At 59.0% G+C, this 115,343-nt stretch carries 100 protein-coding genes, 1 tRNA gene and 2 rRNA genes (2 of these 103 cut by a window edge); 46 read left to right on the top strand and 57 right to left on the bottom strand.

All coding sequences use genetic code 11. The features are described 5' to 3' along the window. The 4 genes from NCHU2750_RS22445 to NCHU2750_RS22430 form a co-directional block, all read right to left on the bottom strand. On the bottom strand, positions 1 to 406 hold the 5' portion of the coding sequence (locus NCHU2750_RS22445; protein WP_119943979.1) for an amino acid ABC transporter ATP-binding protein. 326 nt of this gene lie to the left of the window's left edge; the window shows 406 of its 732 coding nt (coding positions 1–406); the start codon lies at positions 404 to 406; the stop codon falls past the left edge of the window. Continuing rightward, positions 387 to 1,046: an amino acid ABC transporter permease gene (locus tag NCHU2750_RS22440; protein ID WP_119944332.1), complete on the bottom strand. Its 660-nt coding sequence runs from the start codon at positions 1,044 to 1,046 to the stop codon at positions 387 to 389. The genes NCHU2750_RS22445 and NCHU2750_RS22440 overlap by 20 nt, the downstream gene beginning before the upstream one ends. After that, positions 1,043 to 1,747 carry an amino acid ABC transporter permease gene (locus tag NCHU2750_RS22435; protein WP_119944331.1) on the bottom strand — a complete coding sequence of 235 codons (705 nt, stop codon included), beginning with the start codon at positions 1,745 to 1,747 and terminating at the stop codon, positions 1,043 to 1,045. The genes NCHU2750_RS22440 and NCHU2750_RS22435 overlap by 4 nt, the downstream gene beginning before the upstream one ends. Positions 1,748 to 1,815: 68 nt before the next feature. After that, entirely contained in the window at positions 1,816 to 2,601 is a 786-nt protein-coding gene (locus tag NCHU2750_RS22430) for a transporter substrate-binding domain-containing protein (RefSeq protein ID WP_502703871.1), read from the bottom strand. 370 nt (positions 2,602 to 2,971) lie between these two features. Here NCHU2750_RS22430 and NCHU2750_RS22425 point away from each other — a divergent pair, with 370 nt between their 5' ends. The 4 genes from NCHU2750_RS22425 to NCHU2750_RS22410 all read left to right on the top strand — a co-directional run bounded on the left by NCHU2750_RS22425 (position 2,972) and on the right by NCHU2750_RS22410 (position 8,376). Next, the gene (locus NCHU2750_RS22425) at positions 2,972 to 3,910 is read left to right on the top strand and encodes a LacI family DNA-binding transcriptional regulator (protein WP_245480477.1); all 939 of its coding nucleotides are present in this window, start codon (positions 2,972 to 2,974) and stop codon (positions 3,908 to 3,910) included. Between the two features lie 358 nt (positions 3,911 to 4,268). Continuing rightward, positions 4,269 to 4,763: a sigma-70 family RNA polymerase sigma factor gene (locus tag NCHU2750_RS22420; RefSeq protein ID WP_119943976.1), complete on the top strand. Its 495-nt coding sequence runs from the start codon at positions 4,269 to 4,271 to the stop codon at positions 4,761 to 4,763. A gap of 89 nt (positions 4,764 to 4,852) precedes the next feature. Further along, positions 4,853 to 5,815: a FecR family protein gene (locus NCHU2750_RS22415; protein WP_119943975.1), complete on the top strand. Its 963-nt coding sequence runs from the start codon at positions 4,853 to 4,855 to the stop codon at positions 5,813 to 5,815. A gap of 125 nt (positions 5,816 to 5,940) precedes the next feature. Continuing rightward, positions 5,941 to 8,376, top strand: a complete 2,436-nt coding sequence (locus tag NCHU2750_RS22410) for a TonB-dependent siderophore receptor (protein ID WP_245480476.1) — start codon at positions 5,941 to 5,943, stop codon at positions 8,374 to 8,376. Between the two features lie 123 nt (positions 8,377 to 8,499). Here the strand turns inward: NCHU2750_RS22410 and NCHU2750_RS22405 are convergent, their stop codons facing one another. Genes NCHU2750_RS22405 through NCHU2750_RS22390 form a run of 4 tightly spaced genes read right to left on the bottom strand, consistent with a single transcriptional unit; the run spans position 8,500 to position 11,918 of the window. Then, the gene (locus NCHU2750_RS22405; RefSeq protein ID WP_119943974.1) at positions 8,500 to 9,759 is read right to left on the bottom strand and encodes an ABC transporter substrate-binding protein; all 1,260 of its coding nucleotides are present in this window, start codon (positions 9,757 to 9,759) and stop codon (positions 8,500 to 8,502) included. 1 nt (position 9,760) lies between these two features. Beyond that, positions 9,761 to 10,807 (bottom strand): aldo/keto reductase, encoded by a 1,047-nt coding sequence (locus NCHU2750_RS22400; RefSeq protein WP_119943973.1) that lies wholly within the window; start codon positions 10,805 to 10,807, stop codon positions 9,761 to 9,763. Between the two features lie 9 nt (positions 10,808 to 10,816). Further along, a complete protein-coding gene (locus tag NCHU2750_RS22395; protein ID WP_119943972.1) occupies positions 10,817 to 11,176 on the bottom strand; it encodes a TIGR04076 family protein in 360 nt (119 codons plus the stop codon). Beyond that, positions 11,169 to 11,918 carry a GntR family transcriptional regulator gene (locus tag NCHU2750_RS22390; RefSeq protein ID WP_119943971.1) on the bottom strand — a complete coding sequence of 250 codons (750 nt, stop codon included), beginning with the start codon at positions 11,916 to 11,918 and terminating at the stop codon, positions 11,169 to 11,171. The genes NCHU2750_RS22395 and NCHU2750_RS22390 overlap by 8 nt, the downstream gene beginning before the upstream one ends. Positions 11,919 to 12,026: 108 nt before the next feature. On the opposite strand from NCHU2750_RS22390, the gene NCHU2750_RS22385 reads away from it, so the two are divergent. From NCHU2750_RS22385 to NCHU2750_RS22360, 6 genes are all read left to right on the top strand, one after another. Next, on the top strand, positions 12,027 to 12,836 hold the full coding sequence (locus NCHU2750_RS22385) for an ABC transporter ATP-binding protein (RefSeq protein ID WP_119943970.1): 810 nt from the start codon (positions 12,027 to 12,029) through the stop codon (positions 12,834 to 12,836). Continuing rightward, positions 12,833 to 13,603: an ABC transporter ATP-binding protein gene (locus NCHU2750_RS22380; RefSeq protein WP_119943969.1), complete on the top strand. Its 771-nt coding sequence runs from the start codon at positions 12,833 to 12,835 to the stop codon at positions 13,601 to 13,603. Before NCHU2750_RS22385 ends, NCHU2750_RS22380 begins: the two co-directional genes overlap by 4 nt. After that, positions 13,600 to 14,511 (top strand): branched-chain amino acid ABC transporter permease, encoded by a 912-nt coding sequence (locus NCHU2750_RS22375; RefSeq protein ID WP_119943968.1) that lies wholly within the window; start codon positions 13,600 to 13,602, stop codon positions 14,509 to 14,511. The genes NCHU2750_RS22380 and NCHU2750_RS22375 overlap by 4 nt, the downstream gene beginning before the upstream one ends. Then, positions 14,508 to 15,491, top strand: coding sequence for a branched-chain amino acid ABC transporter permease (locus NCHU2750_RS22370; protein WP_119943967.1), 984 nt, complete (start codon positions 14,508 to 14,510; stop codon positions 15,489 to 15,491). Before NCHU2750_RS22375 ends, NCHU2750_RS22370 begins: the two co-directional genes overlap by 4 nt. A gap of 5 nt (positions 15,492 to 15,496) precedes the next feature. After that, the gene (locus NCHU2750_RS22365; protein ID WP_119943966.1) at positions 15,497 to 16,960 is read left to right on the top strand and encodes an aldo/keto reductase; all 1,464 of its coding nucleotides are present in this window, start codon (positions 15,497 to 15,499) and stop codon (positions 16,958 to 16,960) included. Positions 16,961 to 17,143: 183 nt separating this feature from the next. After that, positions 17,144 to 17,386, top strand: a complete 243-nt coding sequence (locus NCHU2750_RS22360) for a hypothetical protein (RefSeq protein WP_119943965.1) — start codon at positions 17,144 to 17,146, stop codon at positions 17,384 to 17,386. A gap of 31 nt (positions 17,387 to 17,417) precedes the next feature. On the opposite strand, the gene NCHU2750_RS22355 is transcribed toward NCHU2750_RS22360, so the two are convergent. Further along, the gene (locus NCHU2750_RS22355) at positions 17,418 to 18,053 is read right to left on the bottom strand and encodes a flavin reductase family protein (RefSeq protein WP_502703870.1); all 636 of its coding nucleotides are present in this window, start codon (positions 18,051 to 18,053) and stop codon (positions 17,418 to 17,420) included. Positions 18,054 to 18,617: 564 nt separating this feature from the next. Here NCHU2750_RS22355 and NCHU2750_RS22350 point away from each other — a divergent pair. Continuing rightward, positions 18,618 to 19,760: a multidrug effflux MFS transporter gene (locus NCHU2750_RS22350; protein ID WP_245480475.1), complete on the top strand. Its 1,143-nt coding sequence runs from the start codon at positions 18,618 to 18,620 to the stop codon at positions 19,758 to 19,760. 28 nt (positions 19,761 to 19,788) lie between these two features. On the opposite strand, the gene NCHU2750_RS22345 is transcribed toward NCHU2750_RS22350, so the two are convergent. The 5 genes from NCHU2750_RS22345 to NCHU2750_RS22325 form a co-directional block, all read right to left on the bottom strand. Further along, complete coding sequence (locus NCHU2750_RS22345) at positions 19,789 to 20,277, bottom strand: RrF2 family transcriptional regulator (RefSeq protein ID WP_119943963.1); 489 nt, start codon at positions 20,275 to 20,277, stop codon at positions 19,789 to 19,791. A gap of 159 nt (positions 20,278 to 20,436) precedes the next feature. Beyond that, positions 20,437 to 21,255, bottom strand: coding sequence for a formylglycine-generating enzyme family protein (locus NCHU2750_RS22340; protein WP_245480474.1), 819 nt, complete (start codon positions 21,253 to 21,255; stop codon positions 20,437 to 20,439). Positions 21,256 to 21,443: 188 nt separating this feature from the next. Beyond that, positions 21,444 to 22,166 carry a histidine utilization transcriptional repressor HutC gene (gene hutC / locus NCHU2750_RS22335; RefSeq protein WP_119943961.1) on the bottom strand — a complete coding sequence of 241 codons (723 nt, stop codon included), beginning with the start codon at positions 22,164 to 22,166 and terminating at the stop codon, positions 21,444 to 21,446. A 28-nt stretch (positions 22,167 to 22,194) separates the two neighbouring features. Beyond that, on the bottom strand, positions 22,195 to 23,835 hold the full coding sequence (locus tag NCHU2750_RS22330; protein ID WP_162939752.1) for an ABC transporter ATP-binding protein: 1,641 nt from the start codon (positions 23,833 to 23,835) through the stop codon (positions 22,195 to 22,197). Between the two features lie 276 nt (positions 23,836 to 24,111). Next, positions 24,112 to 25,023 carry a LysR family transcriptional regulator gene (locus NCHU2750_RS22325; RefSeq protein WP_119943960.1) on the bottom strand — a complete coding sequence of 304 codons (912 nt, stop codon included), beginning with the start codon at positions 25,021 to 25,023 and terminating at the stop codon, positions 24,112 to 24,114. Positions 25,024 to 25,344: 321 nt separating this feature from the next. Here NCHU2750_RS22325 and NCHU2750_RS22320 point away from each other — a divergent pair, with 321 nt between their 5' ends. The 4 genes from NCHU2750_RS22320 (at position 25,345) to NCHU2750_RS22305 (ending at position 29,451) form a co-directional block, all read left to right on the top strand. After that, entirely contained in the window at positions 25,345 to 26,895 is a 1,551-nt protein-coding gene (locus NCHU2750_RS22320; RefSeq protein ID WP_119943959.1) for an ABC transporter substrate-binding protein, read from the top strand. Positions 26,896 to 27,004: 109 nt separating this feature from the next. Further along, positions 27,005 to 27,961: an ABC transporter permease gene (locus NCHU2750_RS22315; RefSeq protein ID WP_119943958.1), complete on the top strand. Its 957-nt coding sequence runs from the start codon at positions 27,005 to 27,007 to the stop codon at positions 27,959 to 27,961. Between the two features lie 4 nt (positions 27,962 to 27,965). Continuing rightward, the gene (locus NCHU2750_RS22310) at positions 27,966 to 28,796 is read left to right on the top strand and encodes an ABC transporter permease (RefSeq protein WP_119943957.1); all 831 of its coding nucleotides are present in this window, start codon (positions 27,966 to 27,968) and stop codon (positions 28,794 to 28,796) included. Between the two features lie 4 nt (positions 28,797 to 28,800). Next, the gene (locus tag NCHU2750_RS22305) at positions 28,801 to 29,451 is read left to right on the top strand and encodes a GDSL-type esterase/lipase family protein (RefSeq protein WP_119943956.1); all 651 of its coding nucleotides are present in this window, start codon (positions 28,801 to 28,803) and stop codon (positions 29,449 to 29,451) included. Between the two features lie 108 nt (positions 29,452 to 29,559). On the opposite strand, the gene NCHU2750_RS22300 is transcribed toward NCHU2750_RS22305, so the two are convergent. The 13 genes from NCHU2750_RS22300 to NCHU2750_RS22240 form a co-directional block, all read right to left on the bottom strand. Then, entirely contained in the window at positions 29,560 to 30,981 is a 1,422-nt protein-coding gene (locus NCHU2750_RS22300; protein ID WP_119943955.1) for an FAD-binding oxidoreductase, read from the bottom strand. After that, positions 30,981 to 32,111: a histidinol-phosphate transaminase gene (gene hisC, locus NCHU2750_RS22295; protein ID WP_119943954.1), complete on the bottom strand. Its 1,131-nt coding sequence runs from the start codon at positions 32,109 to 32,111 to the stop codon at positions 30,981 to 30,983. The genes NCHU2750_RS22300 and hisC overlap by 1 nt, the downstream gene beginning before the upstream one ends. 45 nt (positions 32,112 to 32,156) lie before the next feature. After that, complete coding sequence (locus NCHU2750_RS22290; protein ID WP_119944327.1) at positions 32,157 to 32,696, bottom strand: flavin reductase family protein; 540 nt, start codon at positions 32,694 to 32,696, stop codon at positions 32,157 to 32,159. Positions 32,697 to 32,731: 35 nt separating this feature from the next. After that, positions 32,732 to 34,084: an LLM class flavin-dependent oxidoreductase gene (locus tag NCHU2750_RS22285; protein ID WP_119943953.1), complete on the bottom strand. Its 1,353-nt coding sequence runs from the start codon at positions 34,082 to 34,084 to the stop codon at positions 32,732 to 32,734. Positions 34,085 to 34,291: 207 nt separating this feature from the next. Continuing rightward, positions 34,292 to 35,623, bottom strand: a complete 1,332-nt coding sequence (locus NCHU2750_RS22280) for an LLM class flavin-dependent oxidoreductase (protein WP_119943952.1) — start codon at positions 35,621 to 35,623, stop codon at positions 34,292 to 34,294. Between the two features lie 96 nt (positions 35,624 to 35,719). Next, entirely contained in the window at positions 35,720 to 37,168 is a 1,449-nt protein-coding gene (locus NCHU2750_RS22275; RefSeq protein WP_119943951.1) for a sulfatase family protein, read from the bottom strand. Between the two features lie 696 nt (positions 37,169 to 37,864). Then, positions 37,865 to 38,590 (bottom strand): SDR family oxidoreductase, encoded by a 726-nt coding sequence (locus NCHU2750_RS22270; protein WP_119943950.1) that lies wholly within the window; start codon positions 38,588 to 38,590, stop codon positions 37,865 to 37,867. A 38-nt stretch (positions 38,591 to 38,628) separates the two neighbouring features. Next, positions 38,629 to 40,263: an FGGY-family carbohydrate kinase gene (locus NCHU2750_RS22265; RefSeq protein ID WP_119943949.1), complete on the bottom strand. Its 1,635-nt coding sequence runs from the start codon at positions 40,261 to 40,263 to the stop codon at positions 38,629 to 38,631. Positions 40,264 to 40,340: 77 nt separating this feature from the next. Continuing rightward, complete coding sequence (locus tag NCHU2750_RS22260; RefSeq protein WP_119943948.1) at positions 40,341 to 41,072, bottom strand: SDR family oxidoreductase; 732 nt, start codon at positions 41,070 to 41,072, stop codon at positions 40,341 to 40,343. A gap of 41 nt (positions 41,073 to 41,113) precedes the next feature. Beyond that, on the bottom strand, positions 41,114 to 42,100 hold the full coding sequence (locus NCHU2750_RS22255; protein ID WP_119943947.1) for an ABC transporter permease: 987 nt from the start codon (positions 42,098 to 42,100) through the stop codon (positions 41,114 to 41,116). Then, positions 42,090 to 43,592: a sugar ABC transporter ATP-binding protein gene (locus NCHU2750_RS22250; RefSeq protein ID WP_119943946.1), complete on the bottom strand. Its 1,503-nt coding sequence runs from the start codon at positions 43,590 to 43,592 to the stop codon at positions 42,090 to 42,092. The genes NCHU2750_RS22255 and NCHU2750_RS22250 overlap by 11 nt, the downstream gene beginning before the upstream one ends. Positions 43,593 to 43,658: 66 nt before the next feature. After that, on the bottom strand, positions 43,659 to 44,573 hold the full coding sequence (locus tag NCHU2750_RS22245; RefSeq protein ID WP_119943945.1) for an ABC transporter substrate-binding protein: 915 nt from the start codon (positions 44,571 to 44,573) through the stop codon (positions 43,659 to 43,661). Positions 44,574 to 44,681: 108 nt separating this feature from the next. Continuing rightward, entirely contained in the window at positions 44,682 to 45,566 is an 885-nt protein-coding gene (locus tag NCHU2750_RS22240) for an AraC family transcriptional regulator (RefSeq protein WP_119943944.1), read from the bottom strand. Between the two features lie 657 nt (positions 45,567 to 46,223). Here NCHU2750_RS22240 and efeU point away from each other — a divergent pair. The 4 genes from efeU (at position 46,224) to efeO (NCHU2750_RS22220) (ending at position 50,483) form a co-directional block, all read left to right on the top strand. Beyond that, positions 46,224 to 47,066 (top strand): iron uptake transporter permease EfeU, encoded by an 843-nt coding sequence (gene efeU / locus NCHU2750_RS22235; protein WP_119943943.1) that lies wholly within the window; start codon positions 46,224 to 46,226, stop codon positions 47,064 to 47,066. 13 nt (positions 47,067 to 47,079) lie between these two features. Beyond that, the gene (efeO, locus tag NCHU2750_RS22230; protein WP_119943942.1) at positions 47,080 to 48,273 is read left to right on the top strand and encodes an iron uptake system protein EfeO; all 1,194 of its coding nucleotides are present in this window, start codon (positions 47,080 to 47,082) and stop codon (positions 48,271 to 48,273) included. A gap of 65 nt (positions 48,274 to 48,338) precedes the next feature. Beyond that, the gene (gene efeB, locus NCHU2750_RS22225) at positions 48,339 to 49,607 is read left to right on the top strand and encodes an iron uptake transporter deferrochelatase/peroxidase subunit (protein WP_119943941.1); all 1,269 of its coding nucleotides are present in this window, start codon (positions 48,339 to 48,341) and stop codon (positions 49,605 to 49,607) included. 63 nt (positions 49,608 to 49,670) lie between these two features. Further along, positions 49,671 to 50,483 carry an iron uptake system protein EfeO gene (gene efeO, locus NCHU2750_RS22220; RefSeq protein WP_119944326.1) on the top strand — a complete coding sequence of 271 codons (813 nt, stop codon included), beginning with the start codon at positions 49,671 to 49,673 and terminating at the stop codon, positions 50,481 to 50,483. Between the two features lie 125 nt (positions 50,484 to 50,608). On the opposite strand, the gene NCHU2750_RS22215 is transcribed toward efeO (NCHU2750_RS22220), so the two are convergent. Together NCHU2750_RS22215 and NCHU2750_RS22210 are read right to left on the bottom strand one after the other, a co-directional pair. Beyond that, complete coding sequence (locus tag NCHU2750_RS22215) at positions 50,609 to 51,907, bottom strand: ATP-binding protein (protein WP_119943940.1); 1,299 nt, start codon at positions 51,905 to 51,907, stop codon at positions 50,609 to 50,611. Beyond that, a complete protein-coding gene (locus NCHU2750_RS22210) occupies positions 51,907 to 52,665 on the bottom strand; it encodes a response regulator (RefSeq protein ID WP_119943939.1) in 759 nt (252 codons plus the stop codon). The genes NCHU2750_RS22215 and NCHU2750_RS22210 overlap by 1 nt, the downstream gene beginning before the upstream one ends. Positions 52,666 to 52,932: 267 nt before the next feature. Between NCHU2750_RS22210 and NCHU2750_RS22205 the strand changes: the two genes are divergently transcribed. Continuing rightward, complete coding sequence (locus tag NCHU2750_RS22205) at positions 52,933 to 53,565, top strand: hypothetical protein (RefSeq protein ID WP_119943938.1); 633 nt, start codon at positions 52,933 to 52,935, stop codon at positions 53,563 to 53,565. A 582-nt stretch (positions 53,566 to 54,147) separates the two neighbouring features. Here the strand turns inward: NCHU2750_RS22205 and NCHU2750_RS22200 are convergent. Beyond that, a complete protein-coding gene (locus tag NCHU2750_RS22200) occupies positions 54,148 to 55,089 on the bottom strand; it encodes a DMT family transporter (RefSeq protein WP_119944325.1) in 942 nt (313 codons plus the stop codon). Positions 55,090 to 55,287: 198 nt separating this feature from the next. On the opposite strand from NCHU2750_RS22200, the gene accB reads away from it, so the two are divergent. From accB to NCHU2750_RS22170, 6 genes are all read left to right on the top strand, one after another. After that, positions 55,288 to 55,743, top strand: a complete 456-nt coding sequence (accB, locus tag NCHU2750_RS22195) for an acetyl-CoA carboxylase biotin carboxyl carrier protein (protein ID WP_119943937.1) — start codon at positions 55,288 to 55,290, stop codon at positions 55,741 to 55,743. Then, positions 55,743 to 57,137: an acetyl-CoA carboxylase biotin carboxylase subunit gene (accC, locus tag NCHU2750_RS22190; protein WP_119943936.1), complete on the top strand. Its 1,395-nt coding sequence runs from the start codon at positions 55,743 to 55,745 to the stop codon at positions 57,135 to 57,137. Before accB ends, accC begins: the two co-directional genes overlap by 1 nt. Beyond that, the gene (locus NCHU2750_RS22185; protein WP_119943935.1) at positions 57,134 to 57,571 is read left to right on the top strand and encodes a hypothetical protein; all 438 of its coding nucleotides are present in this window, start codon (positions 57,134 to 57,136) and stop codon (positions 57,569 to 57,571) included. The genes accC and NCHU2750_RS22185 overlap by 4 nt, the downstream gene beginning before the upstream one ends. 9 nt (positions 57,572 to 57,580) lie before the next feature. Then, positions 57,581 to 58,279 carry a 5-oxoprolinase subunit PxpB gene (gene pxpB, locus NCHU2750_RS22180; RefSeq protein WP_119944324.1) on the top strand — a complete coding sequence of 233 codons (699 nt, stop codon included), beginning with the start codon at positions 57,581 to 57,583 and terminating at the stop codon, positions 58,277 to 58,279. Next, the gene (locus tag NCHU2750_RS22175) at positions 58,276 to 59,265 is read left to right on the top strand and encodes a 5-oxoprolinase subunit C family protein (RefSeq protein ID WP_119943934.1); all 990 of its coding nucleotides are present in this window, start codon (positions 58,276 to 58,278) and stop codon (positions 59,263 to 59,265) included. Before pxpB ends, NCHU2750_RS22175 begins: the two co-directional genes overlap by 4 nt. An 80-nt stretch (positions 59,266 to 59,345) precedes the next feature. Continuing rightward, the gene (locus NCHU2750_RS22170) at positions 59,346 to 60,113 is read left to right on the top strand and encodes a LamB/YcsF family protein (RefSeq protein WP_119943933.1); all 768 of its coding nucleotides are present in this window, start codon (positions 59,346 to 59,348) and stop codon (positions 60,111 to 60,113) included. A gap of 177 nt (positions 60,114 to 60,290) precedes the next feature. Here NCHU2750_RS22170 and NCHU2750_RS22165 read toward each other — a convergent pair whose 3' ends face one another. Genes NCHU2750_RS22165 through NCHU2750_RS22150 form a run of 4 tightly spaced genes read right to left on the bottom strand, consistent with a single transcriptional unit; the run spans position 60,291 to position 64,239 of the window. Then, positions 60,291 to 61,394 (bottom strand): ABC transporter ATP-binding protein, encoded by a 1,104-nt coding sequence (locus NCHU2750_RS22165; RefSeq protein WP_119943932.1) that lies wholly within the window; start codon positions 61,392 to 61,394, stop codon positions 60,291 to 60,293. An 11-nt stretch (positions 61,395 to 61,405) separates the two neighbouring features. Further along, a complete protein-coding gene (locus NCHU2750_RS22160) occupies positions 61,406 to 62,482 on the bottom strand; it encodes an ABC transporter substrate-binding protein (protein ID WP_119943931.1) in 1,077 nt (358 codons plus the stop codon). 24 nt (positions 62,483 to 62,506) lie between these two features. Further along, positions 62,507 to 63,310: an ABC transporter permease gene (locus NCHU2750_RS22155; RefSeq protein WP_119943930.1), complete on the bottom strand. Its 804-nt coding sequence runs from the start codon at positions 63,308 to 63,310 to the stop codon at positions 62,507 to 62,509. Next, complete coding sequence (locus NCHU2750_RS22150) at positions 63,307 to 64,239, bottom strand: ABC transporter permease (RefSeq protein WP_119943929.1); 933 nt, start codon at positions 64,237 to 64,239, stop codon at positions 63,307 to 63,309. Before NCHU2750_RS22150 ends, NCHU2750_RS22155 begins: the two co-directional genes overlap by 4 nt. A 388-nt stretch (positions 64,240 to 64,627) precedes the next feature. On the opposite strand from NCHU2750_RS22150, the gene NCHU2750_RS22145 reads away from it, so the two are divergent. Genes NCHU2750_RS22145 through NCHU2750_RS22135 form a run of 3 tightly spaced genes read left to right on the top strand, consistent with a single transcriptional unit; the run spans position 64,628 to position 67,324 of the window. Next, entirely contained in the window at positions 64,628 to 65,371 is a 744-nt protein-coding gene (locus tag NCHU2750_RS22145) for an SDR family oxidoreductase (RefSeq protein ID WP_119943928.1), read from the top strand. Between the two features lie 50 nt (positions 65,372 to 65,421). Further along, on the top strand, positions 65,422 to 66,624 hold the full coding sequence (locus tag NCHU2750_RS22140) for a pyridoxal phosphate-dependent aminotransferase (protein ID WP_119943927.1): 1,203 nt from the start codon (positions 65,422 to 65,424) through the stop codon (positions 66,622 to 66,624). Positions 66,625 to 66,631: 7 nt separating this feature from the next. Then, a complete protein-coding gene (locus tag NCHU2750_RS22135) occupies positions 66,632 to 67,324 on the top strand; it encodes an SDR family NAD(P)-dependent oxidoreductase (protein ID WP_119943926.1) in 693 nt (230 codons plus the stop codon). 18 nt (positions 67,325 to 67,342) lie between these two features. On the opposite strand, the gene nac is transcribed toward NCHU2750_RS22135, so the two are convergent. Continuing rightward, entirely contained in the window at positions 67,343 to 68,248 is a 906-nt protein-coding gene (gene nac / locus NCHU2750_RS22130) for a nitrogen assimilation transcriptional regulator NAC (protein WP_119943925.1), read from the bottom strand. 525 nt (positions 68,249 to 68,773) lie between these two features. Here nac and NCHU2750_RS22125 point away from each other — a divergent pair. The 4 genes from NCHU2750_RS22125 to cydC are packed head-to-tail and all read left to right on the top strand — an operon-like array spanning position 68,774 to position 74,832. Beyond that, a complete protein-coding gene (locus NCHU2750_RS22125) occupies positions 68,774 to 70,216 on the top strand; it encodes a cytochrome ubiquinol oxidase subunit I (protein ID WP_119944323.1) in 1,443 nt (480 codons plus the stop codon). Positions 70,217 to 70,232: 16 nt separating this feature from the next. Next, positions 70,233 to 71,282 (top strand): cytochrome d ubiquinol oxidase subunit II, encoded by a 1,050-nt coding sequence (locus tag NCHU2750_RS22120; RefSeq protein WP_119944322.1) that lies wholly within the window; start codon positions 70,233 to 70,235, stop codon positions 71,280 to 71,282. A 6-nt stretch (positions 71,283 to 71,288) separates the two neighbouring features. Continuing rightward, positions 71,289 to 73,073, top strand: a complete 1,785-nt coding sequence (gene cydD, locus NCHU2750_RS22115; RefSeq protein ID WP_119943924.1) for a thiol reductant ABC exporter subunit CydD — start codon at positions 71,289 to 71,291, stop codon at positions 73,071 to 73,073. Further along, positions 73,066 to 74,832: a thiol reductant ABC exporter subunit CydC gene (gene cydC, locus NCHU2750_RS22110; RefSeq protein ID WP_119943923.1), complete on the top strand. Its 1,767-nt coding sequence runs from the start codon at positions 73,066 to 73,068 to the stop codon at positions 74,830 to 74,832. Before cydD ends, cydC begins: the two co-directional genes overlap by 8 nt. A gap of 28 nt (positions 74,833 to 74,860) precedes the next feature. On the opposite strand, the gene NCHU2750_RS22105 is transcribed toward cydC, so the two are convergent. The 7 genes from NCHU2750_RS22105 to NCHU2750_RS30660 all read right to left on the bottom strand — a co-directional run bounded on the left by NCHU2750_RS22105 (position 74,861) and on the right by NCHU2750_RS30660 (position 83,430). After that, the gene (locus NCHU2750_RS22105; RefSeq protein ID WP_119943922.1) at positions 74,861 to 76,516 is read right to left on the bottom strand and encodes an OFA family MFS transporter; all 1,656 of its coding nucleotides are present in this window, start codon (positions 76,514 to 76,516) and stop codon (positions 74,861 to 74,863) included. 64 nt (positions 76,517 to 76,580) lie between these two features. Next, positions 76,581 to 76,898 (bottom strand): formate dehydrogenase subunit delta, encoded by a 318-nt coding sequence (locus NCHU2750_RS22100; RefSeq protein ID WP_245480473.1) that lies wholly within the window; start codon positions 76,896 to 76,898, stop codon positions 76,581 to 76,583. A gap of 231 nt (positions 76,899 to 77,129) precedes the next feature. Beyond that, positions 77,130 to 80,009, bottom strand: a complete 2,880-nt coding sequence (fdhF, locus tag NCHU2750_RS22095) for a formate dehydrogenase subunit alpha (RefSeq protein ID WP_119943920.1) — start codon at positions 80,007 to 80,009, stop codon at positions 77,130 to 77,132. 4 nt (positions 80,010 to 80,013) lie between these two features. Continuing rightward, the gene (locus NCHU2750_RS22090) at positions 80,014 to 81,582 is read right to left on the bottom strand and encodes a formate dehydrogenase beta subunit (protein ID WP_119943919.1); all 1,569 of its coding nucleotides are present in this window, start codon (positions 81,580 to 81,582) and stop codon (positions 80,014 to 80,016) included. After that, positions 81,579 to 82,058 carry a formate dehydrogenase subunit gamma gene (locus NCHU2750_RS22085; RefSeq protein ID WP_119943918.1) on the bottom strand — a complete coding sequence of 160 codons (480 nt, stop codon included), beginning with the start codon at positions 82,056 to 82,058 and terminating at the stop codon, positions 81,579 to 81,581. Before NCHU2750_RS22085 ends, NCHU2750_RS22090 begins: the two co-directional genes overlap by 4 nt. Positions 82,059 to 82,388: 330 nt before the next feature. Continuing rightward, positions 82,389 to 83,228 (bottom strand): factor-independent urate hydroxylase, encoded by an 840-nt coding sequence (gene pucL / locus NCHU2750_RS22080; RefSeq protein WP_119943917.1) that lies wholly within the window; start codon positions 83,226 to 83,228, stop codon positions 82,389 to 82,391. A gap of 55 nt (positions 83,229 to 83,283) precedes the next feature. After that, the gene (locus NCHU2750_RS30660; protein WP_162939751.1) at positions 83,284 to 83,430 is read right to left on the bottom strand and encodes a hypothetical protein; all 147 of its coding nucleotides are present in this window, start codon (positions 83,428 to 83,430) and stop codon (positions 83,284 to 83,286) included. 898 nt (positions 83,431 to 84,328) lie between these two features. Between NCHU2750_RS30660 and NCHU2750_RS22075 the strand changes: the two genes are divergently transcribed. The 10 genes from NCHU2750_RS22075 (at position 84,329) to NCHU2750_RS22030 (ending at position 96,220) form a co-directional block, all read left to right on the top strand. After that, positions 84,329 to 85,477: a trans-sulfuration enzyme family protein gene (locus NCHU2750_RS22075; RefSeq protein ID WP_119944321.1), complete on the top strand. Its 1,149-nt coding sequence runs from the start codon at positions 84,329 to 84,331 to the stop codon at positions 85,475 to 85,477. Positions 85,478 to 85,584: 107 nt separating this feature from the next. After that, the gene (locus NCHU2750_RS22070) at positions 85,585 to 85,932 is read left to right on the top strand and encodes a RidA family protein (RefSeq protein WP_119943916.1); all 348 of its coding nucleotides are present in this window, start codon (positions 85,585 to 85,587) and stop codon (positions 85,930 to 85,932) included. Positions 85,933 to 86,053: 121 nt separating this feature from the next. Then, positions 86,054 to 87,754, top strand: coding sequence for an ABC transporter substrate-binding protein (locus NCHU2750_RS22065; protein ID WP_119943915.1), 1,701 nt, complete (start codon positions 86,054 to 86,056; stop codon positions 87,752 to 87,754). Positions 87,755 to 87,857: 103 nt separating this feature from the next. Next, a complete protein-coding gene (locus tag NCHU2750_RS22060) occupies positions 87,858 to 88,808 on the top strand; it encodes an ABC transporter permease (protein WP_119943914.1) in 951 nt (316 codons plus the stop codon). 12 nt (positions 88,809 to 88,820) lie between these two features. Beyond that, a complete protein-coding gene (locus NCHU2750_RS22055; protein ID WP_349509037.1) occupies positions 88,821 to 89,840 on the top strand; it encodes an ABC transporter permease in 1,020 nt (339 codons plus the stop codon). A gap of 14 nt (positions 89,841 to 89,854) precedes the next feature. After that, entirely contained in the window at positions 89,855 to 91,921 is a 2,067-nt protein-coding gene (locus tag NCHU2750_RS22050; protein WP_119943913.1) for a dipeptide ABC transporter ATP-binding protein, read from the top strand. Next, entirely contained in the window at positions 91,914 to 93,341 is a 1,428-nt protein-coding gene (hydA, locus tag NCHU2750_RS22045) for a dihydropyrimidinase (RefSeq protein ID WP_119943912.1), read from the top strand. The genes NCHU2750_RS22050 and hydA overlap by 8 nt, the downstream gene beginning before the upstream one ends. Then, on the top strand, positions 93,326 to 94,252 hold the full coding sequence (locus NCHU2750_RS22040; protein WP_119943911.1) for a nitrilase-related carbon-nitrogen hydrolase: 927 nt from the start codon (positions 93,326 to 93,328) through the stop codon (positions 94,250 to 94,252). Before hydA ends, NCHU2750_RS22040 begins: the two co-directional genes overlap by 16 nt. Then, on the top strand, positions 94,252 to 95,538 hold the full coding sequence (locus tag NCHU2750_RS22035; RefSeq protein WP_245480472.1) for a Zn-dependent hydrolase: 1,287 nt from the start codon (positions 94,252 to 94,254) through the stop codon (positions 95,536 to 95,538). Before NCHU2750_RS22040 ends, NCHU2750_RS22035 begins: the two co-directional genes overlap by 1 nt. 16 nt (positions 95,539 to 95,554) lie before the next feature. Beyond that, entirely contained in the window at positions 95,555 to 96,220 is a 666-nt protein-coding gene (locus NCHU2750_RS22030) for a cysteine hydrolase family protein (RefSeq protein ID WP_119943910.1), read from the top strand. Between the two features lie 168 nt (positions 96,221 to 96,388). Here the strand turns inward: NCHU2750_RS22030 and NCHU2750_RS22025 are convergent, their stop codons facing one another. Then, the gene (locus NCHU2750_RS22025; protein WP_119943909.1) at positions 96,389 to 97,891 is read right to left on the bottom strand and encodes an N-acyl-D-amino-acid deacylase family protein; all 1,503 of its coding nucleotides are present in this window, start codon (positions 97,889 to 97,891) and stop codon (positions 96,389 to 96,391) included. A gap of 15 nt (positions 97,892 to 97,906) precedes the next feature. Beyond that, positions 97,907 to 98,773 carry a LysR family transcriptional regulator gene (locus NCHU2750_RS22020; protein ID WP_119943908.1) on the bottom strand — a complete coding sequence of 289 codons (867 nt, stop codon included), beginning with the start codon at positions 98,771 to 98,773 and terminating at the stop codon, positions 97,907 to 97,909. Between the two features lie 391 nt (positions 98,774 to 99,164). On the opposite strand from NCHU2750_RS22020, the gene NCHU2750_RS22015 reads away from it, so the two are divergent. Together NCHU2750_RS22015 and NCHU2750_RS22010 are read left to right on the top strand one after the other, a co-directional pair. After that, positions 99,165 to 99,923 (top strand): SDR family oxidoreductase, encoded by a 759-nt coding sequence (locus NCHU2750_RS22015; RefSeq protein WP_119943907.1) that lies wholly within the window; start codon positions 99,165 to 99,167, stop codon positions 99,921 to 99,923. 121 nt (positions 99,924 to 100,044) lie between these two features. After that, positions 100,045 to 100,881 carry an aspartate dehydrogenase gene (locus tag NCHU2750_RS22010; RefSeq protein ID WP_119943906.1) on the top strand — a complete coding sequence of 279 codons (837 nt, stop codon included), beginning with the start codon at positions 100,045 to 100,047 and terminating at the stop codon, positions 100,879 to 100,881. Positions 100,882 to 100,980: 99 nt separating this feature from the next. Here the strand turns inward: NCHU2750_RS22010 and NCHU2750_RS22005 are convergent, their stop codons facing one another. After that, positions 100,981 to 102,195 (bottom strand): NAD(P)/FAD-dependent oxidoreductase, encoded by a 1,215-nt coding sequence (locus NCHU2750_RS22005; RefSeq protein WP_502703869.1) that lies wholly within the window; start codon positions 102,193 to 102,195, stop codon positions 100,981 to 100,983. 464 nt (positions 102,196 to 102,659) lie between these two features. Here NCHU2750_RS22005 and NCHU2750_RS22000 point away from each other — a divergent pair, with 464 nt between their 5' ends. Beyond that, entirely contained in the window at positions 102,660 to 103,904 is a 1,245-nt protein-coding gene (locus NCHU2750_RS22000; protein ID WP_162939750.1) for an MFS transporter, read from the top strand. An 80-nt stretch (positions 103,905 to 103,984) separates the two neighbouring features. On the opposite strand, the gene NCHU2750_RS21995 is transcribed toward NCHU2750_RS22000, so the two are convergent. From NCHU2750_RS21995 to NCHU2750_RS21940, 12 genes are all read right to left on the bottom strand, one after another. Then, entirely contained in the window at positions 103,985 to 104,761 is a 777-nt protein-coding gene (locus NCHU2750_RS21995; protein WP_119943903.1) for an enoyl-CoA hydratase-related protein, read from the bottom strand. Positions 104,762 to 104,763: 2 nt separating this feature from the next. Then, positions 104,764 to 105,672 (bottom strand): 3-hydroxyacyl-CoA dehydrogenase family protein, encoded by a 909-nt coding sequence (locus NCHU2750_RS21990; RefSeq protein ID WP_119943902.1) that lies wholly within the window; start codon positions 105,670 to 105,672, stop codon positions 104,764 to 104,766. Then, a complete protein-coding gene (locus tag NCHU2750_RS21985) occupies positions 105,673 to 106,878 on the bottom strand; it encodes a CaiB/BaiF CoA transferase family protein (RefSeq protein WP_119943901.1) in 1,206 nt (401 codons plus the stop codon). A 30-nt stretch (positions 106,879 to 106,908) separates the two neighbouring features. Then, complete coding sequence (locus tag NCHU2750_RS21980; RefSeq protein ID WP_119944318.1) at positions 106,909 to 108,426, bottom strand: HAL/PAL/TAL family ammonia-lyase; 1,518 nt, start codon at positions 108,424 to 108,426, stop codon at positions 106,909 to 106,911. A 116-nt stretch (positions 108,427 to 108,542) separates the two neighbouring features. Beyond that, positions 108,543 to 109,460, bottom strand: a complete 918-nt coding sequence (locus tag NCHU2750_RS21975; RefSeq protein ID WP_119943900.1) for an ABC transporter substrate-binding protein — start codon at positions 109,458 to 109,460, stop codon at positions 108,543 to 108,545. 53 nt (positions 109,461 to 109,513) lie between these two features. Beyond that, positions 109,514 to 110,203: an ABC transporter permease gene (locus tag NCHU2750_RS21970; protein WP_119943899.1), complete on the bottom strand. Its 690-nt coding sequence runs from the start codon at positions 110,201 to 110,203 to the stop codon at positions 109,514 to 109,516. Between the two features lie 4 nt (positions 110,204 to 110,207). Then, positions 110,208 to 110,852 (bottom strand): ABC transporter permease, encoded by a 645-nt coding sequence (locus NCHU2750_RS21965; RefSeq protein WP_119943898.1) that lies wholly within the window; start codon positions 110,850 to 110,852, stop codon positions 110,208 to 110,210. Next, positions 110,842 to 111,969 carry an ATP-binding cassette domain-containing protein gene (locus NCHU2750_RS21960; RefSeq protein ID WP_119944317.1) on the bottom strand — a complete coding sequence of 376 codons (1,128 nt, stop codon included), beginning with the start codon at positions 111,967 to 111,969 and terminating at the stop codon, positions 110,842 to 110,844. The genes NCHU2750_RS21965 and NCHU2750_RS21960 overlap by 11 nt, the downstream gene beginning before the upstream one ends. Before the next feature lie 246 nt (positions 111,970 to 112,215). Then, a complete protein-coding gene (gene hutC / locus NCHU2750_RS21955; protein ID WP_119943897.1) occupies positions 112,216 to 112,938 on the bottom strand; it encodes a histidine utilization transcriptional repressor HutC in 723 nt (240 codons plus the stop codon). A 471-nt stretch (positions 112,939 to 113,409) separates the two neighbouring features. Next, positions 113,410 to 113,486, bottom strand: a tRNA-Met gene (locus NCHU2750_RS21950). 248 nt (positions 113,487 to 113,734) lie between these two features. Next, positions 113,735 to 113,849, bottom strand: a 5S ribosomal RNA gene (gene rrf, locus NCHU2750_RS21945). A gap of 239 nt (positions 113,850 to 114,088) precedes the next feature. Continuing rightward, positions 114,089 to 115,343 (bottom strand): 23S ribosomal RNA (locus NCHU2750_RS21940); it runs 1,544 nt beyond the window's last position.

Below are 115,343 nucleotides of genomic sequence, written 5' to 3'. Positions count from 1 at the left end.
GATAAGAATCGAATTTTTCCGACAGCCCCACGAGCTGCAAAACTTCCTCAGCGATCTTCAGAGCTTCCGGACGCGCCACATTCTTGACGATGCGGGGCGCCAGCATGATGTTCTCTCCGACGCTCAGGTGCGGGAAGAGATTGTAGCTCTGGAAAACGATACCGACATCGGTCCTGAGGCTGCGGAGCGACTTTGCGTCGCCACCGAGCGTATGGCCGGCGATTTCGATGCGGCCGGAATTGATCTTCTCGAGCCCGTTCATGCAGCGCAACAGCGTGCTCTTACCCGATCCCGATCGACCGATCAGCGCGAAGACTTCACCGCGTCCGACGGTGAGCGAGACCCCCTTGAGAACCTCGAGCGCGCCGAAGCTTTTGTGGACATTTTCAACGACTAGTTCCGACATGGAGCCTCTTCTCCAGCCAACGAGAGAGCTGGGACAATGGATAGCAGATTGCGAAGTAGAGGATGGCGACCGCCACGAAGACCCGGAAGGGCTGGAACGTCGCGTTGTTGATGAGCGTGCCTGCACGGGCGAGCTCGACAAAACCGATGATCGAGGTGACCGAGGTGTTCTTCACCACCTGCACCGCGAAACCGACAGTCGGCGGCAAGGAAATGCGAATGGCCTGGGGCAGGATAACGTAGCGATATTGCTGGAACGGTGACATTGCCAGCGATTCCGACGCTTCCCACTGCTGCTTCGGTACGGCCTGGATGCATCCTCGCCAGATTTCCGCCAGATATCCCGAAGCGTAGATCGCCATCGAGGCACCGGCAGCGATGAGAGGCGGCAGTTCGAAGCCTGCAAGGCTCAGTCCGTAGTAAGAGAGGAATAGGATCATCAGTACGGGAATGCCCTGGATGATCTGGATATATGTCGCCGCCGCCATACGGACCGGCTGGGCCCCGGAAGTCCTTGCCAACGCAATGGCAAAGCCCAATATACCACCACCAACCAGCGCAATAACCGTCAGCAGAGCAGTCCATTGAAGGGCCTGCAGCAGGAAGCCGAATTCGCTGAAGCCGAATGTGCGAAGGGTCATGCGCTTACCTCCGGTATCGGCCTTAAGCTGCGACGAGCAACACGGCGACCGAACAGCCACATGCCGACCAGCGCCAGCAAGCCGCGCAGCATCAGCGCCAGCGCCAGATAGATGACGGTCACGACGATATAGACCTCGAAAGAACGATAGGTCTGCGATTCGACGAAGGCTGCGGCTGCGGCAAGTTCATGTGTCGAAATCGCGGAGCAGATGCTGGATGCCAGCATCATCAGCACGAACTGGCTGCACAGCGCCGGATAGACCTTGGCAACCGCCGGAATGATGATGACATGCCGGAAGATCTGGTACCGCGTGAAACCCAGCGCCTCGCCTGCTTCGATCTGCGACTTGTGGATCGCCTCGATACCGGCGCGGATGATTTCTGTCGAATAGGCCGCAAGGTTGATGGTCATGCCGATCAATGCGGCCGTATCGGCACCGACCCGTAAGCCGAGACCCGGCAGGCCGAAATAGACGATGAAGAGCTGGATCAGGAAGGGCGTGTTGCGGATTATCTCGACATAGGCATCGACCAGGAAACGCACAGGGCGCCCGAGTGTTGATCGCAGCGATGCCAGGATGGCGCCGGCAAAGGCTCCGAGGATGATGGACAGAACGGAAAGCTTGATGGTGAGCAAGATACCGCCCAGGATCTCGCCCTGGTACGGCGCGAGCGCACCGAACTGAAAGGTGTAAGACATTGTCGCGGGCTCCGCCGAGAGGGGCGCCTGCCGGAATACTTCACCCGGCAGGCCTGCTGTCGGCTCGATCAGAAGGTCGGCAGTACCGGCATCGGACGGCCAGTCCACTTGACGGCGATACGATCGAGGTCGCCGGAGATCTTCATCAGGTAGATCGAGGTATTGAGCCATTGGCGCAGCTCGAAATCGTCGATCTTCGTCGCCATGGAATTGCCCTGCTGGAAGAAGGTAAAGCCGACCTGCAGCTTGGCGTCTGGCCGCTGTTTGATGATCGCTTCTCCGACGGTCGATGGCAGTGCGACCGCATCCGTCTGGCCAGCGATGACCGCCTGGGCGCTGGTGGAATCGTCTTCGAAGACGACGACTTCAAGCCCCGGAACATTGGCCTTGCGCAGCGCCGTTTCCTGAGAAGACCCCCGGTTGACAGCGACACGCTTGCCCTGGAGATCGGAAAGCTTGGTGAACTTCTGGTCCGGACCTGAAATGATGTCCATGTTGAAGGCGCTATAAGGCTGCGTGAACATCACCGTCTTCGCCCGCTCACCGGTCGGAGCAAGCGTCGCGACCAGGAAATCGACCTTGCCTGTCTGCAGCGCGGGAATACGGGCCGGCGGCGTCAAGGGCACAAGTTCCACGGGCAGCGCGAGATAACCGGCGAGCAGATTGGCAACATCGACATCGTAGCCGCTTGGATTACCCTTTTCATCGACCATGCCCATCGGCGGCGCGCCAGTCAGCACACCGATCCTGACTTTGCCGCGGGAAATGATGTCGTTGAGTGATGTGGCTTTCGCTTCGCCGATGGCACCGAGGCCAGCGAAGCCGATCGCGACGACGGCGACTGCCGCGCGCATGAAATTCCCGATTTTCATCAATGTTCCTCCACTTGATGTCTTCCCTCGGCGCGTCAAGCGCCCTCCCACGGACCGGTTATCGTTCCCTGGCAGCTCCATGCAAAAAACTTGAGCGAAACCACTTTCCGCCGCCCGCTTCGGGCACGGCAAGAACGTGCATCCCCCTCTCCTCCTCTTCGGCACCACCACCCTTGCAGTCTCCCAACGCAAGGGTTATCGTTAACCTAAAGTGATGGTATCGATAACACACAACCGCGTCAAGATCGTTTAATTCGGAAAGTCGAAAATGCCATCGCCACCAAGAAAGGCCGTTACTTTGCTGGACGTGGCAGCCCGCGCCTCGGTCAGCAGGATGACCGTGTCGAAGGTCATGCGCAATGTCGGCAGCATCTCCGAGAAGACCAGCCTTAAGGTCCGAGAGGCGGCCCGCGATCTTGGATATCTTCCCAACACCCTTGCCGGATCACTCAGCTCCAGAAAGAGCAAGCTGGTTGCAATCGTCATCCCGTCGATGAGCGATGTCGTGTTCTCCGAGGTTCTGAGCGGCGTCAACGCCATTTTGCGCCTGCACGGGTTCCACACCTTCCTGGGTGAGTCCAATTTCGATCCTGCCATCGAAGCAGAGTTGATCAAGGCTATGCTGTCGTTTCGGCCTGCGGGCCTGCTTCTCAACGGAGGTATGGCGCGAAGCGATGAGGCCCTCAGATTGTTGGATAACCGGACCTGCCCAGCAATCCAGCTTTGGGATTTCAAAGGGGATATTTTCGACTACAGCGCCGGCCCGTCACATGAGGCTGCGGGCCGGTTGGTCGCCGAACATTTCATCTCCAGAGGGCTTTCCCGTATTGCCTATATCGGCGCCGAGCTAGACAGGGACCTCTGCGCGCGACGACGCTATCAGTCGTTCGTCGCCACCTTGCGCGAGCATGGGATAGAGACGACCGCGATTATCGATGAGAACCTGCCGAGACAAGCAGCCTCCGGTCGCCAGTTGACGGAGCGTCTAATGATCGACCACCCGCAAGTCCAGGCCATCCATTTTCTCAATGACGCCATGGCGCTCGGCGGACTTTCCCACCTCCACGAGGCGTCCGTCATGGTTCCGGAGAGGGTTTCCGTCGTCGGGTTCAACGGGACCTCGCTGACCAATACCGTCCGCACCCGGCTGACAACCGTCGAGGTGCCGAGGCGAGCGCTTGGCGAGGCTGCTGCGAAAGCATTGCTGGACATCATGCAGGGAGAGAAAGCACCCCAATCCTGGCAAACACCGATCAGCATCATCCAGGGAAATACAACGGCCTCGACCTGAGGCGATTGAGTGACTGAGTACGCGCCGTGCCACCCGCTTACGATGACGCTTTGCCAAGAGGCTTGCCGCCGAACAGACTACCACTGTGACACGAACCCCTCAGCTTCTCCCAATTTCTTGTGGAGTGCTCTTATTGAGGAGACGGACAGGCGTGCACGTGCTATATAACCTGATTATCGCGCACCAGTTTATAGCAATACGGCCTCGATATCATTACTTCGCCGGCCGCCCCGCTTAACGACCATGAGATGTGGCTAGGAAAGATGGAGATGGCTGATACCGTTTGCACCACCGCACAAAGTCGTGTGATTTCATCGCGGCTCTGCCTTAAAAACGTCAGGTGAGCGACAGGCGCGTTATGAGTTGGGACCTCAATAGTCTTTTCCGGCATCATGCGAAGGGAATAGCAACGTCTCTGAGGCGGAACGGCATCAGGGATGACGTCGCTGCGGATATTACACAGGATGCATTCCTGCGCGTGCTGGCGAAGCCTCCGACTGAGACCGGTACAAGCCACAATCCGAAGGCCTATCTCTACCAGGCGGCGCGCAATCTGGGCATCAACCACCGGCGCCGCGAGGCCTTGATTGAGACTGTCGATATTGCCGGCATCGATATCGTCGATCCCACTCCCTCTCCAGAGCGGGTGGTTTATTCGAGACAATGCCTGTCGCAGACCTATCAGGCTCTCGGCGAGCTACCCGAACGAACGCGGCAAGCCTTCGAGATGCACCGGCTGGGGGAGCGGACAACTGCCGAAATCGCCGAGGAACTGGGAATTTCCACCACGCGCGCCTGGTCCATCATTCGCGATGCCTACCGGCATCTGGTGTCGAGTGTCGAAATCGACTGAAATTCCCCCTGCCAGAACGGAAAATTTGCGCTGCCCGTTTGTATCAGTAGATAGAGCAATCGAGACGCCGATCCGCTGGAAGAATGGCAATGAGCGACACAAAAACGGATCAGGGCCGGCTGCTGGACGAGGCGATCGATCTGATCATTCGGTACCAGAACGACCCCGACAATCCCGTGACCAGTGAAATGATCCACGCCTGGCGCGCCCGCAGCCCTCAAAACGAGCAGGCTTGGTCACGCGTGGCGCAGATACATGGCATTTCCGGCAAAATCCTCATCGAGAAGCGAAAAATCGAACGGGGTGAAAGTCTGGGGCTGACGCGTCGGCAATTGGCGCTTGGCGGGCTCGGCCTGATTGGAGCCGGCGCCGCCGCCTATAGTCTTGGCCCGAGCCTGCTGCTCAAGGCTCGTGCTGACTACATCACCGCAGAAGGCGAAATTCGCCAGATCCGGTTGCCAGATGGCAGCGCGGTCACGCTCGGCCCGGAAAGCGCAATCGCACTGGACTTTTCAGGGCAGCACCGCACCGTCGACCTCCTATCGGGCATGTCCTTTTTCGACGTGGCGCACGACCCAGCCCGGCCTTTTTCCGCCACGTCTGGCCCTTTTCGTGCAGTTGCGGCGGGAGCGACGTTCGATATCTCCAATGATGCCGGCGTCTTGTCGGTCAGTGTCGAACATGGGAATGTCGAGCTAAGAGGGAAGCGCGAGGCCTCGGATCCCATCGCGTCACTGAGCGCCAGAGAATGGATCACAATCGACCCGTCATCAGGTGATATCGACCGCGGGCTGCGCGAAGCTGGCCAGGTTGCCTCATGGCGCGACAAGCTGCTCATTGCCGAAAGAGAGACGGTGTCTGCACTTTCGGCCCGTATCGGCCGCTGGATGCCCAGCCACATCATCATCGCCGATGCATCCATCGGCCGGCAACGGGTCAGTGGCGTCTTCGATCTGAATAACCCGCTTCGCGCTCTTCAGGCAGTCGTTCATCCGGTCGGCGCGCATGTACGCCAGATTACGCCATTCGTGACGCTCGTTTCATCCGTCTGAAAAAAGTTGACTCAAAGGGTGAAAATTTCGCCACCCCGATTGTAATAGCTACAGGGACAACGATCACCATGAGCATGGCATGACCGCTCCCTTGAAGAATGCGCTAAATAGGGGTGGCAAGCAGGATGACACGCAAGATCGGCCAAACGACGGTAAGATCCACGAGCACGGCGCTCATGACGGTGCTCATGATGACGACAGCCGTTGGGGTCGGCCTGACACTGGCAAGCAGCGAGGCATTCGCACAGGCACGGGCCGAAGCGACATTCTCCGTTCCGGCCGGGCCACTAAGCAGCGCACTGACTGCATTCGGACGGCAAGCAGGGCTTCAGGTTACCTATCTTGCCTCGGTTGCTTCCGGCAAAACATCTCAGGGTTTCTCCGGGCGATCGACACCCGATCAAGCCCTGTCTAGGATATTGGCAGGATCGGGGCTGCGCTTCTCCTTTGCCAACGCAACGACGGTGGCAATCTCGGGCACAGACAGCGATACGACTGGCGCAACCGGCAGCGGCCAGAACGAATTGCAACCGATCGTCCTCAGCACGACGCCTTCGGGAGCGCAGGACAACGAAACCATGGCTGCCCAAGTGAGTAATGCCGCCACCAAGCTCGACACCCCGCTGGTGAAGACGGCACGTTCCGTTTCGGTCATCACGAGGAAGGAACTGGAGCAGCGGCAGGCCCAGACCATTCTGGAAGCCGTTGGTTACACGGCAGGGGTGACGACAGGCCAGAGCGGCTTCGACCCGCGCTTCGACGAACTGCATATCCGCGGTTACGAAGGCACCTATACGACTGACTACAAGGACGGGCTGCAGCAGCCCTATCTGAACTTCTCCATGTTCAGAACCGAACCCTATTCGCTCGAGCGTGTCGAAGTGGTCAAGGGCCCGGTCTCGGTGCTTTACGGTGCCGGTTCGCCGGCAGGTATCGTCAACAAGGTGTCGAAGCTTGCCGACGGCAACGAAGTCCACGAAGTCGAGACCATGTACGGCACGGAGGACCGCAAGCAGGTTGCCTTCGATTTCGGCGGCAAGCTGGCCGATGACAGCGATTTCTCCTACCGGCTCGTCGGCCTCGCCCGCAAGGGCGAAACCAATTTCGACATCGAGGACGACAGCTATTTTCTACAGCCGTCATTGACCTGGCAGCCCACCGACCAGACGAAGGTGACGATCTACGCCCTGGCGCAAAAGACCGAAACGGACGGTTCCGTCAGCGCCTTGGTCGACGAGAGCGGCAAGGTTCTCGATATGCGAGCCGGCGACCCCAAATACGACTATCAGAAGACCGACCAGCAGCAGGTTGGATATCAGGTCGAGCACGAATTCAACGATCTCCTGACATTCCGCCAGAATGTTCGTTTCTCTCACCTCAGCCTGCGCACACGCTATCTGGAAGTGGGTGAATGGGACGGCACCATCCTGCACCGTTATCCGTACGCATTCAGAGAAAACATGGATGTGTTCCAGACCGACAACCAGTTGCAGTGGACGTTCGATACCGGGCCGCTATCCCACAAGCTCCTGACCGGGCTCGACTATATGAAGGCGGGCTCGACCTTCATCTATGGCTATGACTTCTATGACCCATACGATCCGGCTTTCGACCTCGACATCTCCGATCCGCATTACGGCGTGACCGGACCGACACCAGGTTACAGCAACTACCGGCAGCGGTCCCGCCTGCAGCAGACCGGCCTCTATGGCATGGACCAGATCGAAGTCGACAACTGGAACTTTACGGTCGGCGGGCGCCAGACCTGGGTCCAGCAGACAAACGGCGGTCAGAATGAAGGGGATCCTATCAACGACCATCTGAGCGACGGAGCGTTCAGCTATCAGGTCAGCGCGCTTTACGCCTTCGACAACGGCATATCGCCCTATGTCAGCTATGCGACATCTTTCGAGCCAGTCACGAACCGGTCGCTCTCGGACACAATCCTCGACCCCGCCAAGGGTGAGCAGGTCGAAGCCGGTGTGAAATACCAGCCGCCGGGCTCGGATATCTTCCTGTCGGCAGCCGCATACCATCTCGTCGAAAAGAACAAGCCAGTCCTCGATCCCGCCGACCCCGCTGGATTGGCCTATCGGTCGCTTGGAGAGGTCACGAATAATGGCTTCGAACTCGAGGCGCGTGCGACAGTGCTCGACGGCCTGGATATGATTGCCGCCTATACTTACACCCATTCCGAAATCACGGGCGGCGATGATGTCGGCAACATGAGCGCGGTGACACCGGCCCATGTGGCAAGCCTCTGGGCAAACTATACATTCGCCGAAGGGAGCGCGCTTCCGGGGCTCTCGGCCGGCGCAGGTGTCCGCTATTCCAGCTCCAGCTACACGAGCACGGAAAACACCGACAAGAATGACGCAAGGGTCTATTTCGACGCCGCACTCGGCTATAATTTCGGGGCAATCGACAAGAAGTACAACAACCTTGTCGCCTCTCTGAACGTCCGCAACATTGCCGACGAACGGGATACGATCTGCAACGAAGGCTTCTGCTATCTCGGCCAGGGCCGCAACATTACCGCATCGCTCAAATATCGCTGGTGACACCCGGCATCTGCCGCGCCGACCAGACCCGTTGACCTTACGTTCGCGAACGGGTCGCGACGGAAGTGAGCCCAGAATGAGAAGATCCGGGAAAAGGAGCAGCCTTTTCCCGGATCTTTTGCATCATTGCGCCGCCTTGATCTTGGCAACGTCCTCGGCGCTCATCTCGCCGACCGTGGTGACCTCTCCATTGGTGATCTTCCACAGCCGGAACGGGCCGGTAATATCGCCATACTGGTCGAAGCTCACCGGACCGATAACGCCCTCATACTTGACCGGCTTGCCTTCCTTGATCAAGGCGAGGGCCTTTTCGAACTCGGCCTTGCCGGCATGGATCGGCGTTCCGCCTTCGGCAACGACCTGCGGCATGGCGGCCTTGATGGCTGCAGCATCCGACTTGCCCGCCTTGGCAATCGCAAGAGCGACGATCGCCCCCGCATCGTAGGAACGGTCGGCGGCCGGAGCGGACGGCGAAATGCCGCCGGAGAAGGCCGAATAGTTGGCGTTGAAATATTCGGTCGAAGCCGTCGGGCTGGTACCGGATGACGTGCCATAGGCATTTTCGAGATACTGGGCGCCGACGCTTTCAATGAAATCCTTGGAGTTCATGCCGTCGTTGAGCAGGAAGGTCTGGGCGCCACCGCCGGAAATCCATGCACGGGCAATGGTTGCGCCATCGACCGGCGTGCTGACGAGGTAAAGCGCCTGCGGATCGCCGGCCATGGCTGCACTGGCTTCGGATGCGTAGCTCGACTGCTTTTCATTATAGGGCGTGGTCGAGGTGATCGTGCCGCCGAGCTTCTTGTAGGCGGTGGTGAACTCCTTGACCATGTTGACGCCGAAGTCATTGTTGACGTTGATGATGGCGATCTTCTTCAGGCCCTGATCGATGGCGAATTTCGCCGCCGCCGTACCCTGAAGCGCGTCCGAGGTAATGGTGCGGAAGAAGACGCCATTGGTCTTGCCGTCGCGACCGAGCGCCGTCAGCGTCGGCGAGGAGGATGCGGGCGAGACCTGCACGACGCCGGCCGGCGCCGCGACAGAGGTCAGGATCGGGATCGATACCGATGAGATGATCCCGCCGATGATGACCGGCACCTTCTTGATATTGACGAGCTGCGTTGCCTGATCGACGGCAACATTGCCCTGGCTCTGGCTATCGCGCGTATCGGCGACGATCTTGCAGCCACCGACACCACCGGCATCGTTGAAATCCTTGAACGCCATGGCAACCGATTTCGCACCAGCCTGACCGTATTCGCCGGCAGGACCGGTCAGTTCCATGACGAGGCCGACAGTGATGTCGCAATCGGCAGCGAGAACGGGCGCGGTGGAAGCCGCAAGCACCGCGGCCACGGCAGAAAGCAGAAGTGATTTTCTCATGTCATTCCCCTTTGTTGAGATTGTATTTCATGATGCTGCCGTGCCGCCCCTCGCGGTCACGTTCCAGCGTATAGACATCTCCTTCAAGCGGGCTTGCCTCAGCAAGAACCGCATCGATTTCGGCGCAATCGACCTCGCTCAGGCGGATGTCGGCGATCGCCAGATTGGAGGCGAGATGGTCACGGTTACGTGCTCCGACAATCACCGCGGCAACACCTGGCCGCGTCAGCATTGCTGCACTTGCAACCGTGGCAATGTCGACGCCATGGCGGTCGGCAACCTTGCGCAGAACCGACAGCAGTGCCTGGAACAGATCCCAGCCGCCGAAATCGTCGATGATCAGCTTGTATTTGGTGAGCGACCGGTTTTCGAGCGGATGGTCCGGTTCAGGCTTGCCGAGCCAACGATCACCAAGGAAACCGCCAGCAACCGTCCCGTAACAGAAGAGCGCGAAATTGTTCTCTGCAGCAAGCTGCACCATACGTCCTTCCGGACGCCGGTCGAGCAATGAATATTGCAGTTGCAGCGATGTGAAGGGCACACCGGCGGCAATGATGGCCTCGATGTGATCGCTGTCGAAGTTGGTACCGCTCACCTTGTCGATCTTGCCGGCCTGCTGCAACTCTTTCAGCCAGACAGCCGTCTCCAGCCATCCGGGAATGTCATAGGCCCACCAGTGGAATTGCACGAGGTCGAGCCGCTCGAGGTTGAGCCGCTTCCGGGAAGTGTCGATGACACTCTCCACATACGCCTTGCTGATTGTCGGCAGGACCGTCAGATCGGGCACGAATTTCGTATGAACCCTGATTTTCGACAGAGCCTCCTGCCCGCGCAGATCGGCATAACGCAGCCGGAATTTTCCGATCAGCTCCTCGACGCCGGTGTAGATATCGGCGCAGTCGAACGTGGTGATGCCGGCGTCGGCGAAGGCAACCATGTCCTCAACTGCAGTGTCGGCATCGATCGGTCCGTGGCCGCCGGCCATCTGCCAGCCACCTCGGATGACCCGCGAGATCTCATAGTTCGGCGCGATGGTGATGCGTTGCATGTCGTTTCCCTATTCGTCACGGTATGAAGCGGGCAATGGAACAGCCGTGGTCTCGCCATGGCTGAAACGGCGCAGGCCGGTGCGGGTGATCCTCAGCCGCGTCGAGCAATTGGGATCGGGACAAGCGATGTCCGCATCGCTCGTCATCCAGTCGTTCCGATGCGTCGGACGTTGCTTGGCGGCGAGAAGCGGAAGTGCCGAGGCGAGCGAATAGATGGAAATGCCCTGCCCCGCGGGCAAATGCAGCATCTCGCCCTGAAGCGTGAAATGGTCGCCCGGCTTTGCGCCACAATAGACTGCACCGCCTTCCGGGATGATCACGTCAACCCGTAGGTCGAACAATTCGAAACCGTCGTCATGTTCAGTCATTGAATGCCTCTTTCGCCGCAGCCTCTTCCTGGTCCAGCCGGCCACGGATGAGATCGAAGGATCGGCTGATATCATTCGACAGTGATCGCAACGCAATCTCCGCATCGCGCCGTTCCAGCGCTTCGATCAGCGCCCAGTGGTGATCGGTCGCAGCCAATCCACCATGCTCGTCATGGATATGGGCGGCCTTGCGGATGATCGCGCCGGATTGCAGCCAGAGGCTTTCGACGATCGGGATCATGACTGCAGAGCGAGCTGCCTCATAGATATGAAAATGGAAGCGATGGTTGAGCTCCGAGGTGACCTGACCGATATCCTTCCCATGCCGCTCGAAGGCTGCATCGCAATCGAGATTGATCTGTTTGAGAATTGCGAAATCATCCTTCGTGAGGTTGGGCAAAGCGAGCACCACCATCTGCCCCTCGATCAGGATCCGTGCCCGCGCCAGGTCATCGAGCCGTTCGCGGGTGATCAGCGGCACGCGCACGGACCGGCTCGGCAGTGCTTCCAGCGCCTGTTCCGAGACGAGCCGCCCCAGGGCTTCGCGCACCGGCATGGTACTGGTCTGCAGCCGCTCGGCCAGATCGACGATGCGCAGCACGTCTCCAGCATCGAACATGCCATTGATCAATGAGCGCCGCAGCTGTGCGTAAACGCGTTCATGCAGCGTCTCGCGCCCGACAGGTGCCAGCACGTCCCGCGCGGCGACCCCGTCACCTCCCCGTCGCGCCTGCACCGCCATCCGCCTCTCCCGCTTTTGCCCCTGCCGGATTGTTTTTCCGGTTGCTTTTCCGCCATGGGTGAAGTTTGATCAAACATCAACCATCAAATCAAGAACCTTTCTTCTGCCATGCCCCGAACCTCCTCCAACATCGCCGAAAATGTTGCCGGCCGCTCTGCGGCGGTTGTCGAGGCACGCAATCTGGTCAAGAAATTTCAAGGCATGACCGCCGTTTCCGGCATGTCATTGTCGCTCGGTTCGGGTGAAATGGTCGGCCTGATCGGCCCCAACGGCGCCGGCAAGACAACTCTCTTCAACCTGATCGCCGGATCGCTCAAGCCGACATCCGGTGAGATCTGGATCGGCGGCCGTGACGTTTCGCAGGATAGCCCGGAAAAGCGCATTGCCAGCGGTGTCGGCAGAACCTTCCAGATACCGCGACCATTTCTCGAAATGAGCGTGCTCGACAATCTGCTGACAGGCGCACAGGCCCAGGGAGGCGAGCGGCTTTTTGCCAATTTCCTGCGCCCCGGCCTCGTCCGCCGACAGGAGAAGGCCGCGACTGAAAAGGCGCGGGCACTTCTGGATTTTGTCACGCTATCCGATCTTGAACATGAACCGGCAAGAGTTCTGTCCGGCGGGCAGAGAAAGCTTCTCGAACTGGCGCGAATTCTGATGGCAGATCCACAGGCGATCCTGCTCGACGAACCGGCAGCCGGTGTCAATCCGGCGCTTCTGGAGACGATCATGGAGCGGGTGATTGCGCTGAATGCACAGGGCAAATCCATCCTTCTGATCGAACACAACATGGATATGGTCTCGCGCCTATGCTCGCGCGTCGTCGCCATGGCGCTCGGCCGGCCGCTTGCCGAGGGCACACCGGCCGATGTCGCGGCCAATCCGGCGGTGATCGAGGCCTATCTCGGAGGCGCTGCATGAGCGGTTCCTCGAACAGCATTGCTGCGCTTGAAACACGCGGTCTCGTTGCCGGCTACGAGCCGGACCTGCCGATCGTTCGCGGGATCGATCTTTCCGTTGCACCGGGCGAACTTCTGGTGCTTCTCGGTCCGAACGGCGCCGGCAAGTCGACCTTCGTCAAGGCCATCGCGGGCGTCGTTCCAATCCATGCCGGCCACGTCATCCTGTCCGGGCGCGACATTACCAATGTGCCTGCCCATCGCAAGATCACGGAAGGCCTCGCGTTCGTACCACAGACGGAAAATATCTTCGCGACGCTCAGCATCCATGAAAATCTTCAGCTTGCCGCCGCAGTTCTGCCGAAGCCCATGAGGGCGGACAGGATCAAGGCGCTTTACGAGCGTTTTCCCGACCTCGCCTCTGCCCCGTCGCGGCTCGCCGGCACGCTTTCGGGCGGTCAGCGGCAGATGCTGGCGGTCGCCCGGGCGCTGATTGTGGACCCTCCAGTCATCATCCTTGATGAACCATCGGCCGGGCTGTCTCCCAAGATCGTTTCAGAGGTCTTCGACATGCTGCAGCGGATCAATGCGGCAGGCGTCACCATCATTCTCGTCGAACAGAACGTCAAGGCGGCCTTGAAGATCGCCAGCCGCGCCGTCGTTCTCGTCGAAGGACAGATCCGCCATGAAGGTGCGGCGGCATCCCTTCTCGACAATCCGGTCATCGCCAAACTTTACCTCGGCACGGGACATGCAAAAAACCATGTCCGGGAGGCTGGGCAGCCATGAATCCACAATTTCTGATGGACGGCCTGGTCGCAGGTGCGATGATCGGGCTCGGAGCGATCGGTGTCACCCTCACCTATTCGATCTTGCGGTTCGCCAATTTTGCCCACGGCGAACTTCTCTCTTGGGGCGCCTATCTCGCCATGGCGATCAGCGGCGCGCTCGGCATGCTTTCGACGACGCTCGTACAGCCAATTGCACCATTTTCCTTCGGCTGGTCACTGCCGATCGCTGCCATTCTCGCGATAGCACTCACAGGCCTTCTGGCGCTCGCGGTCGACGCCTTGCTGTTCGGCAGGCTGCGGCGGCGCGGCAGTGCGATTATCATTCTCGTCATGGCCAGCTTTGGCGCATCGCTGGCACTGCGCAGCCTGCTTGAATTTATCTTCACCTCGAAGCCCGCCTATTACACCAAAGCGCTGCAGATTGCGGTGAAGCTTGGCGGCGGATTACGCGCCACACCAGATCAGCTTCTATCACTCGGTGTGAGCCTCGTGGCGGTAATCGTCATCCACCTTCTGATGACCCGCACCGACATCGGGCGATCAATGCGCGCGGTGAGCGAAAACCCCGCTCTTGCCGGCATTGCCGGCGTCGACGTTCGCCGGGTGATCCGCGTCGTCTGGTTCCTTGGCGCAGCACTCGCCTGCATTGCGGGCATCATGACTGGGCTCCTCGTGCAGATCCGGCCTTATCTCGGCAATGATCTGCTGCTACCTCTGTTTGCCGCTGCGATCCTCGGAGGCATAGGCAGTGTGCCCGGCGCGATGCTTGCCGGGCTGATCGTCGGTCTGTCTGAAGCACTCGCTGTCCAGCTCGTCGGTGCTGAATGGCGCGCTGCAGTCTCCTTCGTCATTCTCGTGATCGTGCTTCTGGTGCGGCCGCGCGGCTTGTTCGGGAGGGCCGCATGAGCCTCGATATCCTTGCCTATGGCGCTTTCTTCCTCACCATGGCCCTGACCTACGCGATCATCTGCCTCGGTCTCAACGTGCAATGGGGCCAGACCGGCCTGTTCAATGTCGGCATCGCGGCCTTCGTCGCCATCGGGGCCTATACGTCCGCACTGCTGACGACGCCTGAGACGCCCGATCGCTTCGGCGGGTTCGGCCTGCCTATCTTGATCGGCTGGATGGCTGCGGCACTGACCGCCGGGATTGCTGCATGGCTGGTGGGAGCTCTGACGATCAGACTACGATCGGACTATCTGGCGATTGCCACTTTCGGAGTTGCCGTCTCGGTGCAACTCTGCGTATTGAACATTCAGCCACTTACAGGCGGCGCCTTCGGCGTGGGTTTCATACCGCGCCCCTTCGGCAGCCTCGCCTCCGATCCGCTCGCCTTCAGTCTTGCCAATCTGGCGCTGACAGCCTGCGTCGTCCTTGCGCTCTATCTCGGACTTGAACATCTGGCGAAAAGCCCATGGGGCCGCGTCTTGCGGGCAATTCGCGAGGACGAGACTGCCGCGCAGGCACTTGGCAAGCGCCCGATCCGTTTCCGTCTGCAGGCATTTACGATCGGTGGCGCGATCATGGGGCTGGCCGGCGCAGTTCAGGGGCACTTCATCGGCTTCATCGCACCCGACAACTACCTGCCCATCCTGACTTTCCAGGTATGGGCCATGCTGATCGTTGGCGGATCCGGCAACAATCGCGGCGCCATTCTCGGATCAATCCTGGTCTGGGGTCTCTGGGCCCTGACCGCCGCCGCAGTTTCCGTCTTCGTTCCGCCCGAACAGCAGGCCCGGGCATCCTCCCTGCAGATCGTCGCGATCGGTGTGGGACTTTGCCTCATCCTGCTCCTGCGCCCGCGCGGCATACTCGGCCAAGGCCGATCGCCGATTGCCGGACGTTTCAACTCAAAATCCAGAGCCCAGCAGGCATCGAAGGAATGACCACAATGAGCCAATCCCCCGAACGCATCTCGATCGCAGCTGGCCTTTCAATCAGCCGCCTTGTCTGCGGTCTCTGGCAGGTCGCCGATATCGAGAAGAACGGCGCGGTGATCGACCCGGAAGTCGGTGCAACCGCCCTGCAGGCCTATGCCCAAGCCGGCTTCGATACGTTCGACATGGCCGATCACTATGGCTCCGCAGAACTTATCACCGGCCGGCTGCTCTCCCGCTATTCCGACGCATCGAAACGTCCAGTCGCCTTCACCAAGTGGTGCCCGGAGCCGGGTCCGATGACCCGGGGCGTGGTGCGCCGCGGCGTTGAGGAGCGGCTGCGCCGGCTAGATACCGACCGGATTGATCTCCTGCAGTTCCATTGGTGGACATTCGAACATCCGGCCTGGCTCGATGCGCTGCATGAGATGCAGAAGATGAAGGAAGAGGGCCTCATTACCGCACTCGGCCTCACCAATTTCGACGCCGCCCATCTCGCAGTGGCGCTCGCCGACGGCATAGAGATCGCGACCAACCAGATCTCCTTCTCGCTCGTGGATCGCCGGGCGGGTGGCGCCCTTTCCCACCTTTGTGCGAAGAGTGGCGTCAAACTGCTTGCGTATGGCACGCTCTGCGGTGGGTTCCTCTCGGAAAAGTGGCTTGGCAGATCCGAACCGAGCGAAATCGCCGATTGGAGCCGTTCGAAATACAAGCGCTTCATCGACGCTGCAGGCGGCTGGGAAGGATTTCAGGGCATCCTCAAGGCAGCCGGCGATATCGCCCGCAAGCACGGGGTTTCGATCTCCAACGTCGCCAGCCGGTGGGTGCTTGAGCATAAGGCAGTGGCGGCAACAATCATCGGTGCGCGGCTCGGCGAGAGCGAACACCGCGACGACAACCTCAAGGTCTTTTCCTTCAAGCTCGACGACGAGGACAAGGCAGCGCTCGATACTGCCTTTGCCGCCACGAAGCCAATCCCCGGCGATTGCGGCGACGAATATCGCAAGCCGCCCTTCCTGACCGCCTCCGGAGACCTGAGCCACCATCTCGACGCCATTCCTTCCATCTACACCGCAGAACCGGTCCCTGGCAGGCCGAACCGCATGCGCGTCTCCTCCGGCAGCGTCTGGGAACCCATCGCCGGCTATAGCAGAGCAGTCAGGATCGGCGACCGGATATTGGTTTCCGGCACGACGGCGACCCATGCAGCCGATCGCTGCGTCGCACCGGGCAATCCGGGCGCCCAGGCAACCTATATTCTCGACAAGATTGCCGCGTCGATCTCTGCACTCGGCGGCAGTATGGAGGATGTCGTGCGTACCCGGGTCTACCTGCGCGACGCGAACCAGTGGGAGCCGGTGTCGCGCGCCCATGGCCGGATGTTTTCGACCGTCCTGCCCGCCAACACGCTCATTGAGGCCGGCAATCTCGTCGGCGATTATGAGGTCGAGATCGAGGCGGAAGCTATCTGCGCCTAAGGCAAGTTCACTGCGTGGCGTCAACTGGCCCTGGTGTGTCGTGCCGCTTGAGGTCGGCCCGACTACGAAATGGCCTCAAAGCCATGGGCAAGGTCGTGCGGAGCGAGATGATGTCGCTCGCGATCCCTTGCTTCCAGCGGCTGTCCGCGCGTGGCTCAATCGTCATGCATGATATGTGACACATTGCCGGAACTCTCTGCGTCCAACGGCGTTTGGGTCTCGTTCATTTCACGCTATGGCGGCGATCTCATGTTGCGAGACTTCTTTCATCCGAACGACCTGATCCGTGTAAGCTACATACTGGCTACAGATTTCGGGCCGTCGATATCAGTTCTGATCGCTGTTCTTGCTGTCGGCGCCTGGTTTCTCGGTGTTGATTTCCAGGCGACGACAACGGCGGGTTCGGGATTGGCCGGTTGGCTTTGAAATATGTTGCCAAGCCGGTCGGGTGACCATTTCACAGCTTCGGCGTAAACATCTCGAACCGATCGCGGATCGTGGCGCAGGTATCCCCGCCAAGCCTTGCGATGGCATCGATACCGGCCGGGTCGACATGCAGATTTTCATCGACAACACCATCCTGGTAATGGGCGAAGACGATCTCGCCCATGATGATCTGGCGCGATCTTCCAAGCTCCAGCGTCACATGACGCCTGCATTCGAAGGCAGCAGGCGCTTCCTTGATATAGGGCGCGGCGATCTTCGTGCCCGGCATAGCCGTCAGGCCTGCCTGCTTCAGTTCATCGATACCACGCGGATACTTGGCGGCACAGACATGCATCGCCTCGCCAATCGCGAATGACACGATATTTACGGTGAAGACCTCGGTCATGCGGATATTGTGGCCCGTGTCCTTGAACGACATGTCGGGATTGTTCTCGACACCGAGCGCAAGGATCGGCGGATCCGCCGAAAGGCAGTTGAAGAAGCTGAACGGCGCAGCATTGACACGGCCCTCCTCGTCAACGGTCGTCACCAGGGCAATCGGTCGTGGAATGATGGTGCCGATCATCAGCTTGTACCTCTCGCGCGCGGTCAACGAGGTAAAATCGAACCCCATGCGCTCGCCTGTTTCCGACCGGGAAAAATTCATTGTCATTGTTCATTCCTTTGATGCACACGGCGTAGAGGGCCCGCGACTAATCGATATCACAGCCAGCCAATCTCTTATGGATACGGCAGCGGCGAAAGAGCAGCCGGCAAGGAATTTGGCATCCAGTACGCCATTCGACGCAGAATTCCGATCAGTGCAGCTTTTGGGTTCCATTCCCTAGACGGGTTGAGTTTTGGCAACTGAGACACGTGACTGCGACAAGTTGCCACTCATCCAATGGCCGGCCAATGGAGCACTGGCGGCTCCGAAGTTCGGCGATTGGCCACCGAATGCCCTGTATGACATGCCTTTGCGATACCACAGCGAACGCTTCTGACGAAAGACGTCGCCGGAACGCAATCTCCGAGGCCTTACTTAAACGTGCGAGGCGCGCCCTGACGATGCAAGTTAATCGCCACGATTGGTGGACTATGGGAAGTTCCGAAGATATTCCGAATGTCATACCCTCATTTATCCAAGTCCTACCTTCTCCCGACCGTGCGCATTTCTCCCAATTCCGTTGCCTTTACGGCGCTCTGCGGCGCCCTGATGGCGTTTCCCTCCATGTCCATCGATGTCGGCTTGCCCGCTTTCGACATGATGGCTGACGCTTTGAAAACCGAGCCATCGACCGTGGCTCTGACGCTTACGACGTTTCTCCTCGGCTTCTCGGTGGCACCGCTTCTCTACGGTCCATTGTCTGATCGCGTCGGGCGACGACCGGTACTTATTGTTGGCTGCGGCATTTATGCGATTGCCAGTATCTTCTGCATGTTGACCGGCTCCATCGAACACCTCCTTGCCTGGCGCCTTTTGCAGGGAATGAGTGCCGGCGCGGGACCCGTTCTGGCGCTTAGCCTGATCCGTGACTGCCATGAGGGAGTGAAAGCGCGGACACTCCTGTCCACCGCGGCAGTCTTTCGAACCCTCGGCCCCATGCTGGCGCCTTCCGTCGGCGCCTTTTTGATGACAGTCGGCGATTGGCGCTGGATCTATGGCTTCATGACCGCGGGGAGTTCCGCGCTGTTCATCGCCGTCACGCTTTTCCTACCCGAGACGGCGCCAAAGCGAACGCAGACAAGTCCGCGTATTGGCATGATCCAAAGCTTTGGCCAGATCCTGCGCAATCGCACGGCCATTGGCAACGTGATGGTGCTGGCGCTCAATTTCGGCAGCCACTTTTCCTATGTCGCCGGCTCATCGCTTGTGGTGATCAGCGTGTTTGACGTATCGCCTCAGGTTTATGCCCTGATGTTCGGCATGTGCGGCGCGGGAATCATGGCGGCTTCGGCAGTCTCGGCCGCGCTTAACAAGCGGGCGGTTGATCCGTTCAAGCTTGTGGTCACAGCGGCGACGGCCTCTGTCATCTCGATGCTCATCGGTGCCGTACTGAGTATCACGCACCTGCTGACAGTGGAAATTCTCGGCGTGCTGCTTGTGGTGAATGCATTTTCCTTCGGCCTACTGCAGCCCAACGTACAGCAAGCGGCGCTACAGCCGGTTGCCCATGTCGCCGGGGCGGCCTCGGCGCTGATGAATGCAATGATCATGGGCATGGGCGCAATCGGCAGCATCATCGTGAAATCACTGGTCGATTTGGGCGCTCTATCGATGACCGGTACGATGCTGTTTTTCTGCGTGCTGACGCTGGCTTGCGTCTTCTGGACCAACAAGAAAGCGCCCGCCGCGACAGCCATGGAAGTTTGATCGGGCCGATTGCGAATGGCTGGATCTTTTAGCCAGCCCGTCTGAGAACCCATTGGAAAGTCCCCGCCCAGATCGACGGATCGATCTCCGCCTCCAGCGTCTTGCCGAGATCGGCAAAGGTCACCTTGCGAAGAGCAGCCCGCCAAGCCTCGTCGGCTTCCCACATCACCCGGGCAACCGCGCACGGTCCATCGTCGCAATAGCCTTTGGGTCTGCAGGGATTGTTCTCCCTGATATTCTGGCAGACGAATGTTCTGCCGGCGCCCTCGACAGCCTCGACGACGTCCAGGAATGTCAGTTCCGATGGCGCCTTCGCCAAACGGTACCCACCAGAGGGACCAAGCGTCGTATCGACGAGGCCCGCCTGCGACAGGCTTTGAAGCGCTTTGGAAAGATATTCCTTCGGCAGCCCGTGGAATTCGGCAAGGGCTTTCGTGGACAGGTACCGGCCTTCCGGCAGGCCCGACAGAACGGCACAGCAATGCAGCGCCCACTCCACTTGACTCTTCAGGATCATTCAAAGGCATCCGGGCATGAAATTCGCATTAAGGACAATAAATATCCCTATCTAGAAAATATGTAAATGTACGCTTCCAAGGCAAGCATTGCCGGCTGAACGGGCTCAGGCGGGAGTAATCCGAGGGTTCATCAGTCCGCGGTCGGCCCGCGCCCTTCATCACATCGCCGGCATTCTGTCATATGCCAACCGGAAGCCAACGTTGCTGGCAGCGCTATCGGGCGACAGACCAATCCGCGCAGCGATCCTATAGCGATAGCAATAGCTCTCATGACACAGGAAGGAGCCGCCCTTGAGGATTTTTTCGATGTTCTTCGCGGCCTGCAGGTTACGGATCTTGGCCGCCTTCGACACCGAGCGGACGCGAAATGGCTCGGCAGTCCACTCCCAGACATTGCCAGCCAGATTATAGAAGCCGTCATCCGTAGGGTCATAGCTGCGGGCGGGCGCGGTGCCTAAGAAGCCATCCGCCAACGTGTTCTCATGCGGAAAACGGCCCTGCCAGATATTGCAGAAGATCGTATCGTCACGCGGCTCGGCATCTCCCCAGGGGTAACGACGGCTACGGTTTCCTCCGCGGGCGGCATGTTCCCACTCCGCCTCGGTCGGCAGGCGACCTCCCGCCCAAGCTGCAAAAGCCATCGCATCATTCCATGAGACCTGCGTCACCGGATGCTCCAGGCGGTCCCCGGTCGAGCTTCCGGGTCCCTCCGGCCTGTTCCACGACGCAGCGTCGATCTGCATCCACCGGGGTGTCCCCGCAATATTATGTGTCGCGCGGGCAGCATCTGGCAAAAGGCCAGAGAACACGGCCGAGCATCCGAATGTTTCGGCCTCGGTGACATAACCGGTGCTCTCCACGAATTCAGCAAACCGTGCCACAGTCACCGCTTCGGCTTCCAGATAGAAATCATCGAGAGTGATGGCACGCCTGGGGCCCTCGCCATCCATCGGCAAAACCGGCTCGCTGGTGCCCACGAAGGTTGCACCACCCTTTACGGCAATGACATCGCACGCGCTGCGGCCTGTTCGGAGAGGCGTCAGCCGATTTATAGGCTGCCATTCCTGCCGGGTTGGCAAAGCCCCGGCCTCATTCTGACGCCCGCCACTCGAGCAACATGAGCCCATTGCGTTCTCCATCGGTCCATAAAGCCAAGGTAGGTGTGCTATTCGGCGTTCATCGCGCTCCCGGAAGGCGAAAGCATACCCGCGAATTGATACCGGTCACCGGGGTGCACCATTTCGACATAGGTGACGGTCCTATCATTCTGCCATGTCTGACGCACGAGCAGGAGGCATGGTTCGCTGCGTTCGATCTCAAGCAGTTTTGCCGCTGCCTTGTCGGCGAGAACGGCGCGGATGACGTGCCTCGCCTGAGACCATGGCAGTTGGTCCAGCAACCAGCTGGCGGGAGGGGTACTTTCGAATGTTTCGAAGCGCGCGCGCGGGACCAGATCCAACATGATGATGCGCTGCTCCAACGCGTTCGGCTTCCCGTCGACGAAATGCAGGCATTCCAAGCGGAGGACCTCGATACCCTTCTTTTCTCCGGTCTTCTCCGCTTCCGCCTCGCTGAGCCTGTCGACCTTTCGCATCAGTATCCGATAGCTGTGCGTATGACCGGCCTTGCGGGCCTCGACGCCGATATCCTGGATATCGAGCACAGTTCGATCGATCTGAGGCCGGGATACAAACGATCCGATGCGCCGGCGTCGCACGATCATGCCACGGCTGGCGAGCGCCGAAAGCGCCTTGTTCACCGTCATCCGCGAGCAATTATATGTGCCCTCCAATTCGTGTTCGGGGGGCACGCGAGCGCCTGGAGGCCAGCTGCCGGTGACGATCTTCTGCTCGATATCGTCGAAGATCCTCTGGTGCATCGAAGTCACGACATCTCCCCCAATGTCAAATCATCATCTACAGCAACGTCCTGCGTCCTTGCATCGCCCGGTCAAGCCAATCTGGATCCATCTCCGGCGTCGACGTCAACAGCAGCTCCGTATACGCGTTGTACGGAGGCGAGAACACTGCGGTCTTTGGTCCCTGATCCAGAACCTTTCCATGGCGCATGACGACGACATCGTCGGCGATCGCCTTGACGGTGTTCATGTCGTGGGTAATGAACATGTAGCTCACCCCGAATTCGCTCTTCAGGCGAGCCATCGTCTTCAGCACTTCCGCCGCGACCAACTGGTCAAGCGCAGATGTGATCTCGTCGCAAATGATCAGGTCCGGCTCGGCGGCAAGTGCGCGGGCGATGGAAACACGTTGCTTTTCACCACCCGAGAGCTGGCTCTGATAGCGGTCGAAATATTCCGGCTTCAGCTCCAGCGTCTCCAGCAATTCGATCACGCGAGCCTTGTTCTTGGCTCCGCTGAGGCCATGATAGAATTCGAGCGGCCGCCCGATGACTTCTCCAATCTTGAGGCGCGGGTTCAATGCGAGGTCGGGCATTTGATAGACAAGCTGGATCCGCCGTAGCGTGTCGCGGCTGCGTTTCCTGAAGTCGGGCTCAAGTTCGCGATTGTTGAACAGCATGTGTCCGGAGGCCGCCGGCAACAATCCGCAGATCACACGGGCCAGCGTCGATTTTCCGGAGCCGGACTCGCCGACAACGGCTACCGTGCTGCCGCGATCGATCTTCAGATCTATGTCCTGCAGAACATTGACGACATTGCCGTAGCCGGCGGAAATTTTCTCCACGTGCAGGACCGGATAGCGCCCCTTCTCGACTGTTGAGGCCGCAATAGCCGGGACTTTCTCACGGATGAGTTCGGCGGTGTAGTTTTCCTTGGGCGCGGCAAGTAATTCGCGCGTCGGCGCATATTCCACAAGATCGCCATGGCGCATGACTGCAATGTGAGTGGCCACCTGCGCCACGAGTGCAAGGTCGTGACTGATGTAAATGGCAGCCGCCGAGCTCTTCGCCAGCGTATCGCGGATCGACGCAATCACATCCAACTGCGTCGTGACATCAAGCGCCGTCGTTGGCTCGTCGAAAATGATCAGGTCAGGATCTGTCGCCATGGCCATGGCAATCATCGCGCGCTGCAACTGGCCACCGGACAACTGATGCGGATATCGATCGCCGATATTGTCCGGATCGGGTAGCCCCAGTTCCCGATAGATGCGCTGCCCCTTGGCTCGCGCATCCGCCTTGGACATCATATTGCGCCGCAACAGAACCTCGCAGAACTGATCGAGCAACGTATGAGCGGGATTGAAGAAGCTTGCAGCCGACTGGGCGACATAGGCTATGCGAACGCCGCGGATCTTCTCCAGCGCCTTTTCACCAAGCTCAGTGACCTCGACACCATCAAAAATGACCGAGCCGGACGCAATACGGCCACCCTCTCTCGCATAACCCATGGCCGCAAGGCCAATGGTCGATTTGCCAGCGCCCGATTCTCCGATGACGCCCAGAATATCGCCTCGGCGAACATCCAGCGATACGCCATGCACAACCTCGCGCCACCCGTCGCCACTGCGCACTTCAATGCGCAGGTCCCGGATGGACAGAAGCGGGGCCTTGATATCGGCCTGATCGGATTGAGACATCTCGGGCTTTGCCTTTCTTGGTAATGTTCCGTCCAGCTCAGGCCGCACAACGCTTAGGATATCAGGCCCAACACAAACCGGTATTTCCCGCCACGACAGCCACCCTTCTCGGCACATATCAGCCTCCGACAGGCCATAGCGAAATCATGCGTGTCGATGACTGATAGGTGCCATCGGGCCCTTGCAGCTTTCACTATTTTGCAGCTTATTCGTATATACATTTGAAAGTCAATTCCATGCCGACGAGCTACTTCGCTCCGTTAGGCGACATGCTGATCATTGCGGCGCCGAGAGCCTAGCCTGCTTCTTTCCGGCAGTAATGATCCAGCGCTTGAATTCCTGGGCAAACGGCTTTTCGAGCGATGCCCTGTTCCAAGCCAGCAGATATGGATCAGACAGTTTCAGGCGATGATCAAACGGAACGACAAGGCGACCTGTTTCCAACTCGTCGGCAATGAGGGCCAACTGGGCGAGCACAAATCCCCTGCCTGCGACCGCCGCATCAATTGCACTGCTCGATAGCTGGTACGACAATCCACCCTCTCCGACACGACGATGGCTGCCTATGCTTTTGGCCCAGTCTGCCCAGCTCGGAGCGGGCGTATAAATGTTGGCCCAAACGATGTGGAGCAGCGGATGATTAAGAATATCTGCCGGCTCGTTCGGCGGATCGGCCTTGATCAATCCCGGGGCACACGCCGGCACAACCCAATCGGTGAAAAGCTCGACATAGTGTTCGTGGTGCACTTGAGAACCGTAATAGATCCGGAAATCGACCTCCTCCTCTCCGAGCTTTGGCTCTCGCTCCGTGCCGACGAGCTGGATGGCCACACCAGGATTGAGCGCCTGCCAGTCGAAAATCTTGCGACCCATCCATTTATTGATGACCGAGGTCAGTGAACTCAGCGTAATCCCGCTATCGTTCCGCGCGCGTTTCAAGACGTTCTGCGCGTTTGCGAGCTGGTCAAAGCCCAACTTGATTTCGGCGTGATAGACGCGCCCCCAGGACGTCAGCTCCATCCTTCGCCCGCCACGTTCCAGGAGGGTTATGCCGAGATGATCTTCGAGTTTGTGAATCTGCTGGCTCACCGCGCCCGGCGATACTCCAAGTATGCGGGCCGCGGCCGTGACGCTGCCGTGGGTTCCAACAGCCTCGAACACCTGAAGAGCTTTTAAATACGGGATCACTCGATCTTCGTTCCAATGGCGACCGGTATTTTAGAAAAACTAAAACGAAAAGCAAGCCAACGCGACTTGTCGTTTGTCAAAAACTTGCCCACCACTTAACGGCAGAGCAAAGGCACCGGAGAACCTGCAAACCTGAGCCGCAGCGCGGTATCGAAAGTCGAATTATTGTATAGACAATAATTCGACTCCGAACTAGCATTTCACTGACAAATGTCAAACAGGAGACCATTCAGGGACGCCGCAAAGACATCGCCGCGCCCAATCCGGCAGCAAATCCACCGGCAAGTTCAATTGCTTCAATAAACCAATAAGGGGAACGCAATGGTTCACGACTTCTCGATCGATCGACGCACATTCATGATGGGGGCTGCAGCAACCGCGGCTTCGCTGGCGCTTAAAGGCACTGCATTCGGCGCAACGCCCAAGAAGGGAGGCCACTTCCGTCTCGGCATGGGCGACTTTGCCACGACCGACACGCTTAACCCTCCCTACTCCGCGACCCAGTACCAGCAGAACGCATATCTGGCGATCTACAACTGCCTCGTAGAAGTCGGCCAGAACGGTGACCTCGTCCCCGAGCTCGCCACCTCATGGGAAGGCTCGTCCGACGCCAAGACCTGGGTCTTCAAGATCCGCTCGGGCGTGGAGTTTCATAACGGCAAGTCGCTGACAGCAGACGACGTCGTTTATTCCATAAATCTGCATTTTGGCCCGAACACACCATCCGGTGCAAAGCCGCTTCTCGCCGACGTCGATACCATCACAGCCACCGGCCCATTGGAAGTAACCTTCAAGCTGAAACGGGGGAACGTCAACCTTCCGGCCATCCTGTCCATGCCGGCGCTTTCCATCGTTCCCAACGGCTTCACAGACTTCACCAAGGCAGTGGGTACCGGCGCCTACGTGCTGGACAAGTTCGAACCCGGCGTTCGGATGACCGCCACGCGCAACCAGAAATACTGGAAGCCGAACCGCGGCAATTTCGATTCCATCGAGCTCATCTGCATCAAGGATGCCTCTGCCCGCGCGGCCGCACTTCAGGCCGGCCAGATCGATGCGTTCAACTCGGCAGATGTGAAGACCGCCAAGCTTCTGGCGCGCAGCCCGATGGTCAACCTCGTCAGCGTCCCGAGCAAGGCCCATTACGTTTTCCCGATGCTGATGGACGCCGATCCCTTCAAGGATCCTAACGTTCGGCTCGCCATGAAATACGCGATCGACCGCGAGGGCATGGTCAACCGCATCCTGAACGGCTTCGGCACCGTGGGCAACGACCAGCCGATCAACTCGTCCTATCGCTACTTCAATCCCGACATCGAGCAACGCACCTATGACCCGGACAGGGCCAAGTCGCTCTTGAAGAAGGCCGGCATGGACTCCCTGGCAACCCAACTCTTCGTCTCCGAAACGCCGTTTGCCGGCGCGACGGACAGCGCAGTCCTCTACAAGGAACAGGCTGCGAAGGCCGGCATCAACATCGATGTGAACAAGGTTCCGGAAGACGGTTACTGGGATAACGTCTGGTTCCACAAGCCGTTCTGCGCGGCGCGATGGAGTGGACGCATCACAGAAGACGTCGCGATCGGCGGAGTGTACACCACGGATGCCATCAAGGCGAAGTGGAACGAAACCCACATGTCCGACCCGAAGGTCGACCAGCTGGTTGTCGCCGCCCGCCAGGAACTGGACGAAACCAAGCGTCGGCAGATGTATTACGATCTGCAGCAGATCATTCACGACGACGGTGGCGCCATCGTGTTCGCATTCGCCAATTTCGTCTATGCGACCAGCAAGAAGATCGCATTCGATCCGGTCGGCACCGACTGGGCGATGGATGGCTCCCGCGCGGCCGAGCGGTGGTGGTTCGCCTGACAACGCCTAACGTGACGGCTCTCCTGAGCCGTCACGTTTCCGTCTTGCAATGATACCGCCGAGCACCGACTGTGTCCCAATGTCGGCGTAAGGCAACTGGATAGAGCGCGTGAACTCAATCATACGACTCCTGCTGCAACGGGTGGCCCTCGGCATTCTTACCCTGTGCCTCATCGCGGCGATCATTTTCTTTGCCGTGCAGGCACTGCCGGGCGACATCGCCCGTGGCATCCTTGGTCCGGAAGCAACCCCCGAGACACTGGCTGCTCTGCGGGAGCAACTTGGCTTGAATGTGCCCGCCTATATAAGGTTCGGGCAGTGGACCATGGCGCTTCTGCACGGAGATCTCGGCAAGTCGCTCGCGACCAAGCTGCCGGTTAGCGACCTGATCGGGTTCAGGATACTCAACACGATGATACTGGCGGCCTATGCGGCATTGATTGCGGTTCCGCTCGCCCTTGTCCTTGGCGTGACATCCGCGCTCTATCGCGACAGCTTTTATGACAAGCTTGTCTCCATCGTGACGCTCAGCGCAATCTCGATGCCGGAATTCTTCGTGGCCTATACGCTTGTGGCGATATTTGCCGTCTACTATCCGATCTTCCCGCCGATCGCTGCCCTATCTGGCGACGAGCCTCTGGCAACCTGGATCGAAACCCTGGCGCTGCCGGCAATCACGCTCTCCTTTGCCGTGACTGCCCACATGATGCGAATGATCCGGGCCGCCATCCTCGACGTCATGTCCAGCCCTTACATGGAAATGGCCGCCTTGAAGGGTATAAGCAGATCGCGTCGCATATGGCGCCATGCGATGCCCAACGCTATGTCTCCGATCATCAACGTCATCATCGTAAACCTTGCCTATCTTATCGTCGGCGTGGTCGTGATCGAAGTGATCTTTGTCTATCCGGGGCTTGGCCAGTTCCTTGTCGATTCCGTATCGAAGCGAGACCTTCCCGTGGTGCAGGCAAGCTGTTTGATATTCGCCGCCATCTATATCGTTCTCAATCTCTCCGCCGACGTTCTGGCGATCGTCTTCAACCCACGCCTGCGTTATCCGAGATAAGACCATGCTGAAATCTCTTTCGATCAAGCGCTGCCTGGAAATCCTGTTCAGTGCCTTCGTGGTCATTTTCCTGCTAGCATCCATTTTCGCCAATTGGGTCGCACCGTTTCCTGAAACCGAAATCGTCGGATCGAACTGGAGCGGCGCGTTCTGGCAGGATACGTCCGAGAATGCGGCCTTCCTTCTGGGCACCGATCAGCTGGGCCGCGACGTGTTCTCCCGGATCCTTTTCGGGGCGCGCAATACGATCGTCATCTCATTGGTGACGACCGTTATCGGCTTCGTCATCGGCGCCGGCCTCGGCTTTGCCGCGGCTATCGAGCGCGGATGGTTCGACCAGATCATCAGCCGCATCGTCGACCTGCTGATGGCAATTCCCACCCTGATCCTGGCGCTGATGGTACTCGCCATCATGGGAACGTCGCTGCCTGTGCTGATCCTTGTCGTCGCTGTGATAGAGGCAACCAGGGTATTCCGCCTGAGCCGTCTGGTGGCGATGAATGTCGCCTCGCTTGAATATTTCGAATCCGCACGCCTGCGCGGAGAGGGCATCGCCTGGCTGATCCGCAAGGAGATAATGCCCAACGTGCGGGTTCCGCTGATCACCGAGTTTGGCGTCCGCTTCTGCTTTACCTTCCTATTCATCGCGTCGCTAAGCTTCCTCGGGTTGGGAATCCAGCCGCCGGCAGCCGATCTCGGTGGCATGGTGCGCGACAATGCCAGCGCGATTTCCTACGGGGTGCTTGCTCCCCTTTTTCCAGCCTTGGCGATTGCCATTCTGATCGTGGCAATCAACATCTGGCTCGATCGCTTCATCAAAATCCTTGGAAAGTAAGCACATGGCAGAGATCGGCAACTTCGTACCACCGGCTGACGTCGGGTCGGCCCTTTATGATGACGACGTCAACGGCATCATACGCCGGGCCTTGAGGTTGGGCCGGCCGGAGGAGCCCATCGCCTTTTACGGATCGTCGTCCTTCTTCTTCTGGACGAGGCTCTGCGAAGATCTTGGCTGCCTCGATGCTGTCAATCTGGGTTTTGGCGGTGGGACCTATGCAACCGCGCTACATTATTTCGACCGACTTCTCATGCCTCTCAAGCCTTCCCGTATCGTGCTGTATTTCGGCGAGAACGACATCTCCAACGACGGATTGACGGCACATTCGACCTTCGCGCGGTTTGAAAAGCTCATCGAGAAGATCGAAGCGAGTTTCGGTAAAATTCCGGTATTCTGCCTGTCGACGAAACAAAGCCCGGCGAAGTGGATTTACGCCGACGAAGTTCGCCAATTCAATGCGCTGGTGGCCGAAAGATGCGCCTCGGCGGGCCACCTGCATTTCGTTGATGTCGGGTCCAGCCTGATCGGTGAAAACGGCAAGCCAATGAGCAAATATTACGTCGCCGACCGCATCCATATCACCGAGGGTGCCTACGGCCTCTGGGCTCGTATTCTCAAGGCGACGCCGGGCCTGCTCACCAGCGGCAGTTAGTGCCGGAATGGCGCCGTACCCACGGCAATACCGTCTTAATCCATTGACGACAGACGCATAAAAGGCGGGCCGGGGCCCGCCTTTTATGCGTCTGTGAAACCATGCGCACTAGCTGTTTGGAAACAGCTTTCCCGGATTGAACAGGTTCTGCGGGTCAAGCATCTTCTTGATCCCTGCCATCAGCATCAGCTTGGTCTGGTCGGCCGTCGCGACCAGAGCGCCGATCCGCTTGGAGCCGACACCGTGCTCGGCAGAAAAGGAACCACCCTTTTCACGAATGTCTTCGTAGAGAATTCCCTCGACAGCCAGCCTGCGGCCCTCGGTCAACCAACTGCCCGGCTTGTTCAAAACGATATGAAGATTGCCGTCGGCGAGATGGCCGAAAACGAAGGGATCGAGATCCTCGCCAAGGCCGGCAAGCTGAGCAAGGGCGCGGTCGAGAAAAGCCTCGATGCCACCGATCGGAATGGAAATGTCGTAAGACGGCGCTCCTGGGAACTGTCGGTACATCAGCGAGGTTTCCTCGCGAAGTCTCCAAAGCTCTTGTTCCTGCACCTGGGTGCTTGCCAGAACCGCCGTCGCTTCCGGGTGCAGATCGACGATCGCCTCATATATATCGCCGATGGCGGCCTGAAGCGAGGCTTCGTCCGCACCGCCGAGGCTGATCACCAGATGGGCCGCGCTGTCCATGTCATAGTCTGTCGCCTGCCAGCCGAAGTGCCCCGAGGTGAAGCGGAAATACCGGCTCCACAGCACTTCGGCAGCTTGCAAGACGCCATTATTGGGTGACTTGGCAAGTCGCATGGCGGTAATGGCAGCGGCCGTCGACGGCAAGCCGATGAGCGCGGTCGCCGTTGCAGCCGGCACAGGATCCAGCTTGATGGCTACCCGAGTAACGATACCGAGCGTACCTTCTGCGCCGATGAACAGATGCTTGAGGTCGTAGCCGGCTGAGTTTTTTACCACCCGCGTCATATCGCTATAGACCGATCCATCCGGCAGGACCGCTTCCAGTCCGAGAATTCGGTGCCGCATGACGCCATTTCGGAACGCCATGACACCACCAGCATTGGTCGACACCATGCCACCGGTCGTCGCGGAACCGCGTGCCGCGAGGTCTATGCCCGGTTCGAGGCGCTGTGCCAGCGCCGCCTCCTGCAAAGACTGCAACGTTGTGCCCGCCTGTACCACGGCAACGGCTTCGATCGGATCGAGCGTTTCGATGACGTTCATCCGCCGCAAGGACAAGACAATGCCCCCGGCTTTCGAAATGCTGCCACCGACAAGACCCGTTCGTCCGCCCTGTGGGACGATGGGAACACTGTGACGGATGCAAGCCTTGACGACCGCAGCCACTTCCTCGGTGCTTCCAGGAGAGACGACCGCGGAGGCGCCGAGATTGTCGGGATGCTCGCCAGGATCGAGGTCGAGAATGGCACTGCCGACGCGAATGTTGCTCGCCCCAATCGCCGCCTCGATCTCGGACAGAAAGACGGGATCGAGGATCGTTGCAGATTCAGCCTCTGACATCACTTTTCACCCGTCATGCCGAGGATACGGCGAAGCGACGCCAGGAAACGATCGTTCTCCTCAGCGGTGCCGATCGTGACACGCACCCACGTCTCATATCCCGCCTCGCGCCAACCCTTGACGATAATGCCGTCGGAAAGCAGTTCCTCTGCCGTCCGGCTGCTTTGCAGGTCTATCTTGAAAAACAGAAAGTTGGTGTGGGAAGGGGCGACAAATACGCCGAGCCCAGTCAGTTCTTTCGCGACGCGCGCGCGTTCCGACTTAGTTCGCTCGACAGCATTTTTCATCCATGCCTGATCGGCCAACGCGGCGACAGCTGCAATCTGGGCTGCTGCATTGACGTTGAACGGTGTCTTAGCTGCAGCGATGATGCGGGCAATTTCCGGATTGGAGCAGGCCGCATATCCAACCCTCAACCCCGCAAGGCCATAGGCCTTGGAAAAGGTCCGCAGAACGACGGTGGAAAGATCGCCGTTGCGGAGCAGCGACATGCCGTCGGCAAGCCCTTCGTCCATAAACTCGAAATAGGCTTCATCCAGCACGAACAGCGTCTGCGGCCGGGTCGCGGCGACCAGCCTCGCGAGCTCATCGCCTGTTAAGGCTGCCCCGACCGGGTTCGACGGCGCGGGCAGGAAAAACAGGGCCGGCGCCTCCGCCAGCGCAGCCTCCAATGCCTCGATGTCGAAACGCATATCCGGCGTCATCGGCACCTTCTTCACGCGGGCACCAGCTGCGAGCGGTTCGATCTCATGCAATCCGAAGCTTGGCGTCACTGTAAGCGCACATGCGCCCGGCACAAGGAAAGCTCGCGAGATGGCCGCAACCATTTCCTCTGATCCATTGCCGATGACGATGGCGTCGGCGGGATGGTCCAGGAAGCGGGAGAGCTCATTGCGAAGCTCGGTGCAGGCAGCATCCGAATAGCGCGATGGATTGAAGCTGGACGAACCCAGAGCTTCCATGACACGAGGCGAGCAGCCGTAAGGGTTCTCATTGCTGGCGAGCGCCGCAATCGTGTCATGCCCGCTCAGCCGACGGGCAAGATCGATATTCATGCCTGCATGATAGACAGGCAGGGCGGATACGTTTGGATTAGGCAGAATACCGGGCTGGGAGGAACTGGCGGACATCAATCATCACTTTCGGATTATGTCTGGACATATGTGCGGCAATGGTCAGGAAGACGCGGCGAGATGGTGAAATCCGCCCTTCCAGTAGAGAAGAGGTTCGGCATCCTGTCGCAGCGTTATCGCCTTTACCCTGCTGATAACGATGGCGTGGGAATACATCTCGATTGCTTCGACGAGTTCGCAATCAAGGGCCGTCAGCGCGTCCTCCAGCACGAACGAACCCGTCTCGATCGTCGACCATTGTGCGTCTTCATATCGGCTGACACCATTGCGCCCACCGTGGCCGGCAAAAGACTGGGCGACATGCTGCTGGTCATGTGCCAGGACATTGACGCAGAAACGGCCATGGCGTTGCAGAACCGGCCATGACGACGAACCTCGGTTCAGGCTGACGATCACGGATGGTTCATCGGCCGACAAAGACGAGACCGAGGTTGCGGTGAAACCGGTACGGTCGTCCCCCTGGCCGACCGTGATGACACTGACCGCGCCGGCGAGATGCCGCATCGAGACCTTGAACGTGTCCTGACTGACAGCGAACGAAGTGGCATCGCTGTCAGATACTATTGTTGTGTTGCTGGGCATCGAAGTTACCTCGACCGACATTTCTACCAGATCCTTCAGGCCAACCGCTTGGCGGGATTGAAGCGATTGAGGGGCATGGACAGCCCAAGGTTCTCGCGCAGGGTCGACCCTTCGTATTCGTCACGAAACAACCCGCGGCGGCGCAATTCGGGAAGAACGAGCTTGACGAAATCATTCAGGCTGGCTGGCAAGGTGGGGAACATCAGGATGAAGCCGTCGGCCGCACGCGTCTCGAACCATTCTTCCATGAAATCGGCGATCTGCGTCGGTGTCCCGGTAATACCATTGCCGGTATGCTTTTCCGCATAGTGACGGATAAGTTCGCCAACCGTCTTCCCGCTCTTCACGAAATCAACAAGCTCGTCGAACAGCGCCCGCGAGCCGCGCGGAGCCTCCGGAAGCCTATCCATCGGGAACGGCTCGTCGAGAGCAACACCCGAGAGATCAGCCTCAAGGAACTCCGACAACATCAGTCGGCCAACATCCGGGTGAAGCTTGTCGATAAGGAAATTCACCTTGGCCTGTGCCTCGGCCTCGGTCTCACCGACGTTGATGACCACGCCGGGCATGATCTTCAGGTCGTTCGGATCGCGGCCATAGGCGGGCATGCGGTCCTTGACGTTCTTGTAGAAGGCGCGATTGCGGTCGATGTTCGAGGCTAGGCTGAACACGACTTCTGCCGTGCGCGCCGCCAGATCCATACCGGCTTCGGAGCCGCCGGCCTGCGCAATAACCGGCCGTCCCTGCGGTGAGCGGGCAATGTTCAGTGGTCCGCGGACCTGAAAATGCTTGCCCTTGTGATTGAGGGTATGGAGCTTGCTCTTGTCGTAATAGACGCCGCTCTCTCGATCGAGAACAAGCGCGTCCGCTTCGAAACTGTCCCAGAGGCCGAAAACGACATCAACGAACTCGGCACCGCGCTCGTAACGCACGGCATGCGGATCAAGCCCTTCCCGATTGAAGTTGTAACCCGTCTCGTTGTGGTCCGATGTCACGACATTCCAGCAAACACGGCCACCGCTCAGATGGTCGATCGACGCGAAAATACGGGCAACATTAAAGGGCTCATAGTAGCTGGTGGAAACTGTCGCCACCAAGCCGAGATTTTCGGTCGTCACGGAAAGTGCGGAAAGCAGCGAAAGAGGCTCGAAACGGTTCATCTTCGTGGGCTGGCGAGCCAGCGCCTCCGGATCACCGATACCGGCCGCCGGCGAATCCGCCATGAACATGAAGTCGAACTTTGCAGCTTCGGAAATCTTGGCGACATTGAGCAGGTGACTGAAGTCGTTTGCACCATTTACATCGCTATCCGGATGTCGCCATGCGGCCGGATGAAACCCAAATGTATAGACGAAAGTTCCAAGCTTTAGTTTATCTTCACGAACCATTTTTTAGTTCCCCGACATACCGATGAATTGGATGCAAGAAGCTTTGCGAAGATGGCCGAAGTAATACGGCCACTTGCAGATCGCGGGCTTCAATATGGAAAACTTAGACAAGGAGATTTAGCCCAACAAGAACGCGTTGCATGCGTTCACTTTTAGTTTTTCTAAAATGTCGCACCCTATTTTCCAACGGGATTTGATAGGGCACGCCTAGCCTGCGGCGTACCTGTTTGCAGGCCGGTCAAGGCCGAGATTTTCACGCAGGGTGGCTCCCGAATATTCCGTCTTGTAGGAACCTCTCTCCTGGAGGATCGGAATAACCTTGTCGACATAATCGTCGAGATTGCCGGGGTAATCGCTCATTGGCAGCATGAAGCCATCGCCGCAGCCGGCCTCGACCCATTGCTCCATGAAGTCGGCCACCTGTTTCGCCGTTCCGCGCATCACACGATTGCCGCGCCGATAGGTGGTGGCGATCTCGCGAAGTGTCTTGCCTTCCTGGATGAGGCTCGAAATCTGGTTGAAATATACGGTATGATGATTTGAGGAGGACGGTATGCGGTCCAGCGGCACCGGTTCATCCAGTGGCAGATCAAGCAGCTTGGCCTCGAGATCCATGCAGAGATACATCACAGAGAGCTCGATCGGCACAAGCGACTGCATATAGTGATACTTGTCCTCGGCATCTTTCTGGGTGTCGCCAATCACCGCGTCAAAGCCGGACAGGATTTTCAACTGGTCGGATGAACGTCCGAAACGGCTCATCCTTCCCTTCAGATCGTCATAGAACTTCTTGGCGGCATCCATGCCCGAACCGGTACCGAAGACGATTTCCGCGGTTCTCGCTGCGAGATCCTTTCCGGCATCTGAGGCACCGGCCTGGATCACGACGGGGTGTCCCTGCGGAGAACGGGCAACGTTCAGCCCGCCAAACACCTTGAAGAATTTCCCTTGATGATCGACCGGATGAAATTTTGTCGGGTCGAACTGGATGGCATTTTCCTTGTCGAAGACGAAAGCATCATCCTCCCACGTATCCCAATAGGACTTCACGACATCGACGCATTCAGCCGCCTTGTCGTAACGCTCCGCATGCGGCGGCAGGCGATCGAGGCCGAAATTGCGCGCAGCGTAGTCGTTGGCCGAGGTCACGACGTTCCACGCCGCCCGCCCCTTGGAGATATGATCCAGTGCGGCGAACTGGCGGGCGATATTGAAGGGCTCGAAGAAACTCGTCGACATCGTGCCCCCAAGGCCGATGTGCTTGGTATGTGTGGCGATCGCCGTCAGTGCGGTAATCGGTTCCAGGCCGTTCTGATAGATCGGTGATTTCGTCCAGATGTCGAGAAATTCGGTGCGCGTGGCCGGGGTATCGGCAATGAAGAAGAGATCGAACAGGCCCTCTTCCAGCCGTTTGGCAGTCCTGATGTAATAGTCGATATCGGTGTCTGCGCCGGCCTGTGCCTGCGGCATGCGCCAGGCGCCCTTGTGGTAGCCATTGGCCTGGAAAAGGCAGCTCAGAACGATCTTCTTCTTGCTCATCTGTCGAAACCTCTGACTGGAAAGGGAATAATGCCTTGGTAGAAGGCAATTCGAACGGCCTGCACGCGCCCGTATGACAACATCTTGCGGGCAGGTTCATGCCTTTGGAGGAGGAGTGGCGCTTGATCCTCCCGGCTTTGGCACGCCAATCTTCAAGACCGCATCACGGCCACCAAAACGCTCGATCATCCGGTGCTGGTCGTCGAAGGCGAGCGCGTTGGTCGCATCCGGATCGCAGATCTTTGCGAGTTCCTGCTGCATCAGGTGAATGACGCCGGAATGAGCCGGATCGCCGGCCAGATCCGTCAGTTCTTCCGGGTCGTCTTCAAGGTCGAACAATTCCGGATCGAAACCGACATAATGGTGATATTTGCAGCGCCCCTTCCGGATCATGAAGGCGCCGGACACTGAACCTGCGGCATGAAATTCGCTGAAGGCCACACGATCCGGATCGTCTTCGCTCTGGGCAAGACCGATCAACGATGCCGTGGGCGAGCCTTCAAGTCCGCCGCCGAAATAGGATGCGATCGTCGAAGAAAGATCAATCAGATTGACTGGTGTTTGGCAAACGCCGGCAGGTATACCCGGCCCCGCAATGATCATCGGTATCGACACGCTCTCTTCATAGAGAGCCGACTTGCCCCAAAGCCCGCGCGCACCGAGATTCTCGCCATGGTCAGATGTATAGGCGACCGTCGTAGTCTCTATCAGTCCGGTACGTTCCAGCGTGTCGAGGATCTTCCCGACATTATGATCGAGCCAGCTGCAAAGACCGTAATAGCTGGCCATGGCCGTCAGCCGGTCATCCGGTGTCTGGAAATCGGCCTCGCTGTCAAACTGTGCCGTGCGCTTCTTGACCCATGGGTGCTGCACATAACTGTCCTTGGGATTGAGCTTCGTCGGCGGCAAGGCAGTGTGCGGATAAAGGTCGTAGAATTCCTGCGGAGTAACCAATGGAAAGTGGGGGGCAACAAGGCCAACATACAGGCACCACGGCCGGTCATCCCCCGCGGCTGCCTGTTGCTCTAGCCACGCCACCGCCCGCTCCGAGATAGCAGCATCATAATCGGTGTAGCTGCTCGTGCCCGGGCCGATATAATCACCGAGCATGTTCTTGAATCCGGTGAGCCGATGTTCTTCGTCACGGACCAAAGCCCAGACCATGCCCACGCCGTTCGCAACCATCATCGGGATATGTTCGGCATCGAAGCCGTTCGAATCCTCCGTAGACCGATAATGAAGCTTGCCGATCGACTCGACTGCGACACCCTCGTTTTGCAGCGCATGGCCCCAGGTCGGGATCGAGCCATCATAGGGCATGGCATTGTCCCACATCCGGTTCTGATGCGTGTATTTTCCGGTCGCGAAGCTTGCTCGCGCAGGAACACAGATCGGCGACGGCGTGTATGCCTTCGAAAACCGCGTTCCTCTCGCCGCCAGACGGTCGAGATTGGGCGTTTGTACGAAGGGATGCCCGGCGCAGCCCATCGCCCTGGATTGATGCTCGTCTGACATGATGACGAGAAAATTCCTGGCTTTGTTCATGGCGAGATCCTGAGCGTAAGACGACCTAGGCAGGAAGTTGAGATACAGGCGATGTCAGCCGCCCAGCGGCCGCCTTGAGGCACCCCAAGAGCGCGGCCGTTGGCCTCCCGCCTTCCTCGGACAAATAACCTTTCGCGACATCGCGATGATCTGCGCAAACAATCGACGAGCGCTGCACCAACTTGCCGGAAAACATCGTCGACCTGATTGCCGTTCATCAACAAGACGCCTTCTCCAAGCGCGAGAAAATGATAATGCAGGTCGATAAAGTATATACAATTCAGCCAGGCGCAAGCGCCAAATTGCCTGCGATGGGTCCGGAATGTCACGAAGCGCGTACGGAAGGAAAACTCTTGCGCGCGCGAGCAAATACCTTCCCGTCAAAAGATATACGCGCTTGTACCCTATCGGCCTCAGGTTGCCGAAGAGCTTCTCGATCTTGCAAAACAGATCGCGAACAAGGGTGATGAAGCGATCTCTGGCACTCGCAGGCTCATAATCCTGCTCAATACCAAAGGCTGAGCAGGAGATGCGCGAGACTTTTCGCCATGCTGGGGGTTCGAAATCTCAGGGCCGCCTAAAACTCATCAATGCAGCGCTGATCAAGCCGCACTTGCGTCGGGGATGACACCAATTCGGCATGGCCTAAGGGCAGACAGAAGGCCCAGGTCTCAATGATTTCCTGTGCAAGGTTGCCTATACAGCGAGAAACCCACCATCGACATTGATCACCGCACCGTTGACCATCGCCGTATCAGGTGACAACAACATCGCGATGGTTCGTGCCACATCATCAACCTCAGCGAAACGACCGATCGGGTGACGCACCATCATCGGTTCGGACTTGGCCGGATCGCTCCAGGCGGCAAGCGCAAGTTCGGTCAGAGTGATCGTCGGCGCAACGGCGTTGACGCGGATACCGTGCGGCCCGAATTCCTTGGCCAGCACCCGCGTAGCACCTTCCAGCCCGGCCTTCGAAGCCGCATAGCAGAGGTGCTCGGCAAAGCCGCGATGGCCGGCGATGGACGTAATGTTGACGATCGCGCCGCCCCCCCCTGCAGCGACGCGCGCACGCCCGAATTCCTGGCAGGTGATCAGCGCGGCACGCAGATTGATGCCCATCACCGCCTCGTAGCCGGCTTCGGTCATGTCGAAGCTCGACTCCAGCACATTGATACCGGCACTATTGATCAGATAGTCGGCAGTCCCTGCCTCCGCCATCGCCTTGCGCGTCGCGGCGGGGTCGGAAAGATCGACCTGGATCGAGCGGCCACCGATCTCCTCATGAAGGCTCTCCAAGTCGGCCTTCGTGCGCGTCAGCGCTATAACTTCGGCGCCGCGCGCTGCCATGACCTGTGCACAGGCCCGGCCGATCCCCTTGCCCGCTCCCGTGATGATGACGGATTGCCCCGAAAACTGCATTCTCTTTCCTCCCGAGGACGAACCTCTGATGTTGCTGTTCAAGAAACTGCTGCCGCAAGCAGCGGTTCGATATCGTTACGAATGTCGCGGGCAAGCGCCTGCGTCTTGAGAAAAGCCTGATAACGGCTGTCGTGAAGGGCACGGATCGCACCGGTGGCGGGCTCGGCACGTCCTGCCACGGCAGACATCGAAGGCATCGCCGATTGCAGATCCGGATAGGCACCCGAGGCAACAGCCGCCAGCATTGCAGATCCCAGCAGCACCGGCTCTGGGCAATCGGTCACTTCCACCGGAGTTCCCGTTGTATCCGCCAGCAACTGGCGGGTCAGCGGATGCGTGCCGGCACCGCCCGATACCGAGATCGTCGAAATGGTGACGCCGTTATCCGCCTGTGTATCAATGATCTGTCTCAGACCGTATCCGAGACCGCACAAGCCGGCGATATAAAGTGCAACGAGACTGTCAATCCCGGCTTCCATTCCGAGCCCCATCACCACCGCGCGTGCCGCGGGGTCGGCGAAGGGCGCGCGATTGCCGAGGAATTCCGGCACGACCATCATCTGGCCTGCCAGAAGAACGGCTGCAGATGCATTTTCGGCAGAAGACAGAGCCCGCTGCGCCAGCCATTGCGGCAAGCCCAATTTTTCGCGCGCGGCCTCTTCGCGCGCCTCCTGCACGGCGGGATGGAGGCCAAGCAGCCGGTCGATTGCAGCCCCGGCCGCGGATTGGCCACCTTCGTTGAGCCACATGCCGGGCACCATCGCCGAATAATAGGGTCCCCAGACGCCCGGCACGAATTTCGGTTCGGCCGTCGTCGTCATCGTGCAGGACGATGTACCGAATACATAACCAAGGCAGGCGGCCGCATCCTCGGTTCCGCCACGCGCGGCAACGGTCCCGACCCCGCCAGCATGGGCGTCGATCAACCCGGCGCCGACCGCAATCCCGGTCTTCAGGTTCATCTCGGCCGCAGCCTCAGGACGGAGCCCCTGTCCAACCGGCGTCGCCGGATGCACGACATTCGCTCCGATGCGGCGGAAACCTTCATCCGCGAGATCGCCCAGGCCGATCTGTCGGAAATAGCCCTCGTCCCATCGATCTTCATGCGCGAGATAGGTCCATTTGCATGTCACCGTGCAGGAGGATCGGTCGAGCGAACCGGTCGCCTTCCAGGTGAGGAAATCGGTCAGGTCGAAGAAATTCTCTGCACTATCATAGACCGCCGGCATGTTCTCGCGCAGCCAGAGCAGTTTCGGAGTTTCCATTTCCGGCGAAATGATACCGCCGACATAGGAGAGCACGGGATGGTGGGTGGCGTTGATCCGTTGCGCCTGTCCGATCGCCCTATGGTCCATCCAGACGATGACGTCACGCTCGGGATGTCGGGGATCCCCCACGCCGGCCACGGCACCCTGAACCACCAGTGAGCAGGTCGCGTCGAAGCCGAGACCCACAATCGCGGAAGGATCTATAGCGCTCGCAGAAACAGCATCGCGCACTGCTGCGCATACCGAAGCCCAAATCTGCGCGCTCGACTGCTCCACATGTCCATGGTCGTCGCGGAAGATGAGAAGATCGTGCTTGGCCGAGGCCAGCATGGCGCCGCTCCGATCGAATACGCCCGCCCGCGCCGACCCCGTACCCACATCCACGCCGATAAAATAGGTTTCCATGTCACCCTTCCGGTATGCTTCGGACCGCCGCATCGCACCCGGCGGGCGCGAACGCGGCGATCGCTCATCTTAACCTGTCAGACGCGATCGAAATTCGTCGGCAGGACCAGCATGTCGCGGATCGTGACGTTACGATTGCGCGTCAGGATATATTCGACAGCATCGGCGACTTCGCTCGGGTCGATCAGGCTGCCGGATTCCTTGGCCTTGCGCAGGTTTTCCTCCGGCCAGTCGGCGAGGAGTGCCGAAACCACCGGGCCGGGCGAGACCTGGGCGACGCGCACGCCATGCGGGATCATCTGCCGGCGCATGGTCTGAACGAAGCAGGTGACGGCCCATTTCGAACCGGCATAGACGGGCTCCCAATAGGTGGGGAAATGCCCGGCGATCGAGCATGTCACGATGATATCGCCCGTCTTTCGCTCGCTCATGTGAGGCACGACCGCATGGACGTTCTTCATCACTGCGTTGACGTTGAGATTGAGCATCTTGTCGATCGCCTCAGCCGTCGTGTCCGCCAGATCGCCGCCGATATAGGTTCCGGCATTGCAATAGAGGATGTCTATATGGCCGACTTTTGCCAGGATTTCCGGCACCATCGCGGCACAGCTTTCGGCGTCGAGGAGGTTGGTCACCTGAGCGACGGCATTTTTTCCAAACTTGGCGACAAGCTCGTTCAATGCCTTCTCGTTCCAGTCGACCATGACCACCGTGCAGCCGTTGGCGAGCAGTTTTTCGGTGGTCGCAAGACCGATCCCCGAAGCTGCGCCCGTGATGACGGCAATCTTGCCTTCCAGCGATTGAGACATGCATTTTCTCCTGATTTTTGTGAGACGAGAATAGGGTTCGTTCAGCGCCACTCGCGGGCGATGTAGATGGCAAGAAGAATGATGAAGCCGCGGATGATGTCCTGCAGGTACGGGTTGATACCCATGAGGTTGAGGCCGTTATTCAGGATGCCGAGCAGGATGGCACCGATCAGCGTACCGATGATCAGCCCCCGGCCGCCGGCGATCGCCGTGCCGCCGAGAACCACGGCAGCAATGGCATCGAGCTCGAAGCCCACGCCGGCATTGGGCTGGCCGGACATCAGGCGCCCCGTCAGGATGATTGCGGCCAATCCCGAGGTGAGGCCGGAAATCGCATAGACAGCAAGCTTGATCCGCCCGGTCTTCACGCCCGAAAGTCTTGCTGCCATCTCGTTGCCGCCGATCGCATAAACATGACGGCCGAAGGGGGTTCGCTCCAGAAGCAACCATGCCAGCGCGTAGATGATGACCATTGCGATGACCGGCACGGGGATGATGCCGATCCGGCCAATGCCGAACCAGGAGATCCACGACGGCAGGCCGGAAATCGGGTAACCGCCGGAATAGATCAGGCCGGCGCCGCGAGCGATGCCCATCGTGGCAAGTGTCACGATGATCGCCGGCATGCGCCCCCATGCGACGAGAAGGCCGTTGAAGAGCCCGAGCCCGATCGCAATGATCACGCTGGCCAGAAGCGCAGCAGCGCCCGGCATGCCGAAATTCACCGTCAGACCTGCAGCCATCGTGCCCGCCAGGGCCATAACCGCGCCGACGGAGAGATCGATGCCACCCGTCAGGATCACAAAAGTCATGCCGACTGCCAGAATGGCGACGATCGAGACCTGCCTCAGCACATTGAGGATGTTGGACACCGAGAAGAAGTTGTCAGAGGCAAAGCCCATCAGGATCGAGACAACGATCAGGCCCGCCAGAGGCAGTGCCAGAGGCGAGTGAATGATCGACTTCCAGATTGGTGTGGCGGACGTTTCCGCGCCTGCACCGGTTATAGCTTCCGCATCATGCGACATGTCTTGTCCTCCCGGTTGTTGCATGGGTCATGATTTCTTCCGAAGTGACCGCGGCACCTTCTACGGTCGCCACGATGCCGCCGGAGCGGAAGACGCAGACCCGATCGGACATGCCGACGACTTCCGGCAGTTCCGATGAAATCATGATGATGGAGTAGCCCTGCCCCGTGAATTCGCGCATGAGCTGATAAATTTCGGTCTTTGCCCCGACGTCGATACCGCGCGTGGGCTCGTCGAAGATCAGCACCTTCATGTTGTGATTGAGCCAGCGGGCGATCACGACCTTCTGCTGGTTGCCGCCGGATAGCGTATCAACCCGCGTATGAGGACTTTGCGCCTTGACGCGAACCTTCTGCATGGCAATCCGCGTATCTTCCAGCTCCCTGCTGCGATTGATGAACAGATGGCCGAAGAGATATTTGTCGTAATTGTTGAGCGAGACGTTCTGGAGGATCGGGAAGCTGGTGATCAGGCCCTGTTCCTTGCGGCTCTCGGGCAGCAAACCTATTCCCGCAGCGAGGGCGTCGGATGGATCGCGGAAACGTATCGACACCCCGTTCATCGAGACTTTGCAGCTTGCGGCCGGGTAGGCCCCGAGCATGGCAAGGACCGTTTCCGTCCGCCCGGAGCCGACGAGGCCCGCAAATCCAAGGATCTCCCCGGCACGAAGCTTGAAATTCGATACCGGGCCACCCTTGGCAAGCTGGACCTCCGAGACGTCCAGAACGGTCGCGGCCTCGGCCGGGATCACGGGCTTCGGAGGAAAGCTGTTCTCGATCCGACGCCCGACCATCATCTCGACGAGCTGCGCCTGATCGACCTCGACGACATCACAGGAGCCGACAAATTCGCCGTCCCGCAGCACAGTGATGCGGTCGCAGATCTCGAAGATCTCCTCTAGGTGATGCGAAATGAAGATGATCGCCACGCCCTGGCTGCGCAGGCTCCGCATCACGGCGAACAGATGCTCTACCTCGGCAGGCGTCAGCGTCGCCGTCGGCTCGTCGAGAACCAGGATACGGGCGTTGAGTGCCAGCGCCTTGGCGATCTCGACGAACTGCTGTTCGGCGACCGAAAGGTTGCGGACCGGCACATCGAGAGGGATGTGGATGCCCAATTGGGCGATTATCTCGGCGGCGCGCTTTCGCATGGCCGCGCGCTTCATGAAACCCAAGCCATTGCGCAATTCGCGGGCCAGAAACATGTTCTCGACCGCATTCAGATACGGGATCAGCGAGAATTCCTGAAAGACAACACCGATACCATTGTCGATTGCCTCGTTATAATCGCTGAAATGCATCAGCTCGCCGTTGATCCGGATCTCGCCTTCACTCGGCGCCAGGATCCCGCACAGGATCTTCATCAGCGTCGACTTCCCGGCACCGTTCTCGCCCAGAAGCGCATGCACCTCGCCGGCGCGGACGTTGAGATCGACGCCGTGCAGAACTTTGATCTTGCCAAAGCTCTTCTTTATGCCGCTCAGTTCAAGCATCGGTTCCTCCCGCTTTTCTGTTGGAAATGTCGCCCCCGCCTTTCGGCGAGGGCGCTCGGGAGGCGCTTACCAGCTGAAGCCGGCAGCGTTTTCCTTTGTAACGGGGCGAACGTCGATCGGCACTTCCTTCGGCACCACGCGGGCACCCCACTTCTGGGCGAGCGCCATGGCGAGGCCGACCCGCACCTGATCGCGCGGGAACTGGGCAGTGGTCTCGATGAAGGGCGTGCCGTCGGCGATCGCCTTCACCGCTTCGGGAGCGCCGTCGACCGAGGTCAGCTTGACATCGCGGCCCGAGCCCTGAATTGCAGCCAGAGCGCCCATCGCACCACCGTCGTTGACGGAGAAGATGCCCTTGAGGTTGGGATGCGACTGCAACATGTTTTCGACGACGCCAAGCGCGACCGAGCGATCCTGGCGACCGTTCTGGGTGTCGACCAGCTTGATGCCCTTGAATTCGGTGAGGGCTTGTTTGCAACCTTCGACACGCTGCAGGATCGGAACGACTGGAATACCGTCCAGAATAGCCACTTCGCCCTCACCGTTCAGCGACTTGGCAAGCGCCTGGCACGACTGATACCCGGCGTCCTTGTTCTTTGAACCGACGAAAGTGTCGACCGGACCGCTGGCATTGGCGTCGACGGCGACGACGATCACGCCCTGCGCCTTGGCCGCGTTGACGGCAGCCTCGACACCTGCGGAATCGGTCGGGTTGAGAAGCAGGATATCGATCTTCTGCTGCAGCATATCTTCGACGTCGGAAATCTGCTTGGCGACATCGTGCCCGGCATCCGTAACAACGACGTCCGCGCCGATCGACTTGGCAGCCTGATCGAGCGCTTCCTTCATCGAGACGAAGTAAGGGTTGTTCATTTCCTGGAACGTCATGCCGATCTTCAGCTTGCCGCCGTCCTGCGCAAGCGCGGAACTCGCGGCGAGCGAGGCAACGGCGATTGCCAATGCGGTCAGTGTCTTCTTCATCTCAGTCTTCCTCCCTGTGGACGACGACAGGCAACGCCTGTCCGTTTCCGGCAAGCACCATGCCCGCCGAATGGCTCCTCCCCCGAATGGGGAATTCAGTGATTTCCTCTATTCGGCGGCTTTGAACGCTCCGTTGGCCGCAAAAGTCGCGCGGAATTGCGAGGGCGACATTCCCTTCATCTTCTGGAAATGCCGGTTGAAATTCGAAAGATTAGAGAAGCCGATCTCGTAGCAGATCTCGGCGATCTTCACCTCGGGTCTGGTCAGCAGTGCAAGGCAAGCCAGATCGACACGAAGCTGGTTCTTGTAACGGACGAGCGTCGTGCCCGTATGGCGCTTGAAGGCGCGCGAAAACGAACTCGAACTGTGCCCGACCATGTTTGCCAGATCACGCTCGTCGATATCGTCGGTCAGATGCTCGCGCAGATGAGCGATCGCCCGATTGATGCCGCTATCGTTGATATTGGAGAGGTCGAGCTCGTAGCTGAGGCTTGCCAGCACTTCCGGTTCCGGCGCCGTTGCCAGCACATCGAGGATTTCCCAGAAAAGCGCCAGACGCCGCAGCCCGCGCGTCTCGATCAGTTCCTCGATAAGCGGCTTGACCACCGCGCTTGTCGCATTGTCGAACAGGAGGCCTCGATGGCTGCGATCCAGGAGCGGCGTGATCGCCTCCATCTCGGCCATGGAAGAGGTGCAATCCTCGACGAACTTCGGGGGAAACTGAATGACAAGCGAGCGGGCGGGCACGAACTCGTCCGGCGCAATGTCTGAAATCCAGTTCTGCGGCAGGTTGGGACCCGTCATGATCAATTGGCCCGGCGAGAACTGGCCGATGTGATCGCCGATATAAAAGCGACCCGACGTCGCAACGACCAGATGGATTTCGTATTCGGGATGATAGTGCCAGCGGACGGTACGGAACGGGTAGCCATGCATCCAGGCTGCGAAGGATTCGCCCTTGCGGATATGGACCAATTCCAGATCAGGTTGCACCGCGTCTTCTCCCACCGAGCGCACACTTTAGAAGGTAAAATCTGCAAACCTCCAATTTGCAAATTTGACCGTTGCCAAGATCATAACCACTGAATTTGCGGGCTATCTACCTCAGACCACGAATTAAACTGATACTTTTTTGACGTTGACGCTGTTGTGATTGCTCCTTCTGCATAAGTTCAAAAGGAAGGTCTTCAAGCGCAAAATGACGGGAATAGCTGTGATAAGAGCGGCAGCAGCCGGATATCCGAGGAACCTCAAAACGTGTTCAAACGGAACAAAGATCCCAGCACGAAGGCAAGCCGACGGGACCTTTCCGGTCGCCAAATTATAAAAAAGCCGGCGACAATTTATGCCCGATTCGTTCCCGCCAGCTCCCGCACCATGACCCGCAGAGTAGGGAGTTACAAAACTGCAGCCTTATCCAACCCAGCCAGTTCGAGCATTGTTGTTTGCGCATAGCCCGTGCTCGCGCGGCAGCAGTTCGCGCATCGCTTTCCTTTACGGGCAAAAACCTGCGTGGAGGCCCGAATCAGGCACATAAATTCTGCCAATGGTTGCTTGCTGCAGGTTGCATCCGGGACTAAAAGATGACCGAAACAGGAAGGCTTTCGACGTTGCGCCGATGGGAGGGGCATCGGCCGGGATAGGATTGCAATGCTCGTACCATTCCTCATCATGTTCCGCGAAGGGGTCGAGGCGGCCCTGATCGTTGGTATCATTGCGAGCTACCTGAAGCAGAGCGGCCGTGGCCAGTGGATGCCGATCGTCTGGATCGGCATATTTCTTGCGATCGCTTTGTCCCTTACCGTCGGTGCCGCATTGCAATTCGTGCAGGCTGAATTTCCTCAAAAGATGCAGGAACTGTTCGAGGCGATTATCGGTCTCGTTGCCGTCTGCGTCCTGACCTCGATGGTCTTCTGGATGCGCAAGGCTGCCCGCTCGATCAAGTCCGAGTTGCAGCACTCGGTGGATGCGGCCCTCAGTTCATCGAGCGGGGGCTTGGGTCTTGCCGCCATGGCGTTTCTCGCCGTCGTGCGCGAAGGCCTGGAATCGGTGTTCTTCCTTCTCGCAACATTCCAGCAGTCCGACAGCAGCCTCGCGCCGCTCGGCGCGCTGCTTGGCGTGGCGCTTGCGATCCTTGTCGGTTATGGCATCTATGTCGGCGGATTGAAGCTCGATCTGCGCCGGTTTTTCCGCTGGACGGGGATTTTCATTCTGATCGTCGCCGCGGGCATCCTCGCCAATGCGGTGAAAGCCTTGCATGAAGCCGGGCTGTGGAACGGCCTGCAGACCGTCGTGTTCGATCTCAGCGACAAGCTTCCGCTCGACAGCCCGCTCGGGTCGGCACTCGGCGGTATCTTCGGCTATATCGATGCGCCGACGATCAGCGAGGTCATCGCCTATGTCGCCTATATCGCTCTCGCGCTGTTCTTCTATCTCGCACCGCTCTCCCGTCCGGTAACGGAAAGCTCTCCACAATCGGCCTCCAACCGCTGACGATCTGGTCCCTATGTCGGAAAACACCTCCCCCTCATTGCTCTCGCCGACGGTCATCAGGCTTGGCCTCGGGCTATCGGTCGCTCTCGTGATCGTCGCAGGCGGCGCGTTCTACTATGCCTCGCGCCTGTCTCATCGCTCTGCCGCTCAGAATGTCGCAGGCGCGACAACCGTGACCATAGCCGGCCGTGCCTGCGATCCGCAGGAACTGACAGTTCCCGCCGGCCGGCGGACATTCCTTATCGTCAACAAGTCCGATCGCGCTGTGGAATGGGAAATTCTCGACGGCGTGATGGTGGTCGAAGAACGCGAGAACATCGCACCAGGCTTTACCCAGTCGCTCTCTGCCAGGCTCCAGCCCGGCGATTACGAGATCACCTGCGGCCTGCTGTCCAATCCGCGCGGCAAACTGCATGTCACGCCATCGGCCGAGAACGACGCAGCATCGGCAACCTCGACACTGACGGCCTTTATCGGTGCACTTGCGGAATACAAGGTCTATCTCGCTGGCGAGACACGCGAGTTCGTTAGCGCCGTCGGCGCTCTTACGGACGCGATCAAGGCGGGTAATATCGACGATGCCCGCAAGCTCTATGAGCCGGCACGCATTGCCTATTCTCATCTGGCCCCCGTTGCAGGGCCGCTGTCCGATCTTGACGCAGCGATCAATGCGCGCGCCAATGACTATGAAAAGAAAGAGGCCGACCCGGCCTTCGGCGGCCTGCACAGGATCGAGTACGGGCTTTTTGCCCAAAATAGCCTTAACGGCCTCGCTCCAGTCGCCACCAAGCTTTCAGATGATGCCGGGCAACTTGCGGGGCGCATTCACGACCTCAAGGTCATGCCCGACCATATGGTCTCCGGGGCGGCCAGCGCCCTGCAGCGTTTCGCCAGCACGACGGCCGAGGCCGAGGATGATCGCTACGTCCATAGCGACCTTACGTCTCTTGCCGCCACTCTCGACGGCGTTCGTCGTGTTACCGATCTCATGAGGCCGGGCGCAATAAAGACGAGCGCAGCAATTTATCAATCCATCGACAAGCAGTTTGCCGAACTCGATGCCGCCCTTGCCAAGCTGAAATCCGGAGATGGATTTGTCGGCTATGACAGCGTCTCCGACAGCGACAAGGCAGCACTCAAGACCGCGGCCGCAGCGCTCGCCGACGATCTCGGCAAGCTGCGCGATCAACTGGGAGCAAGCTCGTGACGGGGCCCAAGAAAGATACGCGCGGCGGGGGAAACGACTTTTCACCCGCTCGCCGCAAACTGCTTATGAGCGCCGGGATTGGTACGGCAGGGGTAATGGCCGCGGCAGCCACCTGCCCGGCCCACGCCTTTGCCGACAGCGCGACGGCGGAAGGTGTGGTTACGGCTGCCCCACACAGCAACACCCTGTTCCAGATGCAGCCCTTCTACGGCCAGCACCAGCCAGGAGTGGTGACACCGCGTCCGGCGGCCGGGCTTGTGGTGGCATTCGACGTTCTTGCCCAATCGATCGATGATCTGGAGCGGATGTTCAAGACGCTGACCGAACGCACAGCCTTCCTGATGAAGGGCGGCGAACCACCGGAACGCGACCCGAAATTTCCGCCGTCGGATTCGGGCATACTCGGGCCCGTGGTGCCGCCGGACAATCTGACGGTCACGGCGTCGATCGGGGTATCTCTGTTCGATCAGCGCTTCGGACTTGCCGATTTCAAGCCGGCACGTCTGGGTCAGATGACCGGGTTCCCGAATGACGCATTGGAAAAGGATCTTTGCCACGGCGATCTTCTTCTACAGTTCTGCTCCAATACGCCCGATACCAATATCCATGCGCTGCGTGATATCATCCGCACCATGCCGGACTTGCTGATGGTGCGCTGGAAGCAGGAAGGATCTGTGCCGGTGCGCGCACCCGATCCGGGCACGCCGGAGGAAAGCGCCCGCAACTATCTCGGCTTCCGCGACGGTTCCGCCAATCCCGATTCGACAAACCCGCAGTTGATGGACCGCATCGTCTGGGTCCAGCCCGATAGCGGCGAGCCGCAATGGGCGACGCATGGCAGCTATCAGGTGGTGCGCATCATCCGCAACTTCGTCGAGCGCTGGGACCGTACGCCGCTTCAGGAGCAGGAGACGATCATCGGACGTCGCAAGGCGAGCGGCGCTCCGTTTGACGGCAAGACCGAGGCGGACGTGCCGAATTATGCAGGCGATCCAGCCGGCAAAGCAACGCCGATGGACGCCCATATCCGGCTCGCCAACCCGCGCGATGCGGCCTCTGAGGCCAACCTGCTTCTGCGACGCCCGTTCAATTATTCAAACGGTGTCAGCAAGTCCGGCCAACTGGAAATGGGACTGCTGTTCATTGCCTATCAGGCAGATCTCGACAAGGGTTTCATCCACGTGCAGACCCGGCTGAACGGGGAGCCTCTGGAAGAATATATCAAGCCGATCGGCGGCGGCTATTTCTTCGCGCTTCCCGGAGTCAGAGATGAGAGTGATTATCTCGCCAGTGCCCTCCTTACCTCCGCGAGGTCCGCTCATGCACGCGGCTGATAAATACCACCACTGTTCCATCTGAAACACAACAGAGAGATCGCCATGACGACTATCCGTTCCATGCTCCTTACCGCTGCCTCCGCTGCGGCACTCTTTGCCGGCACCAATATTGCAAGTGCTGCGGTCTCCCCGATCGACCTCGTTCAGCCGATCGCCGACTACAAGATCTTCGTGCAGGACAATCTCGACAAGCTCGCCAAGGATACCAAAGCCTTCACCGATGCAATCAAGGCCGGTGACCTGAAGAAGGCAAAGGCGCTCTACGCGCCGACCCGCGTGACCTATGAGAAGATCGAACCGATCGCGGAACTGTTCTCCGATCTCGACGGCTCTATCGATTCACGCGCCGACGATCATGAACAGGCAGAAAAGTCCGATGACTTCACCGGCTTCCATCGGATCGAATACAGCCTTTTCACGGAAAACACGACCAAGGGCCTCGATAAGCTGGCCGACAAGCTTTACGCCGACGTCGTCGAGCTTCAGGGCCGGGTCAAGGGCCTCACGGTTCCGCCTGAAAAGGTGGTCGGCGGCGCCGCTGCGCTGATGGAAGAGGTGGCTGCGACGAAGATCTCCGGCGAGGAGGATCGCTACAGCCATACCGATCTTTGGGATTTCCAGGCCAATGTCGACGGCGCCAAGAAGATCGTAGACCTGCTTGAGCCGTTGGTGCAGAAGGAAAATCCGGATCTTGTCACAAAGATCAACGCCAACTTCAAGACGGTCGACACGATCCTGGCCAAGTACAAGACCGCCCATGGCTACGAGACATACGACAAGCTGAGCGACGACGATCGCAAGGCGCTCGCTGGCCCGGTCAATACGCTTGCAGAGGATCTCTCCACCCTGCGTGGTACACTCGGCTTGAATTAAGTCGAGCCGGACCTCGGATCTATAGAATATGAGAGGCCGCGAGCGTGTCTCGCGGCCTTTTCCCCCCTTAGAGCGGAGGCCGGGCGAGCCACGTTCAAGTCCCCGAGATTTTCTGCTGCTGTAAGCTAATCCTGATCCGCCAACTGATCGACCTCAGTCGGCGCAGTGTCCATCACCGCACGAGGAAGGACAACTTCCTGCAACAGGCCCCTCGGCACCCTGTTGGCAAGAGTGATCCGGCCGCCGAAACGCTCGATGATCTCCTTTGCGATCGCCAGCCCCAGGCCTGCACCCGCTATGGATTTTCTCCTGCCGCCATCGACGCGGAAAAACGGCTCGAAGACCTGCCCCAGCAGCACCTGAGGAATACCGGGGCCTTCATCGACAATCGTGACCACCACGTCATCCGCACGCGTGACGCACGACATCATTGCCCGCTCGCCATGTGTCGCTGCATTGATCACCAGATTGCGGATCGCACGCGTGAGAGCCAAGGGGGAGCCCGAAACGAAGGCGGTGTCGACCTGTGCCAGGGTGACGGCATAACCGAGAGAGTGCAGTTCCGCCGCCACCTGCCCGATCAGCTGGTCCAGCCGGACAGGCCGCGCGTCGACGACCTTCACTTCCTCCCGGACGAGCATCATGGCACTGTCTGCGATCGCATCAAGCTCGTTGAGATCGGCCAGCCATTTGTCCCGCTCACCATCGTCCACGATGAACTCCGCTCTCAGGCGCATGCGGGTCATCGGCGTCCTGAGATCATGACCCGCCGCGGCAACGAGCCTCATTCGACTTTCGATTGCCGACTTGAGGCGAGCAGACATCCGGTTCAACGCATGGGCGGTGGCACGTATCTCGCCCGGTCCCGTCTCCGGGATCGTCGGCAATGCCCCATCGGGTCCGATGCGGGCCACGGCACTCTCGATCAACTCTAGCGGCCTGACGATCTTCGACGCGGCAAAAATCGACACCGCGGCGCTGCCGATCACGATCAATGCAGCCCAGATCGCCAAGGTTATCCAGCCTCCCGGCGGCGGCCCCTGTTCCATCCAGGCCATGACAAGCCAAAGTCCGTCGCTCAGTTCCACCGAGGCCGTCGTCGCCCGGCTTTCCGGATGTCGTGAAATCAGGACCTTCAGGGGGCTGCCCGATCGCGCCAGGACATCCGAAAGTTCATCAGTCATGTGTCTATCGATGTCCCCGATCGCCGGATGGTCGCTGATGGAGGCGCCTTGCGCCACGGCGGCCGGCCGATCGCGCTCTACCAATGCCGCCACCAGACGCAGTTGCGTTGCCTGAGCCTCCAGCCGCCCATTCATCGGAGGGGGGCCAAGAGCTCTACTCGCCGCAAATGTTGCGAGGCCGACGACGGTGATTATGGCCGCGACGAGAAGCAGGACGATACGGTTGCGCAGTCGTGTCATCAGTCACCCGGCAACAGTTTGACGGGAACCGTCAGTTGGTAACCACCATTGCGCACGGTCTTGAAAATCGGACCGTCATCGGTTTCCCCGAGTTTTCGCCGGATGCGGCTCATCAACACATCGATAGACCGGTCAAGTGGATCACGTCCCCGCCCCTGGGTAAGATCAAGCAGCTGATCGCGGGACAGAAGCCTGCCGGGACGTTCGAGAAACACGTGCAACAGGTCGAATTCCGCCCCGGTCAACTCGATGACTTCTCCGGACACCCGCGCGACGCGGCGCTGTTCCGGATCGACCGAAATATCTGCAAAGTAAAAAGAGAAAGGCCCCTGATCTGCCGCCTGCACACGGGTGGACCGCCGCAGGACCGCCTTGATGCGGGCCGTTAGTTCGCGCGGATTAAAGGGCTTTCCAAGATAGTCATCGGCCCCGAGTTCAAGACCGATGATCCGATCGACATCCTCCTTGAGCGCGGTCAACAGGATAACGGGCACCGGTGAGCCGCTGGTCTGCAGATTGCGGCAGATATCGAGGCCGGAACCATCCGGCAACATCACGTCAAGGACGATAAGATCAGGCTTCTCCTTCAGGATCTGACCTTCATATTCCCGGCGATCGGAAGCCACAGAGCATCGATACCCTTGCTGCGTGAGATAGCGCGCAAGCAGATTTCTGATTTCGTCGTCATCGTCGACGACAAGAATATGCTCTGGACTGTTGTTTATGGACATCTGGTGACCTTCGGCCTGCTCCTGCATTCGAGACGAGACTTTCCGAAAGATCGCTTTTGCGGTCGCGTCTTGCACTAACATCATTGATATTCTTCATCCAGCCAAACGGCCTTTTCAGGCATGCAGAAGCCGTTAAATACGGCAGTTTGGTGCCCACCGATATCACCCGCTCCCCGCGGAAACATTCAGTTACAAAAAACCGGCCATCAGAAACCACCGGGACATATTTGGGCGAACGCCAGATACATTGTCCACCTATCTGTCTGTCATCTTATCAATCTAAAGGAAGAGAAGATGACACGCAGCAGGTTCGGTCTGGCCATATTGACAAGCGTTTCCCTGCTACTGGTTGCAAACCCGTCGATCTCCCAGGATCTCAAGCCCGACAGCGCTGGCGAACAGGTGCAGAAGCCGATGCTGCCACCTCAGGGCGATGTTTTCCTTCTCCCTCCAGACGGCCACCCTTTCCCGGATCACCAGCATGAACCGGGCTTTGAGCCAAGGCCACCCTTCGACCCGGCATTGCACCTGGCCAATCAACTGGCCGGTATCGAGACATATGTCGGCATTACCGCGTCGCAGCTTGATGCATGGCGCGGCTATACGTCGGCACTCATCGATTTCGTCGATGCTCGCAAGCTGCCAAGGCTGGCCGATTTCGGCCAAGGTGATGGCACTGGCGGGGCGCAACCGGGCAAGGCACCGCCGCTACAGGCCGAGTTGCTGGCACAACGTTCCATGGCCGAAGCCGAAAGGGCAAAAACGTTGAAAGATGAGGTCGATACGCTGATCGCCACCTTGTCGCCGGAGCAACTTGAAAGGCTGACCAAGGCGGACCGCAGCCTCGACCTGCTCGGTCCCGGACATGGACACGGCCCTGGCCCCTTCGGGCCAATGCGGCCACCACGACTGCCCGACGGCCGCTGATCCTCGCGCTCATGTCCCTATTACGCCCCCCTCGTGGCATGAGCGTTGCAGCACCGTTGGCATTCAGCCGGAAGGCAAGGCCATCTCGCCTTCCGGCTGATCTTCATGAGTTCAGAGCCTTATACGACCCTGCTCACCGGGCCATTGCCATATCAGACACGGCGACTGCGGCTCATTCCCGACTGCGCGCTACCGAACTTGCGCACAAGCGCAAAACAGCACTGCAGCCCAATCGGGTTAGAACGTCGGTGCAGCCGCAAATCCACACATACACCGCCGCCTGCGCAAATACGTGACTGCGCCCTGTGTCGGAGAATTGGTATAAATCTGCAGCAGCCGACCATGCGGGTGGCTACGAGCCTCAGAACCTTCACGTCGATAGCAACATCCGGGATAGCTCCGGATTCGCCAGGTCATCGCGACCTTGATCGCAACCGGCATGACAATGCCGGGCCTTTCAGAATTCTCTTCGCAAGAGATCGTTTTACTCCGTCCACACGCAGCGTGACGAGAGGTAAAACGCGCCTCTCATACCGGCCCCGAATTCAGCGACCACTCCCCCCGTATTTTAGTAGCCGCATGTTACGCTGCCCGCGCGTCCTCCGTGGCGACGATAAGGAGATCATCACGCCTTGCCTGCAACTTGATTTGGCGCTCCCGCCAGATGGTAAAAAGTCCCGCGAGAATGACGAGCACCGCTCCGGTGATTGTCGTCAGCGCAGGCAACTGGCCCATGAAGAAATAACCGACAAGCAATGCCCAGATCATGGTCGTGTACTCGAACGGCGCAAGCAGCGATGCCTGGGCATGACGCAGGCTGAGCGTCACCAGCAACTGAGCCATCCCGCCCGCCAGTCCGGCACCGACCAGCAGCAAAAGCTGCCACGCATCCGGCATTTTCCAGCCGAAGCCGATGGTCGAAAGTCCGATAACCGTCGTCACCAACGAAAAGTATAAGACGATTGCGCCGGGATTTTCCGTCTTGGCCAGGTGACGTATCTGGATGATGGAGAAGGCGGAGAAGAAGGCGGCGGTGAGGCCCAGAATGCCACCGATCAGTGCGGTGTTGGTCGCAGTCGCCACCGGCGCCCCCCAGGACGCATGCGGCGAGAGCATCACGAGCACGCCGATCAACCCGACGCCGACAGCCGTCCAGCGATAAACCCGCACGATTTCCTTCAGCAATATGGCTGCAAGCACGACAGTGAAAAGCGGCGCGGCATAGCTGAGTGCCGTAGCATCGACCAGCGGCAGGTAAATCAGGGCGAGATAGTTGAAGAACATCCCGCCGGTGCCGGAAACGCTGCGGACGATATGGCCACCGATATGTTTGGTGGCGATCTCCTGCCTCAAGCGGCCCTGGACGATCAGCCATATGAAGAGTGGCAGAAAAGCAGCCGCCGAACGGAAGAAGACAACCTCGCCGATCGGGATCTCTCCCTTCAATCCGCTCACGCATGCACCCATGATAACGGTACAGAGCGCAGCACAGATTTTCAGCGTGATGCCTTTGCGGGGGTTCATCCGGCCATTCCTTTCATTGTCGACGAAATGCGTTTCAACATGCCGGCAGGCAAATGCAAACCGGAAACCCCCGGTCATAGAAACTTGCTCTGACCCCATCGCGGCAATTCACATGCTAGCTAGCAAATGGGCGCCTACCTCCGCTTGTTGTGACACTCGACCGCGCGGACCGGATGACCTGAAAACAAGGGAACGAATATGGATCTGGACAAGATCAGCAGACTTATCGAATTTGTCGGCTCGTCGCGCGTGTCGGAATTGAGCGTGAGCGAGGGTGGCGTCACCGTCCGGATTATCAGGCAGAGTACAGGTGCTTCCGAAGCGTCGCTCGCCAAGGCAGCCACCCCCGTCGAGCATTCCACAGCAGCCGACCCCGGCCCACCGCAAGCTGCCATCAATGTCGAGCGACAGGTAGCCGGGTCTGCGACGATTACCGCACCGTCCTACGGCCTGTTTCACCGCTCCCCTAGCCCAGGCGCCAAGCCTTTCGTTGAGGTCGGAGACGTCATCGTTGAAGGGCAGGATCTGTTCATCATCGAGGCAATGAAGGTTTTCAACACGGTCAAGGCCGATCGCAGCGGCCGCGTAACAAACATCCTTGCCGATGACGGGCAGGATGTCGAACTCGACCAGGTCATCCTGGAGATCGCCTGATGGATGTTACCTCGGCAAAGACGGTAGCAGGCAATCCTGCCGTATTCGATAGTGTGCTGATCGCCAATCGGGGCGAGATTGCATTGCGGATCCAGAGAGCCTGTCGCGAGCTCGGTCTGAAAACGGTGATGGTTCATTCCACCGCGGACAGCAATGCGGATTACCTGAAGTCCGCCGATCTTTCCGTCTGCATAGGTCCGGCCTCGCCCGGGCAGAGCTATATCAACAAATCGGCGATCCTGCTTGCCGCCAAGTTGACAGGCGCCGGCGCGATCCATCCGGGCTACGGTTTCCTGTCGGAAAATGCCGGCTTCGCCCAAGCCGTCGAGGACATGGGACTGGTATTCATCGGCCCGCCAGCCGAAGCCATCCGCACGATGGGCGACAAGATTGCCGCCAAGCGTGCCATGCTGGCGGCCGGCGTACCTTGCGTTCCAGGACCGGATACGGCGCTGCCGGATGACACGGCGGAAATTGCGAGAATTGCGGAGGAGATCGGCTACCCGGTTATCGTCAAGGCCGCTGGCGGCGGCGGCGGCCGAGGCATGCGTGTCGTTCATGATGCCGCCTCGCTGGCGGACGCGGTTCTCGTGACGCGTGAGGAGGCAAGACGTGCCTTTGGAACACCGGAACTCTACGTCGAGAAATTTCTTCAGCACCCGCGTCATGTGGAAATTCAGGTTCTCAGCGATGGCTTCGGCAATGCCGTCTCGGTCGGGCTTCGAGATTGCTCCCTGCAGCGCCGCCACCAGAAGGTCGTCGAGGAAGCACCCGCGATCGCGATCCCGGATGCCATTGCACGCTCCGTGTCAGAGCGCTGCGCAGATGCCTGCCGACAGATCGGATATCGCGGCGTTGGCACGTTCGAGTTCCTTTACGAGAACGGCGAATTCTACTTCATCGAGATGAATACCCGTCTTCAGGTCGAGCACCCCGTCACGGAGATGACCTCCGGCATCGATCTAGTGCGCCAGCAATTGCTTGTCGCTTTGGGTCATCGGCTGGAATTCGACCAGGCGGATATTACCTGCTCAGGCCATTCCTTCGAATGCCGTATCAATGCCGAGGATCCCTATACGTTCCTCCCGTCACCCGGCCTGATCACCGCCATGGCATTGCCAGGTGGTCCGGGCGTGCGTGTCGATACACATGTCAGCGCCGGCTATCGCGTTTCGCCGCACTACGATTCCCTGATCGCCAAGCTGATCGTCCATGGCGCCGATCGCCCGCAGGCCCTGCAGCGGATGCGGCGGGCGCTGAGTGAATTCAGTATCGCCGGCGTTTCCACCAACCTGCCTCTGCATCGTGAGATTTTCGAGGATCCTGCCTTCATCGCCGGTGGGCCAGACATTCACCACCTCGAGACGTGGTTTTCCGCTCGGAGCAAGCAATGAGCCGAAGAACAGTGTCCATATCCGCCTACAGCGATCCGAAGGTGATCGCAGCCTTAGCCGATCAACTGCAACGATGTGGCGTTCGCACCGTCGAGATCACGGCCCCGGATGGTGAGGTGAGGATCGTTGCCGATCTGGTGCCGGGTGCTGTCGTTGCGCAGGACCTGCCGCGGCCTGTCACGACGCAAAGCGCTGAAATTCCACTTGCCGTGGCGCCGATTGCCGGCACATTTCTCCGCGGCCACCCATCACGCCTCGATGACGCGGCCGATCGCGACCGTCCAGTGAAGAAAGGCGATCGCGCCGGGTTCATTCAGGTCGGCCCGATCCTCGTGCCGGTAATCTGCAAGGCAGAAGGCGAAACGGGGCCCGAACAGCCGGAAAGCGGCAGCTTCGTCGGTTACGGTTCGGTTCTCCTCCAGGCAAAATCTTAGGTGTCGATCATGGCCAATGCACCTCTCAAGGCCCCCAGCATTTCCCCCGACGCCAGCGAAAGCCCGCGTATATCGATGATCGGCAACCGGAGCTTTCTTCTGGAAGCTCCCGGCGAGCTCGATCTTCCGGCGCAGCGGCATATATGGGCTGTGGCCCGTGCGCTGAAGGAATGGGAGACCGTGCAAGAGATCATTCCCGGCATGACCAATCTTCTGGTGATCCTCAACAGTACACCGGATGACGCCGTAGAAGTCGAACGGCAGATCCTCGAGGCCTGGCACTCGTCCACCGGCCTCGATCTGCTCGGCAAGACGATCGAAGTGCCGATGACCTATGGCGGCGAACATGCCATCGACCTGCCTGCGATCTGCGACTATTCGGGCCTTTCCGACAAGGAAGTCGTGCGCATTCATGCCGAGCGAACCTATACCGTATTCGCCGTCGGCAGCGCTCCCGGCTTCGGCTATCTCGGGGGGCTTGACCCACGGATCTTCATGCCGCGCAAAAAGGTCCCTTCGCTGCGTATGCTGAAGGGGATGGTGACGATCGGCGGAATGCAGACCGGAATTTCCGTGCTGACAGGACCGAATGGCTGGAACTCGCTCGGTTTTGCCGACATCACCATGTTCGATGCCATGGCCGCTTCTCCGGCACTTCTGTCTCCCGGTGACAGGATCCGGTTCATTGCCGAAAGGATCGAACTGTGATCCACATTCTCGCGACAGGACCTCTCAACACGGTACAGGATCTCGGCCGCATCGGCTTCCGCAATATCGGCGTGACCATGAGCGGCGCCATGGATCCGTTGTCCGTCCGGCTCGGCAACATCCTGCTCGGCAATGCCGAAAATGCCGCTGCAATCGAAGTCCAGACCTTCCCCTTCAAGCTGGTCTTCCAGCGCAAGCAGGCCTTTGCTGTTACCGGCGCCGATTGCAAGGCCACCCTCGATGGACGGCCAATGCCGCCATGGTGGGCCATGGAGGCCAATGAGGGGCAGGTCCTGGAACTTTCCACCCCGATAGACAGGGCGCGGGCCTATGTCTGCCTTGCGGGCGGCATCGATGTACCTATGGTGATGGGCTCCCGCAGCACGTCCCTGCGCGGCGCATTCGGCGGTGTCGATGGGCGCCCGCTGACTGTCGGCGATCAATTGACCTGTGCTGCCGGAGAGACGTTTCTTCCGACCGGCGGGCTCGGCATCTTGCCTCCGACGGAGGCCATGCGTGATCTTTTCCCGACGGCTGATGACGGTAGCCTCATCGTGCGCGCTATTCCCGCCGCCGAACACGATCTCTATGGCGAGGATGCGGATCGCTTCTGGACCCAGGCATGGAAGATCAGCTCACAAAGCGACCGCACGGGCTATCGCCTCTCCGGCCAGCCGATCCAGCCGGTCAAGCCGATCGAAATGCGCTCGCACGGCGTCATTCCAGGGGTCGTGCAGGTTCCACCCGGCGGTGAACCGATCATCCAGATGAGCGAGGCAAATACGGCAGGTGGCTATCCGAAGATCGCCGGCATTCTCGACGTCGATCTCTGGCGCGTCGGCCAAGCCCGTATCGGCAGCCGTCTGCGTTTCGAGAAAGCGACCGTCCAGACGGCGATCGAGATCGAGAAGGCGCTTGCCGCTTATCTCATTGAATGCCGGCAAACGCTGCCGCTGGTCAAGTCCGCCATGAAGGGGCTCGCATAGTTCTAGAAGTTTGGGGCGTTTCCCGTGCCGTTTCGCACCGGGATAGCTCCTCAGTGTCATTGAGAAGAACGAGGGAAACCGTGAAGATCGATCTCAACTCCGACATGGGCGAAGGCTTTGGCGTCTATAAGGTCTGTGAAGACGAAAAGCTGATGGAAGTGGTTTCATCCGCCAACGTTGCCTGTGGCTTTCATGCGGGCGATCCGGAAATGATGGCGCGCATGGTGCGCCTTGCCAAGAAGAACGGCGTCGGCGTCGGCGCTCATCCCGGCCTGTCAGACCGGCTCGGCTTCGGCCGTCGGGAAATACCGGTCAGCGACGACGAGATGGAAGCCCAGGTGCTCTACCAGCTCGGCGCACTTACTGCGGTTGCCAGGGCCCAGGATGTGGAGCTCTCGCATTTCAGCTTCCACGCCGCGATGGGCAACATGATCAACCGCAACCCGGCACTTGCCGAGCGGATCATGAAGAAGGTAAAGGCCGTCGACCCGTCGCTCATCATCTTCTCCATGTCCGGCATGGCGATCGAGGATGCGGCACACAGCTGCGGCCTGAAGGTGCTCAATATCTTCCTTGCAGACCGAGCGCTTGATGCCAAGGGCCAGCTCGTGCCCCGTGGCCTGCCGGGCGCTGTCGTCAAGGATGAAGCGAGCGTGCGCGCCCGCGTACGGCAGTTCATCGAACAGGGTACAGTGACGACGATCGACGGCGAGACACTGAAAGTGTCGGCGCGCTCCATTCTCGTCCATAGCGATACGCCCGGCTCCTATGAGCTTGCGTGCACCATCCGCAGCGAAATCGAAGCCTGCGGCCACACGGTTGCTCCGGCACGCGAAGTGCTGGCCTGATCCACCCACCATTCTCTGGCCAGATTGAGCCCGCACCAGGAAACATGATCCCGATGCGGGCTTTTCATATCCGGTTGGCGGCAGATGCCGCTCAAGGCCCCGCAGTCCGGTTCACATGCGAAGAAAGGCCCCGGAACACTGCGCTCCGGGGCCTTTCTTCATGCATTCATAAATCGATCAGTTGATCTGGATGACATGGTTGCTATCGGTGTGCCAGCTGACCTTGACGCGGTCACCGGCAATGCTTGCCTCGCTGCCGAAGCCTTCCGTCTGAGTCTGGCGATAGGCGATGACCTGGTCGCCGTTTGCCAGACGCAGGTAATAGTGCAGCATGAAGCCGCGATAGACGACCTGCTCGACAGTAGCCAGCGCGCTGTTGGCCGACAGATCTTCCGACGAGCCGGAGAACGGCAGTACGGATACCGCTTCCGGACGGACCGTTACCATCACCTTGTCACCCTTGACCGACCCCATGTTATCGACGTCCAGCAAGATGCCCGAAGCCGTCGACAGCCGCGCCGACTGGCCTTCGCGGCGTTGGACGGAGGCTTCGAAGAAGTTGGAGGCACCGATGAAGCCGGCGACGAACTGTGTTGCCGGCTTCTGGTAGATTTCTCCAGCCGTGGCGATCTGTTCGAGATTGCCGGCCCGCATGACCGCGATCTGATCAGCCATGGTCAGTGCCTCGTCCTGATCGTGGGTCACCATGATCGTCGTCAGGCCGAGGCGCTGCTGAAGGCTGCGGATTTCGACCTGCATGCTTTCGCGCAGCCCCTTGTCCAGGGCACCGAGCGGCTCATCGAGCAGCAGCATCGAAGGCTCGATGACAAGCGCCCGCGCCAGTGCGACGCGCTGCTGCTGGCCACCGGAAAGCTGTGCCGGCAAACGATCACCGAAATGCAGGAGTTGGACGAGATCGAGCGCCTGCTTCACGCGGGTCTCGCGCTCCGCCTTACCGACACCACGCATTTCCAGCCCGAAGGCCACGTTTTCCGCCACGGTCATGTGCGGGAACAGGGCATAGTTCTGGAACAGCATGCCAACATTGCGGCGATGAACGGGAGTATTGGTCGTCGGCTTGCCGCCGACGACGATTTCGCCCGACGTCGGGTCGACCAAACCTGCGACCATGCGCAGGCATGTGGTCTTCCCGCATCCGCTTGGACCGAGCAGTGCCAGTATCTCGCCTGCCTTGACGGTCAGGGAGACATTATCGACTGCGACCACCTGGCCGCTGTAATGCTTGGTCAGGTTCTCCAAGCGGACTTCGACGGACTTCATGCCTGTTTTCCTTAACCGTTGAACGTCTGATTGTACTTCTCAAGCCATGCGGCACGACGGGGAATGATGTATTTCCAGTCCGGCGTGAACAGGTTGAGGGACTCCATCTTCTTCTCGGGATATGCCAGGAACTTGGCTGTGCCTTCGTCGAATTCGATGCCGCTGACCGACGGTGCGCTGAGCGTTGCTTCCGCCAGCATCTTCTGAACAGCGGGATCGAGCAGGCGATTGATATAGGCGAGCGCCAGATCCTTGTGCGGCCCGCCCTTTACGAGGGCAATCGCATTGATACCGGTGAAAGCGCCTTCCTTGGGGAAGCACATGTCCAACGGAATGCCGCGCTTAGTGTGCGGATAGACGGCCTTGGAATATTCAATGCCACCGAAGTCGGCCTGGCCCTGCGCAACCATCATCGTCTGCGCCTCGGCGTCATAGATCGACAGCACGTTCGGCTTCAGATCGGCGAGCTTGGCCCAGCCGGCATCGGTGTCGTACTGTGCGTCCTTCAGTGGCTTGCCGGTGGCAAGTGCCGCAGCCACCTGAAGCATCAGTACGCTCTGGGTGTTTTTCGGCGTGTTGAGCAGCATGCGGCGGGCATATTTCTTGTCAAAGATCTGCTCGTAGCTTTCGAACGGCTTGCCCGTGGTCGGATTGTAGAACAGGCCGGCGATCGAGATCGCGAAGCCGACGCCGTAATTGTCTTCGAAAAAGTAGCGCGAATAGACATTCTTGGCATTCGGGATCTGGTCGATCGGCATCTGCTCGATCAAGCCTTCTTCCTTTGCCTGCGGTACGCCAACGTCATCCATCGACATGACGCTATATTGCGGGTTGTCCTTGGTGGCGCGTAGCGTCGCGATGTTGGCGAGCGTAGCACCTTCCGTCGTCAGCACTCGGCACTTGTATTCCTTTTCGAAGGCAGGAATCACTTCTTTCTTGATCAGGCCGCCCTGCGCCGAGTTGTAAACGCCGACATACATCGTGCGATCCTGCGCCGAAGCAGCAGTATAGAAATAGGGCGTTGCCAGCGCGCCGCCTGCAACCGTGAGAAATGTACGGCGCTTCAGGTTGATCGGTGTTTTTGTCATTTCGGAACCCCTTTTGTTGTTAAGTCACATAGCCATGGCGCGGCGGAGGCCAACGAGCCGATCGAGAACCAGCACAACGGCAACAGCCAACAGGATGATGATGGTCGACATCGTAGCGACAGACGGATCGAAGACCGTACCGATCTGTCGATAGAGGACGATCGGAACCGGGAGGTTGGCGGAATCTGCCAACCACATCGAGACTGGATAGTTGTCGAACGACACCATGAAGCAGAATATGGAGCCGGATGCCACGCCCGGGGCGATCTGCGGGAAGATGACCCGCCGGAACGTCTGCCAGCGTGTAGCGCCGAGCGTCCGGGCCGCCTCTTCGAGGCTTGCGTTGACGAGTTGCATGCTCGTCATCACGGTACGCACGACATAAGGCGACGTCACCACCGTATGGGCGATCAGCAGTTTCAGCTTAGTATCGAGCCAGCCGTAACCGGAGAACAACTGCAGCAGCGACAGGCCGGTGACCAGCACGGGGAAAATCAGCGGCGACAGGAGCAGCCCGCGGGCCACCCCGCGACCGAGGAACTGGCCACGGGCCAGCGCAAAGGCTGCCGGAACACCAAGCAGCACGGACAGGATGGTGGTCGCCACTGCCAACACGGTGCTGAAGATCAATGCCGAGGTGAATTCGTCATTTTGGAGAACCGCAGCATACCACTTGAAGGTGAAGCCTTGCGGCGGGAACGTGACGAAATAGCTGTCGGAAAATGAAATCACGATCACCAGGATGATCGGCGCCAGGATGAAGATCATCATGGCAGCGGTGATGGCGTAGAGGACAGCAGCAGGCATGCCGGTGAGTTTATTGTTCATTTCGCACCTACCTTCATGCGACGACCGCCGAGCAGTTTCGTCGAGAGGGCATTGATCAGGATGACGATGGCCACGAGGATTGCGGCAATGGTTGCGCCAAACGGCCAGTCGTAGACTGCAAGCACCTGCTGTTCGACCATGTTACCCAGCATCTGGGAGCCCGGGCCGCCGATCAGGGCAGGGATGACATATGAGGCGGATGCGAGGGAGAAGACCAGTGTGAAACCCGCGACAAGTCCGGGAACGCTAAGCGGGAACGTAATGCGGACGAAGACTTTCCAGGCCGGCGCGCCAAGCGTACGTGCCGCCTGCTGTAGATTGGGATCGATCTTGCCAAGTGCCGATGCAAGCGGCAGGACCATCATCGGAAAGAAGATATGGATCGATCCGACAATGACGGCCGTGTCAGAAAAGAGCAGAGAAAGCGGACTATCGACCAGTCCCAAATGCATCAGCACATAGTTGAGCAGGCCCGTCGGTCCATTGCCCAGAATAAGCTGCCAGCCATAGGCCCGAACAACGACGCTGACGGCCAGTGGTGCGATCACGATCAGAGTGATGATCCGCGTCAGCGTGATATTGCCGCGAACGAGAACCGTCGCGACGGGGTAAGCAAGAATCGCACTCAGGACCGCAGTGATCACGCTGATGCGGATCGTCGCCCACAGCACCTTCCGGTACAGATCGACTTCGAAGAAGTGGATATAGTGAGCCAGAGTGAGTGGAGCGCCGATCACACCCTGCGCATTCTGGGTCATGAAGCTGAAGCTCATTAACCGTATGGCGGGAATGAAGAAGAACAGGATAAGAAACGCGAGCAGCGGCAGGATGAGAATGCCGGGCGTAAAGACCCGCTTCTCGATCGCCTTCCAGACGGAGTTGTTGCGGCTCGCCGCTTGATTTCCATCCATGATCGAAACGTCCGACATCTAGTCTCCGTTGCTATGGCGGGCAAGCATCATGGCTGATCGCGATATCATCACGATCACCAAGGGGCACTCGCCGGCACTCTAGTTATTCACGCCCGGTCTGACTGATTGGCTGTTTGCCGAATGGTCCAGCCTCGGGCAAATCGGGCCAAACCTGTCGTTCCCACTTGTTGTTGCAATGACCTTATGGGCTCTCATACCGCAGTGCATAATATTTTCTTCGTCTGTGGTCATTGTCTAAGCTTATGGAGTTTCCGCCTATCTTTTGGGCATTCTATCAGAATCGCGTATGAGGCCACAAGAAACAGGTATTGGAGAAATCGCGTCGAATGCCCGTAATTTGTCCGCAAGCCTTACCGGCTCATTTGCACAAAGGACAAACGGGAACATGGAATCCAATTACAAGACTGCACTCGTCACCGGCGCGTCCAGTGGTATCGGCGCGGAAATCGTCCGCCGCCTTACGAAGGACGGCCTGCAAGTGCACGCGCTCGCACGCGACCTGTCGCGCCTGACGGCGCTGCAAGAGGAGACGGGTTGCGTCATCCATGCCATGAGCGTCGACGACCTTGAAGGGCTCACTGCGCTTTCGGAAAAACTCCCCGTAGACGTGCTCGTCAACAATGCCGGCCAAAGCCGCAAGGGCGACATTCTCAACACGACCGCGGAAGACGTCGATGCCCTGATCGACATCAATCTCAAGGCAGTGCTGCACATGACGCGTCTCTTCGCGCCGGGAATGGTCGAACGCGACCGCGGCCATATCGTCAATATCAGCTCGATTGCCGGTCACTATGCGTTCCCTGGCGGCAACACAGCCTACCACGCGTCCAAGGCTGGCGTGCATTCGCTGTCGCAGCAAATGCGTGTCCATCTCTACGGCACCAATGTCCGAGTCACCGAAATTTCGCCTGCCCGCACCGAAACCGAAGTTTTCGGACGTCTTCTGGGCAACATGGAAGAGGCACAGCGTCGCTTCTTCGATGAGTATGAATCGCTGAAGCCCTGCGATATCGCCGATTCCATTTCCTTCGTCGTCAACGCACCGCAGCGCATGAACGTCTCTTTCATGGAAATTCTGCCGACGAAGCAGGTGCTCGGCGGCCTCAACTTCGCCAAGCGCACTGCGTGACCGGCCACGCCTCGACACCCGACACGCAAAGCCAATCTGAAGGTCAATTCATGCCCGCTATCGCCCAGCGCCTCAATAACGTCTCCGTCTCCGCCTCGGTCATCATGACTCAGAAGGCACGCGACCTCGCAGCCCAAGGCATCAAGGTCATCGGTCTGTCTTCCGGCGAGCCGGACTTCGCGACACCCGCCCATGCCGTGGAGGCTGCCCATGCCGCCGCCCTTGCCGGCGATACCAAGTACCCGCCAGTCGATGGCACACCTGCCCTGAAGGCTGCCATCCAGCGCAAGTTCAAGCGCGACAACAATCTCGATTACGACCCGAGCCAGATCCTCGTTGCGGGCGGTGGCAAGCAGATCATTTTCAACGCCATCATGGCCACATGCGATCCCGGCGACGAGGTGGTCATCCCCTCCCCATCCTGGATCAGCTACGCCGACATCGTGAAATTTTCGGGTGCGGTTCCCGTCGCCGTCAACTGCCCGCAGAACAACGGCTTCAAGTTGAGGGCGGAAGATCTCGAGGCGGTGATCACCCCGAAGACCAAATGGCTTCTGTTGAACTTCCCCAACAACCCGACGGGTGCAGCCTGCTCGCGTGCGGAAATGGCGGAAATCGCCAAGGTCATGATGCGACATCCGCATGTGTGGATCATGACGGATGATATGTATGAGCATCTGATCTACGACGACTTCGAATTCTGCACCATCGCGGAGGTCGAACCGGCGCTCTATGATCGGGTGCTCACGGTCAATGGCGCGTCGAAGGCCTATGCGATGACCGGCTGGCGCCTCGGTTTCTGCGGCGGCCCGAAGGATCTCATCAAGGCAGTCAGCAACGTCAACACTCAGAACAGTGGCGGTGTCGCAACCGTCGTCCAGGCGGCAGGCGTTGCCGTGCTTGACGGGCCGCAGGACCTGTTGAAAGAACGGGCCGCGATCTACAAGAGTCGCCGCGATTTCGTTCTCGATCGCCTGGCGGAAATCAACGGCATCCAGGCCCATCGGCCGGAAGGCGCTTTCTACATTTTCCCCAACATTGCCGGGCTGATCGGCAAGACGACCAAGGGCGGCCGGAAGATCGAGACGGATACCGATTTTGTGCTTGGTCTTGTCGAAGAGCAGCATGTCGTCACCGTCCAGGGGGCAGCCTATGGAATGAGCCCGTTCTTCCGCCTCTCCTATGCCACAAGCATGGAAAACCTGGCAGAGGGCTGCGCCCGCATCGCCGATTACTGCAACGGCATGAAGTGAGGTCAAAATGCTCGACACGACAAATCGCGTCATCATGGTATCCGGTGCATCGCGGGGCCTCGGCCTCGCGATTGCCAACCGCCTGACAGCTGCGGGTTTTATCGTTGCGGCAGGAGTTCGCAACACGGCATCCCTCGAACCAAGCGACAGGCTGTCAGTACATCGCTATGACGCGGAAGAGGCTGGTAGCGGTGAAGCATGGGTCTCCGCTGTTGCTTCACAACATGGCCGCATAGACGCGCTGATCAATTGCGCGGGCATCAATCCGCGCGTACGGGTGATGGATGAGGGCGAGGATGATCTCGACCGGATGTGGCGGGTCAACGTGAAGGGGCCGCTCAGAGTCACCCGCGCCGCTTTGCCGCATCTTATTTCCTCCGGCCAGGGCCGCGTCATCAACGTTGCATCGCTTGCCGGGCGTCGTGTCGGCTCCAATGTCGGCTATGCCATGACGAAGTTTGCCGTCGTAGCTCTGACCCATGGGGTGCGGCAAGAGTGCTGGGACAAGGGCGTGCGGGCCACGGCGCTTTGCCCCGGCTACATCGCCACCGACATGACAGCCGGCGAAACGGAGGTCACTCGTGAAGATATGACGCAGCCGGAGGATCTTGCCGAGATGGTGGAGGTATTGCTGCGGCTGCCGAACAACCTGTCGGTCGCCGAATTGCTGATCAATTGCCGTAAGGAAGCAATGCTCTGACCAAAGTGGTGGCCGCAGCTATTGAAGTGTCGCGGCCACTTCAAGCAAGAGATCCCTGATCGCCAATGCGGGCTCGGACAGGGGAGCGCTATCGGAGAGACACAGAGACAGTGTCTCTTCTATCACCGGGCTGTTGATCGGCCGTACGACGATCTCCTGGCTCGCTTCGGCGACAATCCGCTCAGCCACGGCCTTCGGCATGATCGTCGCGCCGAGGCCTGCGTCGACGGCACGGGCGATCGTCTTGACTGCCTCCAGTTCGGCGACCACCGTCAGTTCCGTGCGGCTGCGAGTGAACGCAAGATCGATGGCGCGGCGGACGAAATTGTAGGCGGGCGGCAGGATAAACGGCAGCGGCGCCAATTCCGCCACTGTTATGGCCGAGACCTCGGGTTTTATCCCGAAGCTGGAATGCGCGACCAGGAAAAACTCCTCCCGCGACAGGCGCTCAAACTTGACCCCGCGGATCGGGCCGACGCCATGGATGAGCGCCATTTCCAGGCGCCCATTCATGATCATCTGGCTATAGGGCTGGCTTACACTTTCGGTAATGTGAAGCAATATCCCAGGATAGCGTACCTTGGCCAGCGACAGCAACGGCAGCGCGAGCGTGCTGGCGCTACTGAACGGCGCAAGGCCGACCGAGACCCGGCCGGAGAGATTTGCGCCGGCTTCAAGCGCTTCAGCCTGTGCCTGTTCCATCTGCCTTAGAATAACCTGGGCATGACGGTAGACGACCTTGCCGGCATCGGTCAGGACGACACCTTGCTGACTTCTGGTCAGAAGCTTCTGACGAAAATGCTCCTCAAGGCTTGCGAGTTGCTGGCTAAGCGCCGGCTGAGCAATATGCAGCATATCGGCAGCACGGGTGATGCTGCCCATGTCGACGATGGTAATGAATGACCGGAGGCGTCTAATATCCATGCGTCTGAAGGCTCGTAAAATCGAACTGCGATCATGCCATAGAAGACATATTGCACAAAAGCGTCAAGCACTTGTCGGATGGTCTCTCAGACGCCCCACCTTCATTCGGGCTCGACTGCCGGCGCAAAACAAGCCCGGGACAAACCCTTCGACGTCAGCGTCCCGAAGGAGGGATATCGCTGAGGATCTGAAGGGCAGATAACCTGACCTCCCATTACTCAAGCTCCGTTAGGCGCAAATCATCATCCAAGCGCCCGTGCGAGCTCGACAACCTCAACCGCACACCGATACGAAAGGGTTGGTCAAGGCACACCTACGCCTTGGAACCCAAGTCGGCGACCACTGCGACAAATTGACAAAACGCAATTCTTTCAAGCCCCTCGCAGCCGCTGAGACAATTTGACCAGTTGAGACATTGTCGCAGCCGCGCGAAGCGCCGCAAGCACCCCCGCGAAAACGATGCCACCGCCCCTCTGGGGGATGAGGCTCGACACCATTCGCGACTTGACAGAAGTGGAACTTTCCATGGACGGCGACGCCCTAACAAATCTCGTTACCCGTATCGATTTTGCACTCATCTCCTCGGTACATATTCTATTTCCCCCGCTTACCATCGGACTTGCGGCGCTCCTGCTGATTTCGGAAGCTCTCTGGGTCAAAACAGGCAAAGAGTCCTGGTATCGGCTCTGTCGCTTTTTTGAGAAGCTGTTCATCGTGAATTTCGGTGCCGGCGTCGCCACCGGCGTAACCATGGAAATGGCATTCGGTATTCTCTACGGCCGTTTCTCCCAGGCGGCGGGACCGTTCTTCGGTCAAGTTCTGGGCTATGAAACGATTACCGCATTCATGTACGAGGCCGGCTTCATCGGCCTGATGATCTTCGGCTGGGGCAAGATCAGCCGAGGCATGCATCTGTTTGCCACGTTCAACGTGGCGCTCTCCTCTACGCTCTCGGCCATGTGGATCCTGGTGGCAAATTCCTGGATGCAGACACCGACCGGTGTTGAGTACAGGAACGGCATTTTCTACGTCACCGACTGGATCGCCGCCCTTTTCAATCCCAATGCCATCGCCGCCTTCCCGCATATGCTTCTGGCAAGCTTCGAACTTTCGCTCTGCTTCGTGGTTGCAATCTGCGCCTGGTTCGTCCTGCGTCGCCGCCATGTAGAACTGTTCTTGAAGCCTCTGACATATGCACTCGCGGCACTCGTCGTTGTCGCTGCCGCGCAGATATGGCTGGGCGACGTGCTGGGTGAGCAGACACTCGAAAGCAAACCCGCCGCGCTCGCCGCGATGGAAGGCCAATACGACACGACTGATAAGGACGGTAATGTCAACACCGCTTGGAACATCATCGGCTGGCCGAATGCTAAGGGTGACGGGCTTGCCTGGTCGATTTCGATCCCGCATGCGCTCAGTCTGATCGAGACGAAGACCTGGAACGGCGCGGTGACCGGCCTGAACAGCTTCCCAGCCGATAACCGGCCTCCGGTCATTCTTCCCTTCTATTCGTTCAGGGTCATGGCCGCGGCTGGCGGCGCGATCCTGCTGCTTGCTCTTTGGGGCGTTTGGCTGCGCATGCGTGGCAAGCTCACGGTCGAAAATGCGCCCTCTCAGAAGCTGTTCCTGATGGCCTGCGTCGCGGTCCTGGCCCTGCCCTACCTGGCTGTGGTCGCCGGTTGGTGGACCCGCGAAATCGGTCGCCAACCATGGATCGTCTATGGCCTCATGCGCACCGAAGACGGCATGAGTGCCATGACGCTGGGGCTCGCCGCCTTCTGGTTCGTCGGTTTTGCGATCTTCGAGGCAGCGGTGGTTGCCGGCACGATCTGGTTCCTGGCCAAGGTCGTGCGTATTGGACCAGATCTGGAAAGTGCGCTTCCCGGGGAGGGTCACGAGCATCTCGGCGAACTGAATGTGCCTGCCGGCGGCCATGCTGACAAACCCGAATATCTGCGGCCCGTTTGAGCCCGAGGACAAGTCAATGGACGTACTTACACATACGCAGCAATTCCTTGCCATCGCCTGGTGGCTTGCACTTGGCGTCAGCGTTCTTCTCTATATCGCGCTTGACGGCGCCGATCTCGGTGCCGGGATCTTCTCGCTTTTCGTCAAGGATCACCACGAGAAGAGTGCCATCATGGGCGCCATGGCCGGAACATGGGATGCCAACGAGACCTGGCTGATCGTCGCCGGCGGCATCCTCTTCGGCACCTTCCCATTCGTCTACGGATCGGCCTTTTCCTACCTGATGATCCCGCTGGCGCTGGTTCTCTGGGGCATCATGTCCCGTGCCGTCGCACTTGAATTCCACCATCTTGCTTCACCATTCTGGCAGCGCTTTTCCGAATGGGTATTCGGCGTTTCAAGCCTTGCCGTCACCTTCTTCGGCGGGATGAGCGTCGGCGCTGCGTTGCAGGGTTTCGAGCTCGACAAGCCAGCAGTGGGCGTGCCTCATTATGTTGGCGGCGCCTTCAGCTTCGTCTCGTCATTCTCGATCTGGACTGGTCTTGCCGCCTGCGTTGCCATGACGCTTTCCGGTGTCCTGTTTGTACGAGCCCGCTTCGAGAAGGCTGAGCCGATCCGCCAGGATGCTGCGCGCTGGACTGCCGTGATCTTCTGGTTTGCGATCGCATCGGTCCTGGTGACGGTGGTCTGGAGCGCAATCTCCTTTGACTGGGCACGGGCGAAATGGTTCGGCAGCCACTTCTGGATCTGGTGGCTCTTCGGTATCGCTGCGCTTCTGTGCATCGAGCAGGTCCGCCGCGATACGCTCAAGGACAGGGACCTCGTCGCTATCCTGTGGTTCAATGCCGCTACTCTCATTCTCGGGTTGGGCATGCTGTTGACGATGTTCCCATGGCTCGTGCCGAACACCTGGACGATCTGGGCCGGCGCCAGCCCGCAGGTTTCGCTCATCACCTTCACCATGACGATGGGCGGCTTCCTGCCTGTGATGATCATGTATAACTGGTACCAGATCTGGGTGTTTCGCGGTCGCGTCTCCAAGCTGGTCGCCTATGCCGGGCATTGAGCAGCCATGACCCCGACCACGTCCAGAGACAGAACAGCTCCCGACAGCCCGGAACAAATCAGGGCAGCCGGTCGCTGGCTTTCATCTCTGGCACGCGAGGTCAAGGGACGTTTCTATCTGACCATACTGACAGCGGGACTGGGAGCGGCAGCCACCATCTGCCAATGCTGGCTGCTTGCCCGCCTTATCGATGGCGCCGCCATACGTGGCGAAACCCTTTCGGTCCTGCAGCCTTATCTTTGGCTTCTCGGGCTTGCGATGCTCCTGCGCGCCGGGCTCGACGCACTGCGCCAGGCCTTCGGCTTCGAGACCGCCGCCAACATACGCCAAGGATTGCGTACCTTGCTCCTTGAGCGGATCGCGATACTGGGACCGGCCTGGGCCTCGACGCAACGCAGCGGCGCAGTTGCCGCAACCCTGAGCGAAGGCGTTGAGGCTATTGAATCCTATTTCTCCGCCTATCTGCCGCAGCGCATGATCGCCGGGCTTGTGCCGCTTGCCATTCTTGTCGTTCTCTATCCTTTCGACTGGGTATCGGGCACCATATTGCTCGTGACTGCGCCGATCATACCTCTCTTCATGATCATCGTCGGCAAGGGTGCGGAAGCGCTCAATCGCAGGCAATGGAGGCGCCTGGCCCTCATGAGCGCGCACTTCTTCGACGTCGTGGCCGGCCTGACCACCCTGCGCCAGTCTGGCGCGGCCAGACGTCAGGCATCGATCGTTGGCGCGATTTCGCAAGACTATCGCCAGGTGACGATGCAAGTTCTGCGGCTCGCCTTCCTGTCGTCGCTGGTACTCGAGTTCTTTGCAACGATCGCCACGGCCATGGTGGCCGTCTATGTCGGCTTTCGCCTCTTTTACGGCACCATGGCATTCCTGCCTGGTCTCTTCGCCCTGTTGCTCGCGCCGGAATTCTTTCGCCCCCTGCGCGATATGGGCGCCCATTACCATGCGCGGATGGAAGCGCTCGGTGCTACCGAGTCGCTCTTGGCAATCCTCCATGCACCTCTGCCCGTGGCAGGCGCAAGCTTGCCGTTGATGAATAGGGCGCCACGCGAAATCCGCTTCGAAAATGTCTGTTTCAACCATTCTGACGGACCAGGGCTTGCGGATCTATCTTTCACGCTGAGACAGGGGCAAACGCTTGCCCTCGTCGGCGCCAGCGGCGCCGGTAAAACGACCGTCGTCAGGCTTCTACTCGGCCTGCTGCGACCGGATACAGGTCGGATCCTCATTGATGGACAGGATCTTTCCGCCATCAACTTGAGCGCCTGGCAGAGCCTCATTGGTTGGCTGCCGCAACGCCCGACAATTTTTTCCGGGACGATCGAAAGCAATATTTGCCTCGGCATCCCGGATGCGAGCGAGGAGGACATACGTCTAGCCGCGCAGCGCGCCAACGCGTCGAGCTTCATCGAGGCACTTCCGGATGGCTACCAGCATGCGGTCGGCGATGGTGGCCGCGGCCTTTCCGGTGGCCAGATCCGCCGCGTCGCACTTGCGCGTGCTCTGCTGGCGAAGCCATCGGTCCTCATCCTCGACGAGCCGACTGCAGCACTTGATGAGGTAAATGCGGAGCGGACGATCTCATCAGTCATCAATGCTTTCCCGGAGGCTTTGCGGCTGATCGTGACCCATGACCTGAAGCTTGCCGCGGAGGCGGATGCCGTGATCGTTCTGGCGGACGGGAAAGTTCTGAGAGCCGGGCCGCCCGCTGTCCTTGAAACAGAAGATGTCAATGCTTCGCAGTATGAGGAACTAATGGCAGGGAGCGCCCGCGATGCGTGATCTCTATCGGCTTTTCGTCATTGCCCGCCCATGGTATGGACGCATGGCGCTCGGCATCGCGCTTTCCGTGATCGTCATCCTTTCCAATGTGGCGCTTCTTGCGCTCTCCGGTTGGTTCATCACGGCCATGGCGCTCGCCGGGCTTGGTGTTTTGAGCCTGGAATTCTTCACCCCGGCGGCAGCCATACGCGGGCTTGCCGTCCTGAGGACCATTGCCCGCTACCTCGAACGCCTGGTCACCCATGACGCGACATTCGCAGTCCTCGCCGAACTGCGTGTCTGGCTGTTCGCAAAGCTCGAACCGCTGGCCCCTGCCCGGCTGCAAAACTTCCGCGATGGCGATGTCTTGGCGCGTTTCAGAAACGATATCGACAGTCTCAGCCATTTCTATCTGAAGGTCATGGTGCCGGCTTGCGCCGCGGCGATTGCATCGCTCGCTCTCCTAGCCTTTCTAGCCGTATTTTCGCCGGTCGTCGCCGTCATCGAAGCCATAGCGCTAATGCTTGCGGGCATCGTCATTCCGTTGATGGTCCAGTCGCTCAGTGCGAGGCGGGGTGCGGCAGTCGCACACGCACGCGCCGATCTCCAGGCCGGCTCCGTCGACCTGATCCGTGGGCTCGATGAATTGCAGGTTGCGGGCGCCGTCAGTGATAAGTCGGCGGGGCTTCTGGAGAGATCCAGAGATCTGATCGAGGCCCAGCGGACCATCACCCGGCTTTCAGCCGGCGGCAACGCCGCATCGGGTCTGGTCGGACAAGGTGCTGTTCTTGCGACATTCGTCATGGTCTTTGCCGCCAAGGGTGAAACTGCATGGAGTTCTCCGTTTGCTGTCATGCTGTTGTTTGCGGTTATGGCGGGCGGCGAGATCGTAACGGCTCTACCGGCCGCCTTCGCGGCCCTTGGGGTGGCGGTTGAGGCGGCAAGGCGGATCTTCATCATTTCAGATCTGGAGCCTGCGGTACGGGCTCCTCTGTCTACCCCGAGCGTCGGGGCATTGCCTACAAGCTTCGACGTTTCCTTCCGCAATGTCACGATGCGCTATGCGCCAACCGGACCCTTCGTCCTGACGAACTTCAGCTTCACTCTAAGACAGGGCGGGCATCTCACCCTGGCGGGCCCGAGTGGCTCCGGGAAAACCACGGTCCTTGATCTCCTGCAGCATTTCTGGGAGCCGGAGGTCGGCGAAATTCTCATCGGCGGACGGAATATTCGGGATTTGCCGGACGACGTCCTCAGGCGCATAATCACCGTTGTCGGGCAACACACTCATCTCTTCAATGCGACCGTCCGCGACAATCTTCGGCTGGTGCGCCCGGACGCAGACGATGCGGATATCTGGCATGCACTGGAACAATCCTCCATCGCCGACGAAATTCGCGCGTTGCCAGCAGGACTGGATACAGTCGTCGGTGAACTGGGCGCCTATCTTTCCGGCGGCCAGGCCCGGCGCATCGCCATCGCGCGCGCCTTCCTTTCCGACGCGCCGATCGTTCTTCTGGACGAGCCGACCGAGGGATTGGATGCGCTCAACGCCCACCGTGTTTCTTTAGCGCTCGACCGCTTCCTGAAGGGCAGAACCGCGATCATCGTTTCCCATCGCAAGGGAATAGCAGATAGCTCGCGCAATCATGCTCATGCGACCACCGACATGGCGACAAGGGCAAGCGAGATCCTTAAGCCGAAGAGATCGGAAAACGATGGTCGCCGCGACACCATTTTCCTCGACCGCCGCCTTAAGGATCAAGCTACGTCCCGTTGAGTCTATGGCCCCTGCCATTGGGCATCTATCAGAACAGGGCCAGACTGCTCCTCAACGTCACCCATATACCCCAGAGGAGCGGAATGCCGACGACAGCCCAGGCAAGCAGTGCCTTTGCGTCGAAACCACCCTTACCGATACCGAACGAACCGGTCGGCCCAGCATTGGCAGCGGCCGATTTCGCCTGAAGTGACGCCACCTCGGCATCCGACATGAACCATTTGTCAGATAATGGTCGAACCAGAGCATTCGCAATGAGCCCAAGCACCAGCATGCCGGCGAGGATATACATCGTACCGGTATAAAGCGCCGGGCCGGGCGCGACGCCGGCGCTGATCTGCGCCTCGCGAATATAATTGACGACGACAGGCCCCAGAATGCCGGCGGTCGCCCAGGCGGTGAGCAACCGGCCATGAATGGCACCGACGAACTGGGTACCGAAGATGTCGGCCAGATAGGCAGGAATGGTCGCGAAACCACCGCCATACATCGACAGGATGACACCGAAGGCGAGCACGAACAGCGCCTTGCTTCCCATGTCGGCAAGGGTGGGAGCCAGTGCATAGAGGATGATGCCGATGACGAAGAAGCAGTAATAGGTATTCTTGCGGCCGATCTTGTCCGAGAGCGAAGCCCAGAAGAAGCGGCCGCCGATATTGAACAGCGACAAGAGGCCGGTAAAGCCGGCGGCGATCGCCGCGATCTGCACCTTCTGGCCGGCGTCGAGTTGCGAGAACGTAAGGTCCGGCAGCCCGATCAGCGAGCCTGCAAAAATTTCCTGCAGCATTGGCGAGGCCATGCCGATGACACCGATACCGGCAGAGACATTGAGGCACAGCACCGCCCAGATCAGCCAGAATTGCGGCGTCTTATGCGCGTCGCGCAGATGCACATGCCCATGCGTGATCATCGCCTTGCCGTTGTTGACCTTCGGCGTCCAGCCATCCGGGCGCCAGCCGGAGGGCGGAATACGATATCCGAAAGCCCCGCCCATCATGAAGCAGAAGTAGATGAGTGCCATGACGACAAAGGTCTGCCAGACGCCGACGGAGACATCGGTCTTGAACGTGTTCATCAGGATATTGGCGAGCGGAGCGCCGATCATCGCGCCGCCGCCAAAGCCCATGATGGCCATGCCTGTCGCCATACCGCGACGGTCCGGAAACCATTTGATCAGCGTCGACACGGGCGAAATATAGCCGAGCCCAAGGCCTATGCCGCCGATCACGCCAGCGCCGAGCCACATCAGCCACAGTTGATGAACGACCACCCCGACCGCGGCGAGCAGGATGCCGCCGCACCAGCAGCAGGCCGAAACGAAAGCGGCCTTGCGTGGACCGACATGTTCCAGCCAGCCTCCCCAAAGGGCTGCCGAGCAACCGAGAAGAACGAAGAACAACGTATAGATCCAGCCGAGATCCGCCACACGCCAATTGCAACTCGTCGAGAACAGTGCCGAGACTAGGCCCTGGCTGGCGCAGGCCGGATCCGTCGTGCCGACAATCGCTTTCGTCAACGGCAGCCAGAAGACGCTGAAACCATAGGCCATGCCGATACAAAGATGGATCGCAAGTGCTGCCGGCGGCACGAGCCAGCGGTTGAAGCCTGGTTTGGCGATGATCCGTTCCCGGTCGAGCAAGCCCGCCTGCGTCACGCCCTGTGTCGTTGTTCCTGCAACTGCCATAAAGTTACCTCCCCAGATATATGACCGAAAATAGAGGCCGACGCGGATGGCCGGTGAAATCAATTCAGCACGACGTCGGCACGCTTCCTTCATCAGAAGAATGGTCTGCAACACCCTGTCCGCCGCCGACTACCGCACGTGACGTCTCGCGCGCCACCGATGTTAGCTCCGCCATGCCCTGTGCGCCTGGCTTGGGCGGTCTCCGGATAAGGACTGATGCCTCGACAACAAGCGGCAGAAGCCCCTCGCCTCCCTGGTCCAGGTGCTCGAACAGATGCCGTCTCATCCGTGGTTCCCAGAACTTGTTGATATGCGTGGCAACTCCTTCCGCTCGCACCTTTTCCGGCTGCGACAGGAAGAAGGTTGCGATCTGGTTTGCCATGCGGACCAGCTTTTCCTGCCCCTGATGAGGAACATTGCCAGCCCCACTTTCAAACCCGTCATGATAAGACATCAAGCGACGCTCCAGTTGCCATGCACTTCCATCGACTGACCGGACAGCAGAAGTCGAAGATCTGCCGCGCGGCGGATGGCTTTATAAAACTATATTATTTTACTCAACTTTTATCCTTGCGTGCAAGAGGGGTTGCACGCAACCCTTCGAAAAGCCCTCTTATTCTGCTGCCTCCAGTTTGCCGGCGATCCGTCGTGAACGGCGAGACAGTTCGTCATAACATTCCTGCCACTCGGTCGGACCATTGGACGGGGACACCTGCACCGCAGTCACCTTGTATTCCGGACAGTTCGTCGCCCAGTCGGAAAAGTCGGTGGTGATCACATTTGCTTGCGTGTCCGGGTGGTGGAAGGTCGTGTAGACGACACCCGGGGAGACGCGATCGGTGATCAGGGCGCGCAGCGTCGTGTCGCCCGAACGGCTTGCGAGCTTTATCCAGTCACCATCCTTGACGCCGCGCTGCTCGGCATCATGCGGGTGGATTTCAAGCCGGTCCTCGCCATGCCAGGCAACATTCTCGGTACGCCGCGTCTGGGCACCGACATTATATTGCGAAAGGATGCGCCCGGTCGTGAGCAGCAGCGGAAAGCGCGGCCCGGTGCGCTCGTCGGTCGCCACATATTCGGTACGGATGAATTTGCCCTTGCCCCGGACGAAACCATCCACATGCATGATCGGCGATCCTTCAGGATGCACCTCGTTACAGGGCCACTGAACCGAGCCCATTTTTTCGAGATAGTCGTAGGAGACGAAGGCAAAGCTCGGCGTCGTCGTCGCAATCTCGTCCATGATTTCGGAAGGATGGGCATAGTTCCAGTTGAGCCCCATGGCCTGGGCAAGCTTCTGCGTCACCTCCCAATCGGCATAGCCGTTCTTCGGCGTCATGACGCGGCGTACGCGGTTGATGCGCCGCTCGGCATTGGTGAAGGTCCCGTCTTTTTCCAGAAAGGTCGAGCCCGGCAGGAAGACATGGGCGTAATTGGCCGTCTCGTTGAGGAAGAGGTCGTGAACGACGACGCATTCCATCGCGGCCAGACCGGCCGAGACATGCTTTGTATCCGGATCGGACTGCAGAATGTCCTCGCCCTGGATATAGATGCCCTTGAACGTGCCTTCCACGGCAGCGTCCAGCATGTTGGGGATACGCAGGCCTGGTTCATTGTTCAGCGTCACACCCCAGAGCTTTTCGAACGTGTCGCGCGTCGCATCGTCGGAGATATGCCGATAGCCCGGCAACTCGTGCGGAAACGAGCCCATGTCGCAGGAGCCCTGCACGTTGTTCTGGCCGCGCAGCGGATTTACGCCAACGCCCGGCCGACCGATATTGCCAGTCGCCATGGCAAGATTGGCAATCGCCATCACCGTGGTGGATCCCTGGCTATGCTCGGTGACTCCGAGCCCGTAATAGATCGCGCCATTGCCACCGGCCGCAAAAAGCCTGGCAGCACCCCGAACGAGGTCGGCCGGAACGCCGGTGAAGCTCGCCGTCGCCTCTGGACTATGAGCCTCTTCGGACACGAAGGCCGCCCAGTCCTCGAATTCGGACCAGTCGCAGCGTTCGCGAATGAACTGTTCGGCGAACAGGCCCTCGGTAACGATGACATGCGCCAGCGCCGTCATCACGGCAACGTTGGTGCCGGGCTTCAGCGGCAGGTGAAAAGCTGCCTCGACATGAGGTGTCTTGACCAGATCGATGCGGCGCGGATCGATGACGATCAGCTTCGCACCCTGCCTCAGGCGTTTCTTCAGCCTCGAGCCGAAGACCGGATGACCATCCGTCGGATTGGCGCCGATGACGATCACCACATCCGTCTGCTCGACACTATCGAAATTCTGCGTGCCGGCCGAAGTGCCGAATGCCTGTCCCAGGCCATAGCCCGTCGGCGAATGGCAGACGCGGGCGCAGGTATCGACATTGTTATTGCCGAAGCCGGCGCGGATCAGTTTCTGCACCAGGAATGTCTCCTCGTTGGTGCAGCGCGACGAGGTTATGCCGCCGATCGATTCCCGGCCGTACTGATACTGGATGCGGCGGAACTCGGTTGCGACATGCGCATAGGCCTCCTCCCAGGTCACTTCCCGCCACGGATCGGAGATCTTTTCGCGGATCATCGGATTGAGGATACGGTCCTTGTGGCTGGCATAGCCATAGGCAAACCGCCCCTTGACGCAGGAATGGCCGCGGTTTGCCTGGCCGTCCTTCCAGGGCACCATACGCACCAGTTCCTCGCCGCGCATTTCCGCCTTGAACGAACAGCCGACGCCGCAATAGGCACAGGTGGTGACGGCGGAATGTTCCGGCTGGCCGATCGCGATCACCGATTTTTCCGTCAGTGTCGCGGTGGGACAGGCCTGCACGCAGGCGCCGCAGGAGACACATTCGGATGAGAGAAAATCTTCGTGCGCGCCGGGTGATACCCGGCTTTCGAAGCCGCGCCCCTCTATCGTCAGCGCGAATGTGCCCTGCACTTCCTCGCAGGCCCGCACGCAGCGCGAGCAGACGATGCATTTCGACGGATCATAGGTGAAATAGGGATTGGTTTCGTCCTTCGGCATCCACCTGGCATTCACCTCGCCGTCGCTGCGTGGCTTGACATGATTGCCGCCTTCATAGCCGTAGCGCACGTTGCGAAGCCCGACCGCCCCTGCCATGTCCTGCAACTCGCAATCGCCATTGGCGGCGCAGGTCAGACAGTCGAGCGGGTGATCGGAGATATAGAGTTCCATCACGCCGCGGCGGATATCCTTCAGCCGACCGGTCTGGGTATGCACGACCATGTTGGCCGCAACCGGTGTGGTGCAGGACGACGGCGTGCCGTTGCGCCCCTCGACTTCCACCAGACAGAGACGGCAGGAGCCGAAGGCATCCACCATGTCCGTGGCGCAGAGTTTCGGGATCTGGATGCCCGCCTCCATCGAAGCCCGCATGATCGATGTGCCTTCCGGCACGGTGATGGAGCGGCCATCAATGGTCAGGGTGACTTGAGTTTGCGAGCACGAGGCGGGGGTTCCGTAGTCGATTTCATGGATCAGGGACATGGTCTTACTCCGCCGCTTCGATCAAAGGAGTACCAAGAGGTGTCGGCGCGAAATCTTCGGGGAAGTGTGTCATCGCACTCATGACCGGATAGGGCGTGAAGCCACCGAGCGCACAGAGCGAACCGAACTTCATCGTGTTGCAGAGATCGGCGAGCAGCGCCTTGTTCTTCTCCGGCTCGATGCCGCGGGCGATCCTGTCGACGGTTTCGACCCCACGGGTCGAGCCGATGCGGCAGGGCGTGCACTTGCCGCAGCTTTCCAAAGCACAGAATTCCATGGCAAAACGCGCCTGCTTCATGAGATCGGCCGTGTCGTCGAATACGGTAATCCCGGCATGGCCGATCAGCCCGTCCTTTGCGGCAAAGGCTTCATAGTCGAAGGGCGTGTCGAACAGCGCGCGCGGGAAATAGGCGCCGAGCGGCCCACCCACCTGCACCGCCTTGACCGGCCGGCCGGTTGCCGTACCGCCACCGATATGATCGACGATCTCGCCGAGCGTCAGGCCGAAAGCGATTTCGAACAGACCGCCATGCTTCACGTTCCCGGCAAGCTGGATCGGGATCGTGCCGCGCGAGCGCCCCATGCCGAAATCCCGATAAAAGGCTGCGCCGCGATCCATGATCACCGGGATGGAGGCGAGCGAGATGACGTTGTTGACCACGGTCGGCTGGCCGAGAAATCCCTTCAATGCCGGCAGCGGCGGTTTTGCCCGCACCACGCCGCGCTTGCCTTCCAGCGAATTGAGCAGAGAGGTTTCCTCGCCGCAGACATAGGCCCCTGCCCCGGAGCGAACCTCCATGTCGAAGGCATGGACCGAACCGAGCACCGAGGGCCCGAGAATGCCCGCGGCCCGCGCAATCTCGATCGCCTTGCCCATGCTGGCGATCGCATGCGGATATTCAGACCGCGTGTAGATATAGCCCTTGGTCGCGCCGGTCGCGATGCCGGCAATCGCCATGCCCTCGATCAGCACGAAGGGGTCGCCCTCCATGATCATCCGATCGGCGAATGTGGCACTGTCGCCCTCGTCGGCATTGCAGACGATGTATTTCTGGCTCGCCTGCGCCTCCATCACCGTCTTCCACTTGATCCCGGTCGGAAAGCCCGCGCCGCCACGTCCGCGCAGGCCGCTGTCGGTGACCTCCCGCACGATCTCGGCTGGCGCGAGCGAGATCGCCTTTTCCAGCCCTCTGAGGCCCTGGTAATGCCGATAGTCTTCAACCGACAAGGGGTCGGTGACGCCGCAGCGCGAGAAGGTCAGGCGGGTCTGCTGACGCAGGAAGGGAATATCCCGCGTCAGCCCGAGACAGAGTGGGTGATCTCCGCCGGTCAAAAATCCGGCATCGAACAGCGATTTCACTTCGCCCGACCGCACCGGCCCGTAGGCGACGCGCCCATGGTCGGTGCGAACCTCCACGAGCGGCTCGAGCCAGAACATGCCACGGGATCCATTGCGAACGATGCGCGCATCAAGACCACGACGCGCGATTTCCTCACCAATCGCATTTGCCACCCTGTCGGCGCCGAGTGCCAATGCAGCCGCATCGCGTGGCACGAAGATCGTCATCGTCATCGGCGCGCATCCTCAACGATGTCGGAAAGACAGTGTTCATCGATCCGGCCGAAAACCTCGCCATCCAGCATGGCGGCGGGCGCGCAGGCACAAAGCCCGAGACAATAGACCGGCTCCAGGGTCACTGCCCCGTCTGCCGTCGTCTGGTGGAAATCGATGCCAAGCAATTGTCTGGCGCTATCTGCTATGCTGTCGCTGCCCATCGACTGACAGGCCTCGGCGCGACAGATCTTCAGCACATGCCGTCCTGCCGGATGGTCTCGAAACTCATGATAGAACGTCACGACGCCATGGACTTCCGCGCGTGACAGGTTGAGTTCGCTCGCGATGATCGGCTTCACCTCATCCGGCACATAGCCGAACTCTGCCTGGATCGCGTGGAGGATGGGAAGCATCGGTCCTTCCAGATGCTTCAGACTGCGAATGATATCGATCGACCGCTCGGTGAACCCACCGGCGGAAACCCGAATATTCATATGCCACTGCCTCCCGGCTCCCAGCAGGATCGACCTCCTCGTCGTTCCGCCAGTCAAGATCCGCGTCAGGCGATATAAGTTTTCGCCGCGGAATAGGGCAAACTGTCGCAGCAGGGGGAAGCATGGTCAATAATCAATGCTGGTTACGCGATAGCAAAAAACTATCAAACCGCGATGGCGGTCGAAAAGCAGGAGGGCCGCTCGGCTTCGGATGAGGTGGATGGCGGCCCGATTACACGGGGCGTAAGACCGATGCCGCCACCCTCCTCTGTGTTCAAGGCCTCAGGTGTCAGCGGCCCCGCGGGGCCGCATCCTTCTGTCGATCATCTCTCAGTCGCGGCCGACGACGCATTCTATCTGTCCGTGGGGCTCGTCCGTCGGCACGAAGACGTCATTGTCGTTGGTCAGGCCGAACGGATCCAGATTGATCAGCAGATAGTGCTTGTTCGGGCACGCCAGCGAGATCTCGCGAATGTCTGGCACGGCGTCCAGGGCGGCCATCGCCATCCGGTAAAGGCTGTCCTGCATGCTTTCGCTATAGGTCGTTCCGAAGACTTTCAGCATGGTTTCCAGTACGGTCGCATTGGCCGTCTCATAATCAGCCGGCTTGCCGTCCCACAGCCAATGGGCCTCCATCGAGGTCGCCGCGATGCGGTCACGCGTTTCCTTGATCGTCGTATACGGATCCATGAAATAGTTATCCCAGCCCGACTGGGTACTTTTCATGAATGTGTAGCCTGAAAGGCCGGAATAGAGGGTCTGGCCCTCACGGGTTGCGACGACCTTGGCAAAGGGCCGCCCGTTTCCATCGAGCGTGAAGGTATGGGGATGCGGCACCCCGTCAAAGCTCTTGCGCAGCCATTTCGTCTCGTGGCCGATCACCGTCGCCGTCTCGACCTGAGGATATTTGTCCAGAAAGCGCTGTGCCACGGCAGCGCAGAATTCCTCCTTGTCCAATCCCAGATTCTCCCGGGCGACGATATTGACGACGTTCTTGATCGTATCCGTGGATACGACCGGGGAATTGTCTTTCGAGGTGAATGCTGGAGAGAAAGCGCCGGTGAGCATCGCCTTGACGTTCATCTCGCGCACGTCCTGGAGCGGCCCGTCCTTCTTGATCCGCATCACGCGGACACGACCCTTGCCGTAGGTATTGCTAATCAATGCCATGGTGATTTCCTTCTTACGCATGTTCTGCAGTCGAGGCGGCGTCAATCGCTCCAGCCTAGACTTCCTCGCGGCTGGCAAGCGCGTTGAAGAAGACGTTCAGGATGACCACAGCGACGGCAGAAAGCAGAATGCCCGATTCGAGCAGCGGCTGCAGGTCATGCGGCAATTTTTTGATCAGGGCCGCAGAGACGATCGGGATCATGCCGGCATCTGGGGAAGGTGTCCCAAACGCTGACGGCCGATCGTGACAACCTGTCCCTGTTGATCGGCCACGCGATCGTTCGCGCGCATCCACTGGCAAGCTTCGGAAAATGGGGCCAAGGATAAGGCGCTAGGGTGTTCCCAGGGCGGTGTTCCCGTCCAGCCGCCGACGGAAGATCATAATCCGGCACAATGAACGCGCCCATATTGACCGCAACCGTATCGAGCGACGCTTCAACCTGATGAAGCACTTCCGCCATTTCGCCACGACCATAGAGCCATTCACTTCCAAGGCTTCTTCTATCTCGTCACAGCAATGATGTGGCTGCGATGAATGTCCAGCCGCCCAGCTATTTTACCAATTAAATATCGAATTTCTCTGGTGCAAGCAGCTTGTCTTCGAAAGAACGCCTGACTGGCCGCGCCCTTTGGCAAACTCATCGTCAACAGCCCCCATTCCCGTCCAGCGCACGAATGAGTGAAACCTGACGGTCCAATTGGTAGCATTCCGAACACGTTGATTGGTGTACGGCACCACTCGGTCTGCAAAATTAACGCACGCCGGAACACCTCTGCCTAAGAGATGGTGAGGGCGCTAGGCTTAGCGAGCGCTACCTTCGGGTCGGGTCGGACCCCAGTCATAAGTTCCATTATCGCTTCTCTGCGCCCGTCTACTGAGGCAATGGCAATCAATCGCGCGGAGCTGAGAGCCGGCTCAGATCCCCTTTCGATCTCTGCGAGGCCTGTTCTTCCATCTTGCCAGATTGCTCAAAACTGTGCGTGTGCATCATATCATGCAATACCATGCCAACAATTTATGCATTCATTTTTCCGATATTAAATGCTTGCAAAATTCGTTTTGCAGATTAATGTCATTCTAGTGCAATATGAGCCCAAGCATGACCAATCAAAATCACCAACAGAGCGACACTCTCATTACCCAGGCGCTTGGTTGGGTGGATGAGGCATCGGACGCCCTTACCCCGTCGATTCATCCGGGAACATGCTTCCTGCGTGACCCCCGAGACCTGCATCGGGCCGGCCGTAGTTTTCAGCGTGACGACAATCCCACCTTTGCAAGAGCCGAGGCGACGATTGCTGCTATCGAAGGTGGCGACGATTGCTTCCTGTTTGCCTCGGGAATGGCTGCGGCGACGGCTGTCATGCATATGTTGGAACCTGGCTCGAACGTTGTCGTCCCCAGTCATTTCTATTCCGGACTGAGAACCTGGCTGGTAACGCATGGCGCGCGGTGGAATATCATCCTTCACGAGGTGGATTACTCCGATTTCAGCGCGCTGGAGGCTAAGGTCGAGGAATGTCGGCCGAAACTGGTCTGGGTGGAATCTCCGGCCAATCCAACATGGCGCGTCACCGATTTGAGAGCGGTAGCCGACATCTCCCACAAATACGGTGCCCTTGTCGTTGCCGACAATACGGTGGCAACTCCTGTGATAACCCGCCCCCTGGAACTCGGGGTGGACATCGTGCTCCATTCGGGCAGCAAATATCTAAACGGCCACGCTGACGTTGTCGCGGGCGCGCTGGTTATCGGTCGCGACCAATCTGAACTTTGCACGCGTATTGCAAAGATTCGAAATGACTACGGTGCGGTTCTCGGGCCCTTTGAAGCCTGGCTCCTTCTGCGCGGAATGCGCACTCTTCATCTGAGGATGCGCGCGATATGCGATAACGCCATGCAGATAGCTTCCTTCCTGGAGGGGCATCTGCAGGTTGCGGAGGTCATATATCCCGGGCTTGCATCACATCCTCAGCACGTTCTCGCGACCAAACAGATGCATGACGGTTTCGGTGGCATGATATCTTTTCGGGTGGATGGCGGGGAGGAAGCTGCGCACCGGCTGGCGCAGTCGACAAAGATCATCCGTCAGGCGATCTCCTTCGGCGGCCTGGAAAGCGTGATTGAAATCAGACGAGGAATGGAAGGCCCGGACAGCAAGACGCCGCCGGACCTCTTGCGCCTTTCGGTCGGCGTAGAAGCGGCCTCCGATCTGATCAATGATCTGGCGGCGGCGCTCTCACGATAAGCCTCGCCTGAAAGCCAGTCCAAGAAAGGCGGACGGAAGGCCGAACAGGAGCATCTGTTCAGCCGACAGTCCCGAGCAAACTCCAAAATTGATAAGGATCTTAAAGAATGGCCATCAATCGCATCGAAAACGGATCTCGCTTCTGCCGTGTTCTTACCCACAATGGAACTGTTTATCTGGCAGGCATGACCGCGGACGATACGACCGGTGACGTCGTCGCTCAGACAAAAGGGACGATCGCCAAGATCGAACATTATCTCGCGCTTGCAGGTTCCGACAAGACCAAGATGCTCAGCGCCGTGATCTGGCTGCGCGACATCGCTGACTTTGAACTGATGAACGCGGTGTGGGACGAGTGGATGGATCCAGACGCGATGCCGGTCCGCGCAACTGTCGAAGCTAGAATGGCCGGCGACGCTTACCGTGTCGAAATCATGGTCACGGCGGCGATCTGAGCATTCCCAGACGTTCAGGCTTCTAAACCCGCCTTTGAGGCTGAAGGGCGGTGATGCGCAATCATGCTCGTCCGTGTCGATAATAGCGCTGAGTTACAACGAAAAGCACAGGGGTTCACATATGAATGAAATCAAACGTAATCCGCTTGTTTCCAAGCTCAAGACCCAACTCGACGAGGGCAAGCTCGAGAGGCGCGAGTTTCTCCGTTTGTCAGCTCTCATCGGCTTGACTGCTGCGACAGCCTATTCTGTCATCGGGCTGCCGGCTCCGGCTCTCGCCGCCGACACATTGCCCTTCCCGCCAGCCGATCCCGCCGCCAAGAAGGGCGGCACGCTGCGCATCGGACAGTTGGTCGCCAAGATGGACGATCCGGCAACCTATGCCTGGAACGAGATGTCTAACCAGTCCCGTTCGATCATCGAGCATATGACGCTTGTGGGGCCGGACAATGTCGTCCGCCCGATGCTGATCGAGGCTTGGGAGCCTTCGGAAGATCTTAAGACATGGACGCTGCACGTTCGAAAAGGCGTCATGTGGCATAACGGCGAAGAGCTGACTGCCGAACACATCGCCTGGAATATTCGTCGCTGGACCGATTCCGCAACCGGCTCCTCCAATCTCGGACTTTCAACCTTCTCGGCACTGGCAGAAGATACGGGCGCCAAGACGGACAAGGGCAAGCCGATCCGCGTTCCGGCGAAGAATGGCGTAGAGGTTGTCGATACCCATACGCTCAAACTCAATCTTTCCCGTCCGGTTCTTTCCGTTGCCGAAGACTGCGGCGAATATCCGACGCTCATCGTCCATCCGTCGTTTGTCGCACCATTTTCGAACGCGCCGATCGGGACCGGCCCTTACACATTGGCCGAACTCAAGGTTGGGGATCGCTGCATTCTCAAGCGCATTGCCAAGACCACGGACGGAAAGGATTTCAAGTATTGGGGCGGCGACGTCTATCTCGACGAAATTCACTTTTACAATTTCGATCAGGATAATCAGACTGCCGCACTCGCGTCCGGCACGGTCGATGCTATTTACGAATTGACCGTCGACCAGCTCGAACTCGCCCGCTCCATCGATGGGGCGCAGATAAAGTCGGTTCAGACTGCACAGACCCTTTGCTGCAGAATGCAGGTGGATGTGAAGCCGTTTAACGACATCCGCGTCCGCAAGGCCGTCGTCAAGGCCGCTGATAACGCCGCCATTCAGCAGCTGTTATTTCCGGAAGGCGGGGGAATTGCCTACAACTATCATGTCGCCCCGGTGCATCCGGAGTATTTCCCGCTTCCGAAGATCGGCCGCGATGTCGAGGGCGCCAAGGCTCTTCTGAAGGAAGCCGGGTATGAAAACGGTCTCGATCTGACGATCGATGTCGGCAATACCGATGGCCCATGGCATCAGGCCGCGTGCGAAGCCTTGCGTGACCAATTGAAGGATGCCGGCATCAATCTTTCCGTCAACGTCCTGCCTACCAGCAAATTCTGGGAAATCTGGGACAAGACTCCTTTCGGCGCGACATCCTGGGCACATCGCCCGCTCGGCACCATGGCTCTCGCTCAGGCATATCGTACCGGCGTGCCGTGGAACGAGACGCATTTCTCAGATCCGGAATTCGACAAGGCACTTTCTGAGGCCGAGGCCACGATCGACGTGGCAAAGCGCAAGGCGAAAATGGAAAAGGTCGAGAAGATTCTGCAGGATGCTGCAGTAATGGTCGAACCGCTTTGGCGGCCGATCTATAATCTCGCAGCCGCCAACGTGCACGGCTACATGCCGCATCCGGCCAGACAGCTTCAACTTACGAAGGTCTGGATGGGCTAATCAGGCCTGCAGATCAGACGAGGCGGCATCGCTCGATACGATCCGCCTCGTTATTTCCACGGATGATCGTGGAACGCGTTCACGCGAAGGAAATGGACCTCGAATGATCAAACTTGTCCTGCGTCGCCTGGCGCAGATGCTACTGATAATGCTCACGGTTTCACTTTTGCTTTTTGCAATTTTCGACACCGACCAGTTCCGTAAGAAGGTTGCGGTCTCCGAGCTTGGTGGCTTTGGCGTCGCGACCTTGTCGGACAGTGATTATCAGGCCTGGCTTGAAAAAAAGGGCCTCAACGCTCCATTTCTTCAGCGTTATGTCGAGTGGGTGGGCAACGTCGCTTCGGGCAATCTTGGCCATTCCATGGAAAAGAACGTTGCGGTCTCCACCTTGCTGAAGGACCGGTTGACCAAGACCGGCATACTCGCTTTCTTTGTCTTTCTGATCATGATCCCTACAGCGCTCACGCTCGGTGTGATTGCCGGCATGAATGAAGGCGGCAGGCTCGATCGCGTGATCTCCATCCTGGCCGTGTTCACCACGTCCGTGCCGCAGATTGCGACAGCGGTCCTCTTGACGGTCGCCTTCAGCCTCGGTCTCGGCTGGGTGCCCAGCAAGTCGGCAATGACGGATGGGTGGTCATTCAAAGAGCTTATGCTCCCGCTGGTGACCCTTCTATTTTATGACATCGGCTATGTGGTGCGCATGACCCGGGCCTCGATGTCGGAAGTCATGTCGTCCCACTATATCCGAACCGCCATCCTCAAAGGCCTGCCCTATTGGCGCGTCATTGTAAGGCACGCGATGCGCAATGCGCTGATCGTTCCCTTCACGTTGATATTCCTGCAGTTGAACTGGCTGCTCTCACAGGTCGTCGTCGTCGAAGTATTCTTCCAATACAACGGCTTCGGTCGCATGCTTTACGACGCAGCGATGTACGGCGACATCGCAGTATTGCAGGCGGCGACACTGGTCGCTGTCGCAGTCGCGGTCCTGTCGCAGCTCCTGTCCGATATTGGATATGTCATCCTCAATCCGCGCGTGCGGTTCGCCTGAAGAGGAGCGGTCATGACTTCATCAATCGTTGCGAAACCTGCGGCGTCGACATTCTCATTCTCGCCGAAAAAACTCGCCTTTCTGCTCATTGCCGTGATCTGGGCTTCTCTCGTCGCTTTCGTGATGTTCCGAGCCGAGATCGGCGGGTGGGACAGATATGTACTTATCCCCGCCATACCGGCAGCCATTATTGTCTATGCGATGGCAATATATGCGTGGCGTGAATCCACGATAGCGATGGTCGGCGTTACCCTGGTGATGTTCTGGATCCTCATGGCGGTCACTGCACCGTACCTGCCGATACTCGACCCCAACAAGCCGATTGCGCCCTATGCGCTGCCCGGAACCGTGAAGCGCGGCGTGACCTTTATTCTCGGCACGGACATGCGTGGTCGCGATATCCTGTCACGCACCATCTGGGGCTGTCAGCGCGTAATCGTCTGGGGCATTACGGCGACAGCCGTCGCCTATGTCGTCGGCGCGGCATTCGGCCTGATTGCTGGCTATCTCGGCGGACTATGGGACGAGGCGGTGTCTTTTGTGGGCAATGTCCTGCTTTCCTTCCCGGTCATGATCCTCTTCATCCTCGTCGTGAACTTCCTGGGGCAGAGCGGTTTCAACATCGTCATAGCCGTCACGTGCTCTTCAGCCCCGGCAATCATGCGCATCGTCCGCGGCCTCGCACTTGACGCCAAGACCCGGGATTATATTCAGGCGGCCCAGACCAGAGGCGAACATTCGATCTGGATCATGCTCGTCGAATTGCTGCCCAATGTCCGCGGGCCGATCATCGTCGATGCCTGTTTGAGGCTTGGCTATACGACGGTTGCGATCACCACACTGACATTCCTCGGGCTCGGCCTCCAGCCACCTGATCCGGACTGGGGCCTGATGATCAAGGAAGCTTCGTCTTCCGCTCTCCTGTGGAAATTTTCCTACATGCTGGTGGTGCCCGCCGTGTCGGTGACCAGCCTCATTCTCGGCTTCAACCTGATGGCCGATGGCCTTCGGGAAATGAGCCTGCGCGATTGATGGGGGAAGAGATTATGGATCATCTCAGCACGACGCAGACCCCGGTTCTCGAGTGTCGCAACCTCTCGATCTCCTACATGACCCGTCATGGCGAGATACCGGCGGTCGTTGACTTCAACCTGAAGCTCATGCCCGGAGAGGCACATGGCCTGGTCGGTGAATCGGGTTGCGGCAAGTCCACCATCGCTCTCGCAGTGATGCGCTATCTGGGCAAGAACGGCCGTGTCGTCGGAGGCCAAATCCTGTTCAACGGCCACGACATGCTGACCATGAGCAAGGCCGAGCTACAGAAGATCCGCGGTTCAGAGATCTCCATGATCTACCAGGAGCCGATGGCCTCTCTCAACCCATCCATGCTGATCGGGGATCAACTGGCGGAGGTTCTTGTCTATCACAAGGGCGCCACCCATGAGCAGGCATGGGCGCAAGCCAAGGACATGCTGGAAATGGTGCGGCTTTCGGACCGCGACCGGATCATGCAGTCCTATCCCCATCAGCTTTCAGGAGGCCAGCAACAACGTATCGTCATCGCAATGGCGTTGCTTTCCAATCCTAAAGTACTTCTGCTCGACGAGCCGACAACCGCGCTCGACGTCACGGTCGAAGCCGGGATCGTCGAACTGATCAAGGACATCTCCGAGCGCTTCGGGACGTCCATGCTCTACATATCGCACAATCTCGGCCTTGTGCTGGAAACGTGCCAGAAGCTCACGGTGATGTATTCGGGCGAAGCGGTGGAGACTGGCCCGGTCCGGACTGTTTTTCAACGTATTCGGCATCCGTATACGCGTGGTCTTTTCGCATCGATCCCGGTTCCCGGCGCCGACAAAAACAGTCGTCCGCTGGTTGCCATTCCGGGCCAGTTGCCCCTGCCCCACCAGCGGCCCGAGGGATGCAATTTCGGACCGCGGTGTTCGCATTTTCAGGCGGGTCTCTGTGATCGCGGCCAGATACCCATGGCAGACTTGGAGGAGACCCATGGCTCGCGTTGCGTTCGCGTGGCAGAGATCGATTGGAACGCCAAGACGATAGAGACCTCGCGGCACGAACCAACTGCGGTCGGCAAGGTCGTGTTGCAGGTCGATGACCTGAGCAAACACTACGACAAGGTCAAGGCGAACCAGCATCTGACGTTTGAGGCGCGATATGCAGAGACGGTCGCGATCGTTGGCGAATCCGGATGTGGCAAGTCTACCTTCGCCCGGGTCCTGATGGGGCTCGAGAATGCGACATCGGGCTCGGTTGCCCTTGAGGGGCTGGAATTGGGTGCATTGCCGGTCACGCGTCGCCAGAGACGGACCGTGCGTAGCCTGCAGATGGTGTTCCAGAACCCCTTCGACACGCTCAATCCGAGTCATACGGTTGGCTTTCAGATCGCCCGCGTCATTCGCAAGTTTGGCGTAGAAACCGACGAGGCCAAAATTCGACAACGTGTGCTTGAGCTTCTCGACATCGTCAAGCTGCCGCGCGAATTTGCAAAGCGGCTGCCACGGCAACTTTCCGGTGGCCAGAAGCAGCGTATCGGCATCGCTCGCGCATTCGCTGGAAATCCATCCGTGGTGGTCGCCGATGAGCCGGTGTCGGCGCTGGACGTATCCGTTCAGGCTGCGGTGACGGAACTGCTGATGGACATCCAGCGCCAGAATGGCACGACGCTGCTATTCATCAGCCACGATCTGTCGGTCGTGCGCTATCTGTCCGATCGGGTTGTCGTGATGTATCTCGGCCAGATCATGGAACAGGGGCGCACCGACCAGATTTTCGCGCCGCCCTATCATCCCTACACAGAGGCACTGCTGGCAGCTGTTCCCATTGCGGATCTCGCGGTCAGTAAGCGCAAGGTTGTCCTGAATGGCGACCTTCCGTCCCCAAGCAACCCTCCACCGGGCTGTCCGTTCCAGACACGCTGTTCTCACAAGATCTCTGGGACTTGCGATGTCAGCGCACCGCCGATCCAGGAATTCGCATCGAACCACAGGATTGCCTGCCACCTGCCGCGAGAGCAACTTCTGGCGATGGAACCGGTCATTCAGGTCAACGGCTCTGCTGGACCGCAGGCAGAAGTGTCCGGCAATGCATGAACGCGTCATCAAGGGTGGCCGGGTCGCACTTCCCACCGGCTGGGGCCAGTGCGACATAGGCATCGACGACGGCAGGATTTCCGCAATAGGCGCAGACCTTGACGGCGCGTCGACCACGGACGCATCCGGCCTCTGGGTGATGCCGGGCGGGATCGATGCACATTGCCACCTCGACCAGCCCTCATGGGGTGGCGCGGAAACCGCAGACGGCTTCAGTTCGGGCAGCATTTCCGCAGCCTTCGGAGGCACATCCTGCATCATCCCGTTTGCTATGCCGGGACCGAACATGAGCACGTTTGCGGCCGTCGAGCGATCGCTCGAATGCGCGAATGGACAATCTATTCTCGACTATGGCCTTCACGGCGTGATGACGCCTGCGTCTGGTGAGCCCGACGAAGAACTTCGGGCTCTGGCAGCTGCCGGCATCCCGTCCGTGAAGGCCTTCATGACTTATGACGGTTTTGCGGTTTCCGACGAACTGATGCTCGCCATGATGGATTGTGGCAGATCATTGGGCATGACCGTGATGGTCCATGCCGAAAATGACGCGATAATCCGCAGGACCACGCTCAAGTTGCTGCAAGCGGGGAAGACCGGCTTCCCCTACCACGCCGTCGCGCATGGCGAAGCTGCCGAACGTGAAGCGACGCATCGGGTAGCGACGCTTGCGGAGGTTTCCGGTTCCCGCGTTGTTATCGTGCATGTGTCGACGGCTCAGTCGCTTGACGAGGTCACGCGAAGCCAGGCACGAGGCACCGATGTCGTTGCCGAGACCTGCCCCCAATACCTGCTTCTCGATGCCAGCTATCTTGCCGGAAAGCCTGAAGACGCCGCGCGTTTCGTCTTCTCGCCACCGCCACGCTCCGTTCGCAGCCAGAATGCACTCTGGGATGGACTGACCGCCGGCACCATTTCTCTATGGTCCTCGGACCACTCCCCCTATCGTCTGGCCGACAAATTGCCTGAGGGACGCGACGTGCGGTTTGACCGCGCCGTAAGCGGCATACCTGGCATCGAAACACGGTTGCCCATCCTTTTTTCGGAAGGGCTCCTGACGAACCGGCTCAGCCTGGAACGCTATCTGGCCGTCGCGGGTGGGAACGCAGCGGCAATTTACGGTCTCGATCATCTCAAGGGACGCATATCGGTTGGGCTCGATGCCGATCTCGCACTATGGGATCCGACGGTAACATGGACCCTCAGAAGCGCCGAGCTGCATAGCGGAGTCGACTTCACCCCCTACGAAGGTCGCTCGCTTACCGGAAAGCCGGTGACCGTCTTGGTCCGCGGAACTCCTGTCATCGAGGACGGAAAGCTGCTGCCCGGCTTGCCCCGAGGCCAGTTCATCAAGCGCAGAGCGGCCAACCCATCAACATTCAAATACCCTATCGAGGAGACAACCCCATGGCTCGATATCTGACCCTGGCAACCTGCCAGACAGGGCCAATCCAACGCAACGCGACACGAAGAGAAACAGTCGACAGGCTGATTGCTCTTCTCGAAAGAGCCGCTGCCGCCGGCGCGGAACTGGCTGTGTTTCCAGAGATGGCGCTGACCACCTTCTTCCCACGCTGGGCGATGGAAGACGAGAGCGAAATCAATGCGTTTTACGAGGCGCAAATGCCGGGACCGGAAACCGAGGCGCTGTTTGCGGCCGCGCGGCGTCTGAAAATCGGTTTCGCGCTTGGATATTCCGAACTCATCGAAGAAGAAGGACGCCTTCGCCGCTTCAACACGATGGGTCTGTTCGGAGCCGATGGCGAAATGATCGGGCGTTACCGCAAGATCCACCTTCCCGGCTCTGAAGCGCCCGAAGACGGAACCACGGTGCATCTGGAAAGACGCTATTTCGAGCCCGGCAATCTCGGCTTCCCGGTCTACTCCTATCGCGGCGTGCGGGTTGGCCTCGCACTTTGCAATGATCGCCGCTGGCCGGAAACCTACCGAATGCTCTGCCTGAATGGAGCGGAAGTCGCCCTTCTCGGGTACAATACCCCGCTGCTCCTCGACGAAGCGCCGACACTCGCCCATCTGAGAATGTTCCACAATCACCTGCCCATGCAGGCGGGTGCCTATCAGAACACCTTGTGGGTCGCGGCGGCAGCCAAGGCAGGGATCGAGGAAGGGCAATCGCTGATCGGCGGCTCGTGCATCATTGCGCCAAGTGGCGAAATCGCTGCACTCGCAACGACGCTTGGCGACGAGGTCATCGTCCACCGCGCAGATCTTGACATGATCGACGTGTGCAGAAAGGTCAATTTCGACTTCGCACGCTATCGCCGGCCGAAAGAATACAGCCTGATTGCAGAGCGCGCCGGGCCAGTCGTCTGATGGAAAGCGGGGCAGAGGCATTGCCCTCCCTGTCGGCGGGACAGATCGTTGCACGTCGTATTCTCGGCACGCTGGAGGCGGCTACGAAGACGCCCCCCGGCATTACGCGAGCGGCCTATGGTCCGGGCGAGCAATTCGCCCATGACCTTGTGCGCGCAGAGGCCGAAGCGCTCGGTGCACGAGCCCAGGTGGACGCGGCGGGCAATCTTTACATGCGGCTTTACGGTCGCAATCCCGATCTGCCGGAACTCATCATCGGATCGCATCTGGACACTGTTCCGCATGGCGGCAACTACGATGGCGCAGCCGGCGTAGTTGCCGGACTTGCCGTCATGGCCGATCTTGTTGAACGGCAGATGGCGCCACCTCGAACCTTAACCGTTATGGTGACCCGGGCTGAGGAAGCGGCCTGGTTTCCCCTTTCCTATCCGGGAAGCCAGGCAGCGTTCGGTCTGATGACCCCACAGGAACTTGAGGCCCGGCGATCAGACACCGGTATGACCCTATACGATCACATGGCCCAGGCGGGCTTTGATCCCGAAGCCGTTCTGCGTGGGGAAGCCCAGATCCATTCGCAGGAGATCGCGGCCTTTATCGAGGTCCATATAGAACAGGGCCCCAGGCTCCTGGCTGCCGGTCGGCCGATCGGCATCGTTTCCGGCATTGCCGGAGGGTTCAGATATGTCAATGCCCGATGCCTTGGTGCCTATGCGCATTCCGGCGCCGAGCCCCGCTTCTCGCGACATGACAGCGTGCTTGGCTTCTGCGACCTGATGCAAGCCATGGAACTTGAATGGGATGCTCTGCAAAAGGACGGCCGCGAGGCAACCATCACCGTGGGCAGGATCGAATCGGATCCGACACAACATGGTGGAAGCCGTGTTCTTGGCGAGCTCTCGTTTACCCTCGACATACGCAGTGGCGACGAGGCGGTGCTGACTGCCCTGCAGGAGCGCCTCGAGGCGGCCTGTTCCGAAATAGCCGCCCGACGCGGCGTGAGGTTCGATTTGGGGCCGGCCTTCTCCTGGTCAACGGGCAACATGGATGCAGAATTGATATCGCGCCTGGATGCATCAGCTGAAAGGCTGGCGATGACGGTACCTCACCTGCCAAGCGGCGCGGGACATGATGCGGCCGCCTTTGCCGCTGCCGGTGTATCGAGTGCCATGCTCTTCGTTCGCAACGAAAACGGCAGCCACAATCCCGATGAAAGCATGGAAATGGCCGACCTCGACGAGGCCATCCGCATTCTGGGTGATTTCGTCATGAATTATGAAAAGAATTGAAAGAGGCACGATATCTATGGAAATCGAGACGACCGCCATACTGAGTATCGATCTGCAGAACGAATATCGTGCAGACGGCGCATACCCTTGCGAGAATTACGACCTGATACTGTCCAATGCACGCAGCCTCATGGATCGCGCCCGTGCAGCCAGCGTGCCGGTCATCCATGTTCAGGCCTGGGTTGAAATGGAGGAGCGGAAGAATTACGCCCTGCTTGACGAGAAGCTGGACGAGAGCCTTCGATCGGCAGTGGCCGGAAGCCGAGGCGCCGAGATCTGCGAGGAAGTCGCGCCGATCGACGACGAACTCGTGATTCAAAAGCGCTGGCCAAGCGCGTTCATGGATACTAACCTCGACGCGGAGCTCAAGCAACGCGGCATCAAGAACCTGATTGTCGTCGGGGTATGGACGGACAGCTGCGTGCGCGGAAGCGTATTCGATGCCATTTACAAGGGCTATCGCGTCTGGCTCGTGAAGGATGCCTGCGGCAGCCAGAACGACGCGATGCACCGGATTGGTATCCTCGACATGGCGAACCGGCTCTATGGCGGAGGTGTTCTGAGCACGGTCGAAGCCAGCAAGGCCCTGCTTGGTGACGTCTATTCGGTCTGGCTGTGCACGCGGCCGATCGAATTCGATTACAGGCTTTCGACAATCGACAGCTATTACGACGCCTTGTAGCGATTGCGCCGGATGGCGCGGCTACGCCGCGCCGTATTTCCATGCATTCGCTTTCACTGAATTTTTCGTCAAAAAACCGAATGTATGCGCCGTTCGCCCGAGCTTTCGTCAAGCTCCGAGGCAGCTATAGACCCGCCCGATGTCGGCGGGTCTAAGAACACGCACTCGTCACGAGGCCTTATAAAGCTCATCGCAGACCGCGCAGGATGTCCCGCCAATCCTTCGGCCCTGCGCTATTGGGCGAGGCTTCAGGATTGAGCCGGGACGCGCACCAGTTGCATGTCCGCCCTCCCAGACACTGACCCCATTGACGAAGACCCGCTCAATGCCGGCGGCCGGCTGCTCCGGGTCCTCGAAGGTCGCCCGATCCAGCACCGTGTCCGGATCGAAGACAACCAGGTCGGCAAAATACCCCGGCTTCAGAAGGCCGCGATCGATGAAACCGAATTCCTGGGCCGGAAGCCCGGTCATTCGGAAAACTGCCGCCTGCAGGGTGAAGAGACCGAGATCTCTGGCGTAATGTCCCAGAACCCGAGGAAATGTTCCCCACAAGCGAGGATGGGGGTGCCGGTCATGCGGAAGACCGTCCGAACCGATCATCGTACGGGGATGCTTGAGAATGGTCTGAACATCCTGCTCGTCGAGCTGGAAATAAACCGCACCGGCAGGGAGCAAGCGCAACCCCGCCTCGCGCTCCGTGCATTGCCATTCCTTTGCAATGTCGGCGAGCTCGCGTCTTGCCATTTCCGGATGGGGATCCGACCAGGTCACGAGAATACGCAGGCCGGTGTCACAGCGTTCCAACCGTAATACGGTGGAGCTTGCAGCATAGGGATACACGTCCATGGCGATATCCAGATGCTCGCGCGCTTCGTCGATCCGCTTGAGAGTGGGCACGCTCTTGCCATGGTTTGCGCGACCGGTGGCCTGATGATGTGATATGACGAGCTTACCACCGGAATAATCGGCGATGTCGATCGCCTCCTCGATCGCCTCTTCCAGCTTTTCGAAGTAGTTGCGCGTGTGCGTAACATAGGGGCCGCCGAGGCGCGCAGTGGCTTCCGCAAGGATCTTGACTTCGTCCGTAGACGAGCCCACCGCAGGCGGATAATCGAGCCCCGTACTCAGACCGAATGCGCCCTCGGCAATCGCCTTTTCAAGCTGTTCCTGCATCAGTGCAGTTTCGTCCGGCGAAGCCGCGCCGTCCGTGCTCTGCATGACGCGCTGGCGCAGCGTCGTGTGCCCGACCAAGAGAGCTGCATTCGTCAGAATTCCGTTGTTTTCCAGCTCTCCGACATAGTCTGCCATGCTTTCGAAACGGAAATTCTCTTGCCCTCCGACCAGCGTGAAAGGCGGTGGCGGGGCGGTCTGGAGCGTCAATGGCGCAAGACTGATGCCGCAGTTTCCGGCAATGACGGTTGTGACCCCCTGGCTAATTTTGGGGAACATTCCCGTTTCTGTCAGCAGGATACCGTCATCGTGGGTATGAACATCTATAAATCCCGGCGCAAGCGCCTTGCCTTCGAGATCAATCTCCTGCTTTGCGCGAGCCTCTCCAAGATCGCCTATTTCACTGATCCGATCGCCATCCACAGCGATATCGCCGGAGAAAGGTTCAGACCCATCGCCAATAAAGAGCCTGGCATTGCGGAAGATTATGTCATGCGTCACGAATGCACCATTACGTCAGGTTGGGGAATTGTCTCGGTCAAGTCCTGACGCGAGTTCACGCAGGCCGGCAACGACCTTCTCAAGCAGCGCCTGATCGCGACCTCGTGTCGGATAAACGATGTAAACGGGGCGGCGGAAGACCGGCACATCCTCGACCGCCACAAGCTTGCCGTCAGTGAGCAAGGGCGACACCAGCCCGCGTGGCAGATATGCCGCTCCTTTAAGAGCCTGAACGTACTGAAGACCAAGCGCTCCCAATCCGACGGACAGAGTCGGCGCGCCGACATTGGCGAAAGCCTGATTGAAGCCAGCCCGAAATTCAGGACCCCAATCGACGAAAACAAGATTTTCCTGCCATGAGCCGTCAAGCTCCGAATGGCGCACAAGGATCAAGTCTTCCTGAAAAAGCGTCTCGACTACGAGCCCGGGCCGCTGACGCGGCAGATACATGATCGCGGCATCCATCATCCCCGATGCCACCCCTTCCGTCAGGACATCGGAATAACCTGCCTCCAGATGCAGAGCGATGTCAGGGGCGTTATTCTTCATCCAGAGCACCCAGGCTATGCTCAGCCTGTCCTGAAGCGATACCGGGCCACCGAGACGGAAGGATCCGACATAGCCCGCAGGCAAAGCGATCTGCTGGCGCGCCTGGCTCCAGGTCTGGATTATCTTTTCCGCATAGCTTCGAAAATCCTGGCCGGCCGGAGTGAGCTCCGCACCACCACGCCCGCGTGAAAACAGAAGGCTACCGATCTCCTGCTCCAGGCTTTGAATTCTGCCGGAAACGGTCGATTGCATGACGCCATCTCGAGCCGCCGCCAGGCTGAAGCTACCCGTTTCGGCCACGTCGAGAAAACTGCGTAGGGTATCGAGGTTCATTTTTACATCGCCTTTTCAAATATTAAAACTTCATAGTATCGGATTGTCAAATAATAATTTGACTGCTACCTAGCCCTGAATTCAGTCGCCCGGCACTCAAGCCAATCAATGGAGCACGCCCCGAACGCGAGACGGCGAGGATGTTCATGGCCTGAATTCCCGACCACCATTGCTTTAGTGGGCATGCCCTCGGTTGAGCAATATGCACTTTGCAAGGAAGGCTGCATGGCCTCTTTCATCATGGGCTTGCCGCATCTTCGGATCACACGGTGGAGCAGCAACAGGCCTTGCCGATCCCGGCCGCAAAGTGCGGCTCTGACATATCCAAATGACGCAAAGCGCCGTCATTTCAGATCAAGCCTAATACCCGCATTCAGGAGATACACGACCCATGGATTTTCAAATTGCCGGCAAAACTGCGCTCGTTCTTGGCGCCAGCCGAGGCCTCGGCGCTGCCATCGCGCAGGGACTTCGAGATGAAGGCGTAAGAGTGTTCGCAGCCGCGCGCAATATCGACGGCATAGAACCGGCAGCCGACATGATCCCGATCTCCGTCGACTTGTCCGACAGAACCTCCGTGTCTACTCTGATCCAGCACATGCAACTGCAGGGCGGAACCGACATCCTGATCAACAACACGGGCGGCCCCAAGGCAGGTCCGGCACTTGGGCAATCAACCGAGAACTGGGCAGCCGCATTCGACATGATGGCCGCGTCGATTTTCAGCATCACCGATGCGATGCTCGAGGGCATGATCGCCAGAAAATGGGGACGGATCATCACAATCGGCTCGTCAGGCGTCCTGCAGCCAATTCCCAACCTCGCATTATCAAATGGCGTGCGCGCGGCTATCACCGCCTGGTCGAAGACACTGGCATCCGAGGTCGGCAAACATGGCGTCACTGTCAATATGCTTCTGCCCGGCCGTATCGACACCGACCGCGTTCGCGAGTTGGACGGTATCAAAGCCAAGAATACGGGTGCGAGCATCGAGACCGTGCAGGCATCGTCACGCAATGACATCCCAGTCGGCCGCTATGGTAGACCAGAGGAATTTGCGGCGGCGGCAGTCTTCCTGGCCAGTGCTCAGGCGAGCTATGTCACTGGCTCCTCTATTCGCGTCGACGGCGGCATGATCAAGGCCATCTAGCCCAACCTCACAAGCAGGCCCGCTTGCTCAGACGCAGAGATATGGGGCGCGTCAAGGGCGTTCGATAGCGGGCTTCGGCTTGATTATCTGCAAGAATAACTGAACCAGAGGGAACGTGCTCATGGCGGAGCAACAACAACCGACAGCCAAGGTCCACCCGCGTGTCGGAATAGTCGGGATGGGTGCGATCGGAAACGGAGTGGCGCGGTTGCTCGTTCAAGAGGCTGCAGGCTTCGTCCTGACCGGTGTCAACGGCGGGAAATCGCTTAAAAATGTAGAGGCCATTCAAGTGGCCAACAGGACCATACCGGTCATGGGGCTGGATGATCTTGTCGCCTGCTGCGATATCATTGTCGATTGTGCGCCGGCGACTGCGTTCAGGGCTATTGCGGAAGCCTCCTTGGGCGCGGGGCGCCAGCTTGTCACCGTCAGCGGAGCGGCACTTCTCTCGAATATGGAGGTCAAGGAAATCGCCAGGGCAGCAGGAGGCCGGATAATTCTGGCCACGGGTGCTCTTCTGGGCTTGGACGCCGTTCGCGCAGCAGCGGAAGGCGAAATCTTCTCGGCCCGGCTGGTTACCAGAAAGCCGCCTTCCTCTCTGGAAAAAGCAAAATTCGTCATTGAAAATCGCCTCGATCTCTCGAACCTGCCGAAAGCGTTGAAGATATTCGAGGGAAGCGCTCGGGAAGCAGCGCTTGCTTTTCCCGCCAATGTCAACGTCGCGGCGGCACTAGCTCTCGCAGGCATTGGGCCTGAACGGACGATGGTCGAGATCTGGGCGGATCCGGAGCTTGAGAGGAATACTCATCGCGTTGCGATCGAAGCGGATAGCACACGCCTCGATATGACGATCGAGAATGTGCCTGATCCGGCCAATCCTGCAACAGGCCGGATCACAGCTCTTTCCATTTACAGCGCCCTGAAAAGCATCAATGCCGTTATGCGTATCGGCAGCTGAAACAATACGCATTGCTGCTTCATCAAGCGATATTCGAGAGCGCTATGCCGTCCGCGGGCGCTACAGTCTGGGAACAGGCCCGCGAACGTGCAGGATATCCTAGATCTTGAATCTCGTCGGGAGATAGGGCGACGGGTCGATAGCGGTCGGCTGGCCGGTGATCTGCTCCGCAAGCAAACGTCCCGAAACCGGACCGAGTGTCAGGCCGTGATGTGAATGCCCTAACGCAAACCAGAGCCCCTTGTGTCGCGGCGCAGGCCCGACAATAGGAAGCATATCCGGTGTCACGGGTCGTGCGCCCATCCAGGGCTTGACATCAATGCGCTCTCCCATAGGGATCACCTGGCGTGCGAATGGCTCGGCGCGATCAAGCTGGACCGGCGTCGGCGGAGCATCGTGGCGTGCAAACTCGGCACCCGTCGTCAGTCGTATTCCACGATCCATCGGCGCCACCATATAGCCAATCTCGGCATCGAAGAACCAATTGTTCAGCGGTCGCTCCGACTGGGCCTGATAATGCATGTGATAGCCACGCTTGACCGCCAGTGGTAGTCGGTAACCGAGTGACGAGGCCAATTTCCGCCCCCATGGGCCGAGAGCAATGATCACATCTTTGGCGTCGATAACGCCATCAGCACAATTGGCACGCCATCCGGTCTTGGTCTCTGCCAGAGTTGAGGCATCGCCTATGCAGATCTGCCCCCCGATAGACTTGAAATAATCAGCGTAAGACCGGATCAGAGCATTGGGACTGGTTGTCGACCAGGTCGGCGTCCAGCGAATAGCGCCAGCCATAGGCTGCAGGAAGCTCGGCTCGGCCTTTGAGAATTCTCCACGCGAGAGCTTGGCGTGTTCGACCCCGAACTCCGACTTCATCCTATCGGCAGAGGCCGCCGCGATATCGAAGGCATGGGCAGAACGGTAACCGGAAATCCAACCATCTTTTCGGATCAATGCCGATGCGCCTGACTTTCTGATCAGTTCCGCATGCTCATCCACAGATCTCTCGATCAGCGATCCGTAAGCCCGCTGAATATGGCGATATCGAGCAGGTCGCGAGTTCCACCAATAGCGGGCGAGAAAAGGCCCAATCGCCGGCAACGCGCCAAGGTGATAATGAGAATCTATGCTGCGATTAAGGGCATGGCGCAATATCGTCGGCAGATCCTGCGGAAATCCGTGAGGTGAAACCCCTTCCCGCTGAAGCAGGCCGGCATTCCCGAAGGAAGTCTCTTCCCCCACTCCCCGCCGATCCATCAAGACAACCGATCGCCCTCGCTCAGCCAGATGAATAGCAACCGAAACCCCGATCATCCCGGCGCCTAGAACAATACAGTCAGACATCTCAATTTCCTAAATTCCACGCTCTGCTGACAACCAGGCGCGCTCGACGCCTGAGGTCATCAGAGCCAACTAAATCCGAGCAGAGTGCTCGTGCCATCGATCTCTTGAGCAGCCTTCAGATAGCCACCGCCATCTGCGCTGGGCGCGGTAGAACGTCCTCGACCGCGGGAGTTCGTCACTTTCTTGATCGTGTCGGCACTTGCCGGCAACAAGGCTCGCGAGCATCGTCTCTTAGACAGTGAAAGCCCTATTCTGGGCAAAGCTGGAGTATTCCAAAGTCACGCTTGCGGAACCGCCGAATGCATTTCGGCAACTCCCGTCGCGTCAATATTTGAATTCATAAAATCGATTTGACAAGCCTATAATATCGGATATTTCGTTTTTGTCGCATGGGATCAGGTCATTACCTGCCGGTCCTGAAGGAAACAAAAACATTGAAATTGATCACGAAATTATTTCCGTCCGCGACAAGCGGGCTACATGCGAGCGTATTCAAGCTCATGACCAGCATCAGCATCGTATGCGGCGGCAATTCGCTCCTGACGACACAGGTGTCCCTACATCTGAGCAGTGGCACATTTTCTCCCCTGTCGATCCAGATTGTTCTCACCGGCTTCCCCATGGGTTTTCTCCTGGGCTGCGTGTCGGCAAGTACCATCGTTCGCCGTCTCGGCAACGCGATCACGTGTTGGCTCGCCATCGCAGCCATGGCCTGCGCGACCTTGGGCTTCAGTTTTCTGGACGATCCGGCATTGCTGTTCAGCCTTCGCATCATCAACGGATTGGCGATGGCAGTCTTGTTTATCAATTGCGAGAGCTGGATAAACGGATATGCATCCCCCGAAAACCGGGGCGCTTATTTCGCGCTCTACATGATTGCGACCTCTCTCGGCGCTCTGCTGGGACAGATAGTCTCGGGGCTCAATGCTGATCATCAACGCATCGGTTTCGCGCTGGCTTTTGCAATTGTCATCGTTGGTCTGGGCTACGGATACGTCACCGTCGGGCGTTGGCCGCGAACCGCCAGTTCACAAGAAGCGCCTGCCTCCGAGCTCCGGGAGCGCCGAAAGATTACCCCGCTACAACTCGTCCTGCTTGTTCCGCTGACAGTCATAGGCGTTCTTCAGGCCGGCACCACGAACATGAATTTCTATTCGCTGATGCCACTATACGGGTCTGGTGTCGGACTGCCTGCCGCAACAACCGTCGCTTTGATGACGACTTTCAGCCTTGGGGGGGTATTGGCTCAGGTCCCGATCGGCTGGCTATCCGGTTCTTTGGATCGCCGTGTGATACTCATGTTCCAGGGAAGCGGAGTGGTAATATTCTGCGCATTGATCCCGTGGCTCAGTGCAGAAAACCCGATATTGCTCTTTCCCGTCTTTTTCGTCTATGGCGCCACTGCCCTGACAATATACCCGATTGCCGTAGCCTATGCGGGTTCACGGGTGAACCGCGAGCTGATGGCTACCGTTTCCGGCTATCTGTTACTTGTCTATTCGCTCACCAATATCAGCACGCCAGGTCTCGCCTCCGGTCTGATGACCCATGTGGCACCTCAAGCTCTCTTTTTGACGCTGGGTTGCGGTGGACTCTTGTTAGCAATGGCTGCTTGCCTCTCTCTTCGACGCGACCTTCGAGCCGATGACCGGCCCGGCGGGTTGACGGAAGGCTTCTAGTGAGCTGAGCACAAGTTCTCCACGTCACCTTTCAATGGCGAGACCGGAGGGCATTGCTCAGCATCTTGGCAAAAGACCGATCATCGGCCGGTGAAAAGAGGGGGTCGCTTTTGCGAGAATGCCTCAAGCCCCTCCTTGCGATCCGCGCTCGCGGAGATCAACGCGGACATCGTCCGTTCGTATCGAATACCTGCGGAAAGTGATGTCTCGAAACTCTCGAGTATGGCCGCCTTCGCCATGGTCACGGCCAAAGGCCCGCCTTGAGCGATTTGCTCTGCTATGGAATGCGCCTTGTCTGCGACATCCTCTCCCTCGGCGGCCACACTGCTCACCAAACCGCAACGCAATGCCTCCTCGACATCAAGCCGCCGACCTGCAAGCACCATTTCCATCGCCATGGATTTACCCACAGCACGCACCAGCCGTTGCGTCGCACCGGCTCCCGGGATGATCCCGATGGCTGTTTCGGGCAACCCCAGCACCGCCGTCATGTCGGCGACGATGATGTCGCAGGTCAAGGCAAGCTCCAGCCCACCACCAAGCGCATAGCTCGATATGGCCGCGACGATGGGCTTGGAGATTGCCGCGACATGATCCCACTTCTCGCTGAAGCCACTGGTATAGAGATCGATCGGCCCGGCGGACCCAAGCGTGCCGATATCGGCGCCCGCAGCGAAACCACGTTCAGTGCCGCTGATGACGATGGCACGGATGGATGGCTGCTCCTCATATTGGCGAAGCGCGGTGACGAGATCCGTCAACATCTCCATGCTGAGCGCATTGCGCTTGGCCGGTCGGTTGAGAATGACGTGACCGACCGCGCCTCGCTCTTCAGTCAGAATGAGTTGCTCGGTCATGGCTATCCCTTTTCCGTCAGCGAACGAACCGTGCTGTCCCGGTGATCGATGGCAGTTGCGATCTCCGCGGCAGTCCACGTGTAAAAGCCACGCTCGGCCTTGGTTCCAAGAGCGCCCTCGCCGCAAAGTTTGGCAACCAGCGGAGGGATGGCCGTGCTCCGGTCGAGCGCGGGCATAAGGATCCTTGAAACCTTCTCGACGACATCGAGCCCCGCAAGATCCATCAACTTCAGGGGACCCGCTGATGCCCAGCGCGGTGCCAGGGTCGTTTCTACAGCCTTGTCGACATCCTCGATCGAGGCCGCGCCGATCTCCACCAGATGCAGCGCTTCCCGCAAGATCGCGTATTGCAGACGATTGATGACGAAGCCCTCAATGTCCTTCTTGACTTCGATGACCTGCTTGCCGATGGACTTGCAGAGGGTGCGAGCCCTGCTGACGGCATCGTCAGACGTCCTGGCGCCACGGACAATCTCCACCAGGGGCATGACTGTTGCCGGGTTGAACCAGTGAATACCGACCACTCGTTCCGGCCTTGCCAAGTCGGCCGCGATCGAGCTGATCGGAACGCTGGACGTGTTTGTCGTCAGCAGACAATCGCCGGCGGTCAACGCCTCAAACTGGCTAAAAATGCCTTGTTTGAGGGCAAGGTCCTCCGCAACATTCTCGCTCACGACATCGGCATCCGCCAGGCATTGCTCCAGAGAGGTCGTATATTCGACCGCGGCACCTTCTGCCACGGCAGCAATATTCGCTCGCGCTCTGTCGAGAGTAGAAAGACTGCGTGAGAAAAGTGAAACCCGATAGCCATGGGCAGCAAAAACTGCGGCAATGCCGGACCCCATCGTGCCCGCGCCAACCACCGCAACCTTTGGCGACACCGGCGTGTTCTTATGCTCTTCCGACGTCATTCAGATAACTCCCCTTGAACGCAGGTCACTGATCTTTTCTGCCGAAAGGCCAAGTTCAGTCTCAAGAACGGCTTGCGTATCGGCGCCCAGAGACGGCGCCACATAGTTGCCTTCCGCGGGAACGTCGCTGAAACGAACGGGCTGCGGCATGACCTGAAACTCTCCCGCAACGGGGTGTTGCGTCGTATGAATGAGCCCTCGATGCTTGGCATGGGGCGAGGCTATGGCCTGTGCGATGTTGTAGATCGGCGCAGCGGGAACGCCTGCAGCCTCCAGAAGGTCGACAACCTCATCGACGCTATGGGCACTTGCCCATTCCTCGATGATCAGGCGAAGCTCACTCTGGTGCTCCATGCGCAGCGGATCCGTTCGGAAGCGGATGTCCGTTACCAATTCCGGTTGACCAAGTGCCTTTGCCAGGCGTGCGAACAATGCATCATTGGCGACTGCAATCACGACGAAACCATCCGCTGTACGGTAGGAATCCATCGGCGCGCTGATCGGATGGGCATTGCCAAGACGCCCTGGCGGTTCCTTGCCACCGAGGATCTGCGAAAGCGAGACCATCTGCAATGATATGATCGAGTCGAGCATCGACACGTCGATGTGCTGGCCCTGGCCCGTACGTTCCCGCTGCAGAAGAGCGGCAAGCGCGCCCCAGGAGCCGTATATGCCCGACACAACATCGCCGATTGCGTCGCCGACGCGGGTAGGCGACCCATCCGGCCAGCCGGTGACGGTCATGATACCACCCATAGCCTGAACCACATGGTCGTAAGCGGCGCGCTGGGCAATCGGACTATCCTGGCCAAATCCCGAAATGCTCACGTAGACGAGGCGGGGATTGAGGCTGCGAACGGTTTCGAAATCGATACCAAGGCGCTGGGTGACGCCGGGGCGGAAATTCTCGACGAGCACATCGCTTTGGCGGATCAGATCGAGCAGCAAGGCACGTCCCTCTTCCGCTTTGAGGTCGATCGTCACGCTTTTCTTGCCTCGGTTGACCAGCATGAAATAGCTGCTCTCACCGTTGATATGCGGTGTGAAGGCGCGCGAATCGTCTCCACGATCGGGGATTTCGATTTTCGTAACGGTGGCGCCGAGATCGGCCAACATGGCCGAGCAAAGTGGGCCGGCAAGAACGCGGGCGAGGTCCAGCACCTTCACGCCGTCAAGCGGTCTCACCGCAGCGGTGTCTCTTGTCATTCATAGCTCCGGAAATCAGAGGATTTATCGTCAGGCGATCGCCTGCTCGACGGATGCGCCAAGCGAGCCGTTGTCGATCAGGTCGCGAATAGCCTGGAGTTCGGGATACATGGGGCGGTCGCTGTCGCGATTGGCAACGACGCCACGGATCAGGTCGTAGGCGGCGGCCGTTCCCTTGCCCGGACGTAGCGGAAGCTGGAAGTCCAACGCCTGGGCCGCACAGATCAATTCGATGCTGATTATGTCGGCAAGGTTGTCTGCGGCAGCAAGAGCTTGCATGGCGGCAGAGACGCCCATGCTGACATGGTCCTCCTGCCCTGCGCATGTCGAAACCGTGTGAACCGATGCCGGGGCCGCCAGCGATCTGTTGTCGCCGGCAATAGCAGCCGCAGCATAGGGCGGTATCATAAAGCCGGAATTTGCCCCGCCCTCATTGACGAGAAAGGCCGGCAGACCACTGATGTGACCGTTCGTCAACCGATCGGATCTCGCCTGGGACATCGTGCTGACATGGGCGATCGCGATTGCCAGCACATCCAGCGCCAATGCGGTCGGGGCACCATGACCATTGCCACCCGGCAATGGGATGAGTTCGTCATCCTCAACCACGAATACCGGGTTGTCGGTCACTGAATTGATTTCGATGGTGAGGACATTGGTGCAGTAGTCGAGTGCATCGCGCACGGCGCCATGAACCTGGGGAATGCAACGCAGGCTGAGCGCATCCTGCAGGCGATGATCGCGGTTCGCGGCAAGCACTTCACTGTCTTCCAGAAGCGCGCGCAGACGTGCAGCAGTTGCGACCTGCCCTATATGCGGCCTTATCCTGTGAAGCCGTTCGTCATAGCCCTTGCTGTTGCCCTTTAGCGCCTCAAGGGACATGGCACCGGCGACGTCGGCAATGCGGACCAACTGCTCCGCCTGATGGACCGCCAGAGCCCCGATCCCGGTAATTTCATAGGTGCCACTGATCAGCGCGTGGCCTTCACGCGGGCCTGCGGTCAGGACCGGAATGCCTGCACGCTCCATGGCAACCCGACCATCCAGAAGTTCCTCGCCGAACCATGCGCGGCCTTCACCGAACACCACCAGCCCAATATGGGCCGTGGCAATCAGATAACCGACCGAACCTTTTGCGGGCGACCACGGGATAACTCCACGGTTGAGCATCTGCGCCATGGTCAGGACGAGTTCGGGGCTCACCCCGCTGTAGCCCTGCATGAGAGCCTTGATCATCGTGGCCATGATGGCGCGTATGGAACCAGCCTCCAGTGGCTTGCCCATTCCGCTTGCGTGGCTGCGCAGCATATTCAATTGAGCGCGCGAAATATCATCTGGACCAAGCGAGACAGTGTATAGATCACCGACGCCCGTCGTCAGGCCATAGATCGGCTGCCGTCTCTCTATTGCATCCAGCAGACGCTGCTGCACCGATCGCATCCCGTCGAGCGCCTCTTGGCAGAGCACGACCTTCGCCCCTGCTGCGATATCGGCGATATCGGCAATGGTCGTCGGACCGGTTCCCAACTCGACGCTACCCCGCGCCATCGTCAGACTAAGGTGTTCGGTCATGACTTCTCCTTAAGTGTCAACGGATGCCAAGAACTTTCGTGCTTCGGTCGGCATGCGGCAACCGCTATCTCGGACGGCTGCCGCGACTTTGCTCAGTTCAATCCGTGCTTTGCGAGCCAGTCTCCGGCAACCTGATCAAAGCTGTCCTGATTTGCGAGACGACCATTCATTTCCACGAGGTCTTCTGTCGTCAGTGCCTTCGAGACGGCATTCAGCACAGAGGCGATCTTGTCGTTGGTCTTCGCTGTCGCGATGATCGGCAGGATGTTCTGGGCGGGAAACAGGTTGCGCGTGTCTTTCAGGGCAACAAGCTTGCTTGCCACCATGGCAGGATCGGTTGAGGTCATATCGGCAGCCTGAACTTGGCCGTTCACCAGCGCCGACAAGGTGATCGGCCCAGCAACATCGAGCGTCTTGAACTCTTTGAATGTCAGTCCGTAAACGTCCTTCAGACCCACGACGCCTTCCTTGCGGGTCTTCCATTCCGGCGGGCCACCGAGCACGAGTTCACCAGCAACAGGCTTCAAATCATCGATGGAGGTCAGCTTGTATTTTTTGGCAGTCTCTTCGGTTACGGCCATAACGTCCGAGTCCTGCGCATCAGAGGCCTGGAGCATCGACACGCCCTTCGGCAAGGCCCTGCCGAGAGCATCGACAACGTCCTTCGGAGCGTGTGCCGTCGCGTTTTTATCCAGATAGCTGAGTGTCGCCCCGGCATATTCCGGAATCAGGTCGATGGAGCCGTCCAGCAACGCAGGCATGTAGACCTCGCGGCTGCCGATGTTGAGTTTGGTGTCCACCTTCATGCCCTTGGCCGACAGCGCCTTGGCGTAGATCGTCGCAAGGAGTTGGCTTTCGGGGAAGTCCGCAGAGCCGACGACAACAGTGTTGCTATCGGATCTGGTAGAGCCGCCCGACAACGGATCGTCGGCCCTTGCGATGGCGGTCAATGATACGAGCGCAGAGAGCGCGACTGTAGCGAATGAGAGGGACGTACGCTTCAGAGACATGAGTTTTCCTAGCTGTTCCGTGACTTATTGTTGCTTGCATTGCAGGATGCACATCAGTTGGATGCACCCTTCGCAGCCCGGCGTGTCAGGCCGGGTGAGACTGCGATCTTGGAGGCAAGGCCGAGCAGGAGATCGACCACCAGGGCGAGAAGCCCCACGAGTATCGCGCCTGCAGCCATCTGCATGTAATCGTTCTGCGCGCGCCCATCGATGATCATCCGGCCGAGGCCGCCGAGCGAGACATAGGCGGCAATGGTGGCGGTCGATATGACCTGCAAGGTGGCGCTGCGAAGGCCCGAAAGAATGAGTGGCAGCGCACAGGGCATCTCGACCGAGAAAAGAAGGGAGAGTGGCCGATAGCCCATGCCCCGCGCGGCATCGACAACGGCCGGATCGACCGAGACCACTCCGGAATAGGCACCCATCATGATCGGTGGCACGGCAATCAGCACGAGAACGATGATGCTCGGTAGCAGGAATGCCATGTCGGTCTTGAAATAAGGCCCAATCACGATGACAAGCAGCACGATCAAGCCAAGGCTTGGGAGTGCGCGGGAGGCGTTGGCAAGACCCGCGATGGCGAACGTTCCCCGCTTTGTATGCCCGACGAAAAGCCCTACCGGCAGACCGATGACTGCGGCAATCAGGATGGCGATTACGCTGTATTCCACATGCTGCGGAAGCAGCATGAAAATGCCGTCAGATCCTTCCCATTGCGCCGAATTTTGGAGCCAGTTGATCATCGGCCTAGCTCCTTCTCGGCTGCCAGGGCGTCAGTAAACGCTCGAGCAGAATAACAATGCCGTCGAGGACAATTGCCAGCAGCAGGCAGAGTACGATGCCGGCAATCAACGGCGTTACAAATCGAAGCTGAAGGCCCTGGGTGAAAAGCAGCCCGAGTTGCGGCGTTCCAACAAGCGCCGCGACGGAGACGACGCTGACGTTTGAAACCAGTGCCACGCGCAATCCCGAAGCAATGACCGGAACTGCGATCGGCAATTCGACCCAGAGAAAGCGCTGAACAGGCCGGTATCCCATGGCTGTTGCCGCTTGCAGCGTGTCGGGCGAAACGGCCGCAAGCCCATCGCTAACGGTTCTGACCAGGAGCGCCAGCGAATAGACCGACAACGCCACAACGACATTGACCGGATCAAGTATGCGTGTGTGCAGCACCCATGGAAGCAGCACGAACAGCGCCAGCGATGGGATCGTATAAAGAAGCCCCGCTGCGCCGAGGATTGCCGAGCGCAGACGCCCGCTCCTGTGAGCAAGCCAGCCAAGCGGAATGGCAAGCAGAAGCGCGATGACCACAGGCACCACGGACAGGCCGACATGCCACCAGAAAAGGCCCGCGATTGCGCCGGATTCTCGAAGCAGCCAATCAAATCGCATCGTCGCGCCTCGTTGAATCGGCAGACAGCGAGGGTGCATCTCCCAGGAATGCAAGAAGATCGCCGACCGTGATCGTTCCAGCGAAACGTCCGTCTCTATCAACAACGACGCCACGGCGGCTGGGAGAGCTGAGCGCGGCATCGAGCAGATGCCTCAGCGAGCCATCCTGCGTTGCAAACGTGCTACTTAGATTGAGATCACCCATCCTGACAGGTTGCCGCAATTCGGCCGGCCGCACCCAGCCGATCGGCTCCTCTCTGTCGCCAAGCACGAGCAGCCATTCATCCTGTGCCACCGAGCGTGCCTCGTCCGGTGTCGCACCGAGATGAATTGTCTTCTCGCGCTTCATCGGCAGACGGCCATTCGCCCCGATGAAACCGAGGAAGCGATATCCACGATCGCGGCCGATGAAATCCGCGACGAAAGGATTGGCGGGCCTTGTCAGCAGCTCCTGCGGGCTTGCAATCTGGGCAAGCTGACCACCGACCTGCAGCACGGCCACCTGGTCACCAAGCTTCAAGGCTTCATCAATGTCATGGGTGACCATAATGATGGTCTTTCCCATCTCCTTCTGAAGCCGAAGGAATTCATCCTGCAGCTGACTGCGAACGATTGGATCGACGGCACTGAAGGGCTCGTCCATCAGCATGAACTTTGGATCCGATGCCAGCGCACGGGCCACGCCGACCCGTTGCTGCTGACCGCCAGAAAGCTGCCACGGATAACGGCTTGCAAAGTCACCGGACAAGCCGACACGCTCCAGCAAATCAAGTGCGATCGCCCGCGCCCGAGCCTTCGGAACGCCATTCAGTCGCGCTGTCGTCGCAACATTATCGACAATAGTACGGTGAGGGAAAAGCCCGGCATGCTGGATGACATAACCTATCCTGCGCCGAAGAAGCGCCTCGTCCATCCGATCGGTCGGCTCATCGCCGAGCCTTATCGTTCCCGACGTCGGCCGGACGAGCCGGTTGATCATCCTCAGCGACGTTGTTTTTCCACATCCGGAGGGACCGACAAACACCGTCAATTTACCCGTCGGCGCGACGAGCGTGAGCTCACTGACGGCGGGCACATCGCCTGAATAATGCTTGGTTACCTGTTCGAACGAAATCAAAAGACGACCCACCTATATCAACCTGTATATATAGGTACATCAGCAAATTTCCCTCCGCAACTAAAATCGCTATTTTTTGATCCAGGCGAAAAATTGCACAAAAAGAGTGCGCGACCCGACGATGGGGTACCGCTCCGATAATGTGACCGAGAGCAACGGCCCTAAAACCGGCACCGATTTGCCCGCCGATGAATAGGTCCCAGGAGGTTAAGTCGCCCTCTGCGCATCGTTCGGATGGAGGTCGATCTAGCGGCGCTCATCCAGGTTCTCTTGCGTTATGAATGTATGCCGCGTGCCGGGATGGATAAACCGCGTAAACGTTGTTACGGCAGCCCCGACCCATGTGCGTCGCGACACCACCAGGCACGGATCGCTTGACTTGACCTCAAGCAGACGTGCTTCCGACGCATTCGGAAGTGCCGCTTGAATCTCGTGCTCGATTCTCGTCGGCAGCGCGATCGATTGCAAATAGTCTGTAGTCGATTTGAGTCCAAAGTCCTGAGCGAGGAAGTCCGGAGCAAACTCCGGCGATACGAACCGGTCCTCCAATTGCACCGGGCTCTCATTCGCGCAGTAGACAATCAACGAATGGAAAATCGGGGCGCCGGCACTCAAACCCAAATGGGGAGCCAATTCGCCGGTAACCTTCGCGAGTTCAACCTTGTGGGTCCGAATGGAAAGGCTGTCGCCGCGCCGGCGAATGTCATCTGCAATATTGTGTACGAGAACGAACGTGGAGGAAGCTCGTGGCTGAGCAACAAATGTGCCGACGCCATTTACGCGCTTCAGCACGCCGCTGGCCGTCAATTCACGCAGGGCGCGGTTTGCGGTCAGCCTGGAGGTACCAAGCTCGCTCGCGAGTTGATTATCGCTCGGCAATTTGGAACCCGGCCGAAACGTGCCATCGGCGATGCGATCCAAAACATGCGTCTTGATCTGTTCGTATAGAGGCAGGGGATCAGGCAACATGGACGTACCGTAAAGCACTTTTCTTGTTTGGATCGCCCCCGGACGAGAGATCTGTCCATTCTACTAGTGCCATTCTATTAGGGACACAACGGCACGGATCGCGTATTCGCCTGAACCACTGGGAAAGAGAAAAAATGGTGGATGCAGGCATCCGGATAGGAAGAGATAGAGACTCTGCGAGAGAAAATCGCGCCTGAGGCTTTTGAGGCGACATGAACCGACGACCAGCCTGCCGAGAAATGCGTAAGGCATTCCGGTCATCAGCCGCTTAAGCAGCAGCATCATGTTTTTTATTGAGGAGATTTGATGCAGGGATCGTGTGTATTTTGGTTTTGAGTTTTTTCGGCCCTGTTTTTGCGTTGGCCTGCTTTGGATCTGCGTGCATGAGGTTATGGTGCTCGGGACGAGTAGCCTCGCCCTCTCGGAAGAGGTGCTGGGACCTTTGATGACTTTTCTTTGTGGACGGATTATTGGTTGCGGGGGCAGGATTTGAACCTGCGGCCTTCAGGTTATGAGCCTGACGAGCTACCGGGCTGCTCCACCCCGCGCCAAGCGCAAGCGTTTGCTTGCGCGGTAGCGTCACAGCTATGCTGTGATGCTTTCTGCCGGAGCAACGAGGTGAGCTCGTTGTCTCCTGTAAGGTGGGCACCGGCCGAAGCCTGTGGGCCAACCTTCATTTATTTCGTTCTGCAAACAATAAAGGGCCGCTTTAGGCGGCCCAATCGGAGTTTCGGCTTGGGCCGAGATGTGTTGAGAAGATTGTTTTCATGCGTGTTGCATTCATTGCCTTTAAAAGACCTGGCAGCGACCTACTCTCCCGCGTCTTAAGACGGAGTACCATTGGCGCTGGGGCGTTTCACGGCCGTGTTCGGAATGGGAACGGGTGCGGCCGCCCCGCCATAACCACCAGGTCATTTAAGGGCAATGTGAAGAGAAGCTGGTTCACTCGAAGAGTGATTGATTGAACACGTCAGATGAACCTTTGCAGTCTGCATCGATGCTTTTGGCACCCATACAGGCCTTCAGGCCGTCGCCGATCGTTCGGCGGGCCGTCCGCAGGCAGCATCCGAAGGATGCGTACGCCGTCAGGACAAGGTTTAAGGCTTATCGTCGCCGCGGAAGCGGCGATGATGAGCATTGATCAATGAGAGCGATTAAGCCAATCGGGCTATTAGTAAGGCTAAGCTTCATGCATTGCTGCACGTCCACACGCCTCCTATCAACGTGGTCGTCTTCCACGGCCCTGATAGGGAATACTCGTTTTCAGGTGGGTTTCCCGCTTAGATGCCTTCAGCGGTTATCCCTTCCATATATAGCTACCCTGCTATGCCGTTGGCACGACAACAGGTCCACCAGAGATATGTCCATCCCGGTCCTCTCGTACTAGGGACAGATCCTGTCAATATTCCTACACCCACGGCAGATAGGGACCGAACTGTCTCACGACGTTCTGAACCCAGCTCACGTACCGCTTTAATTGGCGAACAGCCAAACCCTTGGGACCTGCTCCAGCCCCAGGATGCGATGAGCCGACATCGAGGTGCCAAACAACCCCGTCGATATGGACTCTTGGGGGTCATCAGCCTGTTATCCCCGGCGTACCTTTTATCCGTTGAGCGATGGCCCTTCCACGCGGGACCACCGGATCACTATGACCGACTTTCGTCTCTGCTCGACTTGTCAGTCTCGCAGTCAGGCGGGCTTATGCCATTGCACTCGACGACCGATTTCCGACCGGTCTGAGCCCACCATCGCGCGCCTCCGTTACTCTTTCGGAGGCGACCGCCCCAGTCAAACTACCCACCATACACTGTCCCGGATCCGGATGACGGACCGCGGTTAGACATCCATGACGATAAGGGTGGTATTTCAAGGATGGCTCCACGAAGACTGGCGTCCCCGCTTCAAAGCCTACCACCTATCCTACACATGCCGACACGAATGCCAGTGTAAAGCTATAGTAAAGGTGCACGGGGTCTTTCCGTCTAACCGCAGGAACCCCGCATCTTCACGGGGAATTCAATTTCACTGAGTCTATGCTGGAGACAGCGGGGAAGTCGTTACGCCATTCGTGCAGGTCGGAACTTACCCGACAAGGAATTTCGCTACCTTAGGACCGTTATAGTTACGGCCGCCGTTTACTGGGGCTTCGATTCAGAGCTTGCACCCCTCCTCTTAACCTTCCAGCACCGGGCAGGCGTCAGACCCTATACGTCGTCTTTCGACTTCGCAGAGCCCTGTGTTTTTGATAAACAGTCGCTACCCCCTGGTCTGTGCCACCCCAATCCACTTGCGTAAAAAGGGGTCACGCTTCTTCCGAAGTTACGCGTGCAATTTGCCGAGTTCCTTCAGCATAGTTCTCTCAAGCGCCTTGGTATACTCTACCTGACCACCTGTGTCGGTTT

Origin of the sequence: Neorhizobium sp. NCHU2750 (assembly GCF_003597675.1) — a bacterium.
Lineage (GTDB): Bacteria > Pseudomonadota > Alphaproteobacteria > Rhizobiales > Rhizobiaceae > Neorhizobium.
The sequence above is the reverse complement of the archived record's forward strand: the minus strand, read 5'-3'. Positions and strand labels throughout refer to the sequence as shown.

What these genes read in the sequence shown, in the direction of transcription:
- NCHU2750_RS22440 (WP_119944332.1), bottom strand. Translation starts at nt 1,046, where the DNA reads ATGACCCTTCGCACATTCGGCTTCAGCGAATTCGGCTTCCTGCTGCAG.
- NCHU2750_RS22435 (WP_119944331.1), bottom strand. Translation starts at nt 1,747, where the DNA reads ATGTCTTACACCTTTCAGTTCGGTGCGCTCGCGCCGTACCAGGGCGAG.
- NCHU2750_RS22430 (WP_502703871.1), bottom strand. Translation starts at nt 2,601, where the DNA reads ATGCGCGCGGCAGTCGCCGTCGTCGCGATCGGCTTCGCTGGCCTCGGT.
- NCHU2750_RS22425 (WP_245480477.1), top strand. Translation starts at nt 2,972, where the DNA reads ATGCGCAATGTCGGCAGCATCTCCGAGAAGACCAGCCTTAAGGTCCGA.
- NCHU2750_RS22420 (WP_119943976.1), top strand. Translation starts at nt 4,269, where the DNA reads ATGAGTTGGGACCTCAATAGTCTTTTCCGGCATCATGCGAAGGGAATA.
- NCHU2750_RS22415 (WP_119943975.1), top strand. Translation starts at nt 4,853, where the DNA reads ATGAGCGACACAAAAACGGATCAGGGCCGGCTGCTGGACGAGGCGATC.
- NCHU2750_RS22410 (WP_245480476.1), top strand. Translation starts at nt 5,941, where the DNA reads ATGACACGCAAGATCGGCCAAACGACGGTAAGATCCACGAGCACGGCG.
- NCHU2750_RS22405 (WP_119943974.1), bottom strand. Translation starts at nt 9,759, where the DNA reads ATGAGAAAATCACTTCTGCTTTCTGCCGTGGCCGCGGTGCTTGCGGCT.
- NCHU2750_RS22400 (WP_119943973.1), bottom strand. Translation starts at nt 10,807, where the DNA reads ATGCAACGCATCACCATCGCGCCGAACTATGAGATCTCGCGGGTCATC.
- NCHU2750_RS22395 (WP_119943972.1), bottom strand. Translation starts at nt 11,176, where the DNA reads ATGACTGAACATGACGACGGTTTCGAATTGTTCGACCTACGGGTTGAC.
- NCHU2750_RS22390 (WP_119943971.1), bottom strand. Translation starts at nt 11,918, where the DNA reads ATGGCGGTGCAGGCGCGACGGGGAGGTGACGGGGTCGCCGCGCGGGAC.
- NCHU2750_RS22385 (WP_119943970.1), top strand. Translation starts at nt 12,027, where the DNA reads ATGCCCCGAACCTCCTCCAACATCGCCGAAAATGTTGCCGGCCGCTCT.
- NCHU2750_RS22380 (WP_119943969.1), top strand. Translation starts at nt 12,833, where the DNA reads ATGAGCGGTTCCTCGAACAGCATTGCTGCGCTTGAAACACGCGGTCTC.
- NCHU2750_RS22375 (WP_119943968.1), top strand. Translation starts at nt 13,600, where the DNA reads ATGAATCCACAATTTCTGATGGACGGCCTGGTCGCAGGTGCGATGATC.
- NCHU2750_RS22370 (WP_119943967.1), top strand. Translation starts at nt 14,508, where the DNA reads ATGAGCCTCGATATCCTTGCCTATGGCGCTTTCTTCCTCACCATGGCC.
- NCHU2750_RS22365 (WP_119943966.1), top strand. Translation starts at nt 15,497, where the DNA reads ATGAGCCAATCCCCCGAACGCATCTCGATCGCAGCTGGCCTTTCAATC.
- NCHU2750_RS22355 (WP_502703870.1), bottom strand. Translation starts at nt 18,053, where the DNA reads ATGAATTTTTCCCGGTCGGAAACAGGCGAGCGCATGGGGTTCGATTTT.
- NCHU2750_RS22350 (WP_245480475.1), top strand. Translation starts at nt 18,618, where the DNA reads ATGTCCATCGATGTCGGCTTGCCCGCTTTCGACATGATGGCTGACGCT.
- NCHU2750_RS22345 (WP_119943963.1), bottom strand. Translation starts at nt 20,277, where the DNA reads ATGATCCTGAAGAGTCAAGTGGAGTGGGCGCTGCATTGCTGTGCCGTT.
- NCHU2750_RS22330 (WP_162939752.1), bottom strand. Translation starts at nt 23,835, where the DNA reads ATGTCTCAATCCGATCAGGCCGATATCAAGGCCCCGCTTCTGTCCATC.
- NCHU2750_RS22320 (WP_119943959.1), top strand. Translation starts at nt 25,345, where the DNA reads ATGGTTCACGACTTCTCGATCGATCGACGCACATTCATGATGGGGGCT.
- NCHU2750_RS22310 (WP_119943957.1), top strand. Translation starts at nt 27,966, where the DNA reads ATGCTGAAATCTCTTTCGATCAAGCGCTGCCTGGAAATCCTGTTCAGT.
- NCHU2750_RS22305 (WP_119943956.1), top strand. Translation starts at nt 28,801, where the DNA reads ATGGCAGAGATCGGCAACTTCGTACCACCGGCTGACGTCGGGTCGGCC.
- NCHU2750_RS22300 (WP_119943955.1), bottom strand. Translation starts at nt 30,981, where the DNA reads ATGTCAGAGGCTGAATCTGCAACGATCCTCGATCCCGTCTTTCTGTCC.
- hisC (WP_119943954.1), bottom strand. Translation starts at nt 32,111, where the DNA reads ATGTCCGCCAGTTCCTCCCAGCCCGGTATTCTGCCTAATCCAAACGTA.
- NCHU2750_RS22290 (WP_119944327.1), bottom strand. Translation starts at nt 32,696, where the DNA reads ATGCCCAGCAACACAACAATAGTATCTGACAGCGATGCCACTTCGTTC.
- NCHU2750_RS22285 (WP_119943953.1), bottom strand. Translation starts at nt 34,084, where the DNA reads ATGGTTCGTGAAGATAAACTAAAGCTTGGAACTTTCGTCTATACATTT.
- NCHU2750_RS22280 (WP_119943952.1), bottom strand. Translation starts at nt 35,623, where the DNA reads ATGAGCAAGAAGAAGATCGTTCTGAGCTGCCTTTTCCAGGCCAATGGC.
- NCHU2750_RS22275 (WP_119943951.1), bottom strand. Translation starts at nt 37,168, where the DNA reads ATGAACAAAGCCAGGAATTTTCTCGTCATCATGTCAGACGAGCATCAA.
- NCHU2750_RS22270 (WP_119943950.1), bottom strand. Translation starts at nt 38,590, where the DNA reads ATGCAGTTTTCGGGGCAATCCGTCATCATCACGGGAGCGGGCAAGGGG.
- NCHU2750_RS22265 (WP_119943949.1), bottom strand. Translation starts at nt 40,263, where the DNA reads ATGGAAACCTATTTTATCGGCGTGGATGTGGGTACGGGGTCGGCGCGG.
- NCHU2750_RS22260 (WP_119943948.1), bottom strand. Translation starts at nt 41,072, where the DNA reads ATGTCTCAATCGCTGGAAGGCAAGATTGCCGTCATCACGGGCGCAGCT.
- NCHU2750_RS22255 (WP_119943947.1), bottom strand. Translation starts at nt 42,100, where the DNA reads ATGTCGCATGATGCGGAAGCTATAACCGGTGCAGGCGCGGAAACGTCC.
- NCHU2750_RS22250 (WP_119943946.1), bottom strand. Translation starts at nt 43,592, where the DNA reads ATGCTTGAACTGAGCGGCATAAAGAAGAGCTTTGGCAAGATCAAAGTT.
- NCHU2750_RS22245 (WP_119943945.1), bottom strand. Translation starts at nt 44,573, where the DNA reads ATGAAGAAGACACTGACCGCATTGGCAATCGCCGTTGCCTCGCTCGCC.
- efeU (WP_119943943.1), top strand. Translation starts at nt 46,224, where the DNA reads ATGCTCGTACCATTCCTCATCATGTTCCGCGAAGGGGTCGAGGCGGCC.
- efeO (WP_119943942.1), top strand. Translation starts at nt 47,080, where the DNA reads ATGTCGGAAAACACCTCCCCCTCATTGCTCTCGCCGACGGTCATCAGG.
- efeB (WP_119943941.1), top strand. Translation starts at nt 48,339, where the DNA reads ATGAGCGCCGGGATTGGTACGGCAGGGGTAATGGCCGCGGCAGCCACC.
- efeO (WP_119944326.1), top strand. Translation starts at nt 49,671, where the DNA reads ATGCTCCTTACCGCTGCCTCCGCTGCGGCACTCTTTGCCGGCACCAAT.
- NCHU2750_RS22215 (WP_119943940.1), bottom strand. Translation starts at nt 51,907, where the DNA reads ATGACACGACTGCGCAACCGTATCGTCCTGCTTCTCGTCGCGGCCATA.
- NCHU2750_RS22210 (WP_119943939.1), bottom strand. Translation starts at nt 52,665, where the DNA reads ATGCAGGAGCAGGCCGAAGGTCACCAGATGTCCATAAACAACAGTCCA.
- NCHU2750_RS22205 (WP_119943938.1), top strand. Translation starts at nt 52,933, where the DNA reads ATGACACGCAGCAGGTTCGGTCTGGCCATATTGACAAGCGTTTCCCTG.
- NCHU2750_RS22200 (WP_119944325.1), bottom strand. Translation starts at nt 55,089, where the DNA reads ATGAACCCCCGCAAAGGCATCACGCTGAAAATCTGTGCTGCGCTCTGT.
- accB (WP_119943937.1), top strand. Translation starts at nt 55,288, where the DNA reads ATGGATCTGGACAAGATCAGCAGACTTATCGAATTTGTCGGCTCGTCG.
- accC (WP_119943936.1), top strand. Translation starts at nt 55,743, where the DNA reads ATGGATGTTACCTCGGCAAAGACGGTAGCAGGCAATCCTGCCGTATTC.
- NCHU2750_RS22185 (WP_119943935.1), top strand. Translation starts at nt 57,134, where the DNA reads ATGAGCCGAAGAACAGTGTCCATATCCGCCTACAGCGATCCGAAGGTG.
- pxpB (WP_119944324.1), top strand. Translation starts at nt 57,581, where the DNA reads ATGGCCAATGCACCTCTCAAGGCCCCCAGCATTTCCCCCGACGCCAGC.
- NCHU2750_RS22165 (WP_119943932.1), bottom strand. Translation starts at nt 61,394, where the DNA reads ATGAAGTCCGTCGAAGTCCGCTTGGAGAACCTGACCAAGCATTACAGC.
- NCHU2750_RS22160 (WP_119943931.1), bottom strand. Translation starts at nt 62,482, where the DNA reads ATGACAAAAACACCGATCAACCTGAAGCGCCGTACATTTCTCACGGTT.
- NCHU2750_RS22155 (WP_119943930.1), bottom strand. Translation starts at nt 63,310, where the DNA reads ATGAACAATAAACTCACCGGCATGCCTGCTGCTGTCCTCTACGCCATC.
- NCHU2750_RS22150 (WP_119943929.1), bottom strand. Translation starts at nt 64,239, where the DNA reads ATGTCGGACGTTTCGATCATGGATGGAAATCAAGCGGCGAGCCGCAAC.
- NCHU2750_RS22145 (WP_119943928.1), top strand. Translation starts at nt 64,628, where the DNA reads ATGGAATCCAATTACAAGACTGCACTCGTCACCGGCGCGTCCAGTGGT.
- NCHU2750_RS22140 (WP_119943927.1), top strand. Translation starts at nt 65,422, where the DNA reads ATGCCCGCTATCGCCCAGCGCCTCAATAACGTCTCCGTCTCCGCCTCG.
- NCHU2750_RS22135 (WP_119943926.1), top strand. Translation starts at nt 66,632, where the DNA reads ATGCTCGACACGACAAATCGCGTCATCATGGTATCCGGTGCATCGCGG.
- nac (WP_119943925.1), bottom strand. Translation starts at nt 68,248, where the DNA reads ATGGATATTAGACGCCTCCGGTCATTCATTACCATCGTCGACATGGGC.
- NCHU2750_RS22125 (WP_119944323.1), top strand. Translation starts at nt 68,774, where the DNA reads ATGGACGGCGACGCCCTAACAAATCTCGTTACCCGTATCGATTTTGCA.
- NCHU2750_RS22120 (WP_119944322.1), top strand. Translation starts at nt 70,233, where the DNA reads ATGGACGTACTTACACATACGCAGCAATTCCTTGCCATCGCCTGGTGG.
- cydD (WP_119943924.1), top strand. Translation starts at nt 71,289, where the DNA reads ATGACCCCGACCACGTCCAGAGACAGAACAGCTCCCGACAGCCCGGAA.
- cydC (WP_119943923.1), top strand. Translation starts at nt 73,066, where the DNA reads ATGCGTGATCTCTATCGGCTTTTCGTCATTGCCCGCCCATGGTATGGA.
- NCHU2750_RS22105 (WP_119943922.1), bottom strand. Translation starts at nt 76,516, where the DNA reads ATGGCAGTTGCAGGAACAACGACACAGGGCGTGACGCAGGCGGGCTTG.
- NCHU2750_RS22100 (WP_245480473.1), bottom strand. Translation starts at nt 76,898, where the DNA reads ATGGCAAACCAGATCGCAACCTTCTTCCTGTCGCAGCCGGAAAAGGTG.
- fdhF (WP_119943920.1), bottom strand. Translation starts at nt 80,009, where the DNA reads ATGTCCCTGATCCATGAAATCGACTACGGAACCCCCGCCTCGTGCTCG.
- NCHU2750_RS22090 (WP_119943919.1), bottom strand. Translation starts at nt 81,582, where the DNA reads ATGACGATGACGATCTTCGTGCCACGCGATGCGGCTGCATTGGCACTC.
- NCHU2750_RS22085 (WP_119943918.1), bottom strand. Translation starts at nt 82,058, where the DNA reads ATGAATATTCGGGTTTCCGCCGGTGGGTTCACCGAGCGGTCGATCGAT.
- pucL (WP_119943917.1), bottom strand. Translation starts at nt 83,228, where the DNA reads ATGGCATTGATTAGCAATACCTACGGCAAGGGTCGTGTCCGCGTGATG.
- NCHU2750_RS30660 (WP_162939751.1), bottom strand. Translation starts at nt 83,430, where the DNA reads ATGATCCCGATCGTCTCTGCGGCCCTGATCAAAAAATTGCCGCATGAC.
- NCHU2750_RS22075 (WP_119944321.1), top strand. Translation starts at nt 84,329, where the DNA reads ATGACCAATCAAAATCACCAACAGAGCGACACTCTCATTACCCAGGCG.
- NCHU2750_RS22070 (WP_119943916.1), top strand. Translation starts at nt 85,585, where the DNA reads ATGGCCATCAATCGCATCGAAAACGGATCTCGCTTCTGCCGTGTTCTT.
- NCHU2750_RS22065 (WP_119943915.1), top strand. Translation starts at nt 86,054, where the DNA reads ATGAATGAAATCAAACGTAATCCGCTTGTTTCCAAGCTCAAGACCCAA.
- NCHU2750_RS22060 (WP_119943914.1), top strand. Translation starts at nt 87,858, where the DNA reads ATGATCAAACTTGTCCTGCGTCGCCTGGCGCAGATGCTACTGATAATG.
- NCHU2750_RS22055 (WP_349509037.1), top strand. Translation starts at nt 88,821, where the DNA reads ATGACTTCATCAATCGTTGCGAAACCTGCGGCGTCGACATTCTCATTC.
- NCHU2750_RS22050 (WP_119943913.1), top strand. Translation starts at nt 89,855, where the DNA reads ATGGATCATCTCAGCACGACGCAGACCCCGGTTCTCGAGTGTCGCAAC.
- hydA (WP_119943912.1), top strand. Translation starts at nt 91,914, where the DNA reads ATGCATGAACGCGTCATCAAGGGTGGCCGGGTCGCACTTCCCACCGGC.
- NCHU2750_RS22040 (WP_119943911.1), top strand. Translation starts at nt 93,326, where the DNA reads ATGGCTCGATATCTGACCCTGGCAACCTGCCAGACAGGGCCAATCCAA.
- NCHU2750_RS22035 (WP_245480472.1), top strand. Translation starts at nt 94,252, where the DNA reads ATGGAAAGCGGGGCAGAGGCATTGCCCTCCCTGTCGGCGGGACAGATC.
- NCHU2750_RS22030 (WP_119943910.1), top strand. Translation starts at nt 95,555, where the DNA reads ATGGAAATCGAGACGACCGCCATACTGAGTATCGATCTGCAGAACGAA.
- NCHU2750_RS22020 (WP_119943908.1), bottom strand. Translation starts at nt 98,773, where the DNA reads ATGAACCTCGATACCCTACGCAGTTTTCTCGACGTGGCCGAAACGGGT.
- NCHU2750_RS22015 (WP_119943907.1), top strand. Translation starts at nt 99,165, where the DNA reads ATGGATTTTCAAATTGCCGGCAAAACTGCGCTCGTTCTTGGCGCCAGC.
- NCHU2750_RS22010 (WP_119943906.1), top strand. Translation starts at nt 100,045, where the DNA reads ATGGCGGAGCAACAACAACCGACAGCCAAGGTCCACCCGCGTGTCGGA.
- NCHU2750_RS22005 (WP_502703869.1), bottom strand. Translation starts at nt 102,195, where the DNA reads ATGATCGGGGTTTCGGTTGCTATTCATCTGGCTGAGCGAGGGCGATCG.
- NCHU2750_RS21995 (WP_119943903.1), bottom strand. Translation starts at nt 104,761, where the DNA reads ATGACCGAGCAACTCATTCTGACTGAAGAGCGAGGCGCGGTCGGTCAC.
- NCHU2750_RS21990 (WP_119943902.1), bottom strand. Translation starts at nt 105,672, where the DNA reads ATGACGTCGGAAGAGCATAAGAACACGCCGGTGTCGCCAAAGGTTGCG.
- NCHU2750_RS21985 (WP_119943901.1), bottom strand. Translation starts at nt 106,878, where the DNA reads ATGACAAGAGACACCGCTGCGGTGAGACCGCTTGACGGCGTGAAGGTG.
- NCHU2750_RS21980 (WP_119944318.1), bottom strand. Translation starts at nt 108,426, where the DNA reads ATGGCGCGGGGTAGCGTCGAGTTGGGAACCGGTCCGACGACCATTGCC.
- NCHU2750_RS21975 (WP_119943900.1), bottom strand. Translation starts at nt 109,460, where the DNA reads ATGTCTCTGAAGCGTACGTCCCTCTCATTCGCTACAGTCGCGCTCTCT.
- NCHU2750_RS21970 (WP_119943899.1), bottom strand. Translation starts at nt 110,203, where the DNA reads ATGATCAACTGGCTCCAAAATTCGGCGCAATGGGAAGGATCTGACGGC.
- NCHU2750_RS21965 (WP_119943898.1), bottom strand. Translation starts at nt 110,852, where the DNA reads ATGCGATTTGATTGGCTGCTTCGAGAATCCGGCGCAATCGCGGGCCTT.
- hutC (WP_119943897.1), bottom strand. Translation starts at nt 112,938, where the DNA reads ATGTTGCCTGATCCCCTGCCTCTATACGAACAGATCAAGACGCATGTT.